The 90,628-nt window shown below is 39.2% G+C and carries 78 protein-coding genes (1 of these 78 only partly in view); 68 read left to right on the top strand and 10 right to left on the bottom strand.

Features of this window, described 5'->3' with window-relative positions; translation table 11 throughout:
* Nucleotides 1-321, top strand: a 321-nt coding sequence (locus AC1ECF_RS07995) for an IS3 family transposase (RefSeq protein ID WP_480388875.1), incomplete at its 5' end; no start/stop codon positions are given.
* Between the two features lie 702 nt (nt 322-1,023).
* Here the strand turns inward: AC1ECF_RS07995 and AC1ECF_RS07990 are convergent.
* The gene (locus tag AC1ECF_RS07990; RefSeq protein ID WP_480388874.1) at nt 1,024-3,273 is read right to left on the bottom strand and encodes an S-layer homology domain-containing protein; all 2,250 of its coding nucleotides are present in this window, start codon (nt 3,271-3,273) and stop codon (nt 1,024-1,026) included.
* A 229-nt stretch (nt 3,274-3,502) separates the two neighbouring features.
* On the opposite strand from AC1ECF_RS07990, the gene AC1ECF_RS07985 reads away from it, so the two are divergent.
* The 4 genes from AC1ECF_RS07985 (at nt 3,503) to AC1ECF_RS07970 (ending at nt 8,583) form a co-directional block, all read left to right on the top strand.
* Nucleotides 3,503-5,386, top strand: a complete 1,884-nt coding sequence (locus AC1ECF_RS07985; RefSeq protein WP_480388873.1) for an N-acetylmuramoyl-L-alanine amidase — start codon at nt 3,503-3,505, stop codon at nt 5,384-5,386.
* A gap of 317 nt (nt 5,387-5,703) precedes the next feature.
* The gene (locus AC1ECF_RS07980; protein WP_480388872.1) at nt 5,704-6,597 is read left to right on the top strand and encodes a C40 family peptidase; all 894 of its coding nucleotides are present in this window, start codon (nt 5,704-5,706) and stop codon (nt 6,595-6,597) included.
* 411 nt (nt 6,598-7,008) lie between these two features.
* Complete coding sequence (locus AC1ECF_RS07975; RefSeq protein ID WP_480388871.1) at nt 7,009-7,632, top strand: zinc dependent phospholipase C family protein; 624 nt, start codon at nt 7,009-7,011, stop codon at nt 7,630-7,632.
* A gap of 165 nt (nt 7,633-7,797) precedes the next feature.
* The gene (locus tag AC1ECF_RS07970; protein WP_480388870.1) at nt 7,798-8,583 is read left to right on the top strand and encodes a GNAT family N-acetyltransferase; all 786 of its coding nucleotides are present in this window, start codon (nt 7,798-7,800) and stop codon (nt 8,581-8,583) included.
* A 440-nt stretch (nt 8,584-9,023) separates the two neighbouring features.
* Here AC1ECF_RS07970 and AC1ECF_RS07965 read toward each other — a convergent pair whose 3' ends face one another.
* Nucleotides 9,024-10,988: an S-layer homology domain-containing protein gene (locus AC1ECF_RS07965; protein WP_480388869.1), complete on the bottom strand. Its 1,965-nt coding sequence runs from the start codon at nt 10,986-10,988 to the stop codon at nt 9,024-9,026.
* A 184-nt stretch (nt 10,989-11,172) separates the two neighbouring features.
* Here AC1ECF_RS07965 and AC1ECF_RS07960 point away from each other — a divergent pair, with 184 nt between their 5' ends.
* From AC1ECF_RS07960 to AC1ECF_RS07935, 6 genes are all read left to right on the top strand, one after another.
* A complete protein-coding gene (locus AC1ECF_RS07960; RefSeq protein ID WP_480388868.1) occupies nt 11,173-12,636 on the top strand; it encodes an O-antigen ligase family protein in 1,464 nt (487 codons plus the stop codon).
* A gap of 699 nt (nt 12,637-13,335) precedes the next feature.
* Entirely contained in the window at nt 13,336-15,591 is a 2,256-nt protein-coding gene (locus tag AC1ECF_RS07955) for an S-layer homology domain-containing protein (protein ID WP_480388867.1), read from the top strand.
* A gap of 1,039 nt (nt 15,592-16,630) precedes the next feature.
* Nucleotides 16,631-17,773 carry a polysaccharide pyruvyl transferase family protein gene (locus AC1ECF_RS07950; protein WP_480388866.1) on the top strand — a complete coding sequence of 381 codons (1,143 nt, stop codon included), beginning with the start codon at nt 16,631-16,633 and terminating at the stop codon, nt 17,771-17,773.
* Nucleotides 17,773-18,867, top strand: coding sequence for a glycosyltransferase (locus tag AC1ECF_RS07945; RefSeq protein WP_480388865.1), 1,095 nt, complete (start codon nt 17,773-17,775; stop codon nt 18,865-18,867). The genes AC1ECF_RS07950 and AC1ECF_RS07945 overlap by 1 nt, the downstream gene beginning before the upstream one ends.
* A complete protein-coding gene (gene murJ, locus AC1ECF_RS07940) occupies nt 18,864-20,384 on the top strand; it encodes a murein biosynthesis integral membrane protein MurJ (RefSeq protein ID WP_480388864.1) in 1,521 nt (506 codons plus the stop codon). The genes AC1ECF_RS07945 and murJ overlap by 4 nt, the downstream gene beginning before the upstream one ends.
* 91 nt (nt 20,385-20,475) lie before the next feature.
* A complete protein-coding gene (locus AC1ECF_RS07935) occupies nt 20,476-21,525 on the top strand; it encodes a glycosyltransferase family 4 protein (RefSeq protein WP_480388881.1) in 1,050 nt (349 codons plus the stop codon).
* 96 nt (nt 21,526-21,621) lie between these two features.
* Here the strand turns inward: AC1ECF_RS07935 and AC1ECF_RS07930 are convergent, their stop codons facing one another.
* Together AC1ECF_RS07930 and AC1ECF_RS07925 are read right to left on the bottom strand one after the other, a co-directional pair.
* A complete protein-coding gene (locus AC1ECF_RS07930) occupies nt 21,622-22,677 on the bottom strand; it encodes an LCP family protein (protein WP_480388863.1) in 1,056 nt (351 codons plus the stop codon).
* Between the two features lie 111 nt (nt 22,678-22,788).
* The gene (locus AC1ECF_RS07925) at nt 22,789-23,424 is read right to left on the bottom strand and encodes a YigZ family protein (RefSeq protein ID WP_480388862.1); all 636 of its coding nucleotides are present in this window, start codon (nt 23,422-23,424) and stop codon (nt 22,789-22,791) included.
* A gap of 136 nt (nt 23,425-23,560) precedes the next feature.
* Here AC1ECF_RS07925 and AC1ECF_RS07920 point away from each other — a divergent pair, with 136 nt between their 5' ends.
* Together AC1ECF_RS07920 and AC1ECF_RS07915 are read left to right on the top strand one after the other, a co-directional pair.
* Nucleotides 23,561-24,706, top strand: a complete 1,146-nt coding sequence (locus AC1ECF_RS07920; protein WP_480388861.1) for a sensor histidine kinase — start codon at nt 23,561-23,563, stop codon at nt 24,704-24,706.
* Between the two features lie 35 nt (nt 24,707-24,741).
* A complete protein-coding gene (locus AC1ECF_RS07915) occupies nt 24,742-25,416 on the top strand; it encodes a response regulator (protein ID WP_480388860.1) in 675 nt (224 codons plus the stop codon).
* Between the two features lie 579 nt (nt 25,417-25,995).
* Here the strand turns inward: AC1ECF_RS07915 and AC1ECF_RS07910 are convergent.
* A complete protein-coding gene (locus AC1ECF_RS07910; protein ID WP_480388859.1) occupies nt 25,996-26,910 on the bottom strand; it encodes a nuclease-related domain-containing protein in 915 nt (304 codons plus the stop codon).
* 226 nt (nt 26,911-27,136) lie between these two features.
* Between AC1ECF_RS07910 and AC1ECF_RS07905 the strand changes: the two genes are divergently transcribed.
* From AC1ECF_RS07905 to AC1ECF_RS07835, 15 genes are all read left to right on the top strand, one after another.
* The gene (locus tag AC1ECF_RS07905; protein WP_480388858.1) at nt 27,137-27,703 is read left to right on the top strand and encodes a nuclear transport factor 2 family protein; all 567 of its coding nucleotides are present in this window, start codon (nt 27,137-27,139) and stop codon (nt 27,701-27,703) included.
* 107 nt (nt 27,704-27,810) lie between these two features.
* Nucleotides 27,811-28,656: a DegV family protein gene (locus AC1ECF_RS07900; protein ID WP_480388857.1), complete on the top strand. Its 846-nt coding sequence runs from the start codon at nt 27,811-27,813 to the stop codon at nt 28,654-28,656.
* Nucleotides 28,657-28,955: 299 nt separating this feature from the next.
* On the top strand, nt 28,956-30,008 hold the full coding sequence (locus AC1ECF_RS07895; protein WP_480388856.1) for an ATP-dependent helicase ComFA: 1,053 nt from the start codon (nt 28,956-28,958) through the stop codon (nt 30,006-30,008).
* Complete coding sequence (locus AC1ECF_RS07890; protein ID WP_480388855.1) at nt 30,005-30,622, top strand: ComF family protein; 618 nt, start codon at nt 30,005-30,007, stop codon at nt 30,620-30,622. The genes AC1ECF_RS07895 and AC1ECF_RS07890 overlap by 4 nt, the downstream gene beginning before the upstream one ends.
* 44 nt (nt 30,623-30,666) lie before the next feature.
* Nucleotides 30,667-31,074, top strand: a complete 408-nt coding sequence (locus AC1ECF_RS07885; protein WP_480388854.1) for a TIGR03826 family flagellar region protein — start codon at nt 30,667-30,669, stop codon at nt 31,072-31,074.
* An 82-nt stretch (nt 31,075-31,156) separates the two neighbouring features.
* On the top strand, nt 31,157-31,417 hold the full coding sequence (gene flgM, locus AC1ECF_RS07880; RefSeq protein ID WP_480388853.1) for a flagellar biosynthesis anti-sigma factor FlgM: 261 nt from the start codon (nt 31,157-31,159) through the stop codon (nt 31,415-31,417).
* A 12-nt stretch (nt 31,418-31,429) separates the two neighbouring features.
* Nucleotides 31,430-31,924, top strand: a complete 495-nt coding sequence (locus AC1ECF_RS07875) for a flagellar protein FlgN (protein ID WP_480388852.1) — start codon at nt 31,430-31,432, stop codon at nt 31,922-31,924.
* A 12-nt stretch (nt 31,925-31,936) separates the two neighbouring features.
* Nucleotides 31,937-33,478: a flagellar hook-associated protein FlgK gene (flgK, locus tag AC1ECF_RS07870; RefSeq protein ID WP_480388851.1), complete on the top strand. Its 1,542-nt coding sequence runs from the start codon at nt 31,937-31,939 to the stop codon at nt 33,476-33,478.
* Between the two features lie 16 nt (nt 33,479-33,494).
* The gene (gene flgL, locus AC1ECF_RS07865) at nt 33,495-34,397 is read left to right on the top strand and encodes a flagellar hook-associated protein FlgL (protein ID WP_480388850.1); all 903 of its coding nucleotides are present in this window, start codon (nt 33,495-33,497) and stop codon (nt 34,395-34,397) included.
* A 91-nt stretch (nt 34,398-34,488) separates the two neighbouring features.
* Nucleotides 34,489-35,043: a DUF6470 family protein gene (locus AC1ECF_RS07860; protein ID WP_480388849.1), complete on the top strand. Its 555-nt coding sequence runs from the start codon at nt 34,489-34,491 to the stop codon at nt 35,041-35,043.
* Between the two features lie 94 nt (nt 35,044-35,137).
* Complete coding sequence (gene fliW / locus AC1ECF_RS07855) at nt 35,138-35,587, top strand: flagellar assembly protein FliW (RefSeq protein ID WP_480388848.1); 450 nt, start codon at nt 35,138-35,140, stop codon at nt 35,585-35,587.
* Between the two features lie 3 nt (nt 35,588-35,590).
* Nucleotides 35,591-35,812: a carbon storage regulator CsrA gene (gene csrA / locus AC1ECF_RS07850; protein WP_480388847.1), complete on the top strand. Its 222-nt coding sequence runs from the start codon at nt 35,591-35,593 to the stop codon at nt 35,810-35,812.
* 158 nt (nt 35,813-35,970) lie between these two features.
* Nucleotides 35,971-36,789 (top strand): flagellin Hag, encoded by an 819-nt coding sequence (gene hag, locus AC1ECF_RS07845; RefSeq protein ID WP_480388846.1) that lies wholly within the window; start codon nt 35,971-35,973, stop codon nt 36,787-36,789.
* A gap of 75 nt (nt 36,790-36,864) precedes the next feature.
* Complete coding sequence (locus tag AC1ECF_RS07840; RefSeq protein ID WP_480388845.1) at nt 36,865-37,380, top strand: hypothetical protein; 516 nt, start codon at nt 36,865-36,867, stop codon at nt 37,378-37,380.
* Nucleotides 37,381-39,069, top strand: a complete 1,689-nt coding sequence (locus AC1ECF_RS07835; RefSeq protein ID WP_480388844.1) for a motility associated factor glycosyltransferase family protein — start codon at nt 37,381-37,383, stop codon at nt 39,067-39,069.
* A gap of 44 nt (nt 39,070-39,113) precedes the next feature.
* Here AC1ECF_RS07835 and AC1ECF_RS07830 read toward each other — a convergent pair whose 3' ends face one another.
* Nucleotides 39,114-41,714, bottom strand: coding sequence for an IPT/TIG domain-containing protein (locus tag AC1ECF_RS07830; protein ID WP_480388843.1), 2,601 nt, complete (start codon nt 41,712-41,714; stop codon nt 39,114-39,116).
* A gap of 179 nt (nt 41,715-41,893) precedes the next feature.
* On the opposite strand from AC1ECF_RS07830, the gene AC1ECF_RS07825 reads away from it, so the two are divergent.
* The 13 genes from AC1ECF_RS07825 to fliT all read left to right on the top strand — a co-directional run bounded on the left by AC1ECF_RS07825 (nt 41,894) and on the right by fliT (nt 53,347).
* Nucleotides 41,894-42,898 carry an NAD-dependent 4,6-dehydratase LegB gene (locus tag AC1ECF_RS07825; RefSeq protein WP_480388842.1) on the top strand — a complete coding sequence of 335 codons (1,005 nt, stop codon included), beginning with the start codon at nt 41,894-41,896 and terminating at the stop codon, nt 42,896-42,898.
* Nucleotides 42,895-44,049, top strand: a complete 1,155-nt coding sequence (locus tag AC1ECF_RS07820) for a LegC family aminotransferase (RefSeq protein WP_480388841.1) — start codon at nt 42,895-42,897, stop codon at nt 44,047-44,049. The genes AC1ECF_RS07825 and AC1ECF_RS07820 overlap by 4 nt, the downstream gene beginning before the upstream one ends.
* 5 nt (nt 44,050-44,054) lie before the next feature.
* Nucleotides 44,055-45,182: a UDP-N-acetylglucosamine 2-epimerase gene (gene neuC / locus AC1ECF_RS07815; RefSeq protein ID WP_480388840.1), complete on the top strand. Its 1,128-nt coding sequence runs from the start codon at nt 44,055-44,057 to the stop codon at nt 45,180-45,182.
* A complete protein-coding gene (gene neuB, locus AC1ECF_RS07810) occupies nt 45,179-46,258 on the top strand; it encodes an N-acetylneuraminate synthase (protein ID WP_480388839.1) in 1,080 nt (359 codons plus the stop codon). Before neuC ends, neuB begins: the two co-directional genes overlap by 4 nt.
* Nucleotides 46,251-46,874: an acetyltransferase gene (locus tag AC1ECF_RS07805; RefSeq protein WP_480388838.1), complete on the top strand. Its 624-nt coding sequence runs from the start codon at nt 46,251-46,253 to the stop codon at nt 46,872-46,874. The genes neuB and AC1ECF_RS07805 overlap by 8 nt, the downstream gene beginning before the upstream one ends.
* Before the next feature lie 2 nt (nt 46,875-46,876).
* Nucleotides 46,877-47,947 (top strand): nucleotidyltransferase family protein, encoded by a 1,071-nt coding sequence (locus tag AC1ECF_RS07800; RefSeq protein ID WP_480388837.1) that lies wholly within the window; start codon nt 46,877-46,879, stop codon nt 47,945-47,947.
* The gene (locus AC1ECF_RS07795) at nt 47,940-48,860 is read left to right on the top strand and encodes a Gfo/Idh/MocA family protein (RefSeq protein WP_480388836.1); all 921 of its coding nucleotides are present in this window, start codon (nt 47,940-47,942) and stop codon (nt 48,858-48,860) included. Before AC1ECF_RS07800 ends, AC1ECF_RS07795 begins: the two co-directional genes overlap by 8 nt.
* On the top strand, nt 48,853-49,557 hold the full coding sequence (locus tag AC1ECF_RS07790; protein WP_480388835.1) for an acylneuraminate cytidylyltransferase family protein: 705 nt from the start codon (nt 48,853-48,855) through the stop codon (nt 49,555-49,557). The genes AC1ECF_RS07795 and AC1ECF_RS07790 overlap by 8 nt, the downstream gene beginning before the upstream one ends.
* Nucleotides 49,557-50,381: an SDR family oxidoreductase gene (locus tag AC1ECF_RS07785; RefSeq protein ID WP_480388834.1), complete on the top strand. Its 825-nt coding sequence runs from the start codon at nt 49,557-49,559 to the stop codon at nt 50,379-50,381. Before AC1ECF_RS07790 ends, AC1ECF_RS07785 begins: the two co-directional genes overlap by 1 nt.
* A gap of 289 nt (nt 50,382-50,670) precedes the next feature.
* Nucleotides 50,671-51,042 carry a flagellar protein FlaG gene (locus AC1ECF_RS07780; RefSeq protein WP_480388833.1) on the top strand — a complete coding sequence of 124 codons (372 nt, stop codon included), beginning with the start codon at nt 50,671-50,673 and terminating at the stop codon, nt 51,040-51,042.
* Nucleotides 51,043-51,059: 17 nt separating this feature from the next.
* The gene (locus AC1ECF_RS07775; protein ID WP_480388832.1) at nt 51,060-52,565 is read left to right on the top strand and encodes a flagellar hook-associated protein 2; all 1,506 of its coding nucleotides are present in this window, start codon (nt 51,060-51,062) and stop codon (nt 52,563-52,565) included.
* A 30-nt stretch (nt 52,566-52,595) separates the two neighbouring features.
* Nucleotides 52,596-52,997 (top strand): flagellar export chaperone FliS, encoded by a 402-nt coding sequence (gene fliS / locus AC1ECF_RS07770; protein WP_480388831.1) that lies wholly within the window; start codon nt 52,596-52,598, stop codon nt 52,995-52,997.
* Entirely contained in the window at nt 52,994-53,347 is a 354-nt protein-coding gene (fliT, locus tag AC1ECF_RS07765) for a flagellar protein FliT (RefSeq protein ID WP_480388830.1), read from the top strand. The genes fliS and fliT overlap by 4 nt, the downstream gene beginning before the upstream one ends.
* 70 nt (nt 53,348-53,417) lie before the next feature.
* Here fliT and AC1ECF_RS07760 read toward each other — a convergent pair whose 3' ends face one another.
* A complete protein-coding gene (locus tag AC1ECF_RS07760) occupies nt 53,418-53,750 on the bottom strand; it encodes an SCP2 sterol-binding domain-containing protein (RefSeq protein ID WP_480388829.1) in 333 nt (110 codons plus the stop codon).
* A 160-nt stretch (nt 53,751-53,910) separates the two neighbouring features.
* Between AC1ECF_RS07760 and AC1ECF_RS07755 the strand changes: the two genes are divergently transcribed.
* The 11 genes from AC1ECF_RS07755 (at nt 53,911) to AC1ECF_RS07705 (ending at nt 68,406) form a co-directional block, all read left to right on the top strand.
* Nucleotides 53,911-54,600 carry a C40 family peptidase gene (locus tag AC1ECF_RS07755; RefSeq protein WP_480388828.1) on the top strand — a complete coding sequence of 230 codons (690 nt, stop codon included), beginning with the start codon at nt 53,911-53,913 and terminating at the stop codon, nt 54,598-54,600.
* Between the two features lie 17 nt (nt 54,601-54,617).
* Nucleotides 54,618-56,306: a methyl-accepting chemotaxis protein gene (locus AC1ECF_RS07750; RefSeq protein ID WP_480388827.1), complete on the top strand. Its 1,689-nt coding sequence runs from the start codon at nt 54,618-54,620 to the stop codon at nt 56,304-56,306.
* Between the two features lie 1,010 nt (nt 56,307-57,316).
* Nucleotides 57,317-58,984 carry a dihydroxy-acid dehydratase gene (gene ilvD / locus AC1ECF_RS07745; protein WP_480388826.1) on the top strand — a complete coding sequence of 556 codons (1,668 nt, stop codon included), beginning with the start codon at nt 57,317-57,319 and terminating at the stop codon, nt 58,982-58,984.
* 352 nt (nt 58,985-59,336) lie between these two features.
* Nucleotides 59,337-61,076, top strand: coding sequence for an acetolactate synthase large subunit (gene ilvB, locus AC1ECF_RS07740; RefSeq protein ID WP_480388880.1), 1,740 nt, complete (start codon nt 59,337-59,339; stop codon nt 61,074-61,076).
* Entirely contained in the window at nt 61,073-61,588 is a 516-nt protein-coding gene (gene ilvN, locus AC1ECF_RS07735; RefSeq protein ID WP_480388825.1) for an acetolactate synthase small subunit, read from the top strand. The genes ilvB and ilvN overlap by 4 nt, the downstream gene beginning before the upstream one ends.
* A 186-nt stretch (nt 61,589-61,774) precedes the next feature.
* Nucleotides 61,775-62,809, top strand: a complete 1,035-nt coding sequence (gene ilvC / locus AC1ECF_RS07730) for a ketol-acid reductoisomerase (RefSeq protein ID WP_480388824.1) — start codon at nt 61,775-61,777, stop codon at nt 62,807-62,809.
* Nucleotides 62,796-64,340: a 2-isopropylmalate synthase gene (locus AC1ECF_RS07725; RefSeq protein ID WP_480388823.1), complete on the top strand. Its 1,545-nt coding sequence runs from the start codon at nt 62,796-62,798 to the stop codon at nt 64,338-64,340. Before ilvC ends, AC1ECF_RS07725 begins: the two co-directional genes overlap by 14 nt.
* Before the next feature lie 16 nt (nt 64,341-64,356).
* The gene (leuB, locus tag AC1ECF_RS07720) at nt 64,357-65,457 is read left to right on the top strand and encodes a 3-isopropylmalate dehydrogenase (protein ID WP_480388822.1); all 1,101 of its coding nucleotides are present in this window, start codon (nt 64,357-64,359) and stop codon (nt 65,455-65,457) included.
* Nucleotides 65,458-65,473: 16 nt separating this feature from the next.
* Nucleotides 65,474-66,883: a 3-isopropylmalate dehydratase large subunit gene (gene leuC, locus AC1ECF_RS07715; protein WP_480388821.1), complete on the top strand. Its 1,410-nt coding sequence runs from the start codon at nt 65,474-65,476 to the stop codon at nt 66,881-66,883.
* A gap of 11 nt (nt 66,884-66,894) precedes the next feature.
* Nucleotides 66,895-67,473 (top strand): 3-isopropylmalate dehydratase small subunit, encoded by a 579-nt coding sequence (gene leuD / locus AC1ECF_RS07710; protein WP_480388820.1) that lies wholly within the window; start codon nt 66,895-66,897, stop codon nt 67,471-67,473.
* A gap of 87 nt (nt 67,474-67,560) precedes the next feature.
* Nucleotides 67,561-68,406, top strand: a complete 846-nt coding sequence (locus tag AC1ECF_RS07705) for a VOC family protein (protein WP_480388819.1) — start codon at nt 67,561-67,563, stop codon at nt 68,404-68,406.
* A 630-nt stretch (nt 68,407-69,036) separates the two neighbouring features.
* On the opposite strand, the gene AC1ECF_RS07700 is transcribed toward AC1ECF_RS07705, so the two are convergent.
* Nucleotides 69,037-69,828 carry an SDR family oxidoreductase gene (locus AC1ECF_RS07700; RefSeq protein WP_480388818.1) on the bottom strand — a complete coding sequence of 264 codons (792 nt, stop codon included), beginning with the start codon at nt 69,826-69,828 and terminating at the stop codon, nt 69,037-69,039.
* 381 nt (nt 69,829-70,209) lie between these two features.
* On the opposite strand from AC1ECF_RS07700, the gene AC1ECF_RS07695 reads away from it, so the two are divergent.
* The 16 genes from AC1ECF_RS07695 (at nt 70,210) to AC1ECF_RS07620 (ending at nt 88,636) form a co-directional block, all read left to right on the top strand.
* On the top strand, nt 70,210-70,704 hold the full coding sequence (locus AC1ECF_RS07695; RefSeq protein WP_480388817.1) for a C40 family peptidase: 495 nt from the start codon (nt 70,210-70,212) through the stop codon (nt 70,702-70,704).
* A 486-nt stretch (nt 70,705-71,190) separates the two neighbouring features.
* Nucleotides 71,191-71,745 carry a ribosome hibernation-promoting factor, HPF/YfiA family gene (hpf, locus tag AC1ECF_RS07690; RefSeq protein WP_480388816.1) on the top strand — a complete coding sequence of 185 codons (555 nt, stop codon included), beginning with the start codon at nt 71,191-71,193 and terminating at the stop codon, nt 71,743-71,745.
* A gap of 269 nt (nt 71,746-72,014) precedes the next feature.
* Entirely contained in the window at nt 72,015-74,525 is a 2,511-nt protein-coding gene (secA, locus tag AC1ECF_RS07685; protein WP_480388879.1) for a preprotein translocase subunit SecA, read from the top strand.
* A gap of 22 nt (nt 74,526-74,547) precedes the next feature.
* A protein-coding gene (gene prfB / locus AC1ECF_RS07680; protein ID WP_480388815.1) for a peptide chain release factor 2 occupies nt 74,548-75,652 on the top strand; the annotation gives its coding sequence in 2 pieces (ribosomal slippage) (nt 74,548-74,622 and nt 74,624-75,652; 1,104 coding nt in all).
* 77 nt (nt 75,653-75,729) lie between these two features.
* The gene (locus AC1ECF_RS07675; RefSeq protein WP_480388814.1) at nt 75,730-77,196 is read left to right on the top strand and encodes a methyl-accepting chemotaxis protein; all 1,467 of its coding nucleotides are present in this window, start codon (nt 75,730-75,732) and stop codon (nt 77,194-77,196) included.
* A 929-nt stretch (nt 77,197-78,125) separates the two neighbouring features.
* Nucleotides 78,126-78,995 (top strand): YitT family protein, encoded by an 870-nt coding sequence (locus tag AC1ECF_RS07670; protein ID WP_480388813.1) that lies wholly within the window; start codon nt 78,126-78,128, stop codon nt 78,993-78,995.
* Between the two features lie 44 nt (nt 78,996-79,039).
* On the top strand, nt 79,040-79,381 hold the full coding sequence (gene cccB / locus AC1ECF_RS07665; RefSeq protein ID WP_480388812.1) for a cytochrome c551: 342 nt from the start codon (nt 79,040-79,042) through the stop codon (nt 79,379-79,381).
* 352 nt (nt 79,382-79,733) lie between these two features.
* On the top strand, nt 79,734-80,420 hold the full coding sequence (gene ftsE, locus AC1ECF_RS07660) for a cell division ATP-binding protein FtsE (RefSeq protein WP_480388811.1): 687 nt from the start codon (nt 79,734-79,736) through the stop codon (nt 80,418-80,420).
* Nucleotides 80,410-81,297 (top strand): permease-like cell division protein FtsX, encoded by an 888-nt coding sequence (gene ftsX, locus AC1ECF_RS07655; protein WP_480388810.1) that lies wholly within the window; start codon nt 80,410-80,412, stop codon nt 81,295-81,297. The genes ftsE and ftsX overlap by 11 nt, the downstream gene beginning before the upstream one ends.
* A gap of 28 nt (nt 81,298-81,325) precedes the next feature.
* Nucleotides 81,326-82,624, top strand: a complete 1,299-nt coding sequence (locus tag AC1ECF_RS07650; protein ID WP_480388809.1) for a murein hydrolase activator EnvC family protein — start codon at nt 81,326-81,328, stop codon at nt 82,622-82,624.
* A gap of 270 nt (nt 82,625-82,894) precedes the next feature.
* Complete coding sequence (locus AC1ECF_RS07645; RefSeq protein WP_480388808.1) at nt 82,895-83,476, top strand: redoxin domain-containing protein; 582 nt, start codon at nt 82,895-82,897, stop codon at nt 83,474-83,476.
* Nucleotides 83,477-83,549: 73 nt separating this feature from the next.
* Nucleotides 83,550-84,968, top strand: coding sequence for a S41 family peptidase (locus AC1ECF_RS07640; RefSeq protein ID WP_480388807.1), 1,419 nt, complete (start codon nt 83,550-83,552; stop codon nt 84,966-84,968).
* A 78-nt stretch (nt 84,969-85,046) separates the two neighbouring features.
* On the top strand, nt 85,047-86,213 hold the full coding sequence (locus tag AC1ECF_RS07635) for a PDZ domain-containing protein (RefSeq protein ID WP_480388806.1): 1,167 nt from the start codon (nt 85,047-85,049) through the stop codon (nt 86,211-86,213).
* Nucleotides 86,214-86,221: 8 nt separating this feature from the next.
* On the top strand, nt 86,222-86,476 hold the full coding sequence (locus AC1ECF_RS07630) for a CsbA family protein (RefSeq protein WP_480388805.1): 255 nt from the start codon (nt 86,222-86,224) through the stop codon (nt 86,474-86,476).
* Between the two features lie 480 nt (nt 86,477-86,956).
* Nucleotides 86,957-87,973: a DUF2268 domain-containing putative Zn-dependent protease gene (locus AC1ECF_RS07625; protein WP_480388804.1), complete on the top strand. Its 1,017-nt coding sequence runs from the start codon at nt 86,957-86,959 to the stop codon at nt 87,971-87,973.
* A gap of 63 nt (nt 87,974-88,036) precedes the next feature.
* A complete protein-coding gene (locus tag AC1ECF_RS07620) occupies nt 88,037-88,636 on the top strand; it encodes a hypothetical protein (RefSeq protein WP_480388803.1) in 600 nt (199 codons plus the stop codon).
* Nucleotides 88,637-89,166: 530 nt separating this feature from the next.
* Here AC1ECF_RS07620 and AC1ECF_RS07615 read toward each other — a convergent pair.
* Both AC1ECF_RS07615 and AC1ECF_RS07610 read right to left on the bottom strand, forming a co-directional pair.
* Nucleotides 89,167-90,372 carry a M20 family metallopeptidase gene (locus AC1ECF_RS07615; protein WP_480388802.1) on the bottom strand — a complete coding sequence of 402 codons (1,206 nt, stop codon included), beginning with the start codon at nt 90,370-90,372 and terminating at the stop codon, nt 89,167-89,169.
* Nucleotides 90,373-90,511: 139 nt separating this feature from the next.
* A protein-coding gene (locus AC1ECF_RS07610; RefSeq protein ID WP_480388801.1) for a MetQ/NlpA family ABC transporter substrate-binding protein crosses the window boundary here: on the bottom strand, nt 90,512-90,628 show its 3' portion. Its footprint extends 735 nt past the window's final position; the window shows 117 of its 852 coding nt (coding positions 736-852); its start codon lies beyond the right edge, outside the window — the gene reads right to left on this strand; its stop codon occupies nt 90,512-90,514.

Genomic DNA, 90,628 nt, shown 5'->3' with positions numbered 1-90,628 from the left:
CACCTGCCTGAGAAACATAAGCTGCTCATGCACTCAGATCAGGGCTGGCATTACCAGATGGAAAAATACCGGGACGTGCTTGCATCCAAAAACATCAAGCAGAGTATGTCTCGAAAGGGCAACTGTTACGACAACTCTATCATGGAGAACTTCTTTGGTATTATGAAATCCGAATTTCTCTACTTAAAGGAATTTCAAAGTGTGGAGCATTTTAAGGTCGAATTAGAAAAGTATATAAAGTATTACAACACGAAACGCATAAAGGCAAAATTAAAAATGAGTCCGGTACAATACCGAACTCATTTTACACAAGCTGCCTAGATGAAATAACCGTGTCTAACTTTTAGGGGTCACTTCAGAATCATAAGTGCTTTCTTATTTTTTGAACCTCAGGTTCTCCGCTGCGTCGGACGCTTGGAGTGGAGGCCAACAGGATGTTAGTCAGGAAAACGTTGTCACACGATGTGACGTTCTTAGTTTTCCCTCCACAAGGTAAGCCAGCACCCAACGCTAGCGCGTACGGCTGTGCTGTCTTGCCTACCACCCTGCTCCCGCAGGAGTCGCCGACGCTGCTACGAACCAATATAGTTATTCACTAAAAATTACAATTTTGATTAACAAATAACAAAAGGATATAGATCATCAAGAGGGCATAGGTTTATGCCCCAACCGCTTTTTGACAAATATTCTACGTCCTTATTGAACTAAAAGTAACCGTTAGCTGAAAATGCCTTATTCTGTTCGGCTAATTGATAATTAATCTGTTGAAGAAATTAGAACAACCATTGATGAACATTTAGCAGAATTCATAGTAGGGATGGTTGTATATCATTCAGATGGAAAGAACAATTAAATGATAGTAAAAAGCTGTCTCCAAAAGTCACATCACGTGCATTTTGGGACAGCTTTTTTTGTGTTTTATTGCCATGAAACCTAGTGTTTCTTGTTTTTTATGTCTAGCTCCAACGCTTTGCCAATCCCCATTTGCTTATCGGGGCAGAACAGGCGCTTACGCATTTCGTGTTAGTTTGCGTCTGTGAATTCAGAGCCAGCTGGTAATAAATGAAGCATATCTAGTCTCTCAAAGCCTTGTCTCATTTTAGTAGAATACCCTAGTTTATTCTTATCGAGGTATTTCACCTTTGATTCTATTAATTCCTTGATTACAGGGAGATGCTTTGGATTAATATCTTGCCATAGCTCATAAGAGTTGATCAAGTCTTCTACTGTTAAATGATTATAATCCCGACCCACAAATTCTTTTTCAGGAGAGATTTTGTACCAGATATCATGGTCTGGTCTAATCCATTTTTTCTTGTCCTTCTCAATTGCTGTTTGAATGCTAGTAGCTGTGTTTAGATACCTTGCATCTCCAAACTCTTGATATGCTTGAAGTAAAATGTTCATTCCACCAAGTACATGGTTCATAGAAGAGTGTGTTTTTACCTTTTGAGCCATTGGGAAGTAGTCGGAAATATAGTAGGACTGTGAATCTACTGAGATGATATTTCCTTGACTCTTTTGCTTTACTAGCAAGTCTGCATAATCCTTCAGGGCTTGATTGTAATCAGGCATGTTAAAATCTTTCCCGGCTCTGTATAAGAATAATGCAATTTGTTCATTAAATCTTGTATCGATAAACGGTGCAGTAATTCCATAGAGACTCTTTAAGTAGGTGCTTGTTACCTCTGTTTGCCAGAAGAGTTCATCTCCCTTAAAGATTTCTAAGTTTACAAAGGAGTTCATTAATAAGTTTTCAAAGTAACGCTGTGGATTTTCTTCGTGTCGTAATAATACTCGATCCTCTTTGACCATTAAGAGATTTCTCCCGAAGCCGTTAAAGGATAATGGCATTGGCTCAATAGTGGTTGCCATTTTATTATATGGCCCCTCAGGGGTATACCAATCATTACGTTTGCGATAGTTTATTGCAGATTCGTGCATCCAAGCGTCCATTGCTTCTCTTGTTTTAAATAAAAGGCCATCCGAGTGCATAAACCAGTAATCCACGATATCATTGCCAAGAGAGGAAAGAGGGATAACTGTCATCTGGGTTGTCCCCAGCAGAACATTTGAGAATGCATCAATCTCTGCTTGCAGATCTCTTGTAGTACTTACTGCTTTATTAGGATAGACAAGCTTTAGCTCTTTTGAACGATATAATCTACTAAACATCGTTTGATTTGGCTCAGCGTCTACTGAGGTATTTTCGACAATTCCTTTTGGATAAGTGGTAGGGTCATAGCCAAACGTATCGTCTTCATTCTTCTTAATAGGATAACGATCATAGCTGATTAGCTTAGAGCTCTCTACCTGGGAATCCTTTAAAATAAAATCAACATTTACTGCAGATTTTGAGGTATTCACTAGATTCGTAAAGACCATATAATCGTCGTTTGGAAAGACTCGCTTGGTAATTTTTATACTTGCGCCTGTATTCGAAATACGATAGGTATGAACAATGTCAGTAGCATAGCTATGCTTAACTGTTTTCTCTCCAAGGTAACGCATCTCATTTTGGGAACGTAGAAGAGTGTCGAAGTCCTCCGCTAAAGGTACAGAAACGATATTTTGAATTTCTCTGCTTACAGTCATATTGCCATTTTGTTCAGGATTATTAAAGGTTACGTTGTAAGTAGGCTCAATCATTCCTGTTGAAACCATTGCACGGTGTAGGAACACAACGAAGGTTGCACGGTTTACTCCAGTTTTCGGGTCAAAGGTTCCGTCTTCCTTACCAGTTGTGATTTTATGCTGAGCTAACAGCTTTACACCTTCACGATGTGATTCACTGATTTTCGCATCATCCTTGAAGGTGATAGTTTCTCCAGTGTCTTGCAGATCAAATGCTCTAGCGATAACGGAGGCCATTTGCTCTCTAGTTAGCGTGTCTCCAACTCCAAAGGTTTTGTCGGGCTTACCATTAAAGATTCCAGCCTTATATGTTGCCATAACCCCCTTTAGATGACTAGACTTGCTGCTTACATCCGTGAAAATTGGTTGGTAGGGGGCATCTTCTAGCTTTAGAGCGCTAGTTAGGAGATTAGCAGCTTGTCCACGTGAGACATCTACAGAAGGACGAAAATGGAGGTCTGGATAGCCATTGATAATCTGTAAATCTACTAATTTTGTTACTTCACTTTTTGCCCAGAAATTATTATGTATGTCCAAAAACTTTTGATCAACATTCTCTGCGCGTGTATTCAAAGGTTGGAATGTGACAAAAATCAATACGAAAACGAAAAGAATTACAGGTAACTTCAAATTTTTCAAAAATTATTCCTCCTTAACAATTATTACATTTTAATTTTATCAAAGTTCGACTATAAATTATATGGTCAATAACTGTGTAATAGACAAATTCTTATTCTTTTACCCCATTTTTTCACATTTAAACTTAGAAAAATAGAGGAGAAAGCGAGAATTGAGTAAAAATGTAGGATATTAATTACCAATAACTTTTGTTACTATCTAGGTATATTAGTAAGAAGGGAGAAGAATAGTGAAAGTATTTTTCAAACAGTTGGTCGTTGCAAGTCTTGTTCTTTTGGTCGCAGCCTCGTTTTCATTGAACGTGAGCGCAAATCAAACGTTTTCAGATGTTTCTGTTTCCGCTGATGGATATCAAGAAATTGAATACATATATAAGAAAGGTATAATCAAAGGTTACCAAGTAAATGGTAAAAGATTATACAAGCCAGGTGAAGTTTTAACTCGCTCTCAAGCGGCGAAAATGTTAGTGGAGGCAAGTAATCAAAAGCCTCTTATTGTAAGTAAATCACAATTTAGTGATGTGAAAGTTGGAACAGAGGCATCTGGTTATATTGAAAGAGCCGTTAAGTCGGGCTTCATGAAGGGAAATGCAGATGGAACCTTTGGGATTAATAAACCTTTCTCACGCCAGGATATGAGTACTGCTCTAGTAAAAGCATTCAATTTGAGCTTAACCAAATATCAAAATCAAAAAATGCCATTCTCTGATATCAAAGAGAGTGCATCTATTGCAACCCATGTAAAAGCATTATATTATTATGGAATTTCTCATGGTGATGGAGGGAAATACCTTCCTTCTCAAGGTGTGACTAGAAAGCAATTTGCACAATTTGTCGCTCGTGGATTAGATGAAAGCTTCCGCGTGAATAAGGATGTAGGTGGAATTACCGTTCCAGATAGTTCGCAAGCAATTGCTATTGCAGTGGTCACTGTTGAGAATGACACATTAAACGTACGATCAGAGCCTAGTATGGATGGACAAGTAGTTGGCAAGCTAAAGAACGGTGATGTAGTAAACGTTTATGAAAAGGTAGATGATTTGTGGCTTCAAATCGATTATAATGGTGAGCTACATTACATCAGTAGTGCCTATACAATGTTTTTAGATGGGTTTGGGCAAGTGATTGGAAATTCTACTGGAAAAGTGACAATCACTGCCGTAGATTTAAACGTACGTAGTAAGCCAACTGGAACAGCTCCAATACTCGGCACCTTCCCTAAGGGACAAGTTGTGGACATTTATGGAGAAAAGGATGGCTGGTACTTAGTAAAGGTTGACGGTATGCCAGGCTATATTAATGGAAAGTATGCAGAAAATCCAAATGATAAACCTGTAGATAGCCCTTCGACAAGCAGCTTAAAAGGGAAAGTAACCGTAGCTTCATTAAATGTTCGTAGCGGTCCTGGTTCTAGCTATTCCACTATTGGAAAGCTAACGAAAGGGAATATGGTTTCTGTAAAGAGTATCAACGGATTTTGGGCGAAAATTGAGTATGCTGGTGGTGTAGGCTATACACATAAGACTTATCTTAAACTATTAAACCAATCCGGAAGTGTTTTAAAGGATAGAATTATCCTCATCGATCCTGGGCATGGTGGGACAGATCCAGGAGCTACAAGAAAAGGCGTCATGGAAAAAACGATTGTGATGAATGTTGGAAAACTAGTAGAGCAAAAGTTAAAAAACCAAGGCGCTAAGGTTATTATGACAAGAAAAGGCGATACTTACCCGTCCTTACAGGATCGAGTAGCATTAGCAAAATCATCTTTTTCAGAGATTTACGTGAGTATTCACGTAAATGCTAGTACTAGCACGTCAGCTAAAGGTACGGAAACATACTATAATCTTTCTTCCAATGAAAATGGAGCAGAAAGTAAAGTGCTTGCAACGAAAATTAACGGCCAAATAGTCAAAAATGCATCAATGGCCGATCGTGGTGTAAGAGAAAATAGTTTCTATGTAAATAGAATGGTTGATATACCATCTGTGTTGGTGGAGCTAGGTTTCATATCAAATGAAGCAGATTTTAATAAACTCGTAAACAGTAAATATCAAGAAATCTATGCACAATCTATTTATAACGGAATAGTTCAATATTATTCCGCTCCTTAATAGGAAAGGGAGTCTGATAAGTGAATTTGAGACTAACCCTTTGTGAGCGACGGAAATGAAACGAACAAGGCAGAAACATACGATATAGCAGATAGCTGTCAAAGTAGAAAGAGGCATCCCATTAGGGGATGCCTCTTTCTTTATGAAATAAATCTAGAATACTCCATCTTTTTTGTACCATCTTTTAAGGGATTTCCCAAAACTATGAAACTTTATGACGTTTACTGTTATTCAATTGAAATATAACTGTAATGTTTAACTAGCTTAATACATGTTAGTATAACAGGGTAGAAAGTTTAAGGAGAGATATAAAGAGAATGTTTAAGAAAATCGCTCAAATATGTTTACTTAGTTCCTCAATCCTTTTGATTAATAATGCAGTGGTAGCAGAAGCAGCTACACCAAGTGAAATTAAAACTCAGGCATATACTTATTTAGGAGTGCCTTACTTATATGGTGGTACAACAACTAAAGGATTTGATTGCTCTGGTTATGTACAAAGAGTATTCAAAGATTTAGGAATCGATTTACCTAGAACGGCAGCGTCTCAATATCAAGTTGGGAAAAGCGTAGCAAAGAGTAATTTAGCAGTTGGAGATTTAGTATTTTTTAATACAACTGGAAAAGGAGTTTCTCACGTAGGAATTTATGTGGGTGGAAATCAGTTCATCAACTCGTCAACATCAAAGGGTGTTAGTGTAGCATCTATCAATGACCCATATTACTGGGGAAGTAAATATGTAGGTGCAAAACGAGTGTTAACAGAAGAAGTAAAATCGGCTTCCATCGACATGAGTATCTATGCAAGCAGAGCAGAAGTAGCTCAAAAGCTTACAAATTCACTTAATCTAAAAAGTAAATCTAGCTCTACTTATTACAAAGATGTAAAAGTATCCTCAAAATACCTTTCAGCAATCAATGCTGTAACAGAAGCAAACATCTTCGCCGGTGATCAAGGAAACTTCAACCCATCTAAACCAATCACAAGAGCCCAAATCGCAAAAGTATTAGTAGAAGCATATGATCTAAAACCAGGAAAAGGTTCTTGGAAATTTAAAGATGTAAAATCAGACCACTGGGCTTATGACTATGTCCAAATCTTAGCGCAAAATGGTATCACAATCGGTAAAACGGACGGTTCTTATGGTCTTAATGACTATGTAACATTTAAGCATATTAATACATTCATAGAACGAGCAGAAAACCGTTAATACTATTAATCTTGTACCCGGTTATCAAATAAATAAACATAAAAAAAGTCATTTCGCCATTTTTGGTGAGATGGCTTTTTTAGCTATTTTGATTACAGGAATATGGAAAATAACAAGGGGTGATTGCTAGGTGTGGAGATAAAATGATAAGTGTAAAAAATGGAAATAAATAAGGGGGATTTATAGGCTCTGATTATTTTCAGTGGCTGACGTTTAAGACCTGTTCTGAAAGTGGAATTCAACTAGTTTAACCGTTTATAAAAAAAGATTGATTAAAATCTCTAAGGTTTGTTTTATTTAACTAAATCAGATAATGCTTGTTAATAAATACATTTAAACAAACGGGACAGAATAGTTCAACAAGGATACAGATAATAATGTTAGAATATTCATGTAAAGGGGATGAGTATTTTGGGTTCAAGAATAATGCACTTGATTATTGGTAATAAAATTGCAGATTCTTTATTGATAGAAGATAAAACATCATTTTTGCTTGGAAGTATTGCTCCAGATGCGGTTTTTTCATATGAAGAAAAGAATTTATCACATTTCTTGATAGGTGAAGTCCAAGACTATTCAAGAAGCGTAGATTATAAAGGGTTTTTACGTAAATATAGTTCACGAGTAGAAAATACAAATCATTATTTATTAGGGTACTATACTCATTTAATTGCTGATGATATATTTCTAAGAGGTTTTAACCTTTCTTGGTTAAGGAACAGAATGGATGCTGATGAAGGATTATATAAGTTGTATCATAATGACTTCCGATTACTAAATGGAAAATTATTAGAGTACTATGGTTTTACAGATGAACTTAAAAAACACCTTAGTTATTTCCCTACAATTCTAGATTTAGAAGAAGTTAAATCTAAAGATGTAGAAAAATTTGTTCCTTTTGCATTAGGAGATATGGAGTACGATAAGGAAGTTATAAATGAACAACTTAATGTATTTACATTCAATCAGATAATAGGTTATATAGAGACATCAGTTGACTTGGGATTACTGAATATCAAACCAACTCTTACATAATAAATCTTCAACTAACTGTGTGCTTTAGTAAAGATCAATGGGTTGCTTAGGGAACTCTTTTTCATATTGATCTAACGGGACAGGTTAGCTTGATAAATACTTGGAATATTTATGCTATAATTCGAATGATATTAATTAAATTTTTGAGAACTTAAGGGGAACCAGATGCTAAATTTACAAGAAATGCTGATGCTAGATATTTCATACTATGAAACCTTTTCCGAACGAATTGATACTAGCTGGGGAATGTTATTTTGTAATGAAAATCAACCAAATTATTATGATTCTAATCACGCCCATATTATTGATGAGTGTTTACAACCACAGTCAGTTATAGACGAGGTTATTGGTTACTATCAGTCTAAAAAGATCATACCAAGGTTTTATATTTATAATATAGAGAACCAGCAAAATCTCATTACTGAATTAAAAACAAGAAATTTTAGATATGAGGAACTTATTAGTCCTGTTCAATTATGGAATAACCGAGTCGTAGAAATTCAGAATAATAAGAGAGTTACTATTGAAAAAGTGACAAGAGAAAACTATCAGGTAGCTTTAGATATAGAATGTAGTATTAAAGAATTTGGGGGAAAAGAGACTATTGAGAAAGTTTTTAAAGAACAATTCAATCATTCCTCCTTCACACACTATCTTCTTCGCTTGGATGGAGTAGCTTGTTCAACTGCTTGTATTTTTGAAGATGGAGAGCAAGCTAGAATGGAAAGCGTAGCTACAATTGATGAATTCAGAGGTAAAGGATTAATTGGTGAAGTTATTCAGTTTATACAAAAAGAAGCAATAAATAGAGGCATAAAAAGGCTTTGGGTTTTTCCGATAGATGAATCAATAGAAAAAGTTTATCAAAAGTATGGATTTCAAACAGAAAAAAAGTTAACAATGGGACACGCATTTTTAAGTGGAAAAAGTATAACTGAAATCCGCGAATAATATATAAAGGTTTGGGGGCGTTACTGAAATAAGGAGTTTTAAAATAATCAATCTTTTTTATAAACAACAGTCCTTAAAAATAAAAGAAAGCTATCGTTTTGATTAATCTTTATTCAAAACGATGGCTTTTTATATACAGTAAAATCAAGAATTTAAAATGATTTTTAATCAAACTTTATTCTAAAGCTAGAAAAACTAAGAACGTCACATCGTGTGACAACGTTTTCCTGACCAACATCCTGTTGGGCTCCACTCCAAGCGTCCGACGATGTGGAGAACCTAAGTCCACAAAAAAAGAAGTCACTTATAATTCTATTAGATAGAAATACCAGTGCTTCTCATTCAATTTGTCCCAGCCTCTTCCTACACCAGATATAAAAGTATTTTTTATAAATATAAAAAGAGACTGAAAACATAGCTGTTTTCAGTCTTTCGTCCTGTTACTTGGTAATATTTAATTCTTTGATGTACTGATTAGAGATATATAGTGGGGTAGGGTCTACTAAGTCTGAGCCTACCTGTACCCAGCCAGGAATACTTGTATCATAAATGATTACTGGCATGTTGCTGTTGGTATACTTATAAGCTGCTGCCAGATTAGTAGATGGATCTCTTCGTACATTTAAACCAGCAGTGGTCGTCATACCGATTCGATAAGCGTTTCTAGCATCCTTAAATCCTAGTGCTTTATCAATATTATAGAAGTGACCAGCTGCCTTTGCTCCCCAATAAGGGTCAGAAGCATACTTCACATTAAAACCTATGTTTTTATTACCAAACACGGCACCATTTGCATAAGGTGCATTTGGTGGGATGTAATTCTTATTCCAAAACTTTTGAATCAATTCTAAAACGTTTGCCTCTACAGAAGCGAAGTTTTTATTCGCTGGATTCGAGTCATAAACATATAAGCCAAACAGGTTATTATAGTTTTGAGCATGACTACTCAATCCATACTGACTTTCATGCTGAGCTAAAGCTAAAATCATTAACGCATTTATGTTGTGCTCAGCCTCTATCTTTTTAAGAATTTCTCCTAAGCCAAGCAACTTACTTTTCTTCGTTGCGTCCTTATAAACAAGAAGGTTTGCGTTATTTGGGTTAACTATATAGCTGCGCTCTAGTGCTGCAAGCTTCTCATTAATATAGCTATCTATTTCCTTAGCGGTATAGTTCGTTTTAGATCTTACCGGAAGGAATTGATAATAGTTATAGCTTTCTCCAACTTTCACGCTGTTGGTATTAATAAAGTTCACACCGTCCCAGCTATAATATTTTTTTCCGGGCACTAAGAATGTAGGAGCCACACCCATTACATAGCTAACACGTGTTTTCTTAGAATGGTTATAGATAGAATGACGTAGCTCCCCATTACTTACTTCATAGTAAGCTCTGTTTTCGCCTACCATCGTATAAGGTAATAGGTTTACATCGTTCTGTTTCACATAGCCTTCTCGGCCTGCGATTTTAATTTGCACCCAATCCTTATCACTACTAATATATTGAAGCTCAGTATCAGTAGTTGTATAGGTAGGGGAGGTAATTTTATCTGCATTATATATATTTGTAAAACCTTTTGTAACAGCGAGTCCAGAATTCATTTTAATGATCTTATCATTAAGAGTAATCACTTGATTACCACCAGACCATGCTTTTAACGCTTCTTCATAGGTATTATATTTCTTCCCACTAATAAGCTGTCCATTTACCACTGTATCCAACTGGTAGGTTGTTGTTTCAACGGGCGGTGTTGTCGGATTTTCAGGAGTCGGCTCTTCGATTTCAGGCTTTAACAGATCAATTGCAGCTACTGTTCTATATAAGAATGCTGCAGCATGTGCGATGGTAGCATTTCTTTTTGGATAGAAGTAAACACCAGCCTTCTCATTACTTCCTCGGATAATATTCAAATTTACATTAGCAGAGACTGCTTTTGTAAAAGAAGGATCGATTTTAGCAGAGTCTTTAAAGGTAAGTTGAACTTCTTCTACTGGAAGTTGTAAGTATCTAAAAACTTTATAGAGCATCCCAGCCATTTGTTGACGAGTAATTTCTTTTTCTGGCTTAAATGTTCCGTCAGGATATCCGCCAAGTATTCCAGCTCCAGCTGCATTTTGAATCTCTATTGTTTGAGAAGTATTTGGCTTTAAATCTTTAAACTGATATTTCGTAGAAGCTGGTAATTCGAAAGCTCTTGCTATGTAAGAGGCAAATTCTCCACGAGTTACGGCTTTGTTTGGATTGTAGTTGCCTTTTGAGTCAGGTCTAATAACATTTTTATTAGCCCAATAGGATAATTCATGCCTCATCTGATGATTATCTATGTCACTGGCAAGTGCAGAGTTTAAAGATAATTGGCTAAAAATGACAAGAATAGCCAACAAAGTAATTATGCTTTTCTTCAACAATGTCTATTCCCTCCCTTTTTCGAACTATTTTTAGTTTAACAGAATGGTTAGGAGAAATTAAGGGTATATTGACTGGTTTAATTTGTTTGTCAATTTGTTATGAATTCTTTGCGTCAATAAGTAAAAATGATGTTATAATGGGTGAGTTATAAAGTTACGAACTAGAAAGGGTAATAAATCAATGTCACAAATAAATAAACATCTAATAAAGAAGGATTTATATACCTTCATCGGGGCATGTTTGTTCATGGCTGTCAGTCTACTATTGCCGACAAATATTGCTCTTGTACTGACATCGCTATTTTTTGTCGTATTCTCTTATTTGAAACCTTTTCAGGCGCTTCTATTTTTAATTCCCTATGTATCAATTAGACCAATACTAATTGAAATAAATCCGGGCTTGAAGCTAATAGGAGATTTAGTAATCTTTACAGCCTTCGCAAAGCTGGTTATATCAAGTAAGTTCAATTTGAAAAGCTTGCTTACGTTTAAATGGTTTGAATGGATCTATTTCACTTTTTTAATTTTCGGCTCAATTATAGGGCTTTTAAATGACGTAAGTATAAGCTCCGTAATATTTCAGTTAAGAACCTTCTTAATTATGTATTTAATCTATTACATCTTGTCACGTTCCTTGTTGCCAAATACTTGGCTCGTGAGATTAGCATGGGTTACTGTATTTACCTCGTGGCTTGTATCTCTTCATGGGATTGTCGAAAAGCTTTCTATGAGACAATGGCTATTGCCTGACGTGTGGAAGTATAAAACACTTTCTGCTACAAACATTGTGCGTATTTATGGACTACCTGGAAACCCAAACTCACTTGCACTAATACTGATGTTTGGAATTGCAGCAGTACTATTCTTGATGTATTTATATAAGTATAAATCGTATAAGATTTTCTTAACAACTAGTCTCGTACTCTTCTTAGGAGTATTCACGATGACCTATTCTCGTGGTACTTGGATTTCAGCAATTGTGTTAGCGGTTGTATTCATTCTTCTTTCAAAAGAGTGGAAGCTCATTAAGCAACTTGTCATTGCGGGAGTTGCTGCAATGATTTTAGTTTACTTCCCAGTGAACTGGGGACTAAGTTATTTTCAGAGTCTCGGCTTAGAGGCCCCGAAGGACAACGTAGGAAGTATTGGCGGTCGTATCGAAGAAACCTTTGCGAAGGAAAATCTCGAATTGATGACGCAAAGCGGACGTTTCTTCTATATTAAAAAAGGATTTGAGGTTCTGTCTGATTATCCATTAACAGGAGCCGGCTTCGGAACATTTGGTGGTGCAGCCACTTTATCTTATGGCTCGCCGATTTACGATAATTACGGTATCCGGTCCGATATTTATGGAGGCAAGAACTTCTATTCAGATAACCAATACATTCAGGTAATCGCAGAAACTGGTGTGGTTGGTGTCCTATTATTTGCAGGATTTTTACTTGGAATGCTAGGCTTGTTATGGAAAGAAAGACATACAATGCTTGGGAAGTTCATGATTGCTCTCTGGTTCTCAACCGGATTCTCCGGCCTGTACTATAATATTTGGGAGCTAAAAGGCTATACCGTCTTCTTCTTCCTTTTATTCGGAACGCTTGCAGCAATGCAAAATTGGTATCCAAAAATTGAATTCAAAGATAAATAAATGAAAAGCCAGGTTCTCTCGTGAACCTGGCTTTTTTGTATGTAAAGAGCTGAAGGGAGGGGGATAGGAGAGAGCGGCTATGCAGTGAGAGCAGACCGTACAGTCGGAAATTTCTGGTGAGACCACATTTATATGAGCATCGTAAGTAAATCAGTAGGTTTCGCAAGTAACTACCCACGTTGTGCAAGTAAACAAACAGCAATAGCAAGTAATATTCCCATAATAGCAAGTAACCTCTGAGGAAGTGCAAGTATTTCCTTTTTACTTCCATTTCTGTGGAGGATGAGTGAATGTCGATGGTTACCACTTTATCCCATTTTGCCACTAAAAACACGATAAGCACACAAAAGTATAGATAAGCGCAACTAAAACAAAGAAAAGTGCAATGAAAACAGAAATACTTGCAACTAACCTAAGAACCTCTAACCCCAGAAAATCTCCCATCCTATAATGGATAGAAAGCCAAGTAAACTTTCCTGTAGGGGTCAAATCTTCCTTTTGCAACTAGAAACTTACTATATGTAAAAATTATCAATTTACAGACAAAACACATCAAATTACCTACTTTTCTCTAAAAAAACTCCCTTTTATTTCAAAATGTATCGATAGATTCATAGAAAAGTAAGGGTTATTTTGTTATGCTTAGGAAAAATGAGAGAAGGATGGTGTTTAGCTTCCATATCAATGAAGCGAATTGACATGCTAAAAAGAAAACTTCAAGTAATATCTGTGGCAATTGTTGCACTAATGATTTTGGTGATTCCTGTCGAAGCGATGGCTTTTCAGGTAACAAATAAGGATATGCCTTTGTCCTCGGGTGTACAGTATAAGAAATATACTTCTGGGAGCAATTCTGTCAATCATATAGCTGTTAATCTTCAAGATCCCTACACAGCATTAAAGATAGGATTACCTAAACCTATTAATAGTTTAGCAACGACTACTGCTATCGCGAATAGAGACTCGGTTGAGGGACACAGAGTCGTTGGGGCTATAAATGCAGGTTTCTTTGAAATGAGTTCTAGTGCAAATAACTACAAAATGCCGATGTATTTACTATCACATAATAATGAGATTTTTAATGGTGGAGTAATCTCTACTTCAGAGTCCTATTATGTTAGTTCACCTATTGCATTTGGAATAAAAGAGGATGGCTCAGCTGAAATTGAAAGCTTTGATTTTGATGTAAATCTTACATATAACAATCAAACCTATGAAGCTAGCGGTTTAAATAGAGAAAGACAATCAAATGAGGCAATAGTATTTACTCCTCAATACTATAAGGACCGTACTGGATCAAATGAATATGGGATGGAAATTGTAGTTGTTACAGATGAACCAGTTACTAGCAATTATTTTGGTCAAACGCTTACTGGGAAAGTAACAGAGATACGCGATTATGGTGTAAAACAAACTACGCCTATCCCAAAAAACGGCTTTGTTCTTGCGGTAAATGGCTCCAAATGGATTAATATTTTCCGTAACGTAAAGGTAGGAGAAACACTTACTGTTGGATTTGATATTAATAAAATTTGGAAAAAGTCTCAGTATATGCTGGGAAGTGGTCCAATGCTTGTAAGAGATGGTAAACGTTATATTACAATGAATACAAACAGTTCAAGGGCAAAAGCGATTGTCCCTAGAAGCGCGGTTGCTATCAGCAGTGATAAAAAGCAGGTTCATCTTGTTACGGTAGAAAAGATGTCCTTAACTCAGTTTGCTGATTATCTGGTGAAGCTAGGTGTCGATCGTGCCATTAACTTGGATGGTGGCGGCTCTACTACAATGGGTATCCGTGACTATGGAAGCAACACGGTTGTATTAGCAAACAGACCTTCAGGTGGCACGCAGAGAAAGGTTTCTACTATTTTAGAGGCAATCAGCACTGCGCCAACTGGAAAGCCGGCTATCATTAGCGCATCTCGAGATAAAATTGGAACATTGTTAGTAGGGGCTTCGGTTACAGTAGGCGTGAACTATGTGTTGGATGCACATTATAATCCGATTAAACTTAACCCTGCACAGGTAACACTTTCTTCTAACAACAATCTTGTGACAACAAGAGGGACGACTTATACTGCTGTATCTCCAGGAGAAGATCGAGTATATGTTAACTATGATACGGCAACTCAAAGCTTTCCGGTGAGTGTCGTAGCTGCACCTTCCACTTTATCGATTGGTTCAGCGAAAACAGTGAATACAGGAGGCTCGCTTTCATTCTCAGCTACTGCAAAGGATGCAACGGGGAACAACTTAATTTATAATGCCAATCAGCTATCTTGGTCTGTTGAAGGCGATATCGGCCAAATTACTGCTAATGGTAAATTTACAGCGGGCAATAAGCCAGGTAAAGGGAAAGTAACTGCACAGCTTGGAACGAAAAAGGTTTCTGTTGCTGTGGAAGTACAGGTTCCGACATCTGAGCTAAAATCTCCATTCACGGATATTAGTGACGAAAATGTATATGTAAAAGAAATTGTGTATTTAACGAGCAATAATTATATTAATGGTTATGAAGATGGAACCTTCAAGCCTTCGGAGAACCTGACAAGAGCGCATGCGGCTGTTTTAATTAGCAGAGCATTGAACTTAGACTTAGAAAATGTGACCGACCCAGGTTTTGCAGACGTACCAAAAACTCATCGTTATTATAAAGAGATTGCTGCAGTAGCAAATGCTCGTATTGTAGGTGGGAAGGAAAATAATCTGTATGACCCACAAGGAACATTAACAAGAGCTCAGATGGCTGCTATTCTTACAAATGCTTATAAGCTTACAGGTACTTCTGCAATAACATTCTCGGATGTGAAGCCAGACTATTGGGCACACAAATCTATTTCTTCATTAACTTATAATAAAATCACGACTGGATATGAGGATGGTACATTTAAACCAAGTAAGCCAGTAACCAGAATGCACTTCAGCGTATTCTTATATCGTTCGATTCATCGATAAAAAACTGCGACTGATGCAAATTTATGGGAAGTACTTATGATTCTATCTAATAGAATTATAAGTACTTTTTTTATGGACATAGGATCTTCGCATCGTCGGACGCTTGGAGTGGAGGCCAACAGGATGTTGGTCAGGAAAACGTTGTCACACGATGTGACGTTCTTAGTTTTCCCTCCACAAGGTAAGCCAGCACCCATCGCTAACGCGCGTGGTTGTGCTGTCTTACCTATCACCTTGCTCCCGCCGGAGTCGCCGACGCTGCTCCGAACCAATAGTAATCCTACTAATGTTAAATTTTGATTAATAAATTCTAAAAAGACAGAGCATATCAAGAAAGGACATAGTTTTGTTCCGCCTCTTCTCTGATTAGTGATTTATAAGATCGAACAAAACAGAAGCATTATAACTATCTGCGTCATAAGAATTATAATTGCTTTCTTATTGGGTAGAGGCTAGGATCTCCGTTACGTTGGACGCTTTCTACAGGATGAGCGGTAAGCCATAGCCGATTGCTACGTGCTATGTCTTACCTGTCTCCCTCATCCTGGTTGAGTCGTCGACGCTGCTCCGACCAATAGTGATTCCACTAATTCTAACTTTTAATTATTAAATTACAAAAAGAAGGTTCATCACCAAAAGCTAGGATTTACCTATAAGAAAAAGTTGATTGAAGTGTCGGCTGGCGACTCCTAGGGGATAAGCGCGTGCGGAAAATCCAATTGTTTCGTAAGCATGCGAAACAATTTAGTTGGAGCCGCGCCCCCAGGAAAGCGTCCAGCCAGAATGGAAATCAACCACAAGTAATGGCGAATAACCATATTCGTTTCCTTGCTTTTGAGATGTTTATCAAAGGAAAGTGAACATTAGGTGAGTGTTCGATAATCTCAAACAAATTGCCTACTAGAAATAGAATGAAAACGACTGTGGTGGCTGAGGGAATGGCTACTTGGCGCTCCTCGCTTGCTTGTCGGGACAGAATAGGCGGATGCCCTTTTCTTATGTTATAATCAATAATCATGTATCAAAAAGGATGGAATTTATGAAAATAGGTATTGTAGGAAATTACGGAAACGACAACAATGGCGACGAAGCTATTTTATTAAGCATTATAGAGCAATTACTTCAGACTTTCCCCATTAAAAGTGAGGATATCACCGTATTTAGTAATAACCCCGCTCAAACTGCTGAAAGATACAACGTGCAAAGCTATCCGCTTTATTACAAAAACGGAAATGCCCCAAAGACATTTATCAAAACATATCAGACAAACAAACAATACGTAGCTGGGTTTGATTTGCTTGTTATTGGTGGTGGCGGTATCTTGATGGACCTTTATAAAAGAGAGGCTCCACTATACGGTTCTTACGCAATGATGGCGAAAAATGCTGGGACTAGCTATGTTGTATATGGCTGTGGAGCTGGTCCACTGAATACCTCACTAGGGAAATGGTTTATCCGATATATGTGTAAGCATGCAGACAGTGTGTCGGTTCGTGACCCGCAGTCGAAGGAGCTTTTACAGGCAATCGGAGTGAAAAAGCCGGTAGCTATTATTGGAGACCCAGCCTTCACGCTTCAAAGAGAAGGCAAGGTGCATGCAGAGACTCCTAAGAAAATTGGAGTAACGGCAGTTCCTTATTACAATACAAGTTATTGGCCAGAGGGTAATGATGAGAAGTATGACGCTTATATTTCTGGGATGGCCAAAAACTTAGACAATCTTTCTGCAGAGCAAGACGTAGAGATAACATTTTTTGCGACAAAATATCCACAAGATGCTGATGTCACAAAGGATATCTTGAAGAAGATGAATTCTAAGGAGAATGTAACGATTGTTGATCGAAATCTTCCTCCACAAGCTATTTTAGAAATGACGATGGAGCAGGATGTTGTGATAGGAACGAGATTACATTCTTTAATTCTAGCAACTGACACACAAACACCGATTATTGCTGTGGCATACCATAAAAAAGTAAATGACTTTATGCAATTAGCGAAGTTAGGGGAGTATTGCTTCTCTATGGATGCCATCGAACAGGATAGCAATCTGTTTGCCCAAGCATTTGGCAAAATGAAAAACGACTGGGCTGATACAGTGGAGAATACGAAAAAGATTTCCGCTCATCTTCATCAGGAAGCAATGGGTGGTACAGTTCAATTTCAAAAGGCTGTGAAAAAATAATGAAAAAGGTTTTTGTCATTAGCAATATGTACCCTACCCAGCAACACTTATCATACGGTATTTTTGTGAAAAATCAGGTAGAGGCACTTCAAAAAGCTGGAGTGCAAACACTAGTAGGGGTTAATACGAATCCAGCAACAGGTGCTAAAAATGTATTAAAAAAATATCTTAAATGGGCACTTCAAGTATTGAAAATAGGTGCTGCTAATAAAAGCTCTATTTCTATTACACATGCTCATTACGTGTTTCCTTCTGGTATGTTCTCTTTATTACTGAAAAAGCTCTGGAAGATTCCTTATGTAGTCACGGCTCATGGCGGAGATATTGAACGTATGGCGAAAAAAAACGAGCGAATTCGTAATTGGACAACGAAAATATTAGAGGAAAGTGCTCATATTATAGCGGTGGGACCAGTTTTGGCTGATCAAATTCATGAGGATTTTGGAATAGATCGCAATAAAATTACCGTCATGAGTATGGGAGTAAATAGAGAGGTTTTCAAGCCGGGAAACAAAGACGAGGCAAGAGCATCTCTTGGCTTGAATACGGATGAGTTTCTATTTTCCTTTGTCGGTAATGTGATTGAGCAAAAGGGAGTAGAGGAGCTATTAAAAGCCTTTGAGATGGTACAAGCTAAAACGGATAAAAATATCAAGCTAGCAGTCATCGGCTCTAGAAGAGATACTGCCTTTATTGAAAGAATTCAGCCTCTTGTGAGTGATAAGGTTTTATTCGTTGATCCAGTAACACAATCTCAGCTTGTTACTTGGTTCCAAGCGAGTGATGTGTTTGTTCTACCTTCCCATATAGAGGGCTTTGGGCTCGTGGCGTTAGAAGCACTTGCTACAGGAACACCTGTCATTGCTTCTAGAGTTGGTGGGCTTGTTTCGTTACTGGAAAATGGAGCGGGACATCTAGTAAATGCGAAAGAGGTAGAATCGCTTGCGAATGAAATGCTGACGGACGTTCACTCTGCTGACTACTATAATAGAGAGAAAGCGGAGGAAGTGCTGCAGCTGCATGATGAGAAAAACATCATTACAAGATTGAAAGCTATCTATGAAACTGCGATAGAACAAGGAGTAAGATCATGAATAAGTTTGTCAAAATTATTGGTGCTGTCGCAGTCATTAATGTAGTTGCAAAGATGTTTGGGTTTTTCCGAGAAATGGTCATCGGGTATCAGTTTGGGACAACTGATACGGCAGATAGCATCATTTCGGCCTATATGATTCCAAACTTTTTATATTTAGTGGTAGGGGGAGCGTTTACTACCGCTTTTATTTCGGTATATAACCGTACAAAAACGAATCAAGGGGCGTTTGTGAAGCAAACCTTTACAACAATCAGCAGTGTTATCTTAGTATTAACTGCATTGATGTTGATATTCATTGACCCATTGCTTCACTTACTGTTTCCAAAGTTTGATGGCGATGAATATATTCTATTAAGAAATCTATCCTTTTGGATGATTCCTTCTACGGTTTTCTTAGTATTATCTTCATGGTATAGCGGGCTTTTAAATGTGAATGCTAAGTTCCATCTATCCAGTGTCGCTATTTTAATTTACAATGCTGCATTTGTGATCATTGCTTTATTTGGTTTTTACTGGATTGGGGCAATGAGCTATGGTGTAGGGGCACTCTTGAGTGCAGTGCTGATGATTTTCTTCTTAATTGTGGGCTATCGAAAGCTGAAAATAAATCCTGTCGGAATTTCTTTTGCACAAGATGAATCGACGAAGAAGTTTTGGATCATGGCACTCCCGATTATGCTTGGAGGAGCAACCATCCAATTTTATACGATCATTCAGCGTATATTCTCTGCGTTTTTAGAAGATGGGTATGTATCAGCGGTTAACTATGCAACCAAGCTTACGCAATTTCCACAGGCCATCTTAATGACGGCTGTGACAACGGTCATTTATCCACTGCTAAGTAAAAAGGTAGCGGAGAAAGATTATACATCGATTAAAGCGCTTTATACGAAGGGATTACGCTATTTAATCATCCTTTTAGTGCCGGTTACTGTTTATGCATACTTCTATGCAGAAAATTTAGTGCAGATTATTTATGAGTACAGCAAATTTACAGCTGAATCAACTGCCATTACTGCACCTGTCTTAAAAACATTTGTGCTGACGATGTTTTTCTTGGCAGCTAACACATATGTGACCAGGTTCTATTATGCAGAAGGAAACTCTTATGTACCGGTAATCTTCAGTTTGATTAACGTATTCCTCATTAATATTGGGTTTACTTACTTTTTCTTAGATTCTCTAGGAGTTCAAGCGATTGCTTGGGGAACGCTTATATCCTCCGCAACCAATTATATGATGCTTACTCTTTACGCAAAATATAAATTTGGATTAACTTTCTTCAATTCGGGTAATAAGGGAATTGGAAAGATAGCTATTGCTATTGTGCTCATAGGTATTGTTACTTATTTATCAAATAGGTATTTTATTTTCGACTATAAATGGTTAACATTTATAGTGGGATTAGTTATATTTACCATTACCTTTGCGGGAGCTTTTCTTTTATTAAAAATTGAAGAAGCTACTACCATTTTCATGAAACTAACTGGGCGACTTAAGCGTCCAATAAATTAAATTGAAAAAAATCTGGGTAATGAGCTATTTCCATGCTATAATACAGAGAGTTTGAACATAATAATAGACATTGTGAGGAGGAGAAGAATTGATGCTTGCCTTTACATTGGTTCTGGCATTTGTTGCATCCATCTTATTTACTCCACTTGTAAAAAGATTAGCGTTCCGCATTGGTGCAGTTGATAAGCCAAATCACCGAAAAGTTCATGCGCGCATTATGCCGAGACTTGGAGGACTAGCTATATTCCTGGCTTTTGTAGTAGCGTTCGCTGTATATCGACCTGACGGTGGACACGATAAGGCGTTACTCCTAGGTGCTTTAATCATAATTATTACAGGTGTTTTGGATGATATGTTTGAAATATCAGCAAAAGCGAAATTACTCGGCCAGCTTTTAGCAGCTGGAAGTGTTGTAATATATGGTGGATTACAAATTGAATTTATTAACTTGCCGTTTGGCGACTTTCAATTACAATTTGGTTACTTTGCAATTCCTTTGACGATCCTTTGGATTGTAGGAATTACCAATGCAATCAACTTAATTGATGGCTTAGACGGTCTTGCTGCAGGAGTATCTGCAATTGCTTTAGTTACATTGTCCGCAATGGCGGTAATTATGGGTAACCCATTCGTTGCAGTGATGGCAGCAATTCTTGCCGCTAGTACGTTAGGTTTCCTAGTATTTAACTTTTACCCAGCAAAAATCTTCATGGGTGACACTGGAGCATTATTCCTCGGATTTATGATCTCCGTATTGGCACTAGAAGGATTTAAAAACATAACAGTGATTGCCTTAATCATCCCTGTTATTATGCTTGGTGTTCCAATTTCTGATACATTCTTTGCAATCGTTAGAAGAATTCGTATGAAGCAGCCACTTGGCTCTCCAGACAAATCTCATTTACACCATTGCTTATTGAATGCAGGCTTTACTCATCGTCAATCCGTATTGATTATTTATGCAATTGCAGCGATGTTCGGCATCGCAGCATTGATCTTCTCCCAAGCTACCGTTTGGGGAGGAATTCTATTATTAGCTATTATTCTCTTAGCTATTGAATTATTCGTAGAAGTTGTTGGCTTGGCCGGCAAAAACTATCGACCTATTCTAAACTTAGTAAAGATTATTGGAAACCGATAATACGAAAGAAAGCCTTCTATTCTTGTACAAAGAATAGAAGGCTTTCTCTATGAATGAAAAATGCTCTAGGAGAATTATATCCTCCTAGAGCATTTTTTAGTTGATGGAATCATCCTCTACTGCAATACCTTCCAAAGTATTATGGGTATCGCTATCTGATACATTGTCTAACCCAGGGATGATCCCAAGATGTGTCTTTAAGATATCCCTTGTTTCTTCTAGGCTTTCTTCTTTGAGCTTCCAATAGTAAACACCTGTGCTCATATCATCATAGCCTTCAAGAGTCAGTGTATCGATTTGAGGGGCCCCCCCCTTGATGTATTCAAAGAAGGATTTCATTTCATCGAATGTCATATCTGTCTTCATGTTGTTTCCTACTGCTTCAATCACTTCTCCATATTTCGTAAAGGAAGTAGCAGAGCTCGCTTTTTTCACGATAGCTGAAAGAATCATTTGCTGACGTTTCCCACGTTCTATGTCATTATCAAGCTTTCGAGTTCTAGCAAGTGCCAATGCCTCACGTCCGTCTAGTTCCTGTAAACCTGGCTCTAGAGCCACCGTATTTTGATCGTTTTCATCTTTTTCTAGAAGCTTATAAGGAACCTCGGCTTCGATTCCTCCAAGTGCATCTACCACTTCGATGAAGGCATTGAAGTTCATTTTTACATAATAGTCAACAGGTACTTCTAGTAAATCCTCTACTGTTTCAATGGTCGCCTTGGTGCCACCAAAAGAATGTGCATGGGTAATTTTATCGTTGTATCCAACCTCATCTATATAGACATAGGAGTCACGAGGAATGCTCACAAGCTTTACAGATTTTGATTGATTGTTTAAGGTAGCAAGAATCAATGCATCTGTACGTGTGCCTTTTTCTCCTTGGTCGCGCTTCTCGCTGTCATCGACCCCTATAAATAGGACAGATACATTGTCATTAATCGGCTCTACCTTCTCGGCACGAAACTCGGAAGTATCCCGACCTTCTACTTTTTCATAAGCCTGGTCAGCCGCGGTTTCTGCTTTTTTGGTCAAATAAGCCGCATAGGTCGACAAAGAAATTAGCAAAGATGCAACAATGATTAAAGAAATCTGTAAAGCTAGCCGCTTTTTCGATCCCTTTTTCTTTACCTTTTTATATGATTTTCTATTCATGTTTTAATCTCCTTAGGGACATTGTTAGGTAAACTGACGTTTTTCAACAAATTAAGTTTCAAAAACATTACAATACCCTTTATTATACATTGGAAAAGAGATTAGGTAAATTTAATTTATTTCTTCTTCTAAATACTCTTTTTCGACAAGTTCTATCATTGCTTGTCCATTTGTCATTTCAGTGACCCAATCTGAAAAGCTGTCCTGTTCTTCTTGCTTCGTATATACGTATAACTCGACTAATTCTGCATAGGCAATGTCTTTGAGTAGATAGGTGGATTGTCTAACTTCATTCTCGACCTTCCCTAGCCAGGTATAGTCAATCGATATTTTCATTAAACAATGTACTTGTCTTTCTACAACTTTCGCTGCATCAATCCCTTCTGTCGTTGCTTTTCCGTAAGCTCGAATGAGTCCCCCGCCTCCAAGCTTAATTCCTCCAAAATATCGAGTCACTACTACAACTGTGTTTTTTAATTCCCGTTTTTTTAGGACTTCAAGCATCGGAACTCCTGCTGTACCAGAAGGTTCCCCGTCATCATTTGCTTTTTGTATGTGATCATGCTCTCCGATCATATAGGCAGAACAATTATGAGTTGCATCTTTATGCTTTTGCTTAATGGTGTTAATAAAATTTTGTGCTTCCTCTTCTGTTTCCGCCCGCTCTACATAAGCGATAAAACGGGACTTTTGAATAATGATTTCCTTCTCTCCATAGCCTTTCACAGTTCGGTAATTGTTTTTCATGATAAATATCCCTCCAGATTTGTTTGAAATATAGTTGTAAAGTAATTTTAATTTATTTTTAGTAAATTAGTGCTATAATAGATTTGTCAGAAAGAATGAATGAAGTCTCATTTGCAACCAAAAAAGGGGAAAACATATGACGAATAAGCACTTTGCAGTCCAATCGTTAGATGTTATTTTCGATCGAATGGTCGAAGTAATGGATCATTCGAAAAAGGATATTTTCATTATAAGCGAACAAAGCCGCCAAAGCTTTGAGGAAATGAAGGTGGAGTTAGAAATAATTCGGGGAAACATCGAATTAGTGATTGTGGAAGGGGACACATTAGAGGCAAAATCTAGGCTTGCTCGTAATAGACTAGCAGAGGTGTCAAAGAATTTCGATTCTTATGACGAGCCCCAGGTCCGACTTGCATATGAAACAGCTAATGAACTTCAAATTAATCTACTAATTAAACGAAATGAAGAAAAACAACTTAGGCACAGAAGAGATGAACTCGAAAGAAGACTACAAGGCTTACTTGAAATGATTGAACGAGCGGATCAGCTTGTCACACAAGTAAATATCGTCATGAATTATTTAACTTCCGATTTAAAGGAAGTAGGAGTGGCGCTTGAGAATGCAAAAATCAAGCAAGACTTTACATTAAAGATAATTGAAGCTCAAGAGGAAGAAAGAAAGAGACTTTCACGTGAGATACATGATGGACCTGCACAAATGCTTGCTAATGTGTTACTTAGAACAGATTTAATAAACCTTACATATCAGCAGCGTGGCGGTGAACAAGCAATGGAGGAAATTACGGAGCTGAAAATGATGGTCCGTAATGCCTTATCCGAGGTTCGACGAATCATTTATGATCTTCGCCCTATGGCTCTAGACGATTTAGGCTTGATTCCGACTCTTCGAAAGTATATCTCTACAATGGAAGAATATAATCCGAACCACAAAATATATTTCCAAACCTTCGGAGAGGAACAGCGACTTCAGCCGAATTTTGAAGTAGCAATTTTTCGTTTAATCCAAGAATGTCTAACCAATGGTGTCAAGCATGGTGCATTCACGGAGGCATGGGTGAAGCTCGAATGGGCCAAACACAAAATGAATATTATTGTGAAAGACAATGGTATTGGCTTCGATCCAAAGGTCGTAAAGGAAAAGTCCTTTGGATTGATTGGTATGCAAGAGAGAGTGGATTTACTTGAAGGGACAATGAAAATTGTTTCATCGCCAGGCAATGGCACGACAATTTTGTTTAGCATCCCGCTAAATGAGGAATAGTAACTACAGCCGTTTTTAATAGGAGGAAATGACCAATGACAAAAATAATCATTATAGATGACCACCAACTTTTCCGTGAAGGAGTTAAGAGAATCCTAGACTTTGAAGATACTTTTGAAGTAGTAGCGGAAGGTAGCGACGGTGATGACGTGCTACGCCTTTACGAACAACATTTCCCAGACGTAATACTAATGGACATCAACATGCCAACTAAAAATGGGGTAGATGCTACACAAGAGCTAATGGAAAAATACCCAGAAGCAAAAGTAATCATGCTCTCCATCCACGACGATGAGTCTTATGTCTCTCACGCACTAAAAACAGGTGCACTAGGATACATGCTGAAAGAAATGGACGCAGTAGCAATCGTCTCTGCTATCAAAGTAGTAGCAAAAGGCGGATCTTACTTACATCCAAAAGTAACTCGTAATCTAGTACAAGAATTCCGTCGCTTAAGCGAACGTGAAAATAAAGGCAATTTCCATCAAACCGAAATTCGCCGCCCATTCCACTTATTAACGAAGCGCGAATGCGAAGTCCTACAATTACTAACAGACGGACAAAGCAACCGCACCATCGGAGAAACTCTATTTATCTCTGAAAAAACAGTCAAAAACCACGTATCCAGCATCCTACAAAAGATGAACGTGAACGACCGCACTCAAGCAGTCGTAACAGGCATCAAAAATGGCTGGGTCGAAGTGCGATAATAGATAATTGGACCCCCTCACTGTGTGAGGGGGTTTTTGGTTGGTTTAGGCAGTAGGTTATCTAGCAGGAGTGGGAGGTTATAGCAGGAAAGATAAGAACACTTTGATCTATTGCTCGGTATGGAGGGGCTACTGCTCGGAAATGAGCCGCTAGTACGCGATACTAGTAGTCTATTGCTCGAAAACCAAGCGCTATCGCGCGGAAGATAAAGACACTTCGGGTTACCGGTAAAGCGGGTTTACTGCTCGGAAATGAGCTGCTACTGCGCGATACTAGTAGGTCTATTGCTCGAAAACCAAGCACTTTCGCGCGGAAGACAAAGACACTTCGGGTTACCGCTCGGTAAAGAGGGTCTACTGCTCGAAAATGAGCCGCTACTGCGCGAAACTGGTAGTCTATTGCTCGAAAACAAAGCGCTTTCGCGCGGAAGATCAAAATCCTAAGGGCTACCGCTCGATAAAGCTGGTCTACTGCTCGAAAGTGAGCCACTACTGCGCGAAACTAGCAGTCTATTGCTCGAAAACCAAGCGCTTTCGCGCGAAGGTCAAAAACACCTTGGTATGTCTAAGGAATCCTCTCTAGCGGGTGCTATCTTTTGTGTAGTAAGTGTGCGGACCAACCTTATACATTTTTAGATTCATGTTTTGTAATAAACGATTGGCTACGTGCCGAGATTCTATTCTAGCAAACTGTCGAAATTCTTTATTCGTTACTTGGGGTTTAATTAGATGAAAATAATCCTCCACCGTCTTCTCATGCGCATTTCTACTAGTAACCCCACACGATTGGCAGCTCCACGTTTTCCCGATTCGCTTCATTCCTAGAACTCCGCATCCAGGACATTCTACTCCAGGTTTCAGCTCGCTCGGAAGTATTCGGTAGTATTCACAAAGAGGGGGTTGCTTATAGGGAGCTTGATTCTTAAGGAGAAGCTTTTCTATTTTATCAAGTTGTTTGGTAGATAGTTGATTGGCTGGGGAATTCTCATAAATGGAATGGATCTTTTCAACGATCGCTTCGAGCTTGAAAATTGGATAAAAAGAGGGTTTTTCGCGGATACGGCTATTTTTAGAGGTGATGACTACTGCGCCGGTTATTTTTAAAGAGGGGAAATCCTTTCTCATCAACTCTTTCATAAAACGGAGATGCTTCATTAATTGGAAATAGGGGTTTGGGTAATTGATTTCTTCCTCATCCACAATTCTATAGAACTCTTCGATTTTTTCCTTAAAATACAAGTCGCCGCTCACATTCTTCGATTCAAGCACAATACAGCAGCGGTCCGTCAGAACCAGGCAATCTATCTGGATGACCCAATTTTCCATTTGGAGCTCTATGTTTGGGATTACACGAAAGCCATTCTCTAGGCGAAGCTCATTTAATTTCTTTAGAAGTCGTTCCTCGCCTCGAATTCCGGACTCTCTTTTTCTGAAGTCTTCTTCAATCCAGCTATACCTTTCGTGCTCGGTAGGTAATCTCTTCAATAAACTCATCTTCCATCTCCTTGCTTTTTTATAGGTTGTCACGTGCTCTCTATTAGCGTTCATCTTTAATGGTTGTCAAACTTTCTCCATCTCCTTGCTTTTTAGTGGGTGTCAAATCTCTCCTTTTATCTTACTCCAATCATCAGAATATTTCATTATCAGCATCAGCGGAACATACTTATTGAGTTTTCGTCCTAACTATGACAAAATACGAACAGCAGGAGGGATTTAGACAATGAAAAAAATTCTTATAATTGCAGCGATGTCCTTATTACTAGCTGCTTGTAGTGATAAAGAAGAAACACAAAATGCAGGGTCGGTAAATGACAATGCACCAACGAATGCTCAAACGGTAACGGACCATGGGGCGAAGGATAAATCGGATATAGGCTTTGAGATGGCTGGCGGGAATATTGAAGAAGCTACCAACATCCCGGAAAATGAAAAAGAAGCAATCCTTCAATCTTTCAATCAATATATCGAAGCTTTCAATAAAGAGGACCTCGCTAGCTACTTAGAGGTAATCTCCAAAAATCCAGAAGGCTTTGATTATGCAAATGAAAAAGAAGTAGTCGCACAGACCTTCGAAGAATATGACACGGTGCGAGCTGCTAGCGATATAACAATCATCAAGTATGATGAAAATGAAGCACAAGTTTATTCCAACCTAGATATCTCTCTAAGTCAGCCGGAATCTGGCACCAACCTAGATCGCAAGGGTCGTCAGGTAACTGTTTTCGTAAAAGAAGAGGATAAATGGGTGGTAACAAGTGTATATTATATAGGAGAAACAGCTGAATAATAAGCGTCACCCCAGCATATATGATAAATATCATGTTTGGGGTCTTTTTATACTTTCTTTTCCATTCAAAATTAAGTAAACTGTTAGGTAGGAGTGTGATTTTTTACATGAAAACGGTAGTAGTAACTGATAGTACGGCTTATATACCTTTAGACCTACGAGAAAGATTGAATATACGTATGGTGTCGCTTAGTGTGGTCATTGGAAACGAGACACACCGCGAAGAGGTAGATATTAATGCAAGTGAGTTTTATGAAAAGATTCGAAACGAACATGCCTTACCTAAAACCTCACAGCCTGCATTAGGAGATTTTGTGAGTATGTATGAAGATCTTTCGAAAGAATACGACGCGGTCATCTCCATCCACCTATCGAGTGGAATCAGTGGAACGCTAGCTGGAGCAGCACAAGCAGGAGAAATGGTAGACAATGTAGACGTCTATACGTTTGATACTGAAGTATCTTGTATGGTTCAAGGATTCTATGTCATCCGTGCAGCGGAAATGGCGCAAGCAGGAGAATCTGCTGAAAGCATCCTAGAAGAGCTAAACAATATGAAAAAGAAAACGCGTGCCTATTTCATGGTAGACAATCTGGATCACCTTCACCGTGGAGGAAGATTGACAGGAATTGAACGTGTCATCGGATCCATGCTACAGGTCAAGCCGATTCTTCACTTTGAAAATAAAGTCATCGTGCCATTTGAAAAGGTTCGTACTCGCAAAAAAGCGATGAAGCGGATAGCGGACATGCTACAAGAGGACGCAAACAACTCCAAAAAAGTACAAGCGACCATCATCCATGCAAACAATGAGGACAATGCACTTGCATGGAGAGACGAGCTAGCTGCGACTATGCCGAACGTAGAGTTTATCATCAGCTACTTTGGCCCAGTTATCGGAACACATCTCGGCGAAGGCTCGATGGGACTAGGTTGGACGATTGTTGACTAGCCCAAAACGTTAGGATGATGTCCATGAACGAATACCTGCAACAATTCCTTACCGGCCGAATCTGGCTTCGTGATCATACACCATTTCCTCGCGAAGTCATCGATGCCCACATTGCCAGCGGCCACATAACCCTCAAACCTGGCATCGGTACCTTCTCAATATCTTTTTTTCTGTGGAAATTAAAGAAGCAAGTTTGTAACCGATGTCTAACTACTAATCCCAATCACTTTTATTCCTTTCCCTGTTCTCGCTGTAATCAAACCTGTACCTATTGTCGCAATTGCATAAGGATGGGGCGGGTGAGCAGCTGCACCGAATTACTCCTTTGGAGCAAGGAGCATGCTCGCGGCGCGAACGCCCATGTGTTCAACTGGGAAGGGAGCCTTACCCCCCTTCAACAAAAGGCTAGCGATGAATTGCTAACCAGCGTGAAGCGGGACGAATCTCATCTATTGCACGCTGTATGTGGGGCAGGAAAGACGGAGCTTTTATTTCCGTCTATTTTCGCTGCTCTACAGGCTGGCAAGCGAGTATGCGTCGCTGCACCGAGAACAGATGTGATTCTTGAATTATTCCCACGCTTTGAACAAGTTTTCCCTAAAACGACAATACACGCACTGTATGGGGGAGCTCCGGAGCAGGACGGCTTTGCAGAGCTCGTCCTTGCTACCACTCATCAGCTATATCGATTTGAAGCTGCCTTTGACGTCATTTTCGTGGACGAGGCAGATGCCTTTCCTTACTATGCCGATCAAACCCTTCAGTCAGCGGTTCAAAAAGCTGCAAAGCCTTCTACCGCTATCCACTATGTAACAGCCACTCCTACCAAAACACTTCAAACGACCAATCATTCCTTTTTATCCAAACGATTTCATGGCTTTCCGTTGCCCGTCCCCAAATTTGTTGGATTATGGGGCTATGCGAGACAGTTAAAGAAAGGAAAGATACCGTATCCATTACAGCAATGGATAAACGAAAAACAGAAGAAGCAGATCCCATTTCTACTCTTCCTTCCTACTATTGAAATGCTCGAAAATTTCCCGGGCAATCTTCCACGCGTCCATGCGGAGCATCCCGATCGAAAAGAGCTTGTGCTGAAGCTTCGGGCAAAAGAGCTGCCAGGGCTGCTTACGACGACCATTCTAGAAAGGGGAATCACTATCGAAAACTTACACGTAGCGGTAGTAGGTGCAGAGCAAGACATTTTCACTGCCAGTGCCTTGATTCAAATTAGTGGACGAGTCGGACGATCTCACCGTTTTCCAAAAGGAGAGATTGTGTTTTTTCATCATGGCATCACGCTTGCGATGGACGAGGCCAAGCACTCTATAGAAGGGTGGAATAAGGAATGATTTGTTTGTTATGCCAAGGAAGGTTTGATCCGAAGCCGACCTGGCGAAGATTGTTCTTTTTAGAGCAGGAAGCAAGAGCTTGCAATCGTTGTATAGAGAAATTTGAACGGTTTGAAGGGCATATCGATTTTCAGGATTTTAAGGGAACTAGGTACGAGGGTTCCTTGGATTCGGCGTCTGCTCTTTACACGTATAACGAGCCGATGAAGGAGTATCTACACCAATATAAGTTTTTACAAGATGCTGCTCTGCATACTGTTTTCACAGGTGAATTGAAGGACAGGCTCGGCAAAATTCAGAGTGTGCTAGTCCCCATACCAATGCATCCAGATAAGCAGAGAATCCGAACGTTTTCCCATATAGAGTTGCTGCTAGATGGGATAGCCTATCAGTCTTTATTAGGTAAGCTAGAAGCAGGGGAGCAGGGACGAAAATCGAGAAGTGAGCGGTTGCATGCAGAGCCTTTGTTTCAAGCGACTGGGAAAGTAGAAAGCAAAGACTATCTGCTCTTTGATGATATTTATACTACTGGGGCAACCTTACATCATGCTGCAAAAGCACTAAAGGAAGCTGGAGCGAGAAAGGTCTATGCGCTTACTTTAATCAAAGGATAATCTGCCGATATAAGTTATATGAACAGTATCGGGAGGTAAGCATCATGGGTGAGCTGAAAAATTGTTCTTCATGCGGTGAATTTTTTAATTATACAGGGCTTCGTGAGGTATGTAATCCTTGTGCAATGAATGAAGAAAAACAATATGAAACGGTGTATCGCTTTTTGCGTAAGCGTGAAAATCGTGCAGCAACAGTAGAGAGAATTGTAGAGGTGACGGGAGTAGAAGAAAAGCTTCTACATAAATGGGTGCGCAAGGGAAGACTGCAGCCAGCTATGTTCCCTAACCTTGGTTATCCATGCGATAATTGTGGTAAGCTAATCAATATAGGCAAGCTTTGTGTGAATTGTACGGAGGAGCTAAAGTCGAATCTTCGTCAATATGAAGCTGCGAAGGAATTTAGAGAAAAAGTAAACCAGCAAGAAGGGGCCTATCATAAAGACCAAAGATGAAATTAGAGGGTATCTCTAAACTATTGAGAAACAGTGCCGAAATATACGATAGATAAATAGAGCGAAAGGGAGAGGTTTGTTTATGAAGATTACGAATCTGGGAGTTAATCAAGTCAATCCGTATAAACGTCAGCAGCAAGCAGAAAAGGTGAATAGCACAATCAAGCCAGCAGCAGACCAGCTGGAGATTTCATCCACAGCCAAAAGCATGCAAACAAAATCTCCGATAGAGGTGGAACAGGCAGAGCGAGTGGCTTCCTTAAAAGCACAAATTGATGCCGGCACCTATAAGGTAGACCCAAAGCAGCTCGCTGCGAATATTTTAAACTATTATAAGCTATAAAGGAGAATCACCATGTCCATAAACAATATTTTGTTGGCCCTTGATAAATTAGATATGCTTCATAAAAGCTTGCTAGAGATTGCATATAAAAAAACAGAAGCCATTAAAGTGGGGGACATGGACAGCCTGAACCAGCTGCTCAAGGACGAGCAGGCACATGTAGCTGGGATTTCTCAGCTTGAGCAACAGCGTCAAATCGAGGTAACGGATTACCTTCGAGCAAAAGGAATTGCTCCGATTGATAGCCCAACCGTTGCTCATGTACTGGAGCATACCAGCACAAAGGAAGAACAAGGTTCACTAAAGGCCGCAAGAAATAAGCTGCTATTAACAGTAGAGACATTAAAGCAGCAAAACGAACTGAATCAAAAGCTGTTATTCCAATCATTACAGTTTGTCAATATGACTTTAGATTTGCTACGACCTAAGCCAGACCAAATAAATTACTCGAGAAACGAAGTAAAAAGTCCTTCAAAGGATAAATCCTATTTCGATTCACAAGCTTAAGGAGGATAACCCATGCGATCGACATTTATGGGACTAGAAACTAGTAAGCGAGGTATGTTTACTCAACAAACAGCACTATATACAACTGGACATAACATTTCCAATGCCAACACCTTAGGCTATTCCAGACAAAAAGTAAACATGCAGCCCACTCTACCGTTCCCAGGCATAGGTTTAAATGCTGGAAAAGTACCAGGTTTTATAGGAACAGGAGTAGAAGCTCATTCAATCCAGCGTATACGTGATCAATTTATTGATCGTCAATATAGACAAGAATCTAATGCCTTAGGGTATTGGAATGCCAGGTCAGAAGTTATTACGCAAGTAGAAGATGTATTGTCAGAACCATCAGATTTTGGATTAAATGAATCTTTGGATTTATTTTGGAGCTCTTTGGGTGACTTAAGTGGAAGACCAGAAAATGCAGGAACTAGAAGAGTTGTGATTGAACGAGGTATTGCAGTGGCTGATTCCTTTAATTATATTCATAAACAGCTTACCGATATCCAAGGAAACTTAAAAAGTGAAATTGATATTTCTACAAAAGATATTAATTCTTTATTAAAACAAATTGCTTCCATTAATGAAAATATACAAAAAATAGAGCCAAATGGTTATATGCCAAATGATTTATATGATGAAAGAGACAACTTACTGGACGAGCTATCCGGATATTTTCCGATTGAAATTAGATATGATAAAACTGGCGGTAATTCACTGGCGATAGCAGAAGGAACTGTTACTGTGAGTATAAAGAAAAGTGATGGTTCGACAGTTAAGCTAGTGGAAGGGAAAGAATCTACGGAGTTAGTTCATAATATTACGATGACAAATACAACTAATGATCCATTCACTCAGCTTACCTTTAATGGTGCTCCAGCGACAGCGGGAGATAGTTTATTATTTACCGATTTTAATAAGAATGAAGGTAAATTTGCTTCTCTTATCGGCTCTTATGGATATACAACACCAGGGTCAACTAATGCCATTGGATATTTTCCGGGCTTAATAAGTGATATTGATACTATGGCTAGTGCTTTTATAGATGAATTTAATAGATTACATGCAGAAGGATTTACATTAGCGGATAATACAGATCCTAACAATATAAGTCCAAGTATAAATGGACAACTTTTCTTCCAAGGCACAGGTGCAGGGGATATGAAAGTGCGTCAGGATATCAGAGATAATGAAAATCTACTTGCAGCTTCAACTTTAATTAATCAAGAAGGAAACGGTTTAAACAGCTTAAAATTAGCTGATGTTAAATCTGTTCCATTAATCAATGGTGCATCTGTTCAAACATTTTATGAATCCCTTATAGGAAGAATTGGGGTGGATGGGGAACAGGCAGCCCGCTTGCAAAAAACAACAGCTAATAAACAACTTACTATAGGGAACAATAGAGCATCAGTAAGTTCCGTTTCTCTCGATGAAGAAATGACAAATATGATTATGTTCCAGCAAGCATATAATGCATCTGCTAGGATGATTACTGTAGTAGATGAAACTCTAGATAAAATAATTAATGGTATGGGTAGAGTAGGTCTATAATTAGGAGGGATATTTCATGCGAGTAACCCAATCAATGCTTTCGAATAACATGCTTCGAAATTTATCGAGTAGTTATTCCAAAATGGGAGTTTTGCAAGATCAATTAAATACCGGTAAAAAGATTACAAGACCCTCACAAGATCCAGTTGTGGCTATTAAAGGAATAAGCTATCGAACTAGTCTAAATAAAATTGAGCAGTATGAACGTAACTTGGATGAGGCAAATAACTGGCTTGATTCAACTGATGATGCGTTAGATAAAGTAGGATCAGCATTACAACGAGTGAGAGAATTAATTGTTGACGCTGCAAATGATTCAAAGACACCAGACGATCGATCTAAAATAGCACAAGAAATTGAACAATTAAAATTGCAAATTTTAGACTTGTCCAACACAAAGGTTGGAGATAAACACATTTTTTCTGGAACAAAGACGTTAAGTCCTTTATACAATAGTGATGGAACAGCACCAGACTATAATGCTGATGGATTTTTAATAGCAACCGGTGTCAATGAGAAAGTAAGCATTGAGGTAAATGATGGGGTAAAACTAGAAGTTAATTCTACCGGTGCTGATGCATTTCAGAGTATGAATAGCATGTTGAATGATTTAAGCGATTTGCTTACAAATGGATCAACAGGAACTCAAATTAGCAGTATGCTTACAGAGGCAGACAGTAGTATAGACAGAGTATTAGCTGAACGTTCACAGATAGGTGCACGTCAAAATCGTGTCGAAATGGTAGCCGATAGGATTTCTTCTCAAAACGTCATTATTCAGAAGCAGCTTTCAAATAATGAAGATGTGGATTATGAAAAAGCTATAACAGAACTGATTACACAAGAATCGATTCACAGTGCAGGGTTATCGGTAGGATCTCGAATTATTCAACAAACTCTAGTTGATTTTCTTCGATAAGCTTCTCGCAGAATTGGTCATTAAAAAATTTTAAAATTTAAAAAGGCGTTTGGATTTTAATCCAAACGTCTTTCTTTAGAAGGTGACATTATTGAATATCCCACAACTACAAATTACTACTGAACGTGGTATTCTTGGTCTCAGGATTACACCAGGAACACAGGAAATAGAACAACCACGTGCTTTACTTATGCAGCAACAACCTGCTGCCATTTTAGAAATCTCAACTACAAAGCCGGAGCTTTCTATTGATACAACAGAAGTACGAGCAGATTTGGATTTAAAAAGTGTTTTTAAACGTACAGAGGAATTTGCTCAACAAGGTATCCAAGGTGGGATGGAAGGTATAGCCCGTCGTGCGAAGCAAGGTAGGGAACTAATGGATATTGCTAATGGAAATAATGCTATCAGGCAACAAGCGATTGAGAATGGAAGTCGGCCTATGAAATCATTGGGAATCAAATTTATTCCAAATCCGATGAAGCTTCAAATGTCCATACAACCAGGAACGCTTGATATCAATGTGGAACCTCAAAAGCCTATTAATCAAGTTACAGTTCAAAAACCAGTCCATCATTATACGCCTGGCAAAGTGACTGGTGAGATGGAACAATGGCCTTCCATTCATATTGATATTAAATGGTAAGTAAATACTTAGAAAAAAGACTTGTTTAAATACAAGTCTTTTTATAAATGATAGAATAGTTTAAAGATAGACACATAATAAAGGAGTCGATTCTATGCACATCCAGACAAAGTTTTTTGGTGAAATTGAGCTTAATTCTGAACAACTTTGGCATTTTCCAAAAGGGATCCCGGGTTTTGAAGAGGAGAAAGAATTTGTTCTACTCCCAATTGAAGGCAACACGGTATTTCAAGTGCTCCAATCTATAAATGCCAGTGAAATTGCACTCATTGTAGCTAATCCATATACTTTAGTGGACGATTATTCTTTTGATATTGATGAATCAACAATAGAATTACTGAATGTAAATCATGTAAATGATATATTCATTTTAGGGGTTTTATCATTAAAAGACCCTTTAGAAACTTCAACAATAAATTTACAGGCACCCCTTGTATTCCATACTACAAATAAAAAAGCGAAACAAATGATTATAAATGATAATAGATTTTCAGTACGCCATGTAATTGGTTCACAACCATCTCTAACAAAAGAGGAGGCGTGACCGATGCTTGTGTTATCACGAAAAGTAAATGAAACTATTAAAATTGATGAGGAAATCGAAATTAGAGTATTAGAAGTTAAAGGCGACACGGTTAGGATAGGAATTGAAGCACCTAAGTCGATGGAAATTTTACGTGGTGAACTTATTCTTACCATTTCTGAAACAAATACAGAGTCTAACAAATTGAATCAAGAACTTTTTTTAAAAATTTCAAAAAATAATTAAAAGTTTTAAAAAAAGCTAAACATACTAATAGGCAATCCGATAATATTATTGTAAGCAGCAAGTAAGGGATACCGGCCGATTCCTGAAAGTTGTTAACAAACAAATAACTGGTTCACATGGATGTGAATCAAACACACACTCAAGGAGGAAATATTATTATGAAAATTAATCACAACATTGCTGCGCTTAACACGCACCGTCAATTAACTACAAACAACTCTGCTGCTTCTAAAAGCATCGAAAAATTATCTTCAGGTCTTCGCATCAACCGTGCTGGCGATGACGCTGCAGGTCTTGCTATTTCTGAAAAAATGCGTGCACAAGTTCGTGGTCTTGACATGGCTGCTAAAAACGCACAAGATGGTATCTCTTTAATCCAAACTGCTGAAGGCGCTTTGAATGAGACTCATTCAATCCTTCAACGTATGCGTGAACTATCTGTTCAATCAGGAAATGATACAAACACTCTTGCTGACCGTGATGCTATGCAAGCAGAAATCGATGAACTAACAAAAGAAATCGATCGTATTGCAAATACAACTGAATTCAACACACAAAAATTATTAAGCGGTGGTTTTAGTGGAAAAGCACTTCAAGTTGGTGCGAATGAAGGACAAACAATGACATTCACTATTAATTCAATGACTACCACTTCTTTAGGTGTAGATTCTGGTGTTATTGATATTACAAATCGTGCTGGAGCAAACTCTGCAGTTACTGCAATCGATGCTGCAATTAGCCAAGTTTCTGTTGAACGTGCTAAATTGGGTGCAATTCAAAACCGTCTTGAGCACACAATCAATAACTTAGGTACATCTTCTGAAAACTTAACAGCTGCGGAATCACGTATCCGTGATGTTGACATGGCGAAAGAAATGATGGAATTCACGAAAAACAACATCTTAACACAAGCTTCTCAAGCTATGCTTGCACAAGCTAACCAACAGCCACAAGGTGTTCTACAACTACTTCGTTAATCAGTAGTTAAACAATAGATAAAATAGATAGCCTTCACCGGCTATCTATTTTTTAAATTAAGGAGAGAGATGGATATGCTATATGTTAATGATTATTTAGTTACAGAGGAAACGGAGTTAGAAACAGTTGCACAACAGTTGAAGGAGTATTTATTAAAAGAGAAGTTAGTTATTATTAAAGCGGATCAAGAGCCATTTTCACAGGAGGAATTATTCAATCTATTAATGAACGGAGAAGAAGAACTACGATTATCAGCTATCCATACGTCTATTTTACTTAGGGAATTTAAATTAGAATTAGAAAGTTATATTCAAAAAGTAGAAAAATATATTGAGGAAATGCGTGATTCAGAAAATTTTGTAGATATTTTAAATGGTTTTATTCAAGTAATAGAGACAATGTTGGAGTTTTCTTCTGTTGAAAATTTTTTACAAAAAAGTTTAGTCAATCAACAACAACTGAATAATCTTTCAACTAAGGTACTAGCTCGTGCTGAGGAAGGCAACTATGAATATGTATTAGATGTATTAGAATATGAAGTGTTAGAGATACTTCATCAATTTTTAGCTGAAACTAATGAGGTAATGTAAATGACTTACAGTATAAGTAATATACATTCTGATTCAAATAAGTATGTATATGTTTACGAGAAAGCAGGAAAAAAAACACCTTTGAATTCGTTGTATTCTCCAGAAAAAGAAGCGGAACGTTTTCTAAAAAAAATCTCTAATTTAAAAAATAGTTTTGTTGTTATTTTAGGTTATGGTAATGGTGAGTTGTTAGAGCAACTAATTGAATGTGATATTTATAAACAAAATATTCATTTTCTATTTATTGAGCCTTTTCACGAAATAGTAAGAAATGATACTCATATAAATATCTTCCTTAAGCATAAAGACAAACTATCATTCTTATATTATAAAGATATAAATTCTTTAGCATTTACTGCGTTTTTAGCTGAGTTCATTGGAATACCAACGTCTATTCAGATACATCCTAACTACATAAAAATTGATGAACCACTCATTAAAAGTTGTCTTCAGGTAATTGATGAGGGAATTCAAGTGCAGAAAATTACAAATAGTACTGAAGTAAAGTATGCGGTTGATTGGATTGTTGAGCCTATTTTAAATATAGAAAATACGAATAAAGCTACAAAAATTAATGATTTAAAAGGAAAGTTTAAAGGCGAAAGAGCAATATTAATAGCAGCTGGCCCCTCATTAAAAGATCATATTAATTTTTTGAAAGAAAATAAGAACAATTTTCACTTATTTTCTGTAGGCTCTGCTTTACGGGCATTATTAAAGAATGACATAGAGCCTGATTATGTTTTGAGTATGGATACAAGTATAGTTAACTATGAAACACACTTTAAAGACCTTGATTATCGTGGAACATTAATATACGAAACTATTTCAAACTCCTTTATTCAAAATAATCATAAAGGTCCTCTAATCGTCTCGAAAACAAAGTCTGATCATGTTTCCTCTCAGTACATTGATAACCTTCCTGGCTTTACATTATCTTCCCCTTCCGTAGCTGTTTTTACGTTACAAGTCCTTGTTTACTTAGGTTTCTCAGAGATTTACTTAGTTGGTCAAGATTTAGCCTTAATAAAAGGAGAATATTACGCTAAGGGTGTACGGCACCATGAAGCTGTGAAAAGTGTTCGAGAAGAATTAAAGGTGGAAAATAACCAAGGTTATCTAGTAGGCACGACAAGGGCATTGAAAATATTTTTGGACAAATTTGAAGAAATAATCAAACATATTTCTAATGATGTTAAAATATTTAATTTATCTGAACAGGGTGCTAAAATTAAAGGGACCACATTTATAGAGGAAAGTAAGATTGAGAAAGGAACCAAAAATGAAATTTTAATAAATGAAGATTGCAAACAAAGTACAGTGGATCTCGCTGCAATTATTCAAGATTTCATTGGAAGATTAACAGATCTGCAAAAACAAAGCTCAAAAGCTAGGAACAATTTGAATAGATTATTGAAGATGGGGATTGTTTCAGCAAATGATATGCCAAAAGTGGTAAAAGATTTTAATAAAATTAGGCAACATACATTGTTAGAAGAAGTTTTACTAGCTAATTTAACTTTCATGTTTAAAACAATTAATAATAAATTTAAAATGTTTGACATGAAAAAAAAGTACATGAGTCAAGATTATCTGGAGTTAATCACAGAATTAGAGAAATTTTATGCACTTATTAGCCAGCTTTGTACTGACATAATAACAGATTCAAGGCTAAAGAATTATAAATAAAGAGTCATGGCTATTAAAAAGCCATGACTCTTTATTTTCAACAATTAATTATAAGTGAATGGGATACTAGCTGTTTCCCCATCAAGGTCCACCGTGATTTCTACGATTCCTGGTGCTGTTCCAGCTGGTATAGCTACTCTAATTGTCGTTACTGTTAGGAAAGTAACTTTGGTAGACTTACCATCCACTGTTACTTTGATATTACTAGAAAAATTTGTACCATAAACAACTGTGTTATACCCACCTTTTACTGAACCATTATCTATTGATAAACGTGTAATTGTAGGTTTAACGGCTTCATATGTGAATGCATTTTGTAAAGTAACCTCTTGCTGATCTGGATTAACAACTTTTACTGATACGATACCTTTTACTAGAGCACGTGGTGTTTTTACCGTGATTTCTGTACTAGATAAAGAAGAAATAATAGCTTGATTGTCTCCAAAATACACTTTAGTGCCAGTTTTAAAGTTAGCGCCGGTTATTTTAATAGTGTCGCTACCAGCAGTTGTTCCAACATTATTTGATAATGCAGTAATGATTGGTGCAGGATCTGGGATAGGAAGTGTATAAGTAAAACCATTTGCTAATACAGAACCTTTTCCTTCAATATTTTCAACTCTAACGTCTACGAATCCCTCTACATCACTTACTGGGATTGCAGCACGTAAAGTTGTTGGAGTAAGATAAGTAACTTTTACTTGTTTGTCTCCAAAAAATACTTTCGTAGAACTGCTGAAATTATTTCCATATATAACCGTATTTTTTGTCTGACCTACTAAAATTGTATTTTCAGATAAAGAAGTGATCTCAGGTATTGGTGTTTCTGGTGGAGCTAAATATTCAAAAGCTTCTGTTAATGTAGCAGTCATTCCATCTGGATTTTCTACTGTAACTGAAACTTTTCCTGGTTGAGTAGCAACAGGAACAGACACTCTTAGGGAAGTTGCTGACACAAATGTTGTAGTAGCTTCAACGTCTCCAAAATATACTTTTGCCCCACGGACAAAGTTTTTACCAGTTAGAAGTGTGTTAATTCCACCTGTTAGCTCGCTACTAGTTACAGATAAGCTAGTTAGCTCTACTTGTGGAGGTGGTGGTGGAGCAAGATACGTATAAGCATCTGCTAATTCTCCTGAAGTTTCATCAGGGTTCACTACTTTTACTGTGACAGCTCCCTCATCAGTAGCTGCAGGCACAGTAGCACGTAATAGTGTAGTACTACTAAAGTTAGTTGGAGCTGCCACGTCGTTGAAATATACTACAGCTCCTCGTAAATAATTCTCCCCACTGATAGTGACTATGTTTCCACCTACTAGTGTACCTTCAGCTGGTGTAATAGATGTAATTGTAGGGATCGCATAATAACTAAAGCTGCCAATTGCAGATTGACGATCTGGATTTTCAACTTTTACCTCTACTGCTCCTTGTTTACCAACAGGAGTAGTAACAACAATCTCACTATCAGTAGCTGAAACTAAAGTTCCTAAAGTTGCTCCAAAATATACTTTCACGCCTGGTAAGAAATTTTGGCCAGTTATCGTAACAGTTTCTCCGCCTGTTGTAAGACCTTTATCTTCTTCGATGCTTGTAATAATTGGTGCGTGATTTTTAATTTCAACAATTGGATTTGTTGTGTTTAACGAGTAAGTAGAACCATCTCCGATTTCAAAGGTTGAAGATGTTTGTGCTAAGGTATATTTACCTGCAGTAGCGCTATCTTTTGCTCGAATTTGGTAAGTAAAGCTTAGCTCGTCTGTTTTTAATTCTGAGATAAACCATGAGATTGTGTTACCATTTACGGTAGGTCTAGGGATATGATGATCATATGAGCCCGGAACCAATTCAAACTCAGGAGAAATTGTATCAGTGATTGTTACATTATAAGCACTTGCAAGACCAATTTCTTCTACAATTGCTCTGTAGACATCAGAAAGTCCTACTGAACCTAATACGAAATGATGGTGATCGTAGGAAGATGCCATTTCTTTTAGTAATTTATTAGGTGCGCTAGTATCAGGATTTTCGTTTGGTCCTAGTAAAGCAATTGAATAGAATGTGATACCAGCATCCTTCGCAGCTTTCGCAGCTGTTAAAGCATCATTTGAATTGTTTGCTTCTCCATCCGTCATAATAACAATGGTTGGTTGTGCTTCAGTCCGTTTATTTGCTAGCATTGTTGTAGCTGTTCTGATTGCATCACTTGTATTTGTGCCTCCACCAAGTTGAATGGTATCAACATACGTTTTTGCAGCATCTTTGTCAGTAGATAATGGAAAAGAAGATGCACGATCACTGAAGTCAACTATTCCAAGTTTATGCGTCGTTAAATCCATTAAATCGATAAACTCTTTTGCAGCTTGTTTGGCTGCATTAAGTCTATTATCTGATTGCATGCTTCCGGACTTATCTATAATTAAGATAACGTCATTTGGTTTCACAAATGTAGAATCTTGTGGAGTCCCCTTTACAGTTAGTGTTACCTCAGCAATTTCCCCTTTTACAAGGGTGTCTGTGCTGACTGTCTTATTAATTTTCATTAAATCGCCACTTTTCACAGTTGCTGCTTCTGTTGAAAGTGGGGTAGCTATGCCGATAATAAGGATAGCGATTAAAAATACTTTTAAACTTTTTAAGAACTTCATGTATTTCATTCCTTCCTATTTAAAATATATTTCCTTTTTTTTATCGACAGGAAAGACTGAATGTTTAGGTATTTTATATCATGTTGTCAAATAGGGTAATTAGAACTGAATTTTCCGAAAAACATATTACAATTGATATTTATATTTACATCAAGAGTAAATAGGAGGTAGAAGCTAAGATGACAAATAAAAAAGTATTAGTTACGGGTGCAGATGGTTTCATTGGCTCCCATCTTACTGAAGAGCTTATACAACAGGGGTACGATGTACGTGCTTTTGTTTACTATAATTCATTTAATTCGTGGGGATGGCTCGACCACTCTTCAAATGAGATAAAAAGGAACTTAGATATATTTTCTGGAGATATTCGTGATCCACACGGTGTTAAGGAAGCAATGAAAGGGTGTACGCATGTACTAAATCTAGCCGCTTTAATTGCAATTCCATATTCTTACCATTCTCCAGATACATATGTGGATACGAATATAAAAGGAACATTAAATGTAGTTCAGGCAGCTCGTGAATTAAATATTGAAAAAGTTGTACATACATCTACGAGTGAAGTATATGGAACTGCCCAATATGTTCCTATTGATGAAGATCATCCGCTTCAGGGGCAATCTCCCTATTCTGCTTCTAAGATTGGAGCAGATCAGATGGCGTTATCCTTTCATAAATCATTTGATACACCGGTTTCCATCATTCGACCATTTAATACATATGGTCCTCGTCAATCTGCACGTGCTGTTATACCAACAATTATTAGTCAGCTAGCAGCTGGAAAGACAAGTATCAAGCTTGGAGCAGTAAGCCCTACACGTGATTTTAATTTTGTTAAAGATACTGTTAATGGTTTTATATCTATTATGAATAGCGACAAGTCGAACGGAGAAGTTATTAATATAGGATCAAATTACGAGATTTCCATAGGTGAAACAGCAGAAATGATTGCAGATATTATGGGGGTCAAATTGAGTATTGAAACAGATGAGCAACGTATTCGTCCTGACAAAAGCGAAGTTGAACGTTTGTGGGCAGATAATCAAAAAGCAAAAGAGATACTTGGATGGGAACCTAACTACGGTGGGAAATCTGGCTTACGAAGAGGCTTAGAAGAAACAGTGGAATGGTTTACGGATTCAAAGAATTTAGCCTCTTACAAAACGGATGTGTATAATATATGAACCACCAGTGGGATACGTTTATTGCAGGCGTGAAAGAACTATATAAAAAAGAATTTGTTCCGCTACATGAACCGACATTTGATGAGAAAGAGATTGAATATGTAACTGATTGTATAAAGTCAGGGTGGGTTTCTTCTGTCGGGAAGTACGTAAATCGTTTGGAAAAAGAGCTTGCTGAGTTTACAGGGGTAAAGCGAGCGGTTGCTGTGGTTAACGGTACTGCGGCTTTGCACATTGCGCTGAAGGTAGCAGGCGTAAAACCAAATGATGAGGTGTTTATGCCTGCTTTGACTTTTGTTGCAACGGCAAATGCTGCATCGTATTTACAGGCTATCCCACATTTTGTAGATGTAAGCGAGGCGACATTAGGTTTAGACCCGATAAAGCTAGAGGAATATATTAAAGAAATCGGTCTAATGAAGAATGGACAACTTATCAACAAACAAACTGGTCGAATCATACGAGCGGTTGTACCAATGCATACATTTGGACATCCTGTAGACTTAGATCCTTTAATTGAGCTATGTGAACGATACAATTTGGTGCTTGTGGAAGATGCTGCGGAGTCATTAGGTTCCTATTATAAAGAAAAACATACAGGTGGTTTTGGTCGTGTCAGCGCGATTAGCTTTAATGGAAATAAGATACTGACTACTGGTGGCGGTGGTGCTATCTTAACAAATAATGATCAATTAGCCGATTATGCGAAACATTTAACGACAACGGCGAAGGTGCCGCATCGCTGGGCATATGAGCATGATGAAATTGGCTATAATTATAGAATGCCAAACATTAATGCAGCGATAGGTTGTGCGCAGCTACAAAAAATGCCAGCATTTATTGAACAAAAGAGACAATTAACCCTGGTTTATGAGTATTTTGTGAAGAATTTAGAAGGTGTAACCCTATTTAAAGAACCAAATCACACAAAAGGAAACTACTGGTTGCAAACTTTAATATTAGAAGAACCCCTTAGCAGGGATGTTGTCTTGGAATTTTTAAATGAAAATGGTGTCATGTCCCGACCGATATGGACACCGATGGATGAGTTAGTCCAATTTCAACAAATGCCAAAAGCTGACTTAACTGTAACGAAACGATTGAAAAATTCATTGATTAATATCCCGAGTACACCTTTGGAAGTGAAGTGAAATAATTGCGTCGAAAAATATGTGTTGTTACCGGAACGAGAGCTGAATACGGGCTGCTCTACTGGCTTATGAAGGAAATTCAACAGGATGAAGAGTTGGAATTACAAATAGTTGCAACAGGAATGCATTTATCACCAGAATTTGGCTTAACATATAAACAAATTGAAGAAGATGGATTTAGGATTGATGAAAAGGTGGAAATGCTTTTATCGTCAGATACAAAGATAGGTGTGGCAAAATCAATGGGACTAGCAACCATTGGGTTTGCTGACTCATTCCAACGATTAAATCCTGATAGCCTTATTATTCTTGGTGATCGATTTGAAATGCTGGCGGCTGCGCAAACAGCACTGATCATGCAAATGCCGATTGTTCATTTGCATGGAGGGGAATTAACTTTCGGGGCATACGATGACGCCATTCGTCATTCTATTACGAAAATGGCAAGCTGGCATTTTGTCAGTACAGAAACACACCGTAAGCGGGTCATCCAACTTGGAGAACAACCTGAACATGTTTGGAATGTTGGGGCTCTTGGAATAGAAAGTATTTTAAAAATACCGTTACTATCCAAAGCAGAATTATGTGCTGAACTAGAGCTCGACTCCAGTATTCCTTACTTTTTAATTACCTATCACCCTGAAACAAATGGTGATACAAATGGGATCTATCAACTTCTAGCTGCTTTAGAACGATACTCACATGTACAGCTTATTTTCACAAAAGCAAATGCGGATAACGGTGGGAGGACAATCAATGATGCAATTGAGCAATTTGTTTTAAAAAATACAAATGCTTTTCTTTTCGAGTCACTGGGACAACTGCGATACTTAAGTGCTGTTAAACACGCAAGGCTTGTTATTGGTAACTCATCTAGTGGACTTATTGAGGTACCTTACTTGCATACTCCAACTGTAAATTGTGGCAGTCGCCAATCGGGTAGAGAATGTCCATCTTCAGTTATACATACCTCTATGGACGAGCTTTCCATTTTGGAAGCGATAGAAACTGCCCAGAAATATCAAGGTCCTTATGATCAGATATTTGGAGATGGAAATGTATCTAAAAAGATTATCAAGCAAATAAAAACCTTACCTTCTGAGCTTAAGCGAAAGGAGTTTTATGACTTATGAGCAATCAAACATATATTATTGCCGAAGCCGGTGTTAATCATAATGGTTCATTTGAAATGGCAAAACAATTAGTAGATGTTGCAAAGATAGCTGGCGCTGATGCAGTAAAGTTTCAAACATTCAAAGCTGAAAACTTAGTAACCCATTCTGCAAAACAAGCTAATTATCAAGTGAATAATTTAGGTGAAGCTACTTCCCAATTTGAGATGTTGAAAAAGCTAGAGTTATCTTACAAGGAATTTGTGGAACTTAAATTATATTGTGATGCTCATCAGATTGAATTTTTGTCGACGCCTTTTGATATGGAAAGTGTCGATTTTTTATTGAATGATATTGGAATGAGCAAGTTTAAAATACCTTCCGGTGAAGTAACGAATAGTCCTTTTATTCATTATATTGCTACAAAGAAGAAGCCAATTATTCTGTCAACGGGAATGACGACAATGGAAGATATTCATGAAGCATTGTCATACATAGCCTACGGTTTAACTTTTCCAGAGCAGAAGGTGGATATCGATCAGGTTAGGGAATTCTATCAAACTCTAGAAGCAAAATTAATATTGAAAGAATATGTAACTGTTCTGCATTGTACAACTGAATATCCTGCCCCTTTCGAAACAATCAATTTAAATGCAATGATTAAGATGAAAAGGGAGTTACACTTGCCAATTGGCTTTTCTGATCATTCCCAGGGTATTACAGTTCCGATTGCGGCAGTAGCTCTTGGAGCAGAGGTAATTGAGAAACATTTTACGTTAGATCAAAGTTTGCCGGGACCAGATCATTTAGCTTCCTTGGAACCAACAGATTTAAAAGAAATGGTTGCAGGGGTTAGAGCGATTGAAAAATCCCTTGGCACAGGAGAGAAAATACCGACCTCCATTGAATATGAAAATCGCCAAGCAGCTAGGAAGAGTATTGTAGCGAAGGTAAAGATAGCTGAGGGTGAAATATTTACAGAAAGCCATCTAGCAATTAAGCGCCCGGGGAATGGGATGCCTCCTTCTAAGTACTGGACGTTAATTGGAAAAGTAGCGAGGAAATCTTATGAAGTAGATGAGTTAATCGATGAATAAACAAATAATAATTATTGGCAATGGTGGTCATGCCAGTGTTTTAGTGGAAATATTAATCGCTCAGAAAAGAAAAATAATTGGTTATACTGCTCCACAAGAAAGTAAGTCCTTTTTCAATCTACCTTATTTAGGTGCAGATGATGTGATTGTTAACTATCCCTCTGAAATGGTGGAACTTGTTTTAGGGTTAGGTTTGATTAATATCTCTCCATTACGCAAATCAATTTTTGAAAGATTTAGTTCAAAAGGATATGTATTTGCAAATGTCATACACTCGACTGCTATTATTTCTCCCTCAGTACAAATAGGACAAGGGATTCAAATTATGGCGGGGGTAATTGTCCAAACAAATGCGATTATTGGAAGCAACACAATCATAAATACAGGTTCTATTGTTGAACATGACGTTGAAATTGGAAAACATGTCCATATAGCTCCTAATTCAACCTTATCTGGTGGAGTTATAATCGGTGAAGGTTCTCTAATCGGTGTAGGCTCCTCAATTATTCAAGGGATTAACATAGGAAATGAAACCATGGTGGGAGCAGGTTCAGTCGTTATAAAAAATATCGGGGATAAGAAAATTGCCTATGGAGTTCCAGCAAAGGAAGTGTAAAAATGAAAAGTTGGAAAGACGTTCTCATAAAACCTCAAACAACAATACTAGAAGCGATGAAAATAATTGATGCGACTACTATGCAATTTGCAGCTGTTGTCGACAGGAATATGATTTTGCTGGGGACGGTAACTGACGGGGATATTCGGCGTGGGATATTAAAAGGTCTCCCACTGGACGCCGCAATAAGTGAAGTGATGAATACTTCTCCAATTTGTGAAAGAGAAGGGAACAATTCATTTTATTATAAAAAAAGAATGCGGGAAAGAAAACTAAAGCAATTGCCGCTAGTTTCAAATAACAATCTACTAAAATATATCGTATTTTCTGATGATTTGGAATTGATTTCAAAAAAAGCTAATAAAGTAGTTTTGATGGTTGGAGGGCTCGGTACAAGGCTTCGTCCGCTAACAGATTCAATCCCTAAACCAATGTTACATGTAGGAAATAAACCAATTGTAGAAACGATAATTGAAAGTTTTAAAGCCCATGGTTTTACGAATTTTGTCTTTTCAGTTAACTATAAAAAAGAAATGATTATTGATTATTTTCAAGATGGAGCTCATCTAGGCGTCAATATCGAATATATAGAGGAATCGAAAAGATTAGGTACAGCGGGTGCTCTATCACTATTATCAGAAAAACCAACCAAACCTTTCTTTGTGATGAATGGGGATTTATTAACTAAAATCAATTTTGAGCAGCTATTAAATTTTCATACCGAAACAAATGCGACTGCAACAATGTGTGTACGTGAGTATGAATACCAGATTCCATATGGAGTTATTGAGACGGACAATCATCAGTTGCAATCGATTGTAGAAAAGCCGGTACATAAAAGCTTTGTGAATGCAGGTATTTATGTATTAAACCCTGATGCACTAGAATTTATCCCAAATGGTGATTATTACGATATGCCAGAACTATTTAAGAAGTTAATGAATGAACAAAAGAAAGTTTCTGCTTTTCCATTGAGGGAATATTGGCTTGATATAGGTCGTTTAGATGATTATGAGAAGGCAAACATGGATTTTAGTGAAAGTTTTCATTTTGGTGGGATAAAAGATGAATAAATATAAGTGTCTTGTTATTGGTTACGGGTCAATTGGTCAAAGACATACTAAGTTATTAAATGAACTAGGTCATCATGTAGCAGTGGTCTCTAGGAGAAAGATAGATTATGATCATTTTTACAACGATATTAATGAAGCTTTGCTCGTAGAGAAACCAAGTTATATAGTTATAGCTAATGAAACTAGTGAGCATGAAATGACAATAAACCAGATTAGGAATTTTGGCTATAAACAAAAAATACTAGTAGAAAAACCGCTGTTTCCGAATCTTATAAATATTGATTTAGATTTTGCTAAGTTGTATGTTGGCTATAATTTACGTTTTCACCCATTGGTGCAAACACTTTTTAATGAATTAAAAAATTCAAATATCATATCAGTGTTATGCTATGTTGGTCAATACTTGCCATCTTGGAGACCTGGCACCGATTATACAGAATCATATTCTGCTAGCGTATCAAGGGGCGGGGGGGTTCTTCGGGACTTAAGTCATGAACTTGATTATCTACATTTCCTTTTTGGTGAATGGGAGGAAATGACATCCCTGGGTGGCAAGTTAAGTCATCTAGAAATCGATTCCGATGATCATTTTTCTCTAATTTATCATACCAAACAAGTACCACAAATCACGCTTCACATGAATTACTTGGACCATATAGTGCAACGAATGTTGATAATAAACACAGATAAATTTACATATAAAGCTGACTTCATTCAGAATACTTTGCAAATAAATGAAGAATTAATTCAATTTAATATCGAAAAAAACGATACTTATAAAAAACAGCATTTAGCTATTTTAAATGATGAAGAGAAGTTTTTATGCAACTATAAAAATGGTTTACGTGTTATTAAAATGATTGAGAAAGCTCAGCAAGCTTCAAAAGAGAAAGTGTGGGTGTCGAATGAGTAGAATTTGTACTATTTGTGCAAGAGGTGGCTCAAAGGGTGTAAAGAATAAAAATATAAAATTATTAGCAGGGAAACCTTTAATTGCACACAGCATTGAACAGGCAAAAAAAAGTGCTTTGTTTGATACGATAGCGGTGAGCAGTGATAGTGATGAAATATTAGCAATTGCTAAGCAATTTGGTGCCGATATATTGGTTGAAAGGCCCGTTGAACTTGCAACTGATCAAGCTGCAAAAATACCGGTGATTCAGCATTGTTTATTAACGGTGGAAGAGAGATTGGGTAAACAATTTGAAGTTATTGTAGATTTGGATGCTACAGCACCATTAAGAATAGTAGAGGATATTATACAATCAGTTCAATTATTTGAAGATAACTTAGATGTAGAAAATTTAATTACAGGTACACCATCTAGAAAGAGCCCATACTTTAATCTGGTTGAAGTAAACGAAGAAGGGTATGCTGATTTGTCTAAGAAGCTTGATAAAGTAATTGTACGCAGACAAGAAGCTCCTAAATGTTATGATATGAATGCCTCTATTTATATTTGGAAAAGAGAAATTCTGTTGAGTTCAACATCTGTATTTCAGTCAAAAACTATGTTGTATGAAATGCCTGAGGAACGATCAGTAGATATTGATTCTGAACTTGATTTTGAGTTTGTTTCTTTTTTGGCAATGAAAAGAGGGAAAATATAATGCCTCAATCTTATATTGAGAAGTTTATGTTGAATGGGAAAAACGCTATTATAACTGGCGGTGCTGGTATATTAGGTAGACACTTTTGTTCAGGTTTGGCAGATGCTGGAGCAAACATTGCAGTGGTAGATATCAATTTGGAAGCAGCCAAAGATATTGCTAAATTTATTACAGAACAATTTGGTGTAAAAGCTATTGCTTTTGAATGTGATGTTGCATCTGAGTCATCAGTAAAGAAAATGGTTGAATCAGTTCAAAGCGAATTTGGTAAAATTCATATCCTACATAATAATGCTGCAGGAAAATCAAATGATTTAGATGCTTTTTTTGCTGACTTTGAAGACTACAAGCTTGATCAATGGAAAGAAATCATGGGAACAAACTTAGATGGAATGTTTCTTGTGGCCAAGCATGTTGGTAAAGTTATGAAGGAACAGGGAATAGGTGGCTCTATTATACAGACTTCATCTATATATGGTGTAATGGCCCCAGATCAACGAATATATGAAGGCTCTTATTACTTAGAACGCCAAATTAACTCGCCTGCTATTTATTCAGCTTCCAAAGCAGGAGTTATAGGGCTGACTAAATATCTTGCCACCTATTGGGCGCAGGAAGGTATTCGAGTTAATGCGATTACTCCTGGCGGGGTAGAAAGTGGACAGAACGATACTTTCAAGGATAAATATAGCTCTCGTATTCCATTGGGACGGATGTCACAACCTGAAGAAATGGTTGGTGCACTAATTTATTTAGCATCTGATGCATCTAGTTATGTCACTGGCCAGAACATCATTGTAGATGGAGGCTTAAATGCTTGGTAATTCCAAAGTATTAAGTATTTCGTTTTCTATTCTAATTGTAAAGATAAAATAATTTAAATAAAAAATTTTTTAAAAGTAGTATTCAGAAAAGCTGTAATACTGTTATTTTAAAAAATAAATTAAAGTTTTTAAGTTTAGGATGTAGATATTCGGCTTTCTGAACTCTTCAGTCCAAACCAAATTTGTGATTTAACGTAATAAAGTTCTAATACTTATATCTTAACTTCTTTTTTGGATAGCCGATATAATTTGTATGTGAGTGCTCTGAAATACAAGGAGGTATGGGGAAATGGTAAATAATATTGAACGCAATGGGGTTTCGATGCAAGGGAGTATTAAATTGGATCGTAAAGGACCTGACAAGGATGTCATGGTTGAAGAATTTCAAAAAATAGTAAACGGAACTATTGAAAAGGTTAACGATGGGAATCAGTTACCTGCCGAACAAGCAAAGGAAATAACGGAAAGCATGAATAAATTCTTAGAAGGTTCTAATACAGAGCTTCGATTTGAGTTTCATGAAAAATTGAATGAATATTATGTTACAATCGTCGATCCCAAAACACATGAAGTTATTAAAGAGATTCCTTCAAAAAAATTGATGGATACTCATGCTGCAATGCGGGAGTTCAATGGCTTGTTTGTCAATCACAAAATATAAGGAAGGAGTGAACGTTTGTGAAAATTGGTGGTTTAGCATCTGGAATAGATACAGATTCAATTATTAATGATTTAATGAAAGTAGAAAGACTCCCACTTACGAAGGTTACACAGAAGAAACAAACGCTTCAGTGGCAACTAGACAGTTACCGTGCTGTAAATAGAAAAGTAAAAGAGTTTAGTGATAATATTTTCAACAATATGGTACTTTCAACCAAGTTTAGTGCGAAAATCACGGAAAGTTCATCACCAAATGATGTTTCCATTAAAAATAAAAACTCGACGAGCGATTTTTCAGGAACGATTAAAATAGAACAGTTAGCCAAAAATTCAACGATGCAGAGTGACGTAATAGCAGGAGGAACTGGTAAACCTGCAACTACTACTATGGCTGATCTAGGAATTACGGGAACGAACATGAAAATAAGTGCCATAGATGATAACGGAGTAATGCAGGAAAAAGAAGTTACTATTGCTTCAACAGATACCATTCAGAGTGTAATGGATAAGATTACGAAACAAACAGGGGTTAATGCTTTTTATGATGCCAATTCTGGTCAAATTGCGCTATCTACAAAAAATGGAGGCGCTAATACAAATGGCAGCAGTGAAATCGTTGTTTCTAGTGATGGGAACATTGCACAAAATTTAGGTTTGTCCGGAAAATCTGTTGAGACTGCCAATAAGGGGCAAGTAGCGATATATACTGTAAATGGTCTTAGAATGGAAAGTTCAACAAATACGGTTGTTGTCAACGGATATGAGTTTACCCTAAAAGCAGCAAATAATACTGATATAAACTTCAGTTCGAAGCCAGACACAGATGCTGTTTTTGAAAATATCGTTAAGTTTGTAGATGACTACAATAAATTGATAGATGAGTTGAATGGCCTAGTTAAAGAAAAAAATTATCGAGATTTTCACCCACTTTCAACTGAAGAAAAAGCTGAAATGTCAGAAAAAGAAGTTGAATTATGGGAAGAGAAAGCAAAAAGCGGTTTGCTAAGAAACGATCCAGTTATTTCAGGCATGATAACACAGATGCGATCCGCACTTATGGGTTCCGTTAAAGATCAAGGTTCACTGAAAGATATTGGCATTGCGACCCCTGGTGGTCAATATGCTTGGCAAGATAATGGTAAACTAGTTGTTAATGAGACAAAGTTGAAGGAAGCCATTAACACTGATCCGGACAAAGTTCAAAAACTATTCGCGCAATCTGGCGCTACAGTGTCTCCAGGTAGTACAACTGGCGAGCAAGGATTTGCGGTTCGTCTAAGAGCTATTGCAGAGAGTAGTTATAAAGAAATTCATAAACGAGCAGGAAGCGCAACTTCCACGGAAGCCTCATTTACTTTAGGGCGAAATTTAAAAGAGATGAATAAGCAAATCGATAAATTCCAAGATCGTTTAAAAATAGTGGAAGAACGTTATTGGAAACAGTTTACGGCTATGGAAAATGCGATTCAACGTGCAAATGCACAATCTGCTAACTTGATGAATGCTCTTGGTGGAGGCGCTTGATAAAAGTGGCAACAAAAAGGAGAGATTTTAATGGCTGCTAATAATCCATATGCAACGTATCAGAATAACTCAATAAATACATCGACGCCTGGCGAACTAACACTTATGCTGTACAACGGTTGCCTGAAATTTATCCACAAGGCTAAAAGTTCACTTGAAAATAATAATATCCAAGAGATGAATTTATCTTCTCAAAAGGCTCAGGCAATTGTAACTGAGTTGATGCTTACATTAGATAATTCTTATCCGGTATCTCAAAATATGCTTACGCTATATGAATTTGTAAATAATCGTCTTATAGAGGGAAATATCAAAAAAGATGGTAATATGTTCGATGAAGCAGCTGCAATTATTACTGATTTTCGTGATACGTGGAAGCAAGTTATCCAAATTAACCGTCAAAAACAATACGGAGAAGTAAAGGAAATATGATTCGACCAGCAATGAAAGTTTGGCGTGAAGTGTCGGAAACTCTTTTGAAACTCACACAGCAGACGGACGAAGCAAGGCGTGATGAGACAATAGCTAATGTTGAGAAGTGTCTAGATATCCGTGACCAATTACAATCACAAATAACTAGTCCGTATACAGCGGAGGAAGAAGCTCTTGGTAAAGAACTTATAGCAATGGAAGAAAGTATTCAGATGAACCTTGCGATGTTTACTGAGGAAATAAAGAAGAACATCTACGACGCTAAGGCGAAAAAAAGTAATATAAAAAACTATGTTAATCCCTATAGTAATGTTACAAAAGATGGGACATTCTACGATACAAAAAACTAAGTCATAGAAAGGCTTGTGAGAAAGTAGTTTCTTTTTCTCACAAGCCTTTCTTCTTTCTAATGTTGAATTACTAACTCTTAAATTGATACTGCTTTAACAGACCTTCCAATTTCAATGCTAACCCCATACTTCCATCCACCTTCAGCTTGCCAAACATAAATGCAGCCGTCGCATTTAGATCCCCATTGATCAGCTTGATGAAGTCTTTCGAGCTCATTGTTAGCTTGCAGTCTGCCTTTTCAGAAGTGTCGTCTGTTACTGTTGCGCGTCCATCTGTTAATACTAGTTGCTTAACGGATGGCTCGTCGCCGGTCAGGTTGAACTCATAGCGAACATTTTGGTTCTGAATTGGTGCATTGTTTTCGTTCATTGTCTTTTCGATTAATTGCCATGTTTCATTCATTTCTTCATCCCCTTTAAAATATGAATGCTCATTCATTTATTATCATGACATATTCTCTGAGAATTTGCTAGATTTTTTATTTCCCAGGCAATATTTCGACATTGTCTTCACAATTCTGCCTTTTTAGCCGATAATAAAGAGAAAGGGGGAGAAAAGTATTGTGAAAAAAGTACTGTTTGTCTTCATTCTATTATTTGCTTTTTCGGGAGAAGTTCATGCTAATACAGTTTATGAAGTAAAAAAAGGCGATACGCTATCCAAAATTGCAAAGATTCATAAAGTAACTGTTCAGGACTTGAAGAATTGGAACAAGCTAAAGAAGGACAACCTTTATATCAGGCAAAAGCTTGTAGTTCAAAAACCAAAAACATCCACTCCGATAGTCAAGAAGCCAGTAGAAAAGGAAAAACCAGCTGTACAGAAAGATTATCAGTTAGGAGTCCCTAATGTTTCTCCTGCTATCTCGACAAGTAGTCAAACTACCTATCAGTTCTTAGTAGATTTTGCTCATCGATTAGAAGGCATCCCTTATTTGTTTGGTGGTAATACAATGACTGGCTTTGATTGTAGCGGCTTTATTTATTTTATTCATTCTCAAGCTGGTGTTGATATTACTAGAAAAAGTAGCGATGACTACTTTAAAGAAACAGTTGTTGTGGTAGAGCCTATCCCCGGAGATTTAGTGTTTTTTCAAAATACATACAAAGCTGGAATCTCACATATGGGAATCTATTTAGGAGAAAATAGATTTATCCATGCGGGAACTAAAGGGGTAGAGGTTACGAATTTAGATAATGTTTATTGGCAGGAACGATTTGTTTCCTTTAATAGATTTCAACACATTCAATAGAGGGGGATTGTAGTCGGATGAGATGGACAATAGGGAAGAAGCTAATGCTTAGTAATCTAGCCATTCTCGTTATTTTATTAGCAGTAGGTCTTTTTAGTATTTTGACTTTAAAGGATGTTAGTGACCAATATAAGCTGTTGCTAGACGATCGAATGGAAAAGGTGAATTTAATTAAGGAAATTAAGGGAGCTCAGAAGGATTCGGCTTCTCATCTTTTTGATCATTTGTTGACAAGCACAGATGCGTCCAAAAAGGGCGTGTTAGAAAGTGAGGAGTTAACGAAGAATTTAACAACTGAGCTTATAGAAGGTATCTCTGAGCCAAAATCTGTTGATTTATTAAACGAGTTTGAGAATAAACTAAATGTCTTTATTTCAACGAATGAAACTATTATTGCAGCGAAAGCAGCTAAGGACCAAGCAACGTTAAATACAATGACGACAAACTCGAAAAATATTAATCAAACGATGGTTGGTATTTTAGAAAAAGTAGAACAGAATCTTCAAGAGGAAATGTTGGCAACGAGAGCGGAAATTGATGATTTTATGGAAGGGGCATCTATCTTAGTTATTGCTGTATCGCTGGCAGGCGTTGTGTTAGGGATGTTACTTGCCTATGCTGTAACGAAAAGCATTACGAGACCAATTCATAAAGTGACAGACAGTCTAAAGGAAATAGCAAGTGGCAATTTGACGGTATCCTCCATACATATTAAAAATAAGGACGAGACTGGCGAGATGGCATCTGCTTTTAATCGAATGACAGAGGATTTGCGTTTAATCGTTACAAATGTAACAGATTCCTCGCTTAAGCTTGCAGCAAATGCAGAGGAGCTTTCAGCAGGAGCAGAGCAAAGCTTAGCATCGTCCCAACTTGTAGCAAAATCTGCAGGAGATCAAGTAGCATCTACTGACTCACAAATGAGTCATATGGACACTTCTGTGCAAGCCATGAATGAGCTTAAAAACGGAATTGACGAAATTTCTACAAGCAATGAGGACATGCTGCATTCCACAACAGAAGTACGTGAACTAATTGGAACCGGTTCAGAGGTGGTTGCTTCTGTTGCCGACCACATGAATACCATCCAAACTACGATTCATGAAGCGGCAGGAATCGTGACAGATATGGCAAAGCATTCAAATGAAATTCAAAGTATCACAGCCTTAATCAGTGATATTTCAGAACAGACAAACCTTCTTTCCTTAAACGCAGCAATCGAAGCGGCAAGAGCAGGCGAACATGGAAAAGGCTTTGCAGTAGTAGCAGAAGAAGTTCGCAAGCTAGCAGAGCAATCTAAAAACTCCGCAGCAGAAATTGACCGAATGATTGCGGTCATTCAAGCCTCCTCGAACAAAGCAGTCAAAGCGATAGCTGTCGGAGAAGAAAAAGTCGAGCAGGGAATATCTAAAACAGATGAATCACTAGAAGTGTTCAACCAAATTGAATCGGCCGTATCAGGAGTCAATGATAAGGTTCAATCTGTCTCCAGTGCCGTTCATCAAATCCAAGAAATCGCAGCAATGGTATCAGAGGGATCCAAAGAGGTTCAACGCCTTGCAGCAATCGTAGCGGACGGAGCGAACGACACAAGCGCCGCAACAGAGGAGCAGCTAGCAGTAAACGAGGAAATCACAGCAAATGCCCAATCCCTCGCAAACCTAGCAGAAAACCTCCAAGACACCATCAGCCATTTTAAAATATAAGAGCAACCCCCGTCCACTTGGTGGATGGGGGTTTTTGTTGGGTTAGGGGGACGGTGACAGGGATGGCTTTGAATGAAGAGAGATTACATAGAGGGTGATGACCGTCCTATTGATAGCTTCCAGTAGGGCGAGTGTAGCGAAAGTCTGTGACCGTCTTTTAAAATGAGAAGGGTATTGAGTGGAGGTTGGAAGCAAAATGGTAATACGTGCGGTTAATCCAGATTTACTTGCAGTTTAAGAATCGTTACTTGTGCTTAAGTAACCTTTACTAGCGGTAGCCAGGAGCTTACTTGCGATTGTCAAACTTTTTAGTTGCTCTTATTGATCAAATAGTTGCGCTAACCCATAATTTAGTTGCACTTTTGCTTGCTTTAGTTGCTCAAAGGGATATATTGATAATTTGTGTTTTCGATTGGTTGCAATTAAAGTTTGAGTGGTTGATAGCGTTACTGCTAGCGGAGAGTCAGGAGTTTAATGCGGACAAAAATTTAAGATACTCACCTATTTCAAGACACTGATCAAAATCACTATGCAAGTAGCCTCTCCAAGTGGTTCGGAGCGGCACCGACGACTCCTGTGGGAACGCACGAGGGAGAGACCTTGGCTCGACCCGTGCCCACGGAAAGCGTCGGCGCAGCGTAGAACCGAAGGTTAAGAAAATAAGAAGGATAAACATCTTCTTAAGACACAAAATCATACTTGCAAAATTTCAAACTCCAAATCTCCAGTCCTCTCTCAAAATAAATCTCCCATCAATCCGTCAAATTCCTAAAACTTTTAATAAAAATTTTTTCTATATTTAAAATGCGATATATCGCCAATGTAAGCGATTACATAAAAAGCGAATATTCTAAACTAACTGAAAATTTACAAAAAGCCTGTTGACTCTTGGTTTTGAGGGAGGTATGATAGCTTCAATATATTTTTTATTGCAAGAAAATTCACAAACTTATTGATAAAATTTTCTAGATATAAATGACTACTTGGCAAAAGATTTAGGAGAGATGTTTATGAGAAGTGACATGATCAAGAAAGGTGTTGACCGGGCACCACATCGAAGCTTACTTTACGCAACCGGGGTCAAGACAAGAGACTTAGATAAGCCGTTTATCGGTGTATGTAACTCCTATATAGATATCATTCCAGGGCATATGCATTTAAATAAATTCGCCGAAGTGGTCAAAGAGGCTATTCGAGAAGCAGGCGGAATTCCGTTTGAGTTCAACACAATCGGAGTGGATGACGGCATTGCGATGGGGCATATCGGGATGAGATACTCGCTGCCAAGTAGAGAGCTAATTGCCGATTCAGCGGAAACAGTTATTAACGCACATTGGTTTGACGGCGTGTTCTACATTCCGAACTGTGACAAAATCACACCAGGCATGCTGATGGCAGCGGTGAGAACGAATGTCCCAGCGGTATTTGTTTCGGGAGGACCGATGGAGGCAGGTGTCTCACAAGACGGTAAACAGCTTTCCCTTACCTCTGTATTTGAAGGGGTCGGCTCCTATAAGTCTGGTGGGATGACAGCGGAGCAGCTGCTCGACATTGAACAGAATGCATGTCCTACTTGTGGGTCTTGCTCCGGAATGTTCACCGCAAACTCGATGAACTCTCTAATGGAAATGCTAGGTGTCGCACTTCCGGGTAACGGCACGATTGTTGCAACCTCAGCAGAACGGCATGAGTTAATTCGGGAGGCTGCGAGACATTTGATTCGCATGGTAAAGGAAGATGTGAAGCCGAGAGATTTGATTACAAAGGAAACGATTGACGATGCGTTCGCGCTTGATATGGCGATGGGCGGCTCTACAAATACAGTGCTTCATACACTGGCGATTGCTCACGAGGCAGAAATTGATTACAACGTTAGCGACATCAATGAGGTTGCGAAGCGGATTCCTTATTTATCAAAAATCATGCCGGCATCTGATTACTCCATGCATGACGTACATCTTGCAGGAGGTGTAAGTGCCATTATTAAAGAGCTTTGTGAAATACCGGGTGCCGTCCATCCGGATCGACTCACCATTACAGGGAAGACGCTCTATGAAAATGTAAAAGATTGCGAGATTACGAATGAGCAAGTCATTCGAAGAAAAGAAAATCCTTATAGTCCGGTTGGAGGCTTATCCGTACTATTCGGAAATATTGCTCCTGAGGGTGGGGTTATCAAGGTAGGAGCAGTAGACCCATCTATCAAGGACTTTACTGGGAAGGCAATCGTGTTTGATTCACAAGAGGCTTGCCAAGAAGCGATTGATAATGGAACTGTGCAAGAAGGGCATGTGGTGGTCATACGCTACGAAGGTCCAAGAGGAGGCCCGGGAATGCCGGAGATGCTAGCTCCAACTTCTGCGATTCAAGGACGTGGACTTGGAACGAAGGTTGCGCTCATTACAGACGGAAGGTTTTCCGGAGCATCGAGAGGTATATCTATCGGTCATATTTCTCCGGAAGCAGCAGACGGTGGTCCAATTGCGTTAGTAGAGGATGGAGATATTATTTCAATCGACCTAACGGAAAGAACGATTGAGCTTCAGGTAAGTGAAGAGGAGCTTACAAATAGAAGGGCAAAGCTACCGCCATTTGAGCCGAAGATTAAAAAAGGATACTTAGCAAGATATTCGAAGCTTGTTACTTCAGCTAGCACTGGTGGAGTAATGAAAATATAAAACTACATAGACAAAGCGTTGATGAGGTTAAAGGAAGAGGAGCATTGTATTCACAGAGAGTCGGTATTGCTGGGAGCCGACAATACAACCTTTTCCGACATCCCCTCGGAGTGAGGTGCTGAACGGAGTAAAGTCCTAAGGCATTTCCGGGAGCAGTGAAGGACTGCCCCGTTAGAAAAGGATATACGGTTTTTCGCCGTATGTTCATGAGGCAGCATTGCTGCGAATTAGGGTGGTACCATGAAAGAATTTCATCCCTATGCAAACGAACGAAGGTTTTTTTGTATGGGAAGAGATTCTTTCTTTTTTTACAACTAATTACTGGACGAATAGGAGGAAACAGATGATGAAAATGACTGTGGAAGCCGAGCAATTAAGGACCGAGCCGTTTAGTGAAGAAGTCGCCAAAAGGAACGGGGCTGAGGTTTTTATTGAAACGTTGAAAAAGCATCAGGTGGAAGTAGTATTTGGGTACCCGGGAGGTGCAGTTTTGCCAATCTATGATGCGCTGCACAAGAATCCGATTAAGCATATCCTCGCAAGGCACGAGCAAGGAGCCATTCACGCGGCAGAGGGCTATGCACGGGTTTCTGGAAAGGTGGGAGTGGTCATCGCAACCTCTGGACCTGGTGCAACGAACGTGGTCACAGGGATAGCAGATGCCATGATGGACTCCATTCCACTTGTAGTGTTTACAGGGCAGGTTGCTACAACGGTCATTGGGACAGATGCCTTTCAGGAGGCGGATATTATAGGCATTACACAGCCAATCACGAAGCACAACTATCAGGTGAAGGATGTAGCAGACTTCCCGAGGATAATAAACGAAGCATTTCACATCGCATCCACTGGTCGTCCAGGACCCGTTGTCGTAGATATACCGAAAAATATGGCATTAGCCATTTTTGAAGAGCAGGTGGAGGAGGAAGAAAAGGTTTGCCTTCCAGGCTATCAGCCGACGACCTCTCCAAACTTCTTACAAATACAAAAGGCGGCTCTTGCCATCTCCCAAGCGAAGCAGCCATTGATTCTAGCAGGAGCAGGTGTTTTATTCGCAAAAGCAACAGACGAGCTAGCAGCGTTTGCGGAGAAATATCAAATTCCGGTGGCCAATACATTGCTAGGACTAGGATCTATCAAAGGAGACCATCCTCTATCCCTTGGAATGGCAGGGATGCACGGAACATATACAGCGAACATGGCCATTCAGACCTGTGACCTGCTCATTAACATTGGCGCTCGATTTGATGATCGACTGACAGGGAATTTAGCACATTTTGCACCGAATGCAAAAGTCATTCATATTGATATCGATCCAGCCGAGATTGGAAAAAACGTCCCAACAGAAATTCCGATAGTGGCGGATGCGAAGGAAGCATTACAGGCACTGCTCAATCAGAACGGTCCAAATGGCAACACTGCCGCATGGTTGGAGAGCCTTAAGGCGAATCAAAAACAGTATCCGCTATTCTATGAAAATGCACAGGAAAGTGGACTTCTGCCACAGCAGGTGCTAGAGCTAATTCAAGAATATACGGGTGGAGAGGCAGTCATTACAACGGATGTAGGTCAGCATCAGATGTGGACCGCTCAATATTACAAATTTGCGAGCCCACATAATTGGGTGACCTCTGGTGGACTAGGGACGATGGGCTTTGGTTTTCCTGCAGCGATTGGTGCTCAAATCGCAAAGCCGGACGCAAAGGTGGTCTCAATAGTAGGAGATGCAGGCTTTCAGATGACGCTTCAGGAGCTATCTCTTTTACAGGAGCTTAGAATTCCGGTAAAGGTCATTATTTTGAACAATCAAGCACTTGGAATGGTGAGACAGTGGCAGGAGACCTTCCATGGAGAGCGCTATTCTCATTCATTGATCCCAGTCCAGCCAGATTTTATGAAACTGGCAGCAGCCTATGCCATCAAGGGATACAAGATTGAAACGCTGGAACAAGCGAAGGAGCAGCTGAAGGAGGCACTCGAATCCGATGAGCCCGTCTTAATTGATTGTCGAGTGGTACAAAAGGTAAGTGTATACCCGATGGTTGCTCCAGGGAAAGGCTTGCATGAAATGATTGGGGTGAAGCCAGAGTGAGACGAATGATAACGATCACAGTAATCAATCAAAGTGGCGTGCTGAACAGGGTGACGGGATTGTTGATGAAAAGGCAATTCAATATTGAAAGCATCACAGTCGGGCACACAGAACAACCGCAGATTTCCAAGATGACGATTGTCGTCCATGTGGAGGATAAACAAAAGCTTGAGCAGCTTCTCAAACAGTTACAGAAGCAGGTAGATGTACTAAAGGTACAGGATATTTCGGATAAAGCGATTGTCGTTCGAGAGCTGGCGCTCATAAAGGTCGTTTCTCCTCCGGCAGTAAGGGCGGAAATCAATAGTATCGTAGAGCCGTTCCGAGCACAGACAATTGATACAGGAAAGAACGTCGTAACCTTTCAAGTCACTGGGCATTCAGAAAAGATAGATGCATTCATTGAGCTAGTAAGGCCTTATGGAATAAAAGAGCTTACGAGAACCGGTGTCACTGCCTTTGTAAGGGAAACACAAAAGGCTCCTGCGCCACAGCTATCCATTTTACAATAAAGTGAAATTTTGATTGGTAGGGGTTTTCTTTCATCCCCCAGCAATCATTAGTTGAACCAATCGGGCTTTTAGGGACAGTTGATCTCCCGCTTAGCTGTTTCATTTCTTTTACCATCTTGAATTGGGAATCTTACTGTCCCTTAATGCGGGATAAAAAAACAATATAAAAACTAGGAGGAATTTATTATGGCGAAAATGTATTATAACGGGGATATCAACGAGGCAGTTCTACAGGAAAAGACAATCGCAATCATCGGCTATGGCTCGCAGGGGCATGCACATGCATCGAACTTGAAGGATTCCGGCTATAACGTGGTAGTAGGGATTCGCCCAGGGAAATCGTATGATCAGGCAAAAGAGGACGGTCATGAGGTGTATATGGTGAAGGAAGCGGCTGAACGTGCAGACGTAATCATGGTTTTATTGCCAGATGAAAAACAAAAGGCAGTATATGAGGCAGAAATCGAGCAGGCTCTAGCAGCTGGGAAGTCACTAGCATTTGCACACGGCTTTAACATTCACTTTGGTCAAATCATTCCACCTGAGGATGTAGATGTATTCCTAGTTGCACCTAAGGGACCGGGACATTTAGTGCGTAGAACATACGAATCTGGTGCTGGAGTTCCAGGATTATTCGCTGTATACCAAGATGCAACCGGAAATGCGAAGGAAACGGCACTTGCCTATGCAAAAGGAATCGGGTCTGCAAGAGCTGGTGTATTAGAAACGTCCTTTAAAGAAGAAACAGAGACAGATCTATTCGGTGAGCAGGCTGTACTTTGTGGAGGAACGACTGCTCTTGTGAAAGCCGGCTTTGAAACACTTGTGGAAGCAGGTTATCAGCCAGAGCTAGCCTATTTTGAAACGCTCCATGAGCTGAAGCTCATTGTCGACCTAATGTATGAGGGAGGACTTTCTACGATGCGATATTCCATCTCCGATACAGCAGAATGGGGCGATTTCGTATCAGGGCCTAGAATCATAGATGCATCAGTGAAGGAACGGATGAAAGATGTACTGGCAGATATCCAAAGCGGAAAGTTTGCAAAGGAATGGATTGAGGAGAACGAAACGAATCGTCCGAAATATAATGCGATCAAGGAAGCAGAATCGAAGCACCAAATTGAAGAGGTGGGAGAAAAACTTCGTGAGATGATGCCATTTATCAACGCAGGTAAAAAACAGGTGAGGAAAGAAGTGGTGACTAGTGGGCAAGGTTGACATATTTGATACTACCCTAAGAGATGGCGAGCAGTCCGCTGGGATTAACCTGAATACGCAGGAAAAGCTAGAAATCGCACGTCAGCTTGAAAGATATGGCGTTTCCATTATTGAGGCGGGGTTTCCTGCCTCCTCACCTGGAGACTTTCATGCAGTGAAGCAAATTGCGGACACTGTCAAGAATTCCGTGGTAACTGGCTTGGCTCGCTCGATGAAAAGTGATATTGAGACATCTTGGGAGGCACTAAGAGGCGGGGTACAGCCACATCTTCATACATTTATCGCAACCTCTCCAATTCATATGCAATATAAGCTGAATAAAACACCGGAGCAGGTAATCGAGCTGGCAGTGGAATCCGTTAAGCTGGCACGAAAATATTTTCCGCTGGTGCAATGGTCTGCAGAGGATGCGACACGTTCCGATCGAGACTTCCTTGTGAGAATCATTCAAGAGGTAATTAAGGCAGGAGCTACCACGATCAATATTCCAGATACGGTGGGATATGCCACTCCTATTGAATACGGCGCACTTTTCCGATATTTATCGGAAAATGTGCATGGCATAGAAAAGGTAAAGCTCTCTGCACATTGTCATGACGACTTAGGCTTTGCCGTAGCGAACTCCTTGGCAGCTGTTGAAAACGGAGCCACGCAGGTGGAGGGAACGATTAACGGTATTGGAGAACGGGCTGGAAATGCGGCGCTAGAGGAAGTGGCGGTAGCCCTTCATATACGAAAGGATTATTATCAAACGGAATCTGGCATTGTGCTGAAGGAAACCAAACGCACGAGCCAGCTCGTAAGCAAGCTGACAGGGGTTGTCATTCAGCCGAATAAAGCAGTAGTCGGGAAAAATGCTTTTGCCCATGAATCTGGCATCCATCAGGACGGCATGCTAAAGAATCCAGAAACCTATGAAATTATTACCCCGGCTTTAATTGGAGAAGCAGCAACTGAGCTAGTGTTAGGAAAGCATTCCGGACGCCATGCCTTTTCGAAAAGGGCAGAGGAGCTAGGGTTTCAGCTAGAGCCGGATAAATTAAACGCTGCTTTTGCTACTTTTAAAAAGCTAGCCGATCGGAAAAAGGAAATTTCCGAAGAGGATCTATTCACTTTATTGACAGAGCAGCAGGTAACTAGTGGAGAAGTCGAGGTTTACGAGCTAGAGGAGCTGGTCGTTCATTATGAAAACAATGTGCCAACCTCTACAATTCGAATCAAAAACCCAAGTGGAGAAAGTCTTATTGCAAAAGGAGAGGGCTCCGGAGCGGTAGAAGCAATTTTTCAGACGTTAGAAATACTGGTGAATGGAGAGGTGAAAATCCTAGATTACCGAGTATCCTCTATTTCAAAAGGAAGAGATGCGCTTGGGGAAGCAGTGATCAACCTTTCTTATAATGGTGCAGTATCCACTGGAAGAAATTCGTCACAGGATGTGTTAAAGGCATCCGCGAGAGCTTATATAAATGCGATCAATCGTCGACTGATGCAAGAGCATGTGCAAGAACGTAAGGCATTAGTGAATCAATAAAAGAGGAGTGAGTGAGATGGAAAAAACAATCACTGTATTACCAGGCGATGGAATCGGCTTAGAGGTGACAGAGGCTGCCGTTAAGGTGTTAAAGGCAATCGGCAAACGCTACAACCATACCTTTCATATGCAATACGGCGTCATTGGGGGAGCGGCGATTGATGCATTTGAAAACCCCCTGCCGAAAGAGACGATTCGTATGTGTGGCGAGAGTGATGCAATCCTTTTAGGTGCCGTTGGAGGTCCAAAGTGGGATCAGTATCCATCTCACTTACGTCCGGAAAAGGGCTTGCTGGCTCTTCGAAAGCATTTCGGGCTTTATGCGAATATCCGCCCGGTGAAGGCGATCCCTGCACTATTAGACGCATCTCCTTTGAAAAAGGAAATCGCGGAACATGTAGATATGGTCATTGTGCGAGAGCTGACCGGAGGCTTATATTTCGCAGAGCCAAGGAAGAAAACGAATGACTACGCAGTAGATTCCCTTGTCTATACAAGAGAAGAAATCGAGCGAATTGTCGATGTGGCCTTCCAGCTTGCGAGAAGCCGGAGAGGGAAGCTGGCATCCGTTGACAAGGCGAATGTATTAGATTCCAGTAAGCTGTGGCGTGAAATTGTGGAAGAGAAGAAGCAGGGCTACCCTGATGTGAAGGTAGAGCATATGCTCGTAGATTCTACTTCCATGAAGCTAATTACAGGCCCGGCGGAGTTTGATGTAATCGTGACGGAGAATATGTTCGGAGATATTTTGAGCGATGAGGCTTCTGTTATAACAGGCTCTCTAGGTATGCTACCATCTGCAAGTATGCGAGAGGATGGCTTTGGTTTATTCGAACCGGTGCACGGCTCTGCACCTGATATCGCTGGACAGAATAAGGCAAACCCAGCAGCGGCCATTCTTTCTGCGGCAATGATGCTAAGGGAGTCCTTCCAAATGGAAACAGAGGCTATAGCAATAGAGGAAGCCGTTAATAGTGTACTAAATGATGGATTCTTTACAGGTGATTTGGCGCCGAAAGGTAGTAGGGTTTTATCCACAAAAGAATGGACGGATAAGGTATTAGATGAACTAGATTTAGAGTTTGTTTCCGATAGTATCATGTATTCATATGTGTAAGTGAGGAGAGAGCGGGATGGCAAAGACGATTATTGAAAAAATTTGGGAGCAGCATGTGGTTTATCGAGAGGAAGGGAAGCCGGATCTTCTTTATATTGACCTTCATTTAATACACGAGGTTACTTCACCTCAGGCGTTTGAAGGCTTACGTATAAATAATCGCAAGGTTCGCAGACCGGACTTATGCTATGCGACGATGGATCATAATGTACCAACCCTCAATAGGCACGTAATAAAGGATCCCATCGCCTCCAAGCAGATTAATACACTTCAACAGAACTGCGAGGAATTTGGCATCCCTCTTGCAAATATTGGCCACCCAGATCAAGGGATTGTGCATATCATTGGTCCCGAGTTAGGCCTTACGCAGCCAGGAAAAACAATTGTGTGTGGAGACAGCCATACCTCCACACACGGTGCTTTTGGAGCTATCGCATTTGGAATCGGTACTAGTGAGGTGGAGCATGTGCTTTCCACTCAGACGCTTTGGCAAGCCAGACCGAAAACAATGGAAATCAAAGTGACAGGGGAACTAGGTCATGGCGTAGCTGCAAAGGATATTATTCTTGCGATTATCTCCAAGTTTGGCATCGACATGGGTACCGGTTATATCGTGGAATACACCGGGGACGCTATTAGGAAGCTTTCGATGGAGGAGCGCATGACTATTTGTAATATGTCAATCGAAGCTGGAGCGAGAGCTGGTTTGATTAGCCCGGATGAAACAACGATTGAATTTCTACGAGGACGTGAGTATTCTCCGAAGGGTGAAGCTTTTGAAGAAGAAGCGAAGCGCTGGCTTGCGTTGGCGACAGATTCGGGAGCAGTATACGATAAAACGGTGGAAATTTCCGCTGACGAAATAGAGCCGTTTGTCACTTGGGGGACAAATCCTTCCATGGGCTCTGGCGTGACGCAAAGAATCCCATATAAGGCAGATTTCACAGATGTTAGTGACCAGCAGGCACATGAGAAGGCATTAGCATATATGGGCTTGCAAGAGGGAATGCCGATTGAGGATATCCAAATCAGCAATGTATTTATTGGCTCCTGTACGAATGCTCGATTAAGCGATTTGCGAGCGGCTGCTAAGATAGTAGAAGGACGAAAAGTACATCCTAACGTGCATGCCATCGTGGTACCAGGATCGCAAACCGTGAAGGCTCAGGCAGAGCAGGAAGGGCTTGACCAAGTGTTCAAGAATGCTGGGTTTGAATGGAGAGACTCGGGCTGCAGCATGTGTCTTGCGATGAACGATGATGTGGTACCAGCCGGAGAGCATTGTGCCTCCACCTCCAATCGAAATTTTGAAGGTCGTCAAGGAGCTGGCGCTAGAACTCATTTAATGAGTCCAGCAATGGCAGCAGCTGCCGCAATAGAAGGTCATATAGTGGACGTAAGAAAATTTCAGCTGGCACATGTGTAAGGAGGAACACCATGGAACCGATTAATATAGTGAAAAGTGTTATCACACCTCTTAATAGAAAGAACGTCGATACTGACCAGATTATCTCGAAGGAATTTTTGAAGCGTATTGAACGTACAGGCTTTGGCAAGTATCTATTTTATCATTGGAGATTTGATTCGGCTGGGAATGAAAGAGAAGATTTTATTTTAAATGATGCTCGCTACAAAGGCTCCTCTATTTTAGTTGCACAAGACAATTTTGGGTGTGGCTCCTCTCGTGAGCATGCACCTTGGGCAATATTTGACTATGGCTTTCGTGTGGTCATTGCACCTAGCTTTGCGGATATCTTCTATAATAACTGTATGAAAAATGGTCTATTGCCAATCAAGCTAGGGGTAGAAGAGGTGGAGCAGCTATTAGCGAAAGAAACGTATTTGATGGAGGTAAACCTAGAGGAGCAAACTGTAATCGGCGAGGAGGGCACGGTCTTTCATTTTGATATCGACCCTTATCAGAAGAAAATGCTGCTTAATGGCTGGGATGAAATTTCACTGACCTTTCAATATGAGGAACACATAAAAGCATACGAGGAACGCTCACTGGCTTAAGCTGGTGAGTTTTTTTGTGGACACTTGACTTATAGCGGTAACTAAAATATAATTAGTTACGAAAAGTAACTGCAGAGGGGTTATCCTATGAAATATCATCAAAAGCCTTTGACGTACGTGGAGTTAGTAGAATTAAAGGTAATGGATTTAGAAAAATCCAATCGCTTCTATCAAGAGGTGCTAGGCTTCCAAGTTCTAGAGCAGACGGACAATAAAATAGTCTATACAGCAGATGGAGAGACAGCACTTGTTTCCATCACGAAGCCAGCAGAAGTAACGGCGAAGCCACCAAAAACAACGGGCTTGTACCACCTAGCCATATTGCTCCCTAGTCGAGCAGATTTAGGTGCGTTCCTACGGCATGCCATTGAATCAAATATCCAATTAGGAGCAAGCGACCACATCGTCAGTGAAGCATTGTATCTGAACGACCCAGACGGAAACGGGATAGAAATCTATCGAGATCGTCCAGACAATGAATGGAACTGGGAGAAAGGCAACGTAGCAATGGACTCCTTACCAATTGACGGAGCAGGTGTCTTAGAGGCAGGTCAGCATACCGAATGGAAAGGCATGCCGAAAGAAACGCTAATGGGCCATATCCATTTACAAGTGGCTGATTTAAAAGCAACTCAGCAATTCTACGAGCTTCTAGGCTTTGAATTAGTAACCCCATATCCAGGTGCACTCTTCATGTCCTCCGGCAAGTACCATCACCATATCGGATTCAATACATGGGGTAGTCAAGGCGCACAGCCAGCTCCGGATACAGCAACCGGACTCGAGGCTTTTACAGTTGTTTATCCTTCTTTTGAGGAAAGGGAAAAGGTGATTGAGAGGCTTGGGGAGAAGGGGATATCTGTTAGTGAGGAAGACGGGGTATTTATAGTTAAGGATCCATCGCAAAATAGAATGAAGCTAGTTGTGAAGTGATAGAGGAAACCGCTACCGTATAGGTGGCGGTTTTTAGTTGGAGATAACATTGCTTTGAAGGTTGTTGTCTATGAATACCAGTCATAGTTTAATAATCGCAAAGACCGTCCCCATAATCGCAAGATAGGATTCCTAATCGCAAGATCATGAACCTTAATCGTAAGATAGGATTTCCTAATCGCAAGATCAGTAACCTTAATCGCAAAATAGGCTCACCTAATCGCAAGATCCAACCAGTTAATCGCAAAGACCACGTTGTTGATCGTTAAGATTGGTACGCAGGAATTCTTCATCGTAAAGATAAGTCAGGAAATCGTCAAGATTATCTTTATAATCGTTAAGATACGAAGGTTAATCGTAAAGATCCGGCTGCTAATCGTAAAGATTGGTAGGCAGAAATCCTTATCGTAAAGATAAGTAGTGGAAGCGTCAAGATTGGCTCCCTAATCGTCAAGATACGAAGGTTAATCTTCAAGATCTACCTGCTAATCGTTAAGATCAGTGGTCGAGCCGTACCTTGGGTAAGCGTCCGCCGAAAACGGAGAACCAGACTTTCTTCTAATATAAAGGCCATCATGACATTCAATCATGATGACCTTTTATTTTGTACAAATCTCTTTATCCTTCTTATCAATGTGCCTTCAACATACCGCCATCAACCACTAAGCTTTGGCCTGTCATATAGGAATTAGCCTCTGAGCATAGGAAGGTAATGACTTTCGCGAATTCCTCGGGCTCGCCGTAACGTTCGATAGGGATAGCCTCGCGATTACCCTGGCGGATTTCCTCTAGTGACACTTGTTTCTTATTTGCTGCAATTTCATCAAGCTCTGTCACTCGGTCCGTCTGAATTCTCCCTGGTCCTACGGTATTTATCATGATATTGTACTTGGCATTTTCTCTCGCCAAGGTTTTAGATAGCCCCACCATCCCTAATCGGAAGGTGTTGGACAAGATAAGTCCATCAATAACCTCTTTCGTTGAGGAGGATGAAATGTTTACGATCCTGCCGAAGTTTTGCTCACGCATATGCGGGAGAGCCAGTCTGATTGTGCGTATGTAGCTTAGTAGATTTTTTTCAAATGAGTTGATCCAATCGGAATCATTTACCTGGTCGAACCCGCCGGCAGTTGGGCCACCTGCATTATTTACTAAGATATCGATCCCTCCGAGCTGCTTGTTCACTGTATCGAAAAGGCTTTGGATATCCTCTTCTTTTGTTACATCGCATACTTGATAGAAGACCTGCTCGTTTTCGGAGACGTTTCGAATCTCTTCTACAGTCGCCTGAAGATCTTTTTCGCTTCTACTAGAAATAAAAACAAATGCCCCTTCTTTTGCGAATTGAGTAGCAGTCGCTTTCCCTAACCCCTTACTCGAAGCCATGACAATTACACGCTTTCCTTTCAGTCCTAAATTCATAAAAACATCTCTCCTTCCCTGGTCTTTCTATACATTTTACCGAGAAAAAAGGTTTCTGTCTTTACGTACGTTCCTACTATTCTAACAAATGCAATTAGAACTAGAGCTTTAGAAAATATACCTAAGTAGAAATTCCTCTAAAAAACTCGTATTTCATCAATCGATGTAAGTAGGAACAATTTTTCCTATAGAATATTGTTGAAAAGATTTTAGAGAAATGCAGTAATAGCAAGGCTTGTCCCGTTTTTTCTATTTTTTATCCAAAAGAATTAGACGTTCTCTGTAACATATTTGTTACACAATTGTAAAAATAAAAGAGTTTAAAAAGTGGTAAGATGGGTTTAGATAAATTTTCAGAAAATTAAGTTTTGGGGGAGCCAAATGAGATTGAGATCTATGTTGCAAAAGGCCATGGCTATATTCGTACTATCTTTTCTTATAGTATCAACAACATTCGCTGTTAATACCGAAGCTGCAAGCTCTGTAAATTCATCCGACTTAGTTTCAACAGCAAAAGATTTGATTGGTATCAAATATCGCGGCGGTGGCACGACAAAAGCTGGTTTTGATTGCTCAGGATTTGTGGGGTATGTTTACAAGGATTTAGGAATAAGTTTACCAAGATCTTCTTCAGGGATGTATGCAACTGGTACAAAGGTGAAAAAAGATGACTTAGCCTCTGGTGATTTAGTATTTTTTAATACATCTGGTAAAGGTGTATCACATGTAGGAATATACATTGGAAATGGTAAGTTTATTCATTCATCCAGTTCAAAGGGTGTAAAAATTGATAAACTAAGCGACCCATATTATTGGGGGAAACGCTATGTTGGTGCTAAGCGTGTAGCAGAGGTTACTGTAGCTAAAAACGAATAAAAACATATTAAAATGTGCTCTATCGTATACTAAAGCGATAGAGCATTTTTCTTTGGTAAGTAATTATAATTTTACTAAAGCTTGGTGAAAATAGAATGTATATAGTTGATTATTTGGGACTCCTTCGTCATAATGGAAAAAAGATGAAAATCGTGACCGGGAGGGATCAAAAGGAATGAGTATTTCCGTTATACATTTGGTGAACCGAGCAAGGCGAGCTTCCGTTTAATTATGCAGAAGGATAAGGAAAAGGAGGTTGAGCTCTCGGAAAAAGGAAAATGCTATATTGTAGATATTAGTCCGAATGGTGCTAGGATTTTGTCTAATCGTAAATGAATTAAAGAATCGCAGAAAAAAAGAAATAAGCAGAGTTCACTGATTCGACAAAAAACGACAAAAATTAAATAAATATATTTTAAAAAAGCAGGATATTATAGATTGGTGTAGAAATATTATTATAGAGCTTAAATTAAAGGAGGAGTTTACATGTTAAACTTTAACATTCGCGGAGAAAATATTGAGGTGACTCCTGCAATTAGAGAATACGTTGAAGGGAAAATCGACAAAGTTGGCCGCTACTTTAATGAGGATATTCAAGCTACAGCAAACGTCAATCTAAAAGTTTATAATGATAAACAAACAAAAATAGAAGTAACAATCCCGATGAAAAACTTGACTCTTAGAGCAGAAGAGCGTCATTCAGATATGTATGCTGCAATTGATTTAATTGTAGATAAATTAGAAAGACAAATCCGTAAATATAAAACAAAAGTAAACCGCAAATTCCGTGAGCGTGAAGGTGTTGGAGCATACTTTGCAACAATCGAAGCTCCGGATGCACCAGTAGCTACAGAAGAAGATGAATACAATATCGTACGTACGAAGCAATTTGATCTTAAACCAATGGATCAAGAGGAAGCAGTATTACAAATGAATATGCTTGGTCACAATTTCTTCATCTTCACTGATGCAGATTCTATGGGAACTAACATTGTGTATAAACGTAAAGATGGAAAATACGGCTTAATCGAAACAAACTAAATCGACATCGACCCATCCCTTTTTTAGGGATGGGTTTTCTATTTGTGTTCTACAATTTTCGTTGAGGTGTCCACATATAAATAGTACAAGTTCGAACTGTATATAAAGCAACAGTGTGAATGAAACATGGACATTAATTCGACATGGCACGAGAACCTTACTAGAAGTGAACTACCTAATTATGTAAGACTATTTTGATTAGCTTATTTGCGTAGGGTACTATCGAATGGTAAAATGGAGAGTAAGACTAAATGGGAAGTGAAGATAACATGCTAAGTGTTTTAAATAAAGTATTTGATCTGAACAAACGTGAACTGAAGAAGCTAGAGAAAATCGCCGACCAGGTGGAAGCTCTTGCAGGAAAAATGGAAGCATTGTCCGATGAAGAGCTAAGCGCAAAAACAGTTGAATTCCGTGAGAGATATGCAAATGGAGAAACGCTAGAAGAATTGCGTGCAGAAGCTTTTGCAGTAGCAAGAGAAGGTGCAAGACGAGTCCTTGGAATGTATCCATTCCGCGTTCAAGTTATGGGTGCTGCTGCATTACATGATGGAAACATTGCGGAAATGAAGACAGGGGAAGGGAAAACACTTACCTCTACGATGGCAGTTTATTTGAATGCTATTCCGGGCCTAGGAGCTCATGTCGTAACAGTCAATGAATACCTATCTAGCCGTGATGCGGAAGAAATGGGTAAATTATATAAGTTTTTAGGTTTGACGGTAGGATTAAATTTAAACTCCATGTCGAAGGAAGAAAAACGCGAAGCGTATGCGGCTGATGTAACATATTCCACAAACAATGAGCTTGGATTTGATTATTTAAGAGATAACATGGTTCTTTATAAGGAAGAAAAAGTTCAACGTCCTCTACATTATGCTGTAATCGATGAGGTGGATTCTATCCTGGTCGATGAAGCGAGAACGCCTTTGATTATCTCAGGACAAGCAAATAGAGCAGCTGTCCTTTATAAGCAAGCAAACGCATTCGTTCGTACGCTGAAAAAGGACGAGGACTACACATACGAGGAAACAACAAAAGGAGTAACTCTAACAGACGATGGTGTGGAAAAAGCGGAGAAAGCATTCAATATTGATAATTTATTTGATTTGACTCATGTACGTCTGAACCATGCGATTAACCAATCCTTAAAAGCACATGTTTCCATGCACGTGGATGTGGACTATGTTGTACAAGATGGGGATGTTGTCATTGTTGACTCCTTCACTGGTCGTCTAATGAAGGGACGTCGCTATAGCGATGGTTTGCACCAAGCAATTGAGGCGAAGGAAGGTCTTGAGATTCAAAATGAGTCCATGACAATGGCGACTATTACCTTCCAAAATTTCTTCCGTATGTATGACAAGCTATCAGGTATGACTGGTACTGCGAAGACGGAGGAAGAAGAGTTCCGCAACATCTACAACATGAACGTAGTGGCAATTCCAACAAACCGTCCAATCATGCGTGACGATAGACCAGATTTAATCTATGCATCTATGAAAGGGAAATTTGAGGCAGTTGCTGCGGATATTGCAGAGCGTCATAAAAAAGGACAGCCTGTGCTGATTGGTACGGTAGCAATTGAAACGTCTGAAATCATATCACAGCTATTAACAAAGCACGGCATTAAGCATAATGTATTAAATGCGAAAAACCATGAGCGTGAAGCGGAAATTATTGCAGAAGCAGGTCAGCTTGGCGCAGTAACGATCGCAACAAACATGGCTGGTCGTGGTACGGACATTAAGCTTGGTGAAGGTGTAATAGAAGTTGGCGGCCTTGCAGTAATCGGTACAGAACGCCATGAATCTAGACGTATTGACAACCAGCTACGTGGACGTTCTGGTCGTCAAGGAGACCCAGGGGTAACGCAATTCTATCTTTCTATGGAAGATGAGCTAATGCGTCGTTTTGGATCTGACAACATGAAAAACATGATGACCAAGCTAGGAATGGACGATTCACAGCCAATCCAATCCAAAATGGTATCTAGAGCAGTAGAATCGGCACAAAAACGTGTAGAAGGAAATAACTTCGACTCTCGTAAACGCCTATTGCAATATGACGATGTGCTTCGCCAGCAAAGGGAAATTATCTACAAGGAGCGTAATGAGGTTCTTGAAACAGACAACATGCGTGAGCTTGTGGAATCAATGATTTTCAATGTAATAGAGCGTCTTGTTACGGCTCATACAAATGCAGATAATAAAGCGGAGTGGAACCTGAAGGCAATTGAAGATTATGCACATGCAAACCTTCTTCCAGAGGGTGTTATCACACAAGAAACGCTTCAGGATCTCTCTCAAGAGGAAATTATTGAGAAATTAAAAGCAGAAGTGCTTCGTCTATATGACGCAAAAGAAGAAGAGTTAACCTCAGAGCGTATGCGTGAATTTGAAAAGGTAGTATTGTTACGTTCCATTGATTCCAAATGGATTGACCATATTGATGCGATGGATCAGCTGCGTCAAGGTATTCATTTACGAGCATACGGTCAAACCGATCCATTGCGTGAATACCAAAGCGAAGGCTTTGCGATGTTTGAAACAATGGTAGAGGCTATCCAAGAGGACGTAGCGAAATATGCGATGAAGGCAGAAATTCGTAGCAACTTAGAACGTGAAGAGGTTGCAAAAGGGCAAGCGGTAAATCCGAAAGAAGAAGGCGGACCAGTGAAGAACAAACCAGTTCGCAAAGAAGCTGCGGTTGGCCGTAACCAGCCATGTCCATGTGGAAGTGGAGAAAAATATAAAAACTGTCATGGGGCAGTAAGATAAGAGAAACACGGAGGAACTTGCAATGATTGAAATCTCAGTAGTAAGAAATGAATTAGACCGTACATCTGAAAAGTTAAATGACTTTAGGGGGTCTCTTTGACTTAGAAAACAAAGAGGCTCGTATCCAAGAGCTGGAGGAAGTCATGACTTTCCCTGATTTTTGGGATGATTCGCAAGCGGCTCAAAAGACGATTAATGAATTAAATGCCTTAAAGGCAGTTGTGGAGCAGTATAAGGAGCTAGTTTCTACGCAAGAAAATCTAGAAATGACGCTTGAGCTAATAAAGGAAGAGCCAGACGAAGAGCTACAGGAGGAGCTAGGCAATGAATTGAAGGAGTTCACTTCCTCCCTAGAGGAATTTGAATTACAGCTTCTGCTTAGTGAAGAGTATGATAAGCACAATGCTATTCTCGAGCTTCATCCGGGAGCTGGAGGGACAGAATCCCAGGACTGGGGTGCCATCCTTCTACGTATGTATCAGCGATGGGCTGACAAACGTGGCTTCAAGGTGGAAACAATCGACTATCTTCCTGGTGATGAAGCGGGGATTAAGTCCGTTACATTGCTGATCAAAGGGCATAATGCTTATGGCTATTTGAAGGCAGAAAAGGGAGTACATCGACTCGTTCGGATTTCTCCTTTCGATTCTTCTGGCCGTCGCCACACTTCCTTCGTATCCTGTGAAGTAATGCCGGAATTTACGGATGAAATTGAAATTGAAATTCGTACAGAAGATTTAAAAATTGATACGTATCGTGCTACAGGTGCTGGTGGTCAGCATATTAATACGACAGATTCTGCTGTCCGTATTACGCATCTACCAACTGGCACTGTCGTAACCTGTCAAACAGAGCGCTCTCAGATTAAAAACAGAGAGCAAGCGATGAAGCTGTTAAAATCCAAGCTATATCAATTGAAAATTGAAGAGCAGGAGGCACAGCTTGCTGAAATCCGTGGAGAACAAAAGGAAATTGGATGGGGAAGCCAAATACGCTCCTATGTATTCCACCCTTATTCAATGGTGAAGGATCACCGGACGAACTACGAGAGCGGAAATGTCCATGCCGTGGTGGACGGAGAGTTAGATGCATTTATTCATGCCTACCTTCGCTCAAAAATAAATTAATAGACGAAACTTACTCTGGTGCTATAATGAAATTATGGCACCGGAGTATTTTATTTCCAGGGGGAATGGGGGAGAACATGGATATTCATCAATTAAAGAAGCAAGATCTAGAGAAAAAGAATTTTATCTTGTTTTTAGCGTTTGCTTTGGCATCTGGCTTAGGCTTACTAGTTCAAATCTTAATTCAAGAAGCACAAACTATTGTAATTATAATAGGTATAATCTTTCTTATTTCTATTATGATGTATTTTTTATCAAGAAAATCGCAGGCTGTATCACTAGTTTTTCCATATGGTATTGTGCTGGCTGGGGCGATTACAGCGGGAAGTATGAGCTTTTTCAATGAAGTGAGCATTGCGACGATTGTGTTAACGTTATTTGTCTTAATTTTAAGCAGCTTACATAACAGTCAAGGGGTATTCCTATTTGGCTATGCGTTATCTGTGATTGTGATGATTATGAATGTTAACCTAGATGAGTTTGGCGTATTTGAAGGAAAGGTGCCAAACATCTTTTTTATCCAGTTCATTATGGCGTTAGGGATTTTTCTTCAGGTCCGTCAAAGCAAGCAAACCTTTACAAATGTCGAAAAACTGATGGAGGAAGCAGCTAAGAAAACTGAGCAAGAATCCTTATTGAATGAAAAGCTGGAAGCAGCTGTTGCAACGATTACCACTAATTTAGAGCAAATCCGAACTAGTACACATTCCTCGATTGCAGCTCAGCAACAAATGCTTACTGCTGTGGGGGAAGTAAGTGTAGGTTCACAGCGACAGTCTGATTATGTAACGGATATTGTTCAGAATACAGAGGAGACCTTTGATTCTGTGAAAGAAATGGCAGGCAATCTGCATGAGCTTGCAGGACAAGTCGAAGCAGCAGGAAATAATGCTTCCATAGGGTCGGAATCGATGGAAAACATGAAAAAGGAGATAGATCAGTTTACCATCTCGTTTGAAGAATTACACCAAACCTTTCATAAGCTTTTTGACAAGATTCAGAGCACGAATGATTTGGCAAGCACCATCAGGCAAATAACCGATCAAACGAATCTCCTTGCCTTGAATGCTTCGATTGAAGCTGCCAGAGCAGGTAATCATGGCAAAGGCTTTGCAGTAGTTGCAGAGGAAATTAGAAAGCTAGCAAATGTAACAGCACAAGCACTAGAAAAAATTGATCAAAATCTCGATGAAGTAAACAAATATAACGAGGCAGCTCTTGAGAAGCTAGACAAAGGTATCATTCAGGTTCGTAACCAGGTAAAAACAGCGGACCAGTCCAACCAATCCTTCCAAGATTTGTTCCGTTCCATGAAAACACTACAGAACCAGCTGTCGCTATTTTTAAATAAAGTAGATAAAATAGCTGTAAATAGTGAGGCAATCAGCGTAAGCACAAACGAATTTGCAGCAATCATTGAAGAAAGCACCGCTACAGTCGAGGAGCTAAATGCCACCCTGCTTCACATTACAGAGGACCAGCAGGCAATCTCCACATATATTGATCAAACATATATAGAGGCCCAAACTATCCAAAACAAATAGGAATCCAGTCGACCAGTAGAGTGAGCAGCTGGTCGATTTTTTTATGAAAGATACAGGCGGGAGGGTTAAGCTGCGTTCATTTTTAGCTAACTATGGATAATTTGTTGGATGAATAGAAATACTCTTGAGTAGGTCGCATGTTGTTCTGGAGGGTATGGTGGATGTCCGCTAGGGATAGAGGAGATGGCTTTATATGTACGATGGCCGCTAAGGATAGGGAAGATTGCTTTATTCTCGGTTGGCTGGGATTTACTCTCACTCGGAGGAAGGTTACTCTCGGTTGGCTTCGGTTTATTCTCAGATAGGAGCAGTTTACTCTCATTCGGCGGATTTACTCTCGTTCAGATGAAATTTACTCTCGGATAGCCGAGCTTTATTCTCATTTAGAATAATGGGAAGGGCATGGCCGATGTCTGCTAGGGATAGGGGAGATGCCTTTATTATCGTTCAGGTGGTATTTACTCTCACTCGGAGGAAGGTTACTCTCGGTTGGCTTCGGTTTATTCTCGGATAGGATCTGTTTACTCTCGTTCGGCGGGTTTACTCTCTGATAGCCGAGAATTACTCTCGTTTAGAATGGTGGAAGGGCATGGCCGATGTTCGCTAGGGATAGGGAAGATGGCTTTATTCTCGGTTGGCTGGGATTTACTCTCACTCGGAGGAAGGTTACTCTCGGTTGGCTTCGGTTTATTCTCGGATAGGAGCAGTTTACTCTCATTCGGTGGATTTACTCTCGTTCAGATGAAATTTACTCTCGGATAGCCGAGCTTTACTCTCTTATAGAGGACCAAGCCGGGAGTTCCAGAATGGCAACGAATGAGAGGTTAGACGCTTTACTAGTTCATTGCGTTATCTTGCTAAAGTTCACAAATAGCCGTTCTGTTGATATACTATTCCAGGTTAATTAGATAAAATGAAAGAGGATTATTATGGAACAAAACAAAAGAAAGTATAAAGAACCACATCCTGTGGTGGAGCGAGTGAAGGATTATATTTTTGTGATAATAGGGGCGGCTGTCGTTGCTTTAGGCTTTAACTTATTTTTATTACCCAACCAGGTAGCTTCTGGGGGAGTTAGTGGGATTAGTACCATACTGAAAGGGGTATTTGGCTGGGAGCCGGGTATTGTTCAGTATGCGTTTAATATTCCGTTGTTTATAGCGGGCATTGTATTTTTAGGAGCACGTTTTGGTCTGAAGTCGTTGGTTGGTACGTTAGTGTTACCGGCGGTTGTTTTGGTTACTGCAAGCTGGGAGCCATGGACTGCAAATCCTTTGCTAGGTGCCCTTTTTGGAGGTATAACGGTCGGTTTAGGTCTTGGCATTGTGTTTAGAGGCGGTGGTTCTACGGGAGGAACAGACTTAGCTGCTCAGATTATTACGAAGTATACAGGACTTTCTCTCGGGAAAAGTGTGCTTTTACTAGACGGTCTGATTGTGTTGAGTGCTGCGATTGCCTTTGATGTGGAAAGTGCCTTGTATGCATTGATTGGCCTTTATGTCACTACCAAGACGATTGATATTATACAGTTGGGCTTTAGCCAGTCGAAAATGATTTATATTATTACAAATAAACAAGAGGAAATTAGAGATGCGATCTATCAAGAGATAGATCGAGGAGTGACAAAGATTCCTGCTTTTGGCGGTTATACAAATCAAGAAAGGCCAGTGCTGATGGTGGTAGCTTATCAAACAGAATTCACAAAACTGAAACATATCATTAAAACCATTGATCCGGCTGCTTTTGTGATTGTTTCAGATGCCTATGAGGTATTAGGAGAAGGTTTCAAAAGGTATTAATCTTGGTATAATAGGTTAATAATTCAAAATTGGAGGTTGCAGGGATGAATAAGAAATTATTAGCTGCAATATTTTCTACGGGCCTTTTACTTGCTGCATGTGGTGGAGACGAAGAATCTACAAATGATTCTACCACTGGTTCTGAAAGTGGCACGGAAACAGCATCTGTGGATGGAGAAGCTGTAGCAAAGCAAAAGTGCGTTTCTTGTCATGGAGGAAACTTTGAGGGGCAAGGAAACTTCCCAGCATTAAATGATGTGGGTTCTCGATATTCCGAGGAAGAGATCCTAGAGGTTATCTTAGAAGGCAAGGGTCGTATGCCAGGTAAAATCATTAAAGGTGAAGACGCAGAGGCTGTTGCTGCATACTTTGCTGAGATGAAATAAAAATAGAAATCGGTTACTCAGTGCTGGGTAACTGATTTTTTTATTGAAAAAAGAAAGTCATCTTCGTTTACAGGTAGAAACGTTATGTTGAATATATCTTTTATTCTGATAATATGACATAATTTATAAAGAATAGAAAGGAATAGTGGAGATTCACGTAGAATTAACATATATGGTACATTTGTTAGGTTGTCGAATGGCGTACTTAGTTAATAAAGTCGACATATTCTTACTCATACTGGATATTTTTACCTACAAAATGAAATCTTCCTGTAACAAAAAGAATGATGACTAATGTTATAATAGGCATGTTGTATTTTATCAAAGAAGAAAGTAATTGGGTGATATATAAATGATTGAAATGGAAAATGTCTATAAGAAGTACCCGAATGGAATTGTAGCAGCCAATGGAATAGACATAGAAATAAAGCAAGGTGAGTTTGTCTATGTAGTGGGGCCAAGCGGTGCTGGTAAGTCGACATTCATTAAAATGATGTATCGCGAAGAAAAGCCGACTTCTGGGAAGATAATAATTAATGGGATTGATTTAAGTACCCTAAAAAATAAAGAGGTACCTTTTTTAAGAAGACAGATCGGTGTAGTGTTCCAAGATTTTAAATTACTACCCCGTCTAAATGTATATGAAAATGTAGCCTTCGCATTGGAGGTAATAGAAGAATCACCAAAAGTAATAAGAAAACGAGTGATGGAGGTTCTGGAGCTGGTGGGTTTAAAGCATAAAGCAAGAATGTTTCCAACAGAGCTTTCAGGTGGGGAGCAGCAGCGTGTATCAATCGCTCGCTCTATCGTAAACACTCCAAAGCTAGTAATTGCGGATGAGCCAACGGGAAATCTCGATCCAGAGACTTCCTGGGAGATTATGAATATATTTGAAGAAATAAATGCTCGAGGAACTACGATTGTAATGGCAACACATAATAGAGAAATTGTAAACACAATTCGACACCGTGTAATTGTAGTGGAGGGTGGAATTATCACTCGAGACGAGTACGGAGGAGAATACGGATATGAAGGCTAGAACAGCTGGGAGACATCTAAGAGATAGCATAAAAAGTATTAGTCGTAATGGTTGGATGACATTTGCATCTGTCAGTGCCGTAACTGTCACGCTACTGTTGGTTGGTGTATTTGTCTTAATCATGATGAACCTTAACAAGGTAGCGGATGATTTAGAGAGTGACGTAGAAATAAAGGTATATGTAGAACTTACCGCTGATGAGGAAGCAACTGCGGCCCTTGGGGATGAAATTAAAAATATTCCCGGTGTGTTAGAGGTAAATTATTCTACTAAAGATGATGAATTAAACAAACTAGTATTAGACTTTGGTGACGATCTTCGACTATATGAGCAGAGTAACCCTTTACATAATGTGTATACGGTGAAAGCAGAAAATCCGCAAGAGACGGAACAAGTAGCAAAGAAAATCGACAGCTTAGATAATATCTATGAGGTGAAGTATGGAGAAGGCAAAATAGAAACACTATTTTCTTTCTTAAATACTAGTAGAAACGTAGGGCTAGTATTAATTTTAGCTCTGCTATTTACAGCGATGTTCCTAATTTCTAATACGATTAAAATAACCATTGTAGCAAGAAGAAGAGATATAGAAATTATGAAACTCGTTGGAGCAACGAACTGGTTTATCAGAATTCCATTCATTCTAGAAGGAATGTGGCTAGGAATATTAGGGGCGATTATCCCGATTACGCTAGTTACCGTGCTTTATTATAATATTTACAATGCCTTACAACCAAAATTAGCCTCTGGAAATTTATTTAGTTTATTAGAGTTTTCCCCATTTATCTATCAAGTAAACGGGTTAATCCTATTGATGGGTATTTTAATAGGAGTATGGGGTAGCTTTATGTCCGTAAGAAAATTCTTAAGAGTTTAGAAGGCAGCCTGAAAGGAGCAAGAAGGATTTGAAAAGACAGTCAAAATGGAGGTTGAGACTGCTTGCAGTAGCAACCATGGGAGCACTTTTATTGGCAGGTCCAAGTGCTCTTGCACATTCACTAAACGACCTCAAGAAAGAAAAAGAGAATTTAGAGCAAAAGAAAGACAATCTGAATTCAACGATTCAAGAAACAAAGAAGCAAATTGATGTGAATGAGTCGAAAATTGATCAGATTATGGCTCAAATTCAAAAGCTAGATAACGAGATTATTAATACGGAAAAAAGTATTACGAAGGCGTTAGAAGAAATTAAGTTAACAACGGATGAAATACAAAAACTAAACGAGTCAATTGCGGAGCTTGAAAAAAAGATAGAAGAGCGAGATGAGCTTCTGCAAGAGCGTATTCGTGCAGTACAGGTAAGCGGAGGTTCTGTAAGCTATCTAGATGTATTGCTTGGGGCAAACAGCTTTATTGATTTTATAGACCGTTTTTCTGCCGTTAATACATTGATGGATGCGGATCGAAAGATTCTAAAAGAACAGGCTGATGATAAAGAACAGTTAGAAGAAGAACAGGCAAGCTTAGAGACTAAGCTGAAAGAGCAAGAAGAAAATAAAGAAAAGCTCCTAAAGCTAAAATCTTCGTTAGACAGCCAAAAGGCTTCAAAGGGTGAATTAGTCGATCAGCTTGAAGTAGAGCAAGCTAAATTACTGAAAGAAAAAGCAAGCATGGAAACAGAATACGAAGAAATCCTGAATTTAAGTAAGGATGTTCAAGATAAAATTGTCGCTGAACAAAAACGCTTAGCAGAGGTTGCTAGAAAAGCTGCTGAGGAGAAAAAACGAAAAGAACAAGCGGAAAAAGATCGCCAGGAAAATGTAAGTGGAGCTATTCCATCTGTATCAGCAGGAAGCTGGACAAAGCCAACAACAGGAACATTTACTTCTGGCTACGGGTATAGAATGCATCCAATCTACGGAAAAGGAAAAATGCATTATGGGGTAGACTTTGCGAATAGTATTGGCACGCCTGTGGTATCTGCAGCAGATGGTGTAGTTACTTACGCGTCTCCACTGAGCACATATGGAAATGTTGTAATGGTGACACATTCTATTGACGGACAAACCTTTACTTCTTTATATGCCCACTTAAGTAAGATTGGTGTTTCTGTTGGACAAGTTGTATCAAAAGGTCAGTATATTGCGGCCATGGGGAATACAGGTAATTCAACAGGACCACATCTTCACTTTGAAATCCACCTTGGATACTGGGAAGGTATGACGAAGAATTCCGTCAACCCATTAAGATACATCCCGCTATAAAAGATACGAGTACAGAACAATCTATTGTTCCGTACTCGTTTTTTTTTGGGTCTTCGTCAGTGAACTTGCTGAGTTGTTCGTTTAGTTTCCATTTACTTAATAAAGGATCTCCACTTTCTAAATCATGCCATATCAAAGCTGCTGGACATCTTATATGAAAAGTCTGACTTTATTTGTACATAATCTAATAATAGAAGAGGTAATTAGATAGAATTCTATTCCTAAGTATGCATATAATAGAATGAATAGATAGTAATCCGGAGGTCAAACGTGAAGAAAAAAATAATTGGACTTTTACTAGTTGGTATACTTGTTGGAATAGCAACCATTTCCTTTGTTAAAAACAATCTTGATGAGGAAACGGATGCATTTGAGGGAGAGCAGATGGGGACAGATTTAGCGACCAATCCAGCAAACGAGGGATTGGGAAAGGGTGATACTGCACCTGATTTCACGCTTACGACGTTAGCTGGCGAGGAGATTTCCCTTTCTGATTATAGAGGAAAGCATGTTATTTTAAATTTCTGGGCTACTTGGTGTCCGCCATGTAAAGCGGAAATGCCGCATATGCAAAATTATTATGAGGATGTAGCTCCTAACAGCAATGTAGAAATCTTAGCTGTAAACTTAACAAGTGATGATTTAGACATAGAAAAAATTGAAGCATTTGTCGATGATTTTGCATTAAGCTTTCCGATTCCTTTAGATGAAGATGGAGAAGTAGGAAGCTTATATAAGGCCATCACAATCCCTACTAGCTATATAATAGATTCCGAAGGGATTATTCAGAATAAAATCGTTGGTCCCATGGATGAACAGATGATGACAGACTATATTAATAACCTAAATTAAAGAATTCGATTTTTGGGGCAAGTATTAAACCTCTTATCTCACACATATAGTAGTGGAAAATAGGAGGGAGAACTTGCACAAAAATCGGATTTTTTTATACGTTACGTTACTTATTATCATTCTGGGCATAGGGTATTTATGGATGAACAAGTCGTCAAAAACTGGACAAGAAGCCATTAGCTCTAGTCAGGTTATTGATGAAGCCTTTGATTTGATTAAAAAAGAGGCTGTATTTAACAAGAATGATAAGCTTCTTGTTGAGGGTGCTATTCGAGGGATGGCCCAGGCATTGGAGGATCCACATAGTACGTATTTAACAGAGGAAGAGGCAAAAGTTCAGGAAGCAACACTAGCGGAGGAAAGAGTAGGGATAGGGGTAGAAATCATGCAATCAGGCGGCAAGTTTATCGTTGTTGCGCCTATTAAAGGTTCCCCCGCCTATCGTGCTGGATTAAAGCCGCAAGATGAAATTGTTCGTATAGATGGGGAAAGGCTAAATGCGAGCACTATGTCAGAGCTTGTTCAGTTATTAAGCGGTGAAAAAGGGTCGACAGTCAAGATGACGGTTTACCGAGCAAGTGAGAATCGCCATGTGGAGTTACATATAAAACGAGAAATCATCTCCCAGCAAACCGTATCTAGTGAAGTAATCGAGGTAGATGATCATTCGATTGGTATAGTGAGCATTTCTATCTTTGGTGAAAAGACGGGAGAGGAATGGGAGAAACAGACACGCTCCTTAGTGGATCGTGGAATTGATGCATTAGTAGTCGATGTTCGTGGCAATCCAGGTGGCTATCTATTTAGCGTATCCTCTGTGGTGGGGACCCTGCTTAACCCGGGAGCAACCTTTGCTTATATGCAGAATGCAGATGGGGTACTAGAGATGTTAAATACGAATACCGATTCTGTCTCTTATTTAAATAAACTTCCAGTGGTTTTATTGCAAAATGGAGGAAGTGCATCTGCAAGTGAAGTACTTGCAGGGGCATTAAAGGATAACAAGCGTGCGATGATTATTGGAGAAACAAGCTTTGGGAAAGGTACTGTTCAGGAGACTCATCCATTATCGAACGGCGGGAAATTAAAAATCTCCACGCATAAATGGCTGACCCCTAAGCAAACTTGGATTCATCATAAAGGGATTGAAGCAGACGTAAAGGTGGAGCAGGATGAATTGTACCTGATGGACCAGAAGTTCTTCCGAGGCCAATTTAAGGAAGGCGACTACGGCGAAGAAGTAAAATATGTTCAGCAGGTGCTTGGAGCTCTTGGTTATAATGTAGCACGCAAGGATGGATTCTATGATAAGAATACCGGAGAGGTTATCAAACAATATCGAGAAGAAAGCAAAATTGCTGTCAATGAAGAGATGGATGACGTGTTATTCCAATCTCTCTCCAAAACGATCACAACTTATAAGGAACGAAAAGAAAATGATCAGCAGCTTCAGATGGGTATTGGTTATTTAATTCACACTTTAAATAAATAAGCGTAAAATTCCTATACGGAAAGACTTCTCGTTTGTTACAATAAGAACAAAAGATGGTAACAAGCGAGGAGGTTACGTATGGTTCAGGAGATTTTGATAGAGTTAGCGAGAGGTATCGGCCGAGTATTCCTTCATCCTGCTTTATATGTAACACTTCTATTCTCAGTATTGATCGGATACTTCCGAGTAAAGAGAGAAAGAAGACAGTTTAGAGCAAGAGTGCTATGGGGAGGAACAGAGGTCAAAAGATTGTTTGAAGGCTATCTATTAGCTATCATTCTATCTATTCTCAGTTTACTAGTAGGATTAGTCATTCCTTCCTCTTGGATGTTCGTTCTGAGTGTATGGATGCTAGTCATGGTGCTGTTGTTTGTTTATCAGCTAGGTTCTCCTATTTATGTTTTTGGATTAACTTTTGTCACACTTTTGGTAATGGATTTCTATGATCTCTCCTTTACTTTCTTAGAATGGGAAGTACGTGGACAGGGAGTATTAGATGAAGCTATCGTTCCATTTGCAATACTTGCAGGATTGCTGCTTATTGCAGAGGGTATCCTTATCCAACGCTTTGGTGGAAAAAGTGCATCTCCAAGACTTGTAAAGACCGCAAGAGGCATAGAGGCAATGGAATATGTGGCAAAGAGGCTATGGATACTACCGATTTTTATCGTAGTACCGGGAGATATCGTACATACATATTTGCCTTATTGGCCACAATTCCCTATTGGGGAAAGCATGTTTTCCTTTGTCTTATTCCCCTTTGTGATTGGCTTGCAGCAAAGCAGTCGTAAATCATTAGCAATTAACTTCTTCCCTAGATATGGGAAGCTAGTGTGGCAGCTAGGAATTGGCGTCACATTGGTTGCGGCAATCGGTTATCTATATCCTATTCTTGGGGTTATCGCTCTAGTTATTGGGGTATTGGTAAGAATCATCATTGCTATTGTGGAAAGCAGAAGGGAACATAGCGGGGCATTTGCCGTTTCACCACAGTCAGATGGTGTGATGATTGCAGGCGTCCTAAGTGATTCGCCAGCAGAGAAGATGGGACTTAGAATCGGTGAGAAGATTGTCAAGGTGAATGGACAAAAGGTTATCAATGAACAAGAGCTTTATGAGGCGGTACAAATCAATGCTGCTCATTGTAGGCTGGAGGTAATTGATACGAATGGAGAGCTGCGTCTCCGTCAGCATGTACTTTTCCGACATGATCATTATCGCCTTGGTTTGATTTTAGTAAGGTAGGAGATTGAATGGAAACACTATCATTAACGACACAGCTAGTATTGGCTATTTTTGCACCAGGTCTTTTAGTCATTCTCTTTACTAGAATTACGTTTAATCAATATGTGGCGCTTGTTTTGACGGTGGCACTGTTTGCGGCATCTGTTTATGCTGGGTATACGCATCGCTGGTGGATTTATATGATTGATGCTGCGTCGTTGACGGCTGGCTTTTGGTATGCGACTCAGATGAATAATAGAGGGAAGAAATCGGAGACTTCATGAACTGTCCTATTTGGGGCAGTTCTTTTTTTATGGGGATTTATAACACATTTGACGTGGTGCTCACTAATAGTTGATGGCTGCTTTCGGCGGACGCTTTCCGTGGGGTGAGTGGCAAGCCAGCACCGAACGCTACCGCGTGCCGATGTTCTGTCTTGTCTTTCTCACTCATCCCACAGGAGTCGCCGCCTTCGCTACCATCAACAAAGTTCTCTAACGAAACGAAAGATAAATTAGAAAAGTTTTGCTCTTTCAAACGAGTTAGCACCATAGGTATTACCGCCCGTCGATACCATCAATAAAGTCCTATGAAACCATAGAGGAGTGATGAGCTATCTATTCAATGAATTTCACATAAACTATTTTTCATCAATTACTGCTTCCTTTGTGTTTAAAATGGTTAATTTTACTAATAATTGAAACTATTGTTCATTTGTTCCGTATGTAAGATGCTGCGTAAGGTTCTTAGAGAGGAGTAGTAAGGTGAAGAGAATAGTATGTTTAATAATCTTGACCTCGATTTTTCTGGCTAGTTGTTCGAATGACAAAGTATTAGATAAAGAAGATGAAAATAGACTACCTCCGCTTGATGAAGAGAAAGGGAGAGATATAGAGGGGGAAAGCAGACTGCCTTCACAAAAAGAAGTTAGTTTCTCTTATGAAGGAAAGAATTTTAACATAATACCTTTTTATGAAGAAGTTCTGGCGTACACGAACTATGTAAAAAAGAATCCATCCGAAAGTAATCCAGGGGCGTATGTAGAAAAAGTATTAAAGCCCTTGCAGGAAAAATCTTCGCTAGAATTATCTATGAAATATCCTTTTACGTTTTCTACTGAAGTCGAACAGTTCGAACAAAATACGATTCAACTTCTTGAAAACCAGGAGCAAATAAATGCGCTAATAGAGGAAGCGCTTATTAAATCTGCAGAACTTCTACCGGGTGGTGATAAAAATGTATATATCATGCCACTAAGACCTGAAGATAACTTTGTAATAAATAAAATGGAGGGCGTAGCTGGCGTAACATATAATGATCAAGATATATTCATCCAGATAGATACTTCCTTTCAGAAAGATATGTTACAGTATATGGTTGCCCATGAATATCACCATGCAATAAACTTACTTGCAAATGGTGGTATGGCTTTCTTTACAGTATTAGATCGGTCCCTTTCGGAAGGGAAAGCAGATACCTTTGCTCATATTGTTTATCCTGACAAAATTCCCCCATGGACTGAGCCTCTATCTGAGGAATCTAAAGTAATTGTTTTGGATGAAATAAGGAAGAACGCTGATTCAACTTCTATTAAAATATACAAAGATCTATTCGATGGGAACTCAGCAAAAGGTATTCCATTATGGTCTAATTACAAAATTGGATTTGAAATTACTCAAAGCTATTTAGAGAATAACCCGGAGACTTCCATTTCTTATTGGACAAGATTATCCTCCAAAAACCTTCTTCAAGATAGTGAGTATAAAGATTTACTAAAGTAAGGTGGGCACGATAGAGAAGGAATTTGCACATGAATTCATGTCTAAAAAAGGGAAGGAAACACAATGAGGAAATCTGGTTATATAGTTTTATTTTCTTGTTTCTATTTATCAATAATGATAATAAGTAATACAGCATCTGCTACAAAATGGATTGAACTAAAACCACAAGAGGTTGTGGATAGAGCTGAAGTGATTGTGACTGGAAAATATGATTTTACAAGCAAGGAGAAACCGAATAGATTTATCTTTCAAAACCTCGATTTTCACATTAAAAATGTTTATAAGGGAGATGTTTCAGAACAAATTATTACAGCTGGTATTGACCATAATGACGTAGGATGGGCAGAGGGATTTCAGACTGAAGATGGAGAATTTCTTTTATTCTTAGAAACAAGGAAGGATGCTGATTTCCTAGTACCAGTTGGAGGACCAAATGGCATGATTCAAATTCACAACGGAAAAGTGGAGGAATCAGATGAAGAAAGAATAAAATTCTTCGAAGATTACCTAGCATCCCAACCCTACAAAACAATAGAAGTAAAGGCTGAAAAAGATTCTGATAGTCGGAATAATAGTCCGTACCTAGTCTTGTATGTTAGTGCTAGTGTTTTAATTGCCGTGGCAATATTACTTTTACTCTATCGCTATAAGAGGAAAAAGTGAATTTCACTAAAAAACGCTCAGAATAGATACTGAGCGTTTTGTATAGGAACAAGAAAATAAACAGCTCCAACATAGGGCGGAGAAAGTTTCTCTACCTCTTTGATAAGTATTGTACACTATCTTAGCTGTCCTTAAGTCGTTGTTTATTAATCAAAAAGAGGATGCACAAGATCTTTCTTAACAGATATAGACTATTTCTGTATTTTAAATTGTTGATAATCTATTTTTAGTAAGCAACTCTATTGGTTCGGAGCAGCGTCGGCGACTCCTGCGGGAGCAGGGTGGTAGGTAAGACAGCACAACCACGCGCGTTAGCGATGGGTGCTGGCTTACCTTGTGGAGGGAAAACTAAGAACGTCACATCGTGTGACAACGTTTTCCTGACCAACATCCTGTCGGCCTCCACTCCAAGCGTCCGACGATGCGAAGAACCAGAGGTTCAACAAATCATACATTCAAATTCAATTTGAGATTTATTTATCAAAACATCTCATAAGTGCTGATCATTCGATTTGTCTAGCCTCTTTTAGTTACTGTGCTGCTTTCCTAGCCAATGCCTGTTCGTGCTCCTTGTGGATACGGTGAAGCAATTCTGCATCAGTTAGGATGCGGTAGCCTGCGTTTGCGATTGCTTTTGCTCCTTTGATCAAAGCTTCGTTGCCAAGTTCAGACTTTGCTGCTTCTCTAAATTCAATCGTGTGGCCGACTAAATCATCTGGACCGATTTTAATATGAGGATGTGCTGTTGGAACAGCATAGCTGATGTTTCCAGCATCTGTAGAGCCTTTTCCTTTTCGTTTTTCGGTGTGTACATATTCACCTACTGCTTCTAGCTCATGGTGGAGAACTTCATCAAGGACAGAGTTCAAGACAAAGTCCTGTACTTCGTTTTGGAAGCGCTCAACGCGAACGCTAGAGCTTGTGGCAAGTGCAGCGCCATTAGCTATAGCTCGCACCTTGTCAGAGACTTCTACTGTGCGTTTCCACGTTTCTGCACGAATGTAGAAGCGGGCCGAAGCGTATTCGGGAATAATATTTGGTGCGTCTCCACCGTGTGTAATGATTCCATGGATTCTTACGTCTGAAGGAAGCTGCTGGCGTAAGGCATTGATCCCATTAAATAATTGAATGACTGCGTCTAGTGCATTGATTCCTTTATCAGGTGATCCGGAAGCGTGAGCTGCTTTTCCGTAGAAATGAAAATCGAGTGGATCAACTGCTAATGACTCTCCTGTTAAGGATGTCTTCCCAGAAGGGTGAATCATAATAGCGACATCAACCCCTTCTAACAGTCCGTGTTTTACAAAGCTACCCTTTGCGCTCCCGTTAGGACCGCCTTCTTCAGCCGGTGTTCCTAATACAAGGACACGCCCGCCAGTAGAAGGTAGTACCTCTGCTAATGCGATTCCCGCTGCCACGCTTGTTGTTCCGATAATATTATGACCGCATGCGTGGCCGATTCCTGGAAGAGCATCATACTCCGCTAAGAATGCTACAGTAGGACCTTCTTTTCCAGAATCCTTTACAGCATAGAAGGATGTTTCATGACCAGCTACTGCAGTAGTTACCTCAAAGCCTGCCTTTGTTAAAATCTCTACATGCTTTGCGCTTGCGAAAAATTCTTGATTGCCGATTTCAGGTTTTGCATGGATCTCTTGACTCGTTTGAATATACAGGTCTTTATTTTCCTCGATAGATTTTGCGATTAACTCTGTTGCTTCAATAACTGTACTCATGTAGTTTCCTCCTTTAATTTGTTGGGCTATATGATAAGTTGATTTCGTGCTGGCTAGACGCTTTACTTGGGAACCAAGCAAAGGCTAGCCAACACTCTAATCAATTGGTTCTAAAAGGTCCCTGCCTACTTAAAATTCTTTATTTTGCTAAATCATTAAACGTATTTTCTAATTCTTCCTTCGTTAAAATTACTAATGACGAACCGCCTTTTGTATCCTCTTCTACTGCCTGTTTAATGTCTTCCTCTTGGTATAG

The organism is Psychrobacillus sp. Z3-81 (assembly GCF_056620325.1).
This window is presented reverse-complemented; position numbering and strand designations above follow the sequence as displayed.

Bases quoted from the DNA above. Each gene is read 5' to 3' on its own strand.
- cccB (WP_480388812.1), top strand. From the start codon at position 79,040: ATGAATAAGAAATTATTAGCTGCAATATTTTCTACGGGCCTTTTACTT.
- AC1ECF_RS07885 (WP_480388854.1), top strand. From the start codon at position 30,667: ATGGGTGAGCTGAAAAATTGTTCTTCATGCGGTGAATTTTTTAATTAT.
- AC1ECF_RS07795 (WP_480388836.1), top strand. From the start codon at position 47,940: ATGAATAAATATAAGTGTCTTGTTATTGGTTACGGGTCAATTGGTCAA.
- AC1ECF_RS07675 (WP_480388814.1), top strand. From the start codon at position 75,730: ATGGATATTCATCAATTAAAGAAGCAAGATCTAGAGAAAAAGAATTTT.
- AC1ECF_RS07800 (WP_480388837.1), top strand. From the start codon at position 46,877: ATGAAAAGTTGGAAAGACGTTCTCATAAAACCTCAAACAACAATACTA.
- AC1ECF_RS07945 (WP_480388865.1), top strand. From the start codon at position 17,773: ATGAAAAAGGTTTTTGTCATTAGCAATATGTACCCTACCCAGCAACAC.
- fliS (WP_480388831.1), top strand. From the start codon at position 52,596: ATGGCTGCTAATAATCCATATGCAACGTATCAGAATAACTCAATAAAT.
- AC1ECF_RS07905 (WP_480388858.1), top strand. From the start codon at position 27,137: ATGAAAAAAATTCTTATAATTGCAGCGATGTCCTTATTACTAGCTGCT.
- csrA (WP_480388847.1), top strand. From the start codon at position 35,591: ATGCTTGTGTTATCACGAAAAGTAAATGAAACTATTAAAATTGATGAG.
- AC1ECF_RS07830 (WP_480388843.1), bottom strand. From the start codon at position 41,714: ATGAAGTTCTTAAAAAGTTTAAAAGTATTTTTAATCGCTATCCTTATT.
- AC1ECF_RS07785 (WP_480388834.1), top strand. From the start codon at position 49,557: ATGCCTCAATCTTATATTGAGAAGTTTATGTTGAATGGGAAAAACGCT.
- AC1ECF_RS07910 (WP_480388859.1), bottom strand. From the start codon at position 26,910: ATGAGTTTATTGAAGAGATTACCTACCGAGCACGAAAGGTATAGCTGG.
- flgL (WP_480388850.1), top strand. From the start codon at position 33,495: ATGCGAGTAACCCAATCAATGCTTTCGAATAACATGCTTCGAAATTTA.
- AC1ECF_RS07700 (WP_480388818.1), bottom strand. From the start codon at position 69,828: ATGAATTTAGGACTGAAAGGAAAGCGTGTAATTGTCATGGCTTCGAGT.
- AC1ECF_RS07825 (WP_480388842.1), top strand. From the start codon at position 41,894: ATGACAAATAAAAAAGTATTAGTTACGGGTGCAGATGGTTTCATTGGC.
- AC1ECF_RS07915 (WP_480388860.1), top strand. From the start codon at position 24,742: ATGACAAAAATAATCATTATAGATGACCACCAACTTTTCCGTGAAGGA.
- AC1ECF_RS07705 (WP_480388819.1), top strand. From the start codon at position 67,561: ATGAAATATCATCAAAAGCCTTTGACGTACGTGGAGTTAGTAGAATTA.
- leuC (WP_480388821.1), top strand. From the start codon at position 65,474: ATGGCAAAGACGATTATTGAAAAAATTTGGGAGCAGCATGTGGTTTAT.
- AC1ECF_RS07670 (WP_480388813.1), top strand. From the start codon at position 78,126: ATGGAACAAAACAAAAGAAAGTATAAAGAACCACATCCTGTGGTGGAG.
- AC1ECF_RS07980 (WP_480388872.1), top strand. From the start codon at position 5,704: ATGTTTAAGAAAATCGCTCAAATATGTTTACTTAGTTCCTCAATCCTT.
- secA (WP_480388879.1), top strand. From the start codon at position 72,015: ATGCTAAGTGTTTTAAATAAAGTATTTGATCTGAACAAACGTGAACTG.
- AC1ECF_RS07875 (WP_480388852.1), top strand. From the start codon at position 31,430: ATGTCCATAAACAATATTTTGTTGGCCCTTGATAAATTAGATATGCTT.
- AC1ECF_RS07955 (WP_480388867.1), top strand. From the start codon at position 13,336: ATGCTAAAAAGAAAACTTCAAGTAATATCTGTGGCAATTGTTGCACTA.
- flgM (WP_480388853.1), top strand. From the start codon at position 31,157: ATGAAGATTACGAATCTGGGAGTTAATCAAGTCAATCCGTATAAACGT.
- fliW (WP_480388848.1), top strand. From the start codon at position 35,138: ATGCACATCCAGACAAAGTTTTTTGGTGAAATTGAGCTTAATTCTGAA.
- AC1ECF_RS07790 (WP_480388835.1), top strand. From the start codon at position 48,853: ATGAGTAGAATTTGTACTATTTGTGCAAGAGGTGGCTCAAAGGGTGTA.
- AC1ECF_RS07900 (WP_480388857.1), top strand. From the start codon at position 27,811: ATGAAAACGGTAGTAGTAACTGATAGTACGGCTTATATACCTTTAGAC.
- fliT (WP_480388830.1), top strand. From the start codon at position 52,994: ATGATTCGACCAGCAATGAAAGTTTGGCGTGAAGTGTCGGAAACTCTT.
- AC1ECF_RS07805 (WP_480388838.1), top strand. From the start codon at position 46,251: ATGAATAAACAAATAATAATTATTGGCAATGGTGGTCATGCCAGTGTT.
- AC1ECF_RS07970 (WP_480388870.1), top strand. From the start codon at position 7,798: ATGCTAAATTTACAAGAAATGCTGATGCTAGATATTTCATACTATGAA.
- AC1ECF_RS07930 (WP_480388863.1), bottom strand. From the start codon at position 22,677: ATGAATAGAAAATCATATAAAAAGGTAAAGAAAAAGGGATCGAAAAAG.
- AC1ECF_RS07820 (WP_480388841.1), top strand. From the start codon at position 42,895: ATGAACCACCAGTGGGATACGTTTATTGCAGGCGTGAAAGAACTATAT.
- AC1ECF_RS07635 (WP_480388806.1), top strand. From the start codon at position 85,047: ATGGTTCAGGAGATTTTGATAGAGTTAGCGAGAGGTATCGGCCGAGTA.
- murJ (WP_480388864.1), top strand. From the start codon at position 18,864: ATGAATAAGTTTGTCAAAATTATTGGTGCTGTCGCAGTCATTAATGTA.
- ftsE (WP_480388811.1), top strand. From the start codon at position 79,734: ATGATTGAAATGGAAAATGTCTATAAGAAGTACCCGAATGGAATTGTA.
- AC1ECF_RS07960 (WP_480388868.1), top strand. From the start codon at position 11,173: ATGTCACAAATAAATAAACATCTAATAAAGAAGGATTTATATACCTTC.
- AC1ECF_RS07920 (WP_480388861.1), top strand. From the start codon at position 23,561: ATGACGAATAAGCACTTTGCAGTCCAATCGTTAGATGTTATTTTCGAT.
- neuB (WP_480388839.1), top strand. From the start codon at position 45,179: ATGAGCAATCAAACATATATTATTGCCGAAGCCGGTGTTAATCATAAT.
- AC1ECF_RS07780 (WP_480388833.1), top strand. From the start codon at position 50,671: ATGGTAAATAATATTGAACGCAATGGGGTTTCGATGCAAGGGAGTATT.
- AC1ECF_RS07615 (WP_480388802.1), bottom strand. From the start codon at position 90,372: ATGAGTACAGTTATTGAAGCAACAGAGTTAATCGCAAAATCTATCGAG.
- AC1ECF_RS07935 (WP_480388881.1), top strand. From the start codon at position 20,476: ATGCTTGCCTTTACATTGGTTCTGGCATTTGTTGCATCCATCTTATTT.
- AC1ECF_RS07620 (WP_480388803.1), top strand. From the start codon at position 88,037: ATGAGGAAATCTGGTTATATAGTTTTATTTTCTTGTTTCTATTTATCA.
- ilvC (WP_480388824.1), top strand. From the start codon at position 61,775: ATGGCGAAAATGTATTATAACGGGGATATCAACGAGGCAGTTCTACAG.
- flgK (WP_480388851.1), top strand. From the start codon at position 31,937: ATGCGATCGACATTTATGGGACTAGAAACTAGTAAGCGAGGTATGTTT.
- hpf (WP_480388816.1), top strand. From the start codon at position 71,191: ATGTTAAACTTTAACATTCGCGGAGAAAATATTGAGGTGACTCCTGCA.
- ilvD (WP_480388826.1), top strand. From the start codon at position 57,317: ATGAGAAGTGACATGATCAAGAAAGGTGTTGACCGGGCACCACATCGA.
- AC1ECF_RS07750 (WP_480388827.1), top strand. From the start codon at position 54,618: ATGAGATGGACAATAGGGAAGAAGCTAATGCTTAGTAATCTAGCCATT.
- ftsX (WP_480388810.1), top strand. From the start codon at position 80,410: ATGAAGGCTAGAACAGCTGGGAGACATCTAAGAGATAGCATAAAAAGT.
- leuB (WP_480388822.1), top strand. From the start codon at position 64,357: ATGGAAAAAACAATCACTGTATTACCAGGCGATGGAATCGGCTTAGAG.
- hag (WP_480388846.1), top strand. From the start codon at position 35,971: ATGAAAATTAATCACAACATTGCTGCGCTTAACACGCACCGTCAATTA.
- AC1ECF_RS07695 (WP_480388817.1), top strand. From the start codon at position 70,210: ATGAGATTGAGATCTATGTTGCAAAAGGCCATGGCTATATTCGTACTA.
- AC1ECF_RS07760 (WP_480388829.1), bottom strand. From the start codon at position 53,750: ATGAATGAAACATGGCAATTAATCGAAAAGACAATGAACGAAAACAAT.
- AC1ECF_RS07630 (WP_480388805.1), top strand. From the start codon at position 86,222: ATGGAAACACTATCATTAACGACACAGCTAGTATTGGCTATTTTTGCA.
- AC1ECF_RS07925 (WP_480388862.1), bottom strand. From the start codon at position 23,424: ATGAAAAACAATTACCGAACTGTGAAAGGCTATGGAGAGAAGGAAATC.
- leuD (WP_480388820.1), top strand. From the start codon at position 66,895: ATGGAACCGATTAATATAGTGAAAAGTGTTATCACACCTCTTAATAGA.
- AC1ECF_RS07950 (WP_480388866.1), top strand. From the start codon at position 16,631: ATGAAAATAGGTATTGTAGGAAATTACGGAAACGACAACAATGGCGAC.
- AC1ECF_RS07840 (WP_480388845.1), top strand. From the start codon at position 36,865: ATGCTATATGTTAATGATTATTTAGTTACAGAGGAAACGGAGTTAGAA.
- AC1ECF_RS07835 (WP_480388844.1), top strand. From the start codon at position 37,381: ATGACTTACAGTATAAGTAATATACATTCTGATTCAAATAAGTATGTA.
- AC1ECF_RS07890 (WP_480388855.1), top strand. From the start codon at position 30,005: ATGATTTGTTTGTTATGCCAAGGAAGGTTTGATCCGAAGCCGACCTGG.
- ilvB (WP_480388880.1), top strand. From the start codon at position 59,337: ATGACTGTGGAAGCCGAGCAATTAAGGACCGAGCCGTTTAGTGAAGAA.